The organism is Myxococcales bacterium (assembly GCA_016712525.1).
Classification (GTDB): Bacteria; Myxococcota_A; Polyangia; order Polyangiales; family Polyangiaceae; genus JAAFHV01.
The window spans coordinates 853,860-967,619 of record JADJQX010000008.1; the positions used below are offsets into that span (position 1 = coordinate 853,860).

Sequence of the window (113,760 nt, forward strand, 5' to 3'; positions counted from 1 at the left end):
ACGACGTGGTCGAGCTTCTGGCCCCGCTTGGCGAGGAGGGTGTCGAGCGCGTCCGCCTGAGGGACGGTGCGAGGGAACCCGTCGAGGAGGAACCCGTTCGCGGCGTCGTCGGCCTTGGTGCGTTCGTCGATGAGGCCGATGACGACCTCGTCGGGGACGAGACCACCGGCGGCCATCTTGGCGACGAGCTCGGGCTCGAGCTTGCCCGCAGCCTTGGCGGCGCGAAGCATGTCGCCCGTGGAGATTTGCGGGATGCCCCACTTCTCGCAGATGACCTTGGCCTGGGTGCCTTTGCCCGCGCCGGGCGGCCCGACGAAGACGAGGCGAAGAGAGTCGCTCATCCGAAGTCCCTCCGACCACGAATGCGCGTCGCGCGACCGCCGCCGCCCGAGAGGCCTTCGTAGTTGCGCGTGATGAGATGCGCTTCGATCTGGGCCACGGTGTCGAGGGCCACGCCCACGACGATCATCATCGACGTGCCGCCGAAGCGGAACGGGACCTTGAAGGCCTCGGTGATGAGGGTCGGGACGACACACACGACCGCCATGTACAGCGCGCCACCGAGCGTGATGCGCGTAAGCACATGGTCGATGTAGTCGGCCGTCTGCTTACCTTGGCGGATGCTCGGGATGAACGCCTGCTGCTTCTTGAGGTTGTCCGCCACGTCGACCGCCTGGAAGGTGACCGCCGTGTAGAAGAACGAGAAGAAGATGATGAGCGCGATGTAGAAGAAGTTGAACTCCCACCCGCCGCGGTCGAGCGAGCCCTGCAGCGCCGCCATGCCCGGAACCTTGAAGTTCGCGAGGGTGGCCGGGAGCATGAGGAGCGACGACGCGAAGATCGGCGGGATGGTGCCCGCGGTGTTCACGCGGAGCGGGAGGTGGGCGGTCTGACCGCCGTAGACGCGGCGGCCGACGCTTCGGCGCGCGTAGTAGATCGGGATGCGACGCTGCCCGCGCTCGAAGAAGACGATCGTCGCCACCGTCGCGAGGATGATCGTGCCCACGGCCGCGAGGTTCAGGGGCTGGATGGAGCCCTTGTGCGTCTCGAAGTAGGAGAGCACACCCCCGGGGATGTCGGTGACGATGCCCGCGAAGATGATGAGCGACGTGCCGTTGCCGATGCCCCGCTCGGTGATCTGCTCGCCCACCCACATGATGAAGAGCGTGCCCGTCGTCAGGGTGAGCATGGTCATCAGGCGGAAGCCCCAGCCCGCGTGCGCGACGACGCCGCCCGAGGTGTCGAGGTCGTTGTTCGCGGCGCCCTCGAGGGTCATCGCGATGCCGAACGACTGCACGAACGAGAGGAGGAGCGTCGCGTAGCGCGTGTACTGGTTGATCTTCCGCGTGCCCTGCTCGCCCTCTTTGCGGAGCTCGTCGAGCGGCTTGTAGACCATGGTGAGGAGCTGGAAGACGATGCTCGCGCTCACGTACGGCATGATGCCGAGCGCGAACACGCTCAAGTTTCCGAGCGCCCCACCGCTGAACATGTTCACGAAGCCAAGGAGGCCGCCTTGCTTGCTCACGAGAGCCCGCATGGCGTTTCGGTCCACGCCGGGGATCGTCACGAAGACGCCGACGCGGTACACCGCGAGCATCAGAAGCGTGTAGATCACACGCTTCCGGAGCTCCGGTACCTTGCCGATGTTCGCGAGACCCGGGAGGAACGACATTACTCGCCGGCCTTGGCCGCGCTGACGAGGAGGGTCTTCCCGCCGGCCTTCTGGATCTTTTCCTGCGCCGACTTCGAGAAGGCGTGCGCCGTGACGACGATCGCCTTGGTGATGTCGCCGTCGCCGAGGATCTTGATGCCGTCGAACTGGCCCTTCACGAGGCCGCGGTCACGAAGAGCCTTCTCGTCGACGTTGGCGCCGGCGGCGAAGACGTCGAGGTCGCCCACGTTGATCGCGCAGACCTTCGTCGGGAAGGGGTTCGTGAAGCCGCGCTTCGGGAGGCGGCGCTGGAGGGGCGTCTGGCCGCCCTCGAAGTAGGGCTTGAAGCCGCCCGTGCGGGCGTACTGGCCCTTTTGACCGCGGCCGGCCGTCTTGCCGAGACCGGAGCCGGGACCACGCCCCTTGCGGAGCTTGACTTGCGTCGCGCCCGCGGGCTTGACGAGCTTGGAGAGAGTATCAGCCACGTTCCACCTCCTCGACCGTCACGAGGTGCAGGACCTTCTTGATGGCGCCGCGGAACGAGGGCGTGTTGGCGACCTCGACCGTGGTACCCGGGCCACGGAGACCGAGGCCCTTCACGACTTCATGGTGGGCGTGCTGACGCCCGATGAGGCTCTTTTTCTGGGTGACGAGGAGCTTCTTCACGGCGTCGCCTCCGCGGCCTTCTTGCCGCCCTTCTTCGCATCGCTCGAGACGATGTCTTCGACCTGCTTGCCACGCTTCTGCGCGATCTGGTCGACGCTGCGGAGCTGGCGGAGCGCGTTCACGGTGGCGCGGACCACGTTGTGGGGGTTCGCGCTGCCGAGGCACTTGGTGAGGATGTCGTGGATACCCGCGCTCTCGACGACGGCGCGAACCGCACCGCCGGCGATGACGCCCGTTCCGGCCGAGGCCGGGCGGAGGAACACGCGGCCGGCGCCGAAGTGACCGAGCACCTCGTGCGGCACGGTCGTGCCGGCGAGCGGAACCTTGAAGAGGTTCTTGCGCGCCTGATCGTTCCCCTTGCGAATCGCCTCGGGGACCTCGTTCGCCTTGCCGAGGCCGACACCCACGTGTCCCGATTCGTCGCCCACGACGATGAGCGCCGCAAACGAGAACCGCCTGCCGCCCTTCACCACCTTGGCGACGCGGTTGATGTGGATGATGCGCTCCTTGAGCTTCTCCTCGTCGACCTGATCGAATGCCATGTCCGAATCTCGCTTCTCGAGTAGTGGGCCCTGTAAAGGCCCGAAATCCATCAGAATTTGAGGCCAGCCTCGCGCGCGCCCTCGGCGAGAGCCGAGACGCGACCGTGGTAGAGGTAGCCGTTGCGGTCGAACACGACCTGGGAGACACCCTGCGCGAGGAGCGCCTTCGCGAGCGCGGCCCCCACCTTCTTCGCGGCGTCGGTCTTGTCGGACTCGGCGATCGCGGACTTCACGTCGCCCGCGAGGGTCGAGGTGTGCGCGAGCGTCTTGCCCGTGACGTCGTCGATCGCCTGGGCGTAGATGTGCTTCAGGCTGCGGAAGACGGTGACACGCGGGCGCTCCGCGGTTCCGCTGATCTTGCGACGAATACGGAGCTTGCGGCGCTCCCGACCGACAACTTGCATGGCCATGACGATGATTCCTTTTGCGCTTCCCGGGGACGCACGGCGTTCCCCGAGGTTCTCGCTACGTTGGATGAGCCTCGGAGGGTGAGGCTCGGAGAGGGAGAGCCGGGGCCCTCGAGCGGCGCGGAGTCACTACCCCTACGCCGCCCGGAGCGCAACCGGCTCGTGAGCCTTACTTGCCCTTGCCGCCGGCCTTGCCCGCCTTTTCGCGGACCTTCTCGCCGCGGTAGCGGACGCCCTTGCCGGCCGTAGGGGCTGGGGGGGCGGAAGCCACGGATGGTGGCGGCCGTCTGGCCCATGACCTCTTTGTCGGCGCCTTCGAGCTGGATGACCGTTCCCTTGCTGTCGCCGGGGATGGTCACCTTGATGCCCTGGGGCACGGGGAAGTTGACGGGGTGCGAGAGGCCGAGCGAGAGGTTCAGGATCGCGCCCTTGAGCTCGGCGCGGTAGCCGGTGCCCTGGAGCTCGAGGACCTTCGTGTAGCCTTCGGCGCAGCCCGTGACCATGCTCTGGAGGAGCGCGCGGGCGAGGCCTTGGAAGCGGGCGCCGTCGCGACCGGAGACGGTCGGCTTGACGGTGACGCTCGGGCCGTCGACGGTGATGTCGACGTTCGGGGTGATGGCGCGCGAGAGCTCGCCCTTCGGCCCCTTGACCGACATTTTGCCGTTCGCGATCGAGAGGGTGACGCCCTTGGGGATCGTCACCGGGCGCTTGCCCACGCGGGACTGACGGATCTTCTCTTCCGTCTGCGTTGCGGGAGTCGTCATGGGATCACCAAACCTCGCAAAGGAGCTCACCGCCGACGCGCTGAGTCCGTGCATCCTTGTCGGTCATGACTCCGCGGCTCGTCGAGAGGATGGAGATGCCCATCCCCGAGCGGACCCGCGGAATGCGGTCGAAGCGCACGTAGACGCGGCGGCCGGGCGTCGAGACGCGACGGATACCGTCGATCGCGCTCTCGCGGCCCTTGCCGTAGCGGAGGACGAGCACGAGCTTCTTCGGGCCTTCGCCCTCCGAGGTGCGCACGTCGTCGAGGAAACCCTCGCGCTTGAGCACGTGCGCCACGTGCTCTTTGAGGTTCGAGTGGGGCATCTCCGCGCGGTCGTGGCGGGCAAGGCCCGCGTTGCGGATACGCGTCAGCATGTCGGAAATGGGATCGGTCATCATGGCTTCACCAGCTCGCCTTGATCACGCCGGGGATTTCACCGCGGAGGGAGAACATGCGAAGGCAGACCCTGCAGAGCTCGAATTTGCGGTAGTAACCGCGAGCGCGGCCGCAGACCTTGCAACGGTTACGGTGCCGCACCTCGAACTTCGGGGGGCGATTGAGCTTCGCAAACTGAGATGCACGCGCCATCTGTTCCTCTGTGTCTCGCTACTTCGGTGAGAATCTTAAAGCTTGTTTAAAGTGCCTTCGCCCAGCTCACGCCTGGCGGAACGGCATTCCGAGGTGCTGGAGGAGAGCGCGCCCCTCTTCGTCCGTCTTGGCCGTCGTCACGAAGCTGATGTTCAGCCCCTTGATGACGTCGATACGGTCGTAGTTGATCTCGGGGAAGATGATTTGCTCCTTGAGGCCGAGGGTGTAGTTCCCCTTGCCGTCGAAGGCGCGACGGGAGACGCCGCGGAAGTCACGGGTGCGCGGGAGCGCGAGCGTGACGAGGCGGTCCAAGAACTCCCACATGTGGTTCTTGCGGAGGGTCACCATCGCGCCGATGGGGAGGTTCGCGCGGAGCTTGAAGCTCGCGATCGCCTTCTTCGAGCGCGTGACGACCGGCTTCTGGCCGGCGATGGCGCGAAGCTCCTCGACGGCGGCGTCGATGATCTTCGGGTTGGTCACGGCGGCGCCGAGGCCCATGTTCAGAACGATCTTCTGAAGCTTGGGCACCTGCATCGGGTTCTTGTACCCGAACTGCTTCTTGAGCGCGGGAACGACCTCGTCCGAGTACTTCTTGATGAAGCGCGGAGCGACGGCCTCGGCCGTGGAGACGACCTTGGCGGCGGGGGCTTTCTTCTCGCCCTCGGGCTTGCCCTTCTTCTGCTTCTTCTCGTCGGCCATGACTTATTACTCCGCCTTCGCTTCCGCCTTCGCGGGCGTCGGGATGGTCTTGCCGCTCTTCACGGCGACGCGGGTCTTTGCACCCTTTTCGTCCTTGCCCGCGCGAACGCGGGTGCCCTTGCCCGTCTCCGGGTCGACGGGCATCACCTTCGAGGCGAACATGGGAGCCTCGCGCTCGACGATGCCGCCCTGCTGGTTCTTGGGGTTCGGGCGCGTGTGGCGCTTGATCATGTTGATCCCCTCGACGACGACCTTGCCGTCCTCCTCGAGGATGCGAGCGACCTTGCCCTGCTTGCCCTTGTCCTTGCCACTGATGACGACGACGGTGTCGCCCTTACGAAGACGCGCGGCCATCACAGAACCTCGGGCGCGAGAGAGATGATTTTCATGAACTTCTTGCCGCGGAGCTCGCGCGCCACCGGCCCGAAGATACGGGTGCCGATCGGCTCGAGCTGGGCGTTGATGAGGACGGCCGAGTTCTCGTCGAACTTGATGTAGCTGCCGTCGGGGCGCGACTGCTCGCGGCGGGTGCGGACGACGACGGCCTTGGCCGTGTCACCCTTCTTCACCTTCGCGCCGGCGACCGCCTCCTGGATGGAGACGACGATCACGTCACCGATGCTGGCGTAACGACGACGCGAGCCGCCGAGCACCTTGATGCATTGTACACGCTTCGCGCCGGAGTTGTCCGCGACGTCGAGATTGGAGCGCATCTGAATCATGGCTGTTTCCTATTGCCTTCTTCGGAGGAGCTTCCGCTCATTCCTCGACGAACTTCTTGACGAGGCGGACCACGGTGAAGCGCTTGTCCTTCGAGATGGGGCGGTGCTCCTGGATCTCGACCTCGTCGCCGACCTTGTACTCGTTCTTCTCGTCGTGCGCCTTGTAGCGGGCGCGCGTACGGACGTACTTTCCGTAGAGCGCATCGCGGCGAGCCGAGACGGTCTCGACCACGACGGTCTTGTTCATCTTGTCCTTGATGACCTTGCCGACCATCTTGCGGCGGAAGCCGTGGGCTTCGTTCGTCTGGGCGGGGGTGTTGGTTTGGTCGGACATGACTACTTCGCCTCGCTCTTCTTCTCGGTCATCACGGTCTTCACGCGCGCGATGTCACGGCGGGCCTGCTTGAGGGCCGCGGTGTTGTCGAGGCGGTTCGTGAAGTTCTTGAAGCGGTTCTGAAAACGCTCACGGGTGAGGGTCTTCTCGAGCTCGGCGAGCTCTTCCGCGGTGCGCTCACGCAGATCCTTGGCCTTCATTGAATCACTCCACGAACGAGGAACTTGTAGCCGAGGGGGAGCTTGTGGCCGGCGAGGCGGAAGGCCTCACGCGCGACGCTCTCGTCGATGCCCGAGATCTCGTACATGACGCGACCGGGCTGGATGTCGGCAGCCCACTCTTCCACGCCGCCTTTGCCTCCACCCATGCGGACTTCCAAGGGCTTCTTGGTGACCGGGCGGTGGGGGAAGATGCGGATCCAGAGCTTGCCGGCGCGCTTCACGTGGCGGGTGATCGCCATACGAGCGGCTTCGATCTGACGAGCCGTGAGGCGGCCGGGCTCGGTCGCCTGCATGCCGAAGTCCCCGAACGAGACGTCACTGCCGCGCGCGGCAATGCCCTTGTTCGAGCCCTTCATCATCTTGCGGAACTTGGTGCGCTTGGGGGAAAGCATCGTTTTCTCCTAAGATTCCGGGAGGTTCGCTCAGACGCCCGTGATGGGGCGGCGAACACGGCGGGGGAGGACCTCGCCCTTGAAGATCCAGCACTTGACGCCGATGATGCCGTACTTGGTCTTGGCTTCGGCCGTGCCGAACTCGATGTCCGCGCGGAGGGTGTGGAGCGGGACGCGGCCTTCGCGGTACGTCTCCACGCGGCTCATCTCACTGCCGCCGAGGCGACCCGAGCAGCGGATACGGATGCCCTTGGCGCCGAACTTCATGGCGGTCGAGAGGGCCTTCTTCATGGCGCGGCGGAACGCGACGCGGCGCTCGAGCTGGGTGGCGACGTTCTCGGCCACGAGCTGGGCCGACGTCTCCATCTTCCGGATCTCTTGGACGTCGATGAAGACTTCGTTGTCCGTGAAGGACTGGACGCCGGGGAACACGGTCTCGCCCTTGGCGGCGGTGCCCACGTTGCCGGTCTTGAGGGTCTCGATGCCCTTGCCGCCCTTACCGATGACCATGCCGGGGCGCGCGGTGAAGACGATGACCTTCGCCTTGTTCGCGGCGCGCTCGACCTCGATGCCCGCGATGTTCGCGTTCATGAGGTACTCTTTGACGGCCCGCTTGATGCGGATGTCCTCGTGGAGCCACTTCGCGTACGCCTTGTCCTCGAACCACTTGGAGTTCCAGGTCTTGATGACGCCGAGGCGGAAGCCGTACGGATGAACTTTCTGACCCATGTTCTTGCTCGCTCTTGGTCTTCTTAGAAAAGCCTCAGGGCCGCTCAGTCGCGGACGCCGAGCTCCACGGTGATGTGGCTCATGCCCTTTTGAACGCGGGTCGCACGACCCTGGGCGCGGGGGCGCCAGCGGCGCATGTGCTTGTTGGGAGCCTTGTCGACGAACGCCGTCTCGACGAACAACGCGTCGAGATCGACCCCGGGGCTCTGGGTGCGGGCGTTCGCCACGGCACTCTCGATGATCTTCTTGAGGACCGGAGCGCCTGATTTCGCCGTGAACTCGAGGAGCTGGAGAGCTTCTCCGGCCTGACGGCCGCGAACGAGATCCACCACGACCCGGGCCTTTCGCGGGCTCAACCGCGCGAAGCGGGCAATCGCCTTGCTGACCATTTGAGAACCTTCTGGCCCCGTCGTACCCACGCTCGAGAACGATTTCTTCGATCGCGTGGGCCGTTACGGCTGCCCAATCAGAGAGAGAGGACTTCCCGTACCCTTCCGGGAGACGGGAGCGCGCACTCTACGCAGAACGTCCATCTTCGCAAGCAGAAACGATCCTTTGGCGCCGCTTTTCTGCCGGGATGGCCTTTCCATGGCGTCCATGGCCCCGCCGCGGGCGGCGCGAGGGTCGCCCGCGGTACGCGAAGGCGCCACGACTCCCGTCGCCTCCTCGAGGAAGGCGAAGCGGGCTCGGCGGGTGCCTTAGGGCGCCTCGGCTTTCCCGTTCGAGCCCACGCGAGCTTTCGCTCGGGGTCGCCCATCCGGGAAAATAGAATCGGCGCCACGTCAACCGGCTGGGGGGGGGGACGGCCAGGTCAACGTAGCGCCGGTTACGCCTATTGCGACCGGCGTGCCAGGCGCTGGGTACGTACTTTCAGACAGTTACCCGTCGTTTTGGGGCACCCATTTTTCATTTTTGCAGCGCGCATTGCGAAAGTGGTGAAAAAGCCTGCGGATGCAGGCGTGACGCGGGCGAGGTTTTGACGCGGTTCGTCGGAGACGCAACGGCGATGGAAGGGCGCGTGGAACGGCGTTAGAAGGCCGCGCATGGCCGACATCCACGACACCCTCGATCGCGTGACCCGAGGCGGGGCGCCCAAGTACCACCAGAAGAACGCGGAGACCGGGAAGCTCTTCGCGCGCGAGCGCATCACGAAGCTCGTCGATGCCGGCTCGTTCCAGGAGGACGGGGCCCTCGCCAACGTCGTCGACGCCGAGCTCCCTGCGGACGGCGTCATCTGCGGCACCGCGACGATCGACGGCCGTCCCGTCGCCCTGATGGCGAACGACTCGACCGTGAAGGCGGGCTCGTGGGGGAAGCGCACCGTCGAGAAGATCCTCCGCATCCAAGAGACGGCCGCGAAGCTGCGTGTCCCGATGCTCTACCTCGTCGACTCGGCCGGCGCGCGCATCACCGATCAGATCGAGATGTTCCCTGGCAAACGCGGCGCGGGGCGCATCTTCTTCAACCAGGTGAACATGAGCGGCGCCGTGCCGCAGGTGTGCCTTCTCTTCGGGCCGAGCGCGGCCGGCGGGGCCTATATTCCTGCGTTCTGCGACCTCGTCGTGATGGTCGAGGGGAACGCGAGCATGTACCTCGGGAGCCCCCGCATGGCCGAGATGGTCATCGGCGAGAAGGTCTCACTCGAGGACCTCGGCGGCGCGAAGATGCACTGCTCGGTGTCGGGCTGCGGCGATGTGCTCGTGAAGACGGAGGAAGAGGCGATCGACTTCTGCAAGCGGTACCTGTCGTACCTCCCGCAGAGCTGCGACGACGAGCCCGAGATGGTCGCCTCGAAGGCGGCGAAGGCGGGCAAGCCGATCGAGGAGATCGTGCCGAAGGAAGAAGGAAAGTCCTTCGACATCGTGCACGTGATCGAGTCCATCGTGGACGAAGGCAGCTTCCTCGAGATCAAGAAGCTCTTCGCTCGCGAGCTCGTCACGGGCTTCGCTCGCATCGAGGGGCGCGTGGTCGGCATCGTCGCGAACCAGCCGAAATGGCTCGGGGGGATGTTGCTCGTCGACTCGGCCGACAAGGCCGCCCGCTTCATCTGGCTCTGCGACGCCTTCAACGTGCCGCTGCTCTACCTGGCCGACGTGCCCGGGTTCATGATCGGCACGAAGGTCGAGCGGCAAGGCATCATCCGCGCGGGCGCGAAGATGATCGCGGCCGTCAGCGAGGCCACCGTACCGAAGCTCTGCGTGGTCGTGCGCAAGGCGTACGGCGCCGGACTCTACGCCATGTGCGGCCCGGCCTTCGAGCCCGAGGCGACGATCGCCCTCCCCGGCGCGTCGATCGCCGTGATGGGCCCGGCCCCGGCCGTGAACGCCGTTTATTACAACAAGATCCAGGAGATCCCCGCGGGTCCCGAGCGCGACAAATTCGTGGCCGAGAAGCAGGCCGAGTACCGCGCCGACATCGACCTCATGAAGCTCGCGAGCGACCTCGTCATCGACGCCGTCGTGCCGGGAGACCGGCTCCGCGCCGAGATCTCGCGCAGGTTCGAGCGCGCCGAGGGCAAGGAGGAGCTCCGGCTCGCGAAGAAGCACATGGTCCCGCCGGTCTGACGACCGACACCACGCGCCCCGGTACGAACCGACGCGGCGAGGCAGCCCAAGAAGGCGCCCGCCGCGTCCTTTTTTGCGCGGATGTTCCGCGTCGACGGCGCGTGGCTCGCCCTACCCTGCCCCCCGCGCTACGCTCTCCGCCATGATTCCTGTCGCGCTCGTCGTCGTGCTGGTGCTCCTCTTCGTGTGGCTCAGGTTCAAGGGCGCGCCCGTCCCCCGCACCAAGCCGAGCGCGCCGACGTCGACGCCGGTCGACACGTTCGTGGCCGAGGCGCTCGCCCTCGAGCTTCGCAAGGTGAAGGGGCTCGACACGGAGGCGATTCGTCGCAAGCTCGTGGGCACCCTCGCCGGGGAGCCCGACCCGGACGTGGTCTCCGCGATCTCGCACGACGTGAAGGACGTGGAGCTCGAGTTCACCAAGCTCTCCCACGAGACCGACGCCGAGCTCGCCGTAGTCGTGCGCTACGAGGACGGCCGCGAGGGCCGCGTGGCGAAGCGTATCGGCCTCGGGGATCTGCCGAAGGACGTGGTCGACGAGCTCACGAAGCGCGCCGTGACCCGCGTGTACCGCCCGTGGTCGTTCTCCTGGGAGCGCTGAGGACCGCATCGTCGGGCCTGTCGGCAGAGCCGTCCGGCATCCGCGGGAACAAAAGGGCGCGACCTCCCGTCCATGCGGCCCGTGAGCTCGCTCTCGCCGCTCGTCGTGCACGGAAAGCTCCTGTGGGAATCGGTCGTGGCGCTCGCCTGCGTCGCGGGGATCGTGGCCGCGTGGCTGCTTCCGCGGCGCGCCCGGCGCCGGAGGGCCGCGGCGATCCGTGCGGGCCTCGGCGGGGGGACGTCGAGCCTGGCGCCTCCGTCGCCCGAGAAGCTCGTCGTGGTGTCGGGAAAGGTAGTCAAAGCATCGGGCTCACCCGAGAAGAAGCTCGCCGCCGCGACCCTCGTCCCGGCGGCGATGGCGTTCGCCGAAGAGGGCTCGAAGAGCGCCCATACCGCCACGGCGGCCGGTGAGCCGCTCGTCTTGGAGGTGGGCGGCGCGCACGTCGCGCTCCACGGGGACGTGCAAATCCTCGTGGGCTCACGCGAGTCCGGCCGAGGCCTCGCGCGACGACGAGCGCACCGCGCCCTCGAGGACCTCGCGAGCCAGCTCGAAGGCAAGACCCGGGACGGGCTCGCGCTGCGCACGCTCCACACGGGCGACCTCGTCAGAGCTCAAGGAATCCTCCGGCACACCCCGAGCGAGACGGGCGCCGAGTCCTACCGGGTCGCCGCGTCCGCGTACACGTTGAGCCCGAGCGAGGAGGGCAACCACCCCGGCATCGTCCCCGTCGCGTTCGAAGGCGCCCCGTCGCCGCTCGAACAATCGCGGCCCGAGGTCGTAGGGCGCGTGCTCGCCTTCCCGGCCCTCGCGTTCGTCGCCCTCGCCGCCGTCGGGGAGCTCGCGATGCACTCGGCGCCGTCGAGCCCGGGGGTCGCGACGATCGCCGCCGCGACCCCGCTCCGAAGGTTCGAAGCCCTCGCCGCGCTGCGCGCCCAGACGAGCCTCTCCGCTTCCCCGAGCGATGCGACCTTGAGGGACCAAGCCTCTCTCGACACCCTCCGAGGCTTCTACGGCATGGCCTCGGACGACTACGCGCGCGCGAACCGACCCGACGAGGCCGCAAAGATCGCAGCGCACTACGGAGATCCCTTTCGTGTGGCGCGCGCGCGCTTCGTGAACGGAGAGATCTCCGAGTCGGCCCGTGCCTTCGCGAGCGCCCGCGCGCGTGATCCCAAGCTCCCCATCACGATCTCCGAGGTGACAGCGTACGTTCTCACCGACGATTTCGAGCGCGCAGCGACGGGTGCGCACGCGCTGCTCGCCAACTGGGACGGCCCCAAGGGCTCGCAAGACGAGCTCCAGTGCATCGTCGACGCGATCGACCACCGCGCCGGAGGCAGCCACGACACGGGCGCGCTCGAACGCCACGCGCGCGAGGGAGCGACGCGGGTCCCCTGCACGCTGCTCATGCTCGATCTCCGCGATGGGACCGAGGGCGCATCCGGCGACGACACGCTGTCGGAGCTCCGCTCGGACCCCCGCGTTCGGAGGTACCTCGAGCCACTCACCCCTGGCAGGTTCGGCAGTTGCACCTTCCCTGCGAGCGACATCTTGGGCTGCTGGGACGCGAGCGACGCCTTCGGGCCGGGCATGATCACCGATCCGAAAGCGATCGCCTTCTACCTTCCGCAGGCGCTCGCGCTCCAGGCCTTCCAGCACACACTCTCGGAGGTATCGAGTCACGGTTGGCTGGGCGCGGACATGGCGTTGGCCGCCTCCTTGTACGCCGCCACGCGCACCTTCCTCGGTGACGTCGAGGGCGCACTGACCATCCTCGACGTGGCGGGCCGCGCCTTCGCGCCCCTTGCAAGACGTGCAGAGCTGGAAGAGCGCCGCCGCGCTTCGCTCGACCCGCCCCAGGATCCACACTTCCCTCACGATCCGCGCGACGGCCTCGACCTGATTCGGAGCACACGGGCCGCGGTTCTGCTTCGAAGCGGTCGAGCTCGGGACGCGCTCCGTTTGCAGCCTTCCGGAATGGCCGCAAGGTTCTCGACCCTCGCGCACGTCATGGGGGCCTACGACCCGAGCGAGCAACGTGAGCTGGCCGAACGCGACGACCGCGAGCTCAACGCCAAGCTCTGGAACGCCGCCTACACGGGAGACGGGACCGTTCTCGTAGACGCCCTTCGGGCAGGCGAGGGCGACGGACGGGGCGTGGTGGACGTGGTGGCGTGGCACATCCCGAGCGGGCGCGCGGCCCTCGCGTCGTGGGTTCGGTATGAGTACCCCGCGCCCTGCTCGACGTGTGGTCTCTATCCCCTCATGAACAGCCTCGGCTCACGCCTCGACGCCGCGCACGCGACCGGCGACGAGGCCACCGTGCGCGAGCTCGACGCCGTCCGGGTGCGCCTCGACCCGTACCTCGCGCGCCGCCAGGACGCGCTGCTCGTCCACTTCTTGAGCCTCCTTTCGCCACCCTAAGGCTCTCCCAACCATTAGATATCAACACACATTCTGCACCTTCATCGAGCGCGGCACGTGGGTCGTCCCTGCCGGCACGGTCTCCTCGAGGCGCGCGCTAGAGTCGAGACAGAGGCCCTCTCGGGCATCTCGAACCACGTGTCGGCCATCGAGCTCGAGCTCTCGAAGCTCGCCCACGAGACCCACGCGGCGTCGCGGTGGTGGCGCTCCGGGAACAAAAGGTCTGCGCCGGGCGTCGATGGGCCCCATGGGCTCACTCTCGCCGCTCGTGGTTCACGGAAAGCTCGTGTGGGAATCGGTCGTGGCGCTCGCGTGCGTCGCGGGGATCCTGGCGGCCTGGCTCCTTCCGCGTCGCGCCTTTCGCCGGCGGGCCGAGGCGATCCGCGCGAGCCTCGGAGAGCCCACGTCGAGCCTCGCACCATCGTCGGCTGAGAAGCTCGTCGTGGTGTCGGGTAAGGTAGTCAAGGTCTCCGGATCACCCGACGAAAAGCTCGCCGCCGCGACCCTCGTCCCGGCGGCGATGGCGTTCGCGGAGGAGGGCTCGAAGCGCGCGCGCACGGCCACGGCGGCCGGCGAGCCGCTCGTCCTCGATGTCGGGGGTGCGCACGTCGCGCTCCACGGGAACGTGCAAGTTCTCGTGGGCTCGCGCGAGTCCGGGAAGGGGGTCGAGAAACGCCGCGCGCACGTCGCGCTGTGGGAGCTCGCGAGCCAGCTCGAAGGCAAGACCGAGGACGGCCTCGCGCTACGGACGCTCCACGCCGGCGATCTCGTCAGGGCGCAGGGCGTGCTCCGGCACACCCCGAGCGAGACGGGCGCCGAGTCCTACCGGGTCGCCGCGTCCGCGTACACGTTGAGCCCGAGCGAGGAGGGCAACCACCCCGGCATCGTCCCCGTCGCGTTCGAAGGCGCCCCGTCGCCGCTCGAACAATCGCGGCCCGAGGTCGTAGGGCGCGTGCTCGCCTTCCCGGCCCTCGCGTTCGTCGCCCTCGCCGCCGTCGGCGAGCTCGCGATGCACTCTGCGCCATCGAGCCCGGGGGCCGCGACGATCGCCGCCGCGACCCCGCTCCGAAGGTTCGAAGCCCTCGCCGCGCTGCGCGCCCAGACGAGCCTCTCCGCTTCCCCGAGCGATGCGACCTTGAGGGACCAAGCCTCTCTCGACACCCTCCGAGGCTTCTACGGCATGGCTTCGGACGACTACGCGCTCGCGAACCGGCCCGACGAGGCCGCAAAGATCGCCGCGCGCTACGGGGACTCGTTCCGCGTGGCGCGCGCGCGCTTCGTGAACGGCGAGATCGCCGAGTCGGCCCGTGCCTTCGCGAGCGCCCGCGCGCGTGATCCCAAGCTCCCCATCACGATCTCCGAGGTGACAGCCTACGTTCTCACCGACGATTTCGAGCGCGCAGCGACGGGTGCGCACGCGCTGCTCGCCAACTGGGACGGCCCCAAGGGCTCGCAAGACGAGCTCCAGTGCATCGTCGACGCGATCGACCACCGCGCCGGAGGCAGCCACGACACGGGCGCGCTCGAACGCCACGCGCGCGAGGGAGCGACGCGGGTCCCCTGTACGTTGCTCGAGCTCGACCTCCGCGACGGGACGCGAAAGGCCGGAGAGGGCACCACCTTGGACCTGCACGTGCTCGGGCTGGGCCCGGACGAGAGGGTGCGGCGGTACCTCCCCGCGCTCGACAGAAAGCAGGCCTCCAAGGGGTGCGCCTACGGGCACTGCTTCCTCGAGTCGAACGCGAGCGCGTTCTTCACCGATCCGAGGCGAGCGGCGTTCGAGCTCCCACAACCGTTGAGCCTCGAGCTCTACCGCGAGGCCCGGAAGGACGCCGCCTCGGGGGAAGCGAAGCAGCTCGCCGAGCTCTCCGCCGCTGCGACGACCTACGCCGCCGCGCGTGCGTTCGTCGGGGACGTCGACGGCGCGCTCGGCATCCTCGACGAGACCGAGCGGATCCTCGCGCCGCGCGCGAAGCGGTCGTACACCGACGACCAGCGCGCCGAGTGGGAGTCCCGCATGTGGCGCGTGGGCACGAGCGACGACTGGGACGTCCGTCAGCGCCAGATCGAGGCCGAAGAGGCGCGCCTCCGCAAGACCTACGACCCCGACCGCGACGCCGCCGAGCGCGCCGCCGAGGTGCACCTTCGGCAGGCTCGTGCGGCACGCGCCGGCGTCTTGCTCCGACGAGGCCGCGCGGTCGAGGCCCTCGCCGCGCACCCGAAGTACGAGACCAGCCTTCGAGCCTCCGAACCGACCGACGCCCTCTTCGGCACGTTCGCGAGGGCCGTCGGCGCCTTCGACCCTTCGTCGCAACGTCAGCTCGCCGCGGACGACGGCCGCGAGCTCAACACGAAGCTCTGGAACGCCGCCTACACGGGAGACGGGGCCGTCCTCGTGGACGCGCTCCGGGCGAGCGAGGGGGACGGACGAGGCATCGTCGACGTCGTCGGGTGGAACATGCCACGCGGGCGCGAGGCCCTCGCCACGTGGGTTCGGTACGAGTACCCGGCCCCCTGCTCGACGTGCGGCCTCTACCCCCTCATGAACAGCCTCGGCTCACGCCTCGACGCCGCGCACGCGACCGGCGACGAGGCCACCGCGCGCGATCTCGACGCCGTCCGTGCCCGCCTCGACCCGTACCTCGCTCGGCGCGACGACGCGCTGCTCGTGCACTTCTTGAGCCTCCTCTCGCCCCCTTAAGGATGCTCGCAAATACATGATTTAATTCGTACTTATCCCATTGCGAGAACACTCGACGCGACGCGTTGGGTTGCCCTCCGAGCCGAGATTCGATAACCCGCGGCGATGCTCCACGTACCCGAGACCTCGAGCTGGTCCAACGTCGCCGTCCGCGCCCGCGCCCTCTGCCCCGAGGCGTTCCAAGGCGAGCGGCTGCTCAACCTCATCGACGGCGCGTGGGGGCACCCGGGCAGCCCGAGCCGCTTCTTCTCCCCGAACGACGGCACCGAGCTCTACGCCCTCCCGATGATCGACCTCGCGACGGCCTCGGCGGCCGTGAAGTCGGCGCACAAGGAGCAATCGGCCTGGGGCGAGCTCCCGTACCACGAGCGGCGGCGCAGGGTCGAGGCGGTGCTCGCGGATCTCCAGCAGAACCGAGAGCTGCTCGCCCTCACGCTCGCGTGGGAGATCGGCAAGCCGATGCGCCTCGCCGAGAGCGACGTCGACCGCTGCATCGACGGCGTGCGGTGGTACCTCGACGAGGCCGAGGTCATGAGCGCCGGCCGAGCACCCCTCGGGCTCATCTCGAACATCGCGTCGTGGAACTACCCGATGAGCGTGCTCATGCACGCGGTGCTGGTTCAGGTGCTCGTGGGCAACGCCGCCATCGCCAAGACCCCCACGGACGGCGGCGCGTTCACGCTCACGATCGCGTTCGCGCTCGCGCGGCGCCACGGGCTCCCGGTCTCGCTCGTGAGCGGGAGCGGGGGTCGGCTCTCGGAGGCCCTCGTGCGCCACGAGTCGATCGAGTGCCTCGCGTTCGTCGGCGGCAAGGCCAGCGGGCGCGACATCGCGACGAGCCTCGTCGATCGCGGCAAGCGCCACATGCTCGAGATGGAGGGCCTCAACGCCTGGGGCATCTGGGACTACACCGACTGGCCCGCGCTCATGAAGATCCTGAAGAAGGGCTTCGAGTACGGGAAGCAGCGCTGCACCGCGTACCCGCGGATCGTGATCGAGCGCCGCCTCTTCCCGCGGTTCCTCGAGCACTACCTCCCGATGCTCGCGAGCCTCAAGTTCGGGCACCCGCTCGCCGTCGAGAAGGCCGGCGACCCGTACCCCGATCTCGACTTCGGCCCGCTCATCAACGCGAAGAAGGTCGAGGAGCTGCTCGCCCTCACGTCGTCGGCGATCTCGGGCGGCGCCGTCGCCCTCTTCGAGGGGCGCATCGACTCGGCGCGCCTCCTCTCGGGCCAAGATACGTCGTCGTACTTCGCGCCGGTCTCGCTGCTCGGCGTGCCCCGCGGCAACGCCCTCTACCACGCCGAGGCGTTCGGCCCGATCGACAGCCTCGTGCCGGTGACCACGAAGGACGAGCTCGTCGCCGAGATGAACGTGTCGAACGGCTCGCTCGTCGCCAGCATCGCCTCGGACGACGACGCCGTCGCCAAGCGCCTCGCCTCGCAGGTGCGCGGGTTCAAGGTCGGCGTGAACAAAATCCGCAGCCGAGGAGACCGCGACGAGGCCTTCGGTGGCATCGGCGAGTCGTGGCGCGGCTCGTTCGTCGGCGGCAAGTACCTCGTGCTCGCCGTCACCGTCGGAGAGAAGGACGAGCGCCTCTTCGGAAACTTCGACGACTACACCCAGCTCCCTTCGGTTCGCTGAGCGCGGGCGGCTCGGGCGCGAACGAGGCTGGCAACGATCCGGCGTCACGCCCCCCGCGCCCTCGGCTCACCTCGCCGAGGGACGGCGCGCGTCGTGGCGCCCCCACCTGGAGAGAAGACTACTCCTTTCGGCCACTTGCGCGTGCGTCGTGACGTCCGATCGACCTCAGCCGTTGAACCGGATCGGGGAGTACCCAGGTCGGCCGATAATTCGCACGCCCCGACCCGAGCCCGCTACCATCGTTCGAGAAGGCCCTCGCTCGTTCTCCCGTGGACCGACAATCCCTCGACCAAACGCTCGACCTCGTCCAGGACGCGCTCGGCGACCGTTACCTGGTGACGGGCCCCCTCGCGCAGGGCGGCATGTCGTTGCTTTTGCGCGGACGGCAAACGCTGCTCGACCAACCCGTCGCGATCAAGGTCATGAACGCGAACATGGTCGGCAACCGCGAGCTGCGTGAGCGGTTCGTGCGCGAGGCCCGCATCTTGGCGAGCCTCCAAGTGCCGCAGATCACCCGTGTCTACGACGCCGGCTCCCTGAAGGACGGGCGGCTCTACCTGGTGCTCGAGCTCCTCCAAGGCGAAAACCTCGAGACGATCTCGGAGCGCTCGAAGCTCGCGCTGCCCCTCGCGGCCAACTTGCTGATGCAGGTCTGCGACGGGCTCATCGCGGCCCACGACAAGGGCATCATCCACCGCGATCTCAAGCCCGAGAACGTGTTCATCGTCACGAGCGACTCGGGAGAGCCCGTGGCCAAGCTCCTCGACTTCGGCATCGCCAAAGACACCGCCGACAACAAAGAGGTCACGGGCACCTACACCATCGTCGGCTCGCCCCTCTACGTGCCGCCGGAGCAGATCGTGTCCTCCCGCACGGTCGATCGTCGCGCGGACATCTGGGCGATGGGCATCATGCTCTACCAGCTCGTCCTCCAACGGCACCCATTCGAGGATCCGTCCCTCGCGCTCCTCCTCCACAAAATCCAGAACGCCCCGCTCCCGCCCTTCCCGCCGGACTCCGACCCGATGTTCGAGGTGATCATCGAGCGCTGCCTCGCGAAGAGGCCCGAGGACCGGTACCAGACCGCGAACGAGCTCAAAGAGGCCCTCGCCTCTCTCGCCGAGAGCCTCCCTCCCCCCGACTTCGACGACGATCTCCCCACGATCGGGCCGCGGCCCGCGCCCATCACGTCGGCGCAACGGGCGTCGGCCGAGCTCCCCACGGCCCCTCCACCGGAGCTCCGAGCGAGCGACGCACCCGGGCTCGCGCCGTCGTTGAGCCCTACCCCGGAAGAGATCCAGGCTCCCCAAGCCGCCGTGGCAGCCGCGCCGACAGAGGCCGCGCAACCCCGTAGAATTCCACAGAAAACGGTACCTCTGGGCCGCCTCCCTTCGCCCTCCGTGCCGGCGCCACAGCCCAGCCCCGAGCCTGCCGCGAGGCCCGCGGCGCGCGGCAAGACGGCCCCGCTCATGGCGCCGTACCACCCTCCGGGCTCCTCGCACGGGCCCAGGTTCGCAGAGCCGGTGCCTGCGGCGGCCCGACGGCAAGCGCCCACCGTGCTCGTGCCCGAGAAGCAGAGCGGTCCGATGTGGCCGTTCGTCGCGCTCGGGGTGGCCATCGTGCTCGCGATCGTGGCCGTGGCGTTGCTCGTGATTCGCGCGTGAGGGCGGCATCGGTCCTCGCACGCACGACCGACCGCTGGACGAACGATCCTGTTGCGGATCCGTGCGCGGCCATCTACGGAGGGCATACCCTTGGAGACCGAGACACGCGCCCCGAAAGACGTCTTGCTCGCTTTGGCCCGGCAAAAACCGGCACTCGAGCTCGGGTCGACCGACGTCGTCTTCCTCGCGGCGCTGCACCTCCGCGGGTCTCGTTCGGCGCTCGCGTCGTTCGACGAGCCCACCCTCGTCGACGTGTTCGAAGAGGTGATGACCTTCGTCGACGAGGGCAAGAGCAGGCGCCGCGCGACGCACGCGATCCGCAGGCTGCGCGACCAACGCACGCTCTCGCGCGTCGATCACGCGGGGGTCGTCCGGCGCGGCGAGTTCGCCCTCACGCGCCTCGGCACCGCCATCGCCGAGTTCTTCCTCGACGAGGACGCCCTCACCCGAGAGGCGCTCACGTTGCTCATGCGTACCTTGCTGACGAGCCTCGGCGGGATCGTGGCCCAAGGGGCCGCGCTCGTGCACACCCCGGAGGCCTTCCGCGACGCGGTAGAAGCGCCGCTCCGGGTGACGGTGCGTGACCTCGTGTCGGGCATACAGCGCCGGCAGAGGGGGTTCGACCTCCAACAAGAAGAGCTGCGGCACGAGGTCGGTGAGCTCTTGCGCGCCGATTGGTTCGGGGCGGTCGAGCGGTGCCAAGAGCTCCTCGACGCGACCGGACGCACCCTGCGCGAGCTGGGCGAGGTCATCTTGCGCGACACGCACGCGGCGCAGGGCCTCTTGCAGGACGTGCAAGACCTCGCGGCCTCGGCGGGCTCCGAGCCGTCGGTCGACGCCGCGCGCGCGGTCATGGAGCAGGTCGACCGTGTAGCGGCCTGGGGCACCGCGAGGCAGCGCGCCTTCTCCGAGTACTACCAGTACGTACATAGGTTCCTCCGCGACGTGGTGCGGCTCGACCCGTCCCGAGCGCTCACGCAGCGGCTCCGCGACCAGCTCGGCGGCGCGGTGGGGCGGAAGTTCTCGCTGGTGGTCGCGGGCGAGGCGCCGCCGTGGCTCCTCCGAGACGGCCCTCCCCCACGCGACGACGGGCCCCCGGTGAAGCGCCCCAAGAAGCCTCGTGAGCCCGAGCTCGAGACGACCGACGAAGGCCCCGACCCACGCGAAGTGCTCGAGGCGGCCGTGACGGCGGCGCTCACCGAGGGCGTCCCCACGTTGAGCGCGCTCACCGAGAGGACGACCCGAGACACCCCGGCAGAGGCGCGGTTCGTCGCGGCGGGCCGGGTGGCCGAGATCGCGGGCAAGCTCGTGCGCCCACTCGCCCGCGCCGAGCGCGCCTGGATCCCGACGGGAGACGGCTACGAGCTCGAGGAGTGGACGCTGCCACGAAAGGGCGTAGCGCTGTGAGCTCTCCCCGCTTCGTACGGCTCGAGGACGTGGTGGCCGATCCGCTCTTCCCGGACGCCGACCTCGCGCTCCGTCGCGGCCGTCACGTCGACGCCGACGACCTCGCCCTGTACACGTTCCTCACCGAGGCGAGGCCCTACCTCGAGGCCTTCTACGAGCGGTTCGGGGCCGAGCTCGTCCACAAGCCCGACGGCTATTTTTACCTTCTCCCCACGTCGGACAAGCTGGGAAAACGGTACCTCCGCCCCATCGAGATGCTGGTCGGTCAGGCGATGGCGCTGCTCTACCTCGACCCTCGGACGGTGGAGCACGGGGGCACGGTCACGCGTGACGACGTGCTCGGGCAGCTCGCCTCGGTGCTCGGCACGGACGACCTCGTTCGAGCGTTTTTCCCTGGGAAGAAGAAGATCGACGAGCGCGTCGCGCAGGAGGGCGTGCGCGCGCGCGTGAACGACGCCATGAAGAAGCTCGCATCGCTCGGGTTCGCGGCGACGGACCGCGAAGGTCGCACCAAGCTCGGCCCCGCGCTCCTACGGTTCGCCGAACCGGCGCGCCTCTCCGAGCCGAGCGAGGCCGTGCTCGCCCGCCTCGCGGCCGAGGGTGAGCTGCTCGTCACGGGCGACGAGCACACGTTCGACGACGACGACGACCACGACCACGACGCCCTCGACGACGATGGCGCGGCCGACGCGACGAGCCCCACGAGCGACCCTCCCGAGGCGACCCGCGCGGAGCACGAGGCCGAGCCCCGAGCCGACGAGGACGCTCCCACCGAAGACCCGCCCGTCGATCACGATCTCCCCGGGGCCCCGTCGGACGAGCCATGAACCGAGCGAAGGCGACCGCGCTCGCGCTCGTGAACTGGAAGGGCGTGTTCTACGAGCGCTACCTCCTCGATCGCAGCGTGACCGCGCTCGAGGGCGCGAACGGCGCCGGCAAGACCACCGTGATGGTGGCCGCGTACGTCGTGCTCATGCCCGACATGACGCGCCTCCGCTTCTCCAACGTCGGAGAAGGGAGCGGCGCGACCTCGGCCGACAAGGGCGTCTACGGGCGCCTCGGTGAGCCGGGGAGGCCCTCGTACGCCGCCATCGAGGTCGACGTGGGGACCGAGCGGCTCGTCATGGGCGTGTGCCTCGTGCGAAAGACCGAGCCTCAGGTGGAGCTGTCGCCGTTCCTCGTGCGTCGGCTCGACCTCGACGGGAGCTTGAAGGGGATCTTGCTCTCGAGCGACGGCGGCGAGGACGTCGTGCCCAAGCTCGACGACGTCGTCGCGGCGGTCCGCGCGAGAGGTGGCACGATCGACCTATTTTCCTCGGCTCGCGACTACTTCACGGCCCTCTTCGACCTCGGCATCACGCCGCTCCGGCTCGCGTCGGACGAAGATCGCACCAAGCTGAACGAGATGCTCCGCACGAGCATGACCGGCGGGATCTCGAAGGCCATCACGGGGGAGCTGCGCTCGTTCTTGCTGCGGGAGGAGCCCGGCCTCTCCGAGACCCTCACCCACATGCGCGCGAACCTCGACGCGTGCCACAGGACGCGCACCGAGGTGGCCGAGGCGCGTGTGCTCGAGCGCGAGCTCTCCGCGGTGCACGACGCCGCGCGGGCCACGGTCGCGTCCGCGCTGGGGGCGGCCTTCGCGATCGACCGGGAGCTCGCCACGCGACGACGCGAGGCCGAAGCAGCCCGAGACGCGGCGCGGGCCGTGGTCGCCGAGCTCGCGTCGGAGCTCGCGGTCGCCCGCGACGAGAAACGTGCGCTCGCGAACGAGCAGGACCGCGCCCGGACCCGCCTCGAAGAACGACGCGCCGACGTCGAAGCCACGCTCGCGGCGCGGGCGCTCGAGAAGCGGCTCGACGAAGAGCGACGTCACGCACAAGACCTCACGCGCACCTACACGGAGCGTGCGGCGGAGCGCGACCTCGCCGTCGCCCACCGCGACGAACGACGCGTGGCGAGGGACCGCGCGCGCGATGCCTACGATCGTGCGGCCCGCGGCCTCGCCGACGTGCAGTCCGGGCTCGACGACTTGCACACGAGCGCCGCGGCCTCCCGGAGGCTACGGGCGGCCCTGGGAGATGCCGGGACCCACCTCGGACGCCTCGTGCCTCTCGACCCGAGCTCCGTCGCGATCGAGCTCCGCGACGCGCGCGCGGCGCTCGGGCTCGCCGATCAGAGGCTCACCAAGCTCGAGAGGGACCTCGCGACGAGCGACGTGCGACGGGCCGAACGGTCAGAGGCGCTCGGTGCGCTCGCGCGCCTCACGGGCGCCGAGGCCCCCCACGCCGAGGTGAGCCCCAAGCCCGTGCTCGCCGAGGGCGCGCGCCTCGAGGCGGAGGCGAACAAAGTGGAGGGGCTCCGGCGCGAGCTCGCGGAAGCCCGTGCCCTCGCGCGGCGCCAACGTGACCTCGCGGAGAGCGCGCGGGGCTTGGGCTTCGACGCCCCCGGGGCGGGCTGTCACGCGACGGTGGCCCAAGCCGTCGCGACCGCCGATCGCCGCCTCGGGGATCTCTCGCTGCTCACCGAGCGGCTCGCGGCGAAGGCCGCCTCGAGCACCGCCGCCCGCGACGCAGCAAAAGAGCGTGTCCTCGCGCTGACCGCCGTGGTCACGAGGTACTCGGCTGCCGCATCCATGGCCGAGCGGCTCGCCGGCGTGCTCGGCCTCCCCGCGGGCTCGAGGCTCGACCCCCACGCCGCGCGCGCTCGCCTCGACGATCTGCGGCAATCGTCCCGGGACAGGCTCCGCGACCTCGAAGCCCGGGCCACCTCCATCGCCGACGAGGTCGAGCGGCTCGAACGCCCCGGCCCCTCGTTCGACCGGGAGATCCTGCGCCTCCGGGACGAGCTCGACGGGGAGCTCTTCTCCCTTCGGTTCGAGGACCTCGACGTCGACGACGCCGCGCGGAAAGAGGCCGCCTTGGGCGAGCTCGTCGCGGGCATCGTCGTCGAGTCGCCGGAGGCGGCGCTACGCGACGTCGTCGGCAAAGCGCGCGACGTCGACACCGTGCTGCTCGTTCGGCCGGACGCCGAAGCCACGACCGGCACCATCGTCGGCGAGGCGGGAGGCGACGTCGTCGTCGCCGAGCCCTTCGGCCTAAGGGTCACGCGCCTGCCGAAGGAGCCGTCGCTCGGCGCGAGCGCTCGACGAAGCCGCGCAGTCAGGCTCCGTGAGGACGCGGCGATGCTCCGGAAGGGTATCGACGAAGAGCGAACGAACGCGGCCCGCCTCGACGAGGCCCACCGCTCCCTCGACACGCTCTTCGTCGACTTCGTGATCCTCGAGGCCGGAGATCCTTCGCCTGCGCTCGCGGCGGCGCGGGCCGACATAGCCCGCCTCGACGAGGAGGCCGAGGTCGCCGCTCGAGACCTCGGAGCGGCGCGCGGGGAGGCGGCCGGCCTTCGACAAAAATCCGAACCGTTACGAGCACTTCTAAGCGAAGGCCACCTGCTCGAGCTCCCGGACCACACCGAGCGCGAGCGAGGGCTCGAGGCCGCCCTCGCGAAGGCCGAAGAATGCGCTCGGGAGCTCGCCGAGAAGGCCGCCGACTACGCGACCCTCTCGCGCCTCGCGCACGCGCTCGCAGGAGAGCCGCCGAACGACGAGACGACACGCGCGACGAGAGACACGTGCGCCCGCGAACGCGACGCCCTCTACCGGGCCGTGGTCGCCCTCGAGGACGCCGAGACGGCCGCGGGCGCCATCGTCCACCGCGACGCCGAGCGCCTCCTCGCCGAGCGCGCGACCGTCGTGCCCGCCCTCGAGGAGGCGCACGTGCAGGCACGCGCGGAGGCCGAGGCCCTCGAGAAGACCGTGGCCGAAGCGGACGCCACCTGGGAGCGAGCGTCGCGTGCGGCGTACGAGGCCGAGCTGGCGCTCGCGGCGTGCCGGTCCGAGATCGAGCGACTCGAGGGCGAGCTCCGCGAGGGTGGCCGTGAGGCGACCACCGAGGACGACGTGAAGGCCGCGGAGCTTTGCGCCGCCGAGGCAGCGCTCGCGGTCACGGCGGCCGCGCGCGCGCTCGACGGCATGTCCGTCACGCTGGCCGTCCTCGAGGAGCGCCACGCGAACGCCGAGCGAGCCTTGGAGGAGGCCCTCCGCGCGGTCGCCGAGCGCGCGGCCGAGCACGAGCCGTGGATCGGGCTCGTCGAAGGGCTCCGCGAAGGGGTACGCGTGGCCGAGGTCCCGGTCCCTCTGCCGGACGAGGGCGAGCCTGCCTCGTTCGAGAAGGCCCGCGCGATGGGCGAGGTCCTGGGAGAGAGGCTCGCGAGAGCGCGGGGTGGCGCCGAGCTCGCCGAGGTCGTGAGGCCGCGCGCGACCCTCGTCGGAGACCGGGCCCTCGCGGAGGCCGCGCTGACGGTCTGGACCGACGTGACCGAGTGGCTGAGGCGACGCTTGCCGGTCGCCATCGCGTCGCTCCCCGATCCCTCGACGGCGCTCCTGCGCCTGCGGGACGATCTCGCGTCGCTCGAGACGCGGCTCGCGCATCAAGAGACCGGCCTGCGGGGCACGTCGGAGGACGTCGCCCGAGGCATCGACGTCCAGCTCCGGCGCGCGAAGGCGCAAGTGCGTCGCTTGAACCAGAGCCTTTCGGGGATCCGCTTCGGCAGCATCGGCGGCATCCGCATCCAGATGGCGCGCGAGCCCCGCATGGACCAGGTGTTGAACGCGCTCCGCGACGGCACGTCCCAGGAGCTCCTCTTCGATCCGCGCCTGGCCGTGGAAGACGCCCTCGCCGAAATCCTGAAGAGATACGCGGGTGGGAGAGCCGGTGGACAGCGCGTCCTCGACTACCGCGAGTACCTGCTCCTCTCGGTCGACATCCAGCGCGCCGGCAAGAGCGACTGGGAGCAAGCGTCCCCCGCGAAGCTCTCCACGGGCGAGGGCATCGGGGTCGGCGCGGCGATCTTGATGGTCATCCTGACCGAGTGGGAGCGCGACGGGAACCTGCTCCGCACGCGCCGCCCGATCGGCTCGATGCGGTTTCTCTTCCTCGACGAGGCGAACCGCCTCTCGCAAGACAACTTGGCGACGCTCTTCGACCTCTGCCAGTCGCTCGATCTCCAGCTCCTCGTGGCGGCCCCGGAGGTCGCGCGGGCCGAAGGGGCCACGACCTACAGGCTCGTCCGGCGCACCGACGACGCCGGGCGCGAAGAGGTGGTCGTGAGCGGGCGCCGCGCGCTGCGCGAGGCTTCGGAAGGTCTCACGGACGACGCGATCTCGGGCGCTCCGGGCTCACCGGACGAAAATGGGGCCCGCCCCGACGAAGGAGCGAGCCCCACGTTGTTCGACTGAGGGTCGGTCAGTCCCGGGTGGCGTCGAAGCCGCCGTCGAGGAGGCCCGTGGGCACGCACTCGGCCGCACACTTGTCCTGGATGCAGCCCGCGATCGCAAGGCCGTTCGTCTGGACGCTCTGGGGCGCCGTGGCGAGACCCGAGGCGCAGAGGAGCAACGTCTGCTGCGACACGCCGCCCGAGCCGGGCTTGAGCACGCACTCGAGGACCGCGATGATCGGCTCCTGGCAGGTGCAGTCCTTCATGCAGGTGTCGACCTCGGCCTTGCACTTCGACTTCACGCAGCCCGCGCAGAGGCCGGTCGTGAGCCCCGAGTCGCCGACCGATGCATCTTGCACGTTCTTGAACGGGTCGATGTTCGGATCGCACGCCGGCGCCGTATCCTTCCCGGCGTCCTTCGGGACCGACGTGTCCGGCACCGACGTGTCCGGCACCGACGTGTCGGCCGCCGCGTCGGCGACCTCTTCCGTGCCACCACACCCTTGCGCCGTCATCATGCCGACCGCGAGGGCCGACGCCACCACCACGAGACCGATACGTACCCGCTTCATCACGCTCCTCCGATCCGAGGCGAACGCCCCGTGGGCCCGAGCGGACGATGCCACCTTTCCCGCCGTGTGGCCAGAAGACACATGGACACACATCCTCCCACGTCGCTCGGGCACGGGCGAACGGCGATTCGGGCGAACGGCCGGCGAACGTCCAGCGAAGGCCCCGTAGCCGCGCTGCGGCAAAGCACTTCGTGTGCGGAAGCCTGCGGCCAAGCCGAGAGCCGGGTGCTACGCCATAGTGAGGCGCGATCTTTTCGGTTCGTGTCTTTCGGCTCTCCTCTCGATCGAAGACCTCAACGTCGGAGTGGCATGCAGACGGTCCCGTCCAGCCTGCGGTTCGAGCTCTCGGCTCCCCACACGAGCGGCCGTAAGGATCGGTCGAAGGCGCTGGCGTCCGTGTCCGCGCTCGCGGCCTTTGGCGTGGGGCTCGCGTTCACCCGCGTCGTGTGGCTGGAGCTCGCCAGCGCGGCGCTCTTCGTGGTCGCGTTCGTGCTCGTCGGGCGTGCGCTGCGCCGGCCACCGGCGCGAGGCCACCTTGAGCTGCGCGGCGAGCGGCTCGTGCGGGTCCTCGACGGTCGAGAGGTCACTCTCCTCGCCACGACCGAGCCCTTCGGCGTCACGGTGCTCGCCAACCGCAGGCGTACGCGGGTGCTGCTCGCGTTCACCACCCGCGAAGCCACGCGCTTCGTCCCCGTGTTCCTCGATGGCGCAGACGAAGCGTGCCGCGCCGAGCTCGTCGCCCTGGCGTCCACGGTCCCGGAGGGGGACGCGCTCGACGTCGACGGGAGCTCGGGTGGGCTCGACGCCGAGGACGCGCTCTCGCTCGTGAGGGCCCTCGAACGCACGTCCCCGGCGGCCCTCTCGTCCCTGTATTTGTCGACGTCCCGGGGCGATCCGCTCGTGCTCGAGGGCAGCGAAATCCAGCTCGGGGAGCGCTCTTTCGACCTCCGCTCCCCGCTCGATTGGCGCCCGTTCGTGTTCCACGAGTCGGCGGGGGCCGTGAGCACGCTCTACCAGGCCACGTGGATCAAGCAGCGGGGCCACGAGCTCGTGCTCGTCGCGCCCATGCCGCTCGACGTGATCCCGCGCAGCGCCAAGTCCCTCGGCGGGCGCTCTTCGGAGATTCGCATCCTCGCGCAGACGAGCGAGACCCCACCCCCGAGGGAGCTTCGCGTCGCGATCGATCGCATGTTCATGCTGCCGTTGCGCCGCGCGCTCGACATGGCGCCGGCGCCGAAGCGGGCCCCCACCGCCCCTCCGCACGGCCAAGGCAAGGCGGCCCGCAGCTCGACGTCCGATTCGTGATAGAGGCGGCCTCATGAGCCGCTTCGCCGTCACGACCCCCATCTACTACGTGAACGACGTGCCGCACCTCGGCACGGCCTACACCACGGTATGCGCCGACGCCCTCCGGCGCGTGCACGCGCTCATGGGCGACGAGACGTTCTTCCTCACCGGCACCGACGAGCACGGCCTCAAGATCGAGCGTCAGGCGGTGGCCATGGGCATGAGCCCTCAAGCCTTCGTCGACGGCACCAGCGCCGCGTTCCGCGCCGCCTGGCCGAAGCTCCTCGTCGAGCCGGATCATTTCGTTCGCACGACCGACGCGTCCCACAAGGCCTTCGTCGCGGAGCTCTGGAAGAAGATCGAGGCGCGCGGCGACCTCTACGAAGGTCAGTACGAGGACTGGTACTGCGTCGGGTGCGAGTCCTTCAAGACCGAGAAGGAGCTCGAGCAACCCGGGAACCTCTGCCCGCTCCACAAGAAGCCCGTCGAGCGCGTGAAGGAGAGCACGTTCTTCTTCCGGCTCTCGAAGTTCCAAGATCGCCTGCTCGCCCTCTACGAGTCGCACCCCGACTTCATCCGCCCTCGGGAGCGCAAGAACGAGGTCGTCGCCTTCGTCAAAGAGGGGCTCCGCGATCTCTCGGTCTCGCGCACGAGCTTCACGTGGGGCATCCCGGTGCCCGGACACGACGGCCACGTGATGTACGTCTGGTTCGACGCCCTCACGAACTACATGAGCGCGCTCGCGTCGAAGGGCGTGCTCGACACGTTCTGGCCGAAGGCAGGCCGCGACGCGCGGGTCGTGCACCTCGTCGGGAAGGACATCCTACGTTTCCACACCGTGTATTGGCCCGCGTTCCTGATGGCGGCGGGCTACGGCGAGGACGAGCTGCCGAGCACCGTGTTCGCGCACGGGTTCTTGACGGTCGACGGCCAGAAGATGTCGAAGAGCCTCCGCAACGCGGTCGATCCGCTGCGCCTCGCCGAGAGGCTCGGGCCCGACGTGATCCGGTACCAGCTCCTCCGCGGCGTCGCGTTCGGGCAGGACGGCGACTTCGACCACGCGGCGATGATCGAGCGCTACAACGCCGACCTCGGGAAGAACCTCGGCAACCTGCTCCAGCGAACGCTCGGCCTCGTCGCGAAGCTGCCCACGGGGAAGCGCCCCACCTACGGGACACCCACGGAGCTCGAGCTCGAGCTCGTGCGTGACGTCGAGGCGAAGCTCGCCGAGGCCCGCACCGCATGGGAAAACCTCGAGATCAACCGCGCCATCGAGCTCACGTGGGAGGTGTCGTCGCGCGCGAACCAGTACGTCGATCGCGCGGCTCCCTGGGTGCTCGTCAAGCAGCCCGACACGGCGCGCGCCGAGACCGTGCTCGCGGCGTTGCTCGAGGTGCTCCGGCTCATGGGCCAAGCGATTTGGCCCGTGATGCCCGAGAAGAGCGCGGCCCTGCTCGCCCAGCTCGGCCTCCCGAAGCTCGCCCCAGGGCCCGGGCTCGATCTCTTCCCGAAGACCTTCGCCCCGGTCCCCGGCGGCACCGATCTCCCACCTGCGACACCGCTCTTCCCCACCTACGACAAAGACCAGACCAAGGCGCTCCTCGACGAGCTCGTCCCCAAGATGGAATCCCAAGAAAAAGCCCCCGAAGCCCCCGCCCCCGGAAAGCCCGCCGACGCCCCGAGCGAAGAGGCCAAGGCCGCACCGATCACCTACGCCGACTTCGAGAAGGTCGACCTGCGCGTCGGCCTCGTGACGGCGTGCGAGAAGGTGCCCAAGAAGGACAAGCTGCTCAAGCTCACGGTCGACCTCGGCGAAGAGGCCCCTAGGACGATCATCGCCGGCCTCGCGCTCACGTTCGCCCCCGAGGCGCTCACGGGCCGCCGCGTCGTCGTCGTCGCGAACCTCGCCCCGCGTGACTTCGGCAAGGGCCTCGTGTCGCACGGCATGGTGCTCGCGACGGGCCCCTCCGAGAAGCTCTCGCTCGCCACCGCGCCCGACGACGTGGCCCCCGGCGCGCGCCTCAAGTGAGCCGGACGTGCCCGTGGCGATCGGCGTCGCGGGCACGCCATAGGCGCCTCTTCAGTAGGTGAACCCTACACCGATGCGGAAGAAGAAGCCGCTCACGGAGAGCGAGCCCGTCGACGCGCCCAGCTCTTTCCCGAGGACGTCGTCGCGCGAGTCGGGCGTGAGCGAGGGTGTCGCGCGTGTGGTGAGGCCGTAACCGACCTCGGGCGTCGCCCAGAACCTCACGCCTTTGCGGTCCGCCGGGCCATGCCCACCGAGAAGAAACGACGCCCCGGCGCTCCCGTCGACCGAGAACATCGCGTTCACGTCGGACAGGTGGGAAGGCGCGCTCGGGTCCTCCACGTGCACGTCGAGGATGGCCGCGCCCGGGGCCACACGCGCGAAGCCGTAGAGCCACGACGTGAGGTGATACCGGCCCTCGACGGGCACCGAGAGCCTGTGGAGGGCAAGGCCCGACGCGGGGCCTCGGGCGGTCGTGCGCTTCATGCCGACGTCCCACCCGAGCCCGAGCGCGAGCGCGAGCTTCCCCGAGGTGGCGAGCGTTCGAGAGACCTCGAGGCTCGCTTGGCCGATAGCGTCGCCCTCGGAGAAGGGGTCGAGGCCCGCGCTCGGCGCGTACATGACACGAATGCCGAGGCCGAACCGTATGTAACTATTCGGTTTTCCTCGCGGGTACGAGGGGGCGGTCTCGGCGGCCACGGGCGCCGGGGGTGCCGGCGTCGATCGAGGTGCGACCATCGGAGCGGCAGGTGGTGCTGCCGCGACGTCGATCGTCTCGCGCGGGCCGGCGAGCGTCGGCGCGGGGGTGGCGCTCGGCGCGGGAGCCGGAGGGCCCGGGATCGGCTCGGGCTTCGGCAGCTCGGGAGGGGGGAGCTCGTCGGCGTACGCGAGCGCAGGTCCGGCGACGGCGACGAACATGGCCGCCGTGGCGGCGGTGAGACGACGAAGGAAGCTCACGGCAGACCCTCCAGCAAGAGGCCGAAGTACGTGCGCGACGCGATCGAGTCGACCGCGGTCGCGTCCATGACGGTGGCCGAGACGGTGCCGCGAACGTCGATGGCGACGACCGACGCGCCCCCCGCCGAGCTCGTGACGTCGAAGACGTCGTTCACCGAGCGATCGACGGGCAGAGAGACCGGGTGCAACGTCGGGAGCTCGACGCGCGAGATCACGCTGCCGCCTTGTGGGAACGCCCAGAGCCGCTGGCCGTCGGGCGCGATCGAGAGCTTGGGTCGCGTGATCGTCGTGAGCGGCGAGGCCGTCCGCGACGCGAGATCGAGCACGAAGAACCCCGTCCCGGAGGCGCTCTCGAGGACCTTCAGCTCCCCCCGCGGGGCCGGCACGTCGAGCACGGTGCTCACGCCGGTGCCGAGAGGCACGCTCTCGAGGCTTCGGTACGGCTGCCCGGCCGTCTTGCCGAGCGACCAGAACGCGACCCCTTGGGTGCTGGTGCTCGCAGCGCCGTAGAGGAGCGCCACGTCCGAGCTCCCGGTCGGCGCGCCGATGTCGCGTGTGACGAGCGCGATGCGCGAGTAGGCCTCGGGGAGATCGACCTTCTGCGTGAGGCCCGTCGCCGGCTCCACCAACACGGCCGACCGAATACCCGGCACGAGGGCCGCGAGCCTCGGACCGCCGTCGGTGCGGACGAACGCGATGTCTTGTGCGACGCCGCCCACGTCGGTGAGGTTCACGGTAGGGAAGAAGTCGTTCGGGGATCCTGGCGGAGCCGCGCCGAGCGTCAAGAGGACGAGGCTCGAGTCGTTCGCGGCTCGAATGGCGATGCGCGTGTCCTCGGCCGACGTGGGCTCGCCATCGTCGATAGCGATGCCCGCGGGGGAGAGCGGCTTCGCGTTCGCTCCCGAGCCGAGGCGAACGGTGATCTCGGGTCGCTCGGGCACGTCGTGGATGCGATCGAGATCGAGCAGGGTGACGTCCTGTTCGGTCTCGACGACGAGGAGGCGCCGAGGGCCACCGGGCAGGTTCACGACGGGCGAGAAGCTCACACGTCGAGGCTTGCCCCCGAAGCTTCGGATCGAACGCGGCACCACGGCCTCTTTCCCGGGGGGAGCTTCGAGATCTACGATGATGATCTCATTCGGATTTTCGACGAAGCTCGCGGGCGCCTTCCGGGCCCCCTGCGCCGCCGCGAAGATCGCGAGGTAGCGGCCCTCCGGATCTGCCACGAGCCCACCGTGCGCCGACGAGAGCTCGAGCCGTCGGGTGCCGTCACGCGCGATCACCGTGAGGCTCGGGCGTTCGTCCTCGGCGTCGCGGCGAGGCACGTCGCCGTACGAGAGCACGAAGAGCTTGTCACGAGCGCGCGAGGGGACGACGCTGGCGACGTTGGCGCCGACCGCGATGCGCGTGCGCTCGAGCTCCTGATCGCGACCGGGGCGGAGCGAGATCACGCTCTTCGCCGAGTCGTCGACCACGACGACCCGGTCCGTGAGACCGACGGCCTCGATGCCGGTGGGTACCGTGTCCCAGACCTCTTCGCGGTCGACGCACGCGCCGAGGACGGGCACGAGCGCGAGGGCGATGACCGAGCGAATCTTCATGGCTTGCTCCCATCGACCACGCGCGAGGCGAGCTCGAAGCCCGTGAGCGTGCGCGCGAGGCCCGTGTCGAGATCGAGGAACGTGATGCGCCCCTCGGGGTGTTGTTGGGCGACGAACCCTCGTTTCGCCGCAGGCACGATGCCGACGGCGATCGGGGGGCTCGCGAGGGCGAAGCGCTCGACCTGGAAGCTCGGGAGCTTCGCGAGGTACGCGCCGTAAATCTTCTGGGCGTCGCCCCGCTCGGACACGAGCGCCGTGTCGGCGGTCATGGCGACGTGGGCGGGTTTGGCCGTCATGGCCACGATCTTGGCGGGGAGATCGGTCGCGAGCGGGACGAGCGAGAAGGCCCCGTCTTGCGTCTTGATGTCGTGGAGGATCGTGGCGTGTTTCGCGTCCGGCGACGCGAACGCCGCGAGGACCGGCGAGTACAGGCGCACGACGCGGTAGGTCGGGTCCGGCGTGGCCGAGAGGCTCATGACGGTCACCCGCTCGGTCTGGCTCGCGTTCGTGTAGAGCATGGCCGTGTTGCCGTCGGCCGAGAGCACCACGGAGCCGATGGTCTCGCCCGTGACCGTGACCGACTTCACCTGCGTGGGCTGCGTGAGCACCTGAGGGATCGGGAGGATCGAGACGGTCGACGTCGAGCGCACCACGGCGACCGCGCGATCGCCGGCCTCGGTGAGATCGAGGTCGGTCACGGGCCCGTTCAACGTGACCTCGACACGTTGCCCCGTCTCGAGGCTCACGGCGGTGACGGCGTTCGAGCCGTCTCGGCGCACGAGCGCGAGCTTGCCGTCGGGGGTCACGGCGACGTCACGCGTGCCGGGATCTTCGGTGGGCGTCGCGCTGATGGCGACGTTCTTGACGAGCCGCGGAGGGCTCGTGGAGAGGTCGACGATCGCCACGCCGTCTTGGGTCACCGCGTGCGCGAGCGGCGCCGACTTCGAGAACCCGACGAGCACCGGCCGGTACCCGACCGCGAGCACCGTGGGCGGCGTCGCCCCCGTGAGATCGATGACCGTGAGATCTTGGAAGCCCTGGGTCTTCGGCGCGGCCGGGCTCTTCTTCGCGTCGGCCCAGGCGATCGCGTAGCGGCCGTCGGCCGAAAAAGCCCATGAATTCGCGCCATTGGCGACCTTCACGGTCTTCACGTCGATGCCCGTGGGCGAGGCGCGGAGCACCGTGGCGTCGCGCGAGAGGACGTTCAACACCACGGTCGTGTCGACCTGCGCGCCCGGCACCGCGGCGAGGTACGTGGGGCCGTTGCCGGCCTCGACCGTCTTCACCGCGAGCGAACGAACGTCGATGTACGCGACGCGGCCGCTCTTCGGGTTCGTGACCCAGACGTAGCTGCCGGTCGCGACGGGCGCCTCGAACGAGCTCTCGACCTCTCGCTCGGGTGGTGGAGGGGACGCGGCGTCCCCGAAGAACCCGCCGGCGTCGGAGGCGGCGCCGGGGCTCTTGGGGGACGCCGGGGCGCCGTCCGAGGACTCGGAGCTCGTGGCTTCGGCGCCGCACGCCACGGCCGATAGGACGATGATGATGGCGGGGAATTTCCCGCGTCGAGCCATGCGAAGCACGCGACCTCCATCCACCCGCGAGGGGCTCTCGCTCGGGCGGAAGCGCTTCAGCAACGCACGTGCCACGCTCACGAGCGCTCGCTGCGCACGCGTTTTCGCGGAGCATCGGGCTTCGCGCGCGGCCCCGCCCATGACAGCGAGGTCGCGCGGTCGGAGGCCCGAAAGGCGATCCGCGCCCGACGAGCGTGGCCTACACGAGGCGCGCGCGGGGCCTTACTCGACGCGCCCGACGACGAGCGGGCGCGCCGTGGGAGCCGCGTCTCCGACGGAAAACGCGCCGCGAACACGCTCGACGAGCGCGCCTTCGGCCTGCCCTTCGCGGAGGTGGAGCGTCGCCAAGGGCTCCCCTTCGGCGACCTGCTCGCCCGGCTTCTTCGCGAGTGTGATCCCCACGCCCGGGTCGACGGCCTGATCGGCGCGGGTACGCCCCGCCCCCATGGCGACCCCTGCGAGCCCCACCGCGAGCGCGTCGATGTCCGTGACGAAGCCCGCTCGAGGCGAGAGGACCTGCACCTTCTGCGGCGCGAGCGCAAGGAGCGACGGGGTCGCGACCACCCGCGCGTCTCCCCCTTGGGCCTCCACCATACGCTCCATCGTGCGCACGGCGTCGCCGCTCGCGATGGCACGATCGAGCTTGTCGTCGGCCTCCGAAGCGCTCTTCGCGACCCCACCGAGGAGGAGCATCTCGCGGGCGAGCACGCGTGTACACTGCACGAGATCGTCGGGCCCCTTGCCATGGAGAACCATGAGCGCCTCGGCCGTCTCGTTGGCGTTGCCGACCTCGAGCCCGAGCGGCGCGTCCATGCGCGTGAGCACGGCCACGACCTTCTTCTTCGCGCCCGTGCCGACCCTCACGAGGGCCTCGGCGAGGGCGCGGGCTCGTGCCTCGTCTTTCATGAAGGCGCCCTTCCCCACCTTCACGTCGAGCACGAGCCCGTCGATGCCCTCGGCGAGCTTCTTCGAGAGGATCGACGCCACGATGAGCGGGATGCACTCGACCGTCGCGGTGACGTCGCGGAGGGCGTAGATGCGCTTGTCGGCCGGCGCGATGTCCTTCGTCTGGCCGATCATGCACGTGCCCACCGAGGCCACGATTCGCTGGAAATCCTCGGTCGGAATGTCGGTCCGGAACCCGGGGATGGCCTCGAGCTTGTCGAGCGTCCCGCCGGTGTGACCGAGCCCGCGGCCGCTCACCATGGGCACGGGGACACCACACGCCGCGACGAGCGGCGCGAGGCAGATCGAGACCTTGTCGCCGACGCCGCCCGTCGAGTGTTTGTCGACCTTCACGCCGGGGACGTGGCCGAGGTCGAGCACCTTGCCGGAGTGGAGCATCGCGAACGTGAGGGCCACGCACTCCTCGTCGGAGAGGCCGCGCAGGTACGACGCCATGAGGAACGCCGAGAGCTGGTAGTCGGCGACCCCGCCGTCGACGAAGTCGCGGATGAGCCTTCGAATCTCGTCTCCCGAGAGGGCGAGACCGTCACGTTTTGCGGCAATAAGCTCGACGATGGTTCGTTCCATGGAGGCCCGAAGATACGGCGGAGCCCCAGCCGAGAACACTCTTTTTGCGCGAACGGGCACGCGTTCGGCCTTCATCCGCTCGCGTTTTCCCCCTACCCTCGCAGGCCATGACTCGCTCCTCGCGCGCCGCGCTCGCTCCCCTCTTCGCCGTAGCCCTCGCCCTCGTCGCCTGCGACAAAAAGGAGGACGCGACCCCGCCGGTCCCGCAGCCCTCGGCGACCCCGTCCGCGTCGGCGGCGGCCACGGCGAGCGCGGCTCCGTCGGTCACCGCCTCGGCGAGCGCGGCCCCGAGCGCCGAGCCGTCCGCGAGCGCGGCTGCGAGCGCCGCCCCATCGGCTTCCGCTTCCGCCTCGGCGAAGGCCGCTCCGTCGGGCAGCGCGGCCCCGGCCAAGCTCGCGTGCGGAACGAAGCCCCTCCCCGACTGCCCACTCCAAGGGTGGATGAAGGCGAACGCGAACCCGGCGGTCTCCTCGGGCGACGCCACCAAGCTCGCGGAATCTCTCGAGAAAATGGCCAAGATGGGCCCGCCGGGGTACTCGAACTGGGCCTCCATCTCGAACGACGGCGCCAAGGCCGCGCGCGCCGGCAACTTCGACGCGGGCAAGGCCTCGTGCCGCACGTGCCACGACCAGTACAAGGCCAAGTACCGGGCCGAGCACCGCGACCGCAAGATCTGAGACTTGGCCCTCACGTTGCGGCTCCCGAAGGGCCGGGCCACGAAGCCCGGCCGCACGCGGGGCAAATTCACCCAGTTTCGCCGGCTCGACGCGCTCCGAACGCTCCTCGAGGAGCACCCGGTCGGGCTCACGTTGGCCGAGCTCGCCACGACCCTCCGCGTCTCGCAGCGGTCGGCGCGGCGCTACATCCACGAGATGCAGGAGGCCCTGCAGCTCGAGTGGGTCGAGCCCGTCCCCGGCGGCGCGAAGGTGTGGCGGGTCAAGCCGGGGGAGCGTGGGCGCGCCGTGGTGCTCCGCCGCGGTCAGGCCCAGGCCCTCCTCGCGACGAGGCGCGTGTTCGAGGCCGTGCGAGGGTCGGCGTTCTTCGACGAGGTGGACGTCGCGTTCACGGAGCTCCAGAAGCTCGTGCAGCGCCCGAGCGGCCGCACGGGCAAGGGGCAAGAGCTCATGCCCGACACGACCCTCGGCGATCGCGCGACGTTCCTCGCTTCGCCGAACCGTGTCCCGTCCGCCCGCACGGAAGAGGTCGACGTGGTGCTCCAGGCGTTCTCCCAGGGCCGCGCGATCACCTTCTCGTCGAAGGGGCAAGGCGGGGCGAAGGGCTCCAGGGCCCTATTTTTCCCCTATGGCGTGGTCTTCCACCAGGGCTCCTTGGTGCTCGTGGGCTGGCTCGATCACGAGCGGAGGCTCACCGTGGTGCGGCTCGAAGAGACCCACGGCATCGAGGCCACCGACACGGGGTTCCGCGTCCCCGAGGGCTTCGAGCTCGCCGACTACCTCCACGGAGAGCTCGGAGTCGCCCTCCCCGACAAGACCCGCATCCTCGTCGAGTTCGACGCGAGGGTCGCCGATCAGGTCCGCGCCAGAAAAGTGCATCCTGCACAGAGGATCGCGCAGGCCCCGGATGGTCGTGTCCGCGTCTCCGCGCCCATCGGCGACCGTGCCCTCGCGCGGGCCTGGGTGCTCGGCTTCGGAGACGCCGCCAAGGTCATCGAGCCGAAGGACCTCGCCGACGAGATCCGCGACGTGCTCGTGCGCGCCGCCGCCCGGTACTGAGCCGGAGACCGGAGCGCCCCTTCGAAACGGCGCGAGGCCACCCTTCACGGGCAGCCTCGTCGTCGAGCCTCGGTGTCGGCCTTCGGGTCAGTTGCCGCAGGTGCCGGCGCGGCAGCGCTGCGAGCCGGGGCAGTGGTAGTCGGCGCGGCAGCCGGGCACGCACTGGTTGGCCGAGCAGATCTTGCCGGAGCCGTTCGCGCCGGGGTTGCACTGGCCGTGCGAGGTGCACTGCTTGGTCGGCTGCGTCACCTGCTGCGAGCCGCACGCGGGGACCTGGCCTTCGAGCTGGGCTTTGTCGTCGTCGCCCGAGGGGTTCACTCGCGTGCAGGTCTTCCCGGTGGCGCACTGGTGGCCGAGGGTGATGTTGCCGCCCTTGCACTGGTAACCGCTGAAGTCCTTGAGGTCCGAGCAGTACCAGCCGTCGGTCTTGCCCACGCACGAGTCGCGCTGGTCGACCATGCCGTCGTCGTTGCACTGGTCACCCTTCTTGGCGCCGGGAGCGCGGAGGGCATAGGCGGCGCGGGTCTTCTTGCCAGCCGCCGAGATGTTGCGCTCGTGCACCAGCGTGCCCTGGTTGTCGATGACGTAGCCCATGCCGGGCGAGCCGTCCTTCGAGCCGGCGTACATGTAGACGTGGTCCGGGTGGCCGGGCACACCCTTGCGGTCGCGCGAGATGATGACGTCGCCGGCCTGGAACTGCGCCGGGTCCTTGATGACCGTCCAGCCGCGCTTGAGGAGCGCGTCGCGGAAGCCCTCGGTGCCGGGCTCGATGGGCATGTCGGGGACCGCGCCCGACTGCTTGAGAGCGTACGAGAGGTACGTCGCGCAGCCGTTGCGGTCGGGGCTCGTCCTCGCCGAGGTCGCGCCGATCGCGCGGAGCTTGGCGCGGGCCGAGCGGCGCACGTTCATGAAGCCGTTCTGCGACTTGTAGTAGTTGAAGAGCTTCGCGTTCTTGCCACACGCCTCGTCGAGCTTCGCGGGGACGGCCTGGAACTCGGTGCTTCCCTCGGTCTGCTCGATGTCGGCGGGGAGGGCCGGGGCGAAGCGCTTCTCCCAGCGGAGCTCCTCGCACTGCGCGCCGCCACCCGCCAGGCGGCACTCCTTGATGATCGAGAGGTCGAACGGACCGTAGACGTAGCGGTCGTCGGCGCAGAGGCCGGTCGCGAGGTCGATGTCGGTGCCCGCCGGGCAGAACTCTTCGCCGCGAGCGCGACGCGCGAGGTCGATTTCCCACTTGCTCGTGCCGCACTGAGCGCCGCCGCCGAGCTTCTGGCACTCGGCCACGAGGCCCGCGGGGAAGGGCCCCATCGCCTGGCCGCCCGTCATGCAGAAGCCCGAGATCTCGTCGAACGAGGCGCCGGCCGGGCACACCGCGAGGTCGGGCGTGACGAGGTGGAGGTACTCCTCGGTCTCGGGCTCGGTGCCCTCGTTCGCCGTCAGGGCCGGGTCGAGGTCGAGCACGGTGGGCGAGCCGTTGCCCGCAGCGCTACCGTTGCCGTTGCCCGTGGAGAGCAGACCCGGGTCGTCGGGAGCCGACGAGCAGGCCACGAGCGAGAGAGCCACCGCGACGAACAGGACGGGAGAGACGTTGAGGCGCATGTCCACCCCTACTGCAGTCGTCGTGCCACGCCGAGCGCGGCAAATTCATCAATGATTTCAACACACCTACAAGGTGCGCTTCGGCAAAAATCTTCGTCCTCGGCTCACGCCGAGAACCCCATGATCCACAGGATCACGAAGATCCTCGCGCCGCACCCGGGGAACGACGTCGTGCGTCACGCGGAGAAGCGCGGCGGCCGCGCCGACACGTCCGTCCGTCCGCTTGCGTGAGCCGGTTTCGCCGTGGCAGAAGGCTTCATGGACACCGAAGCCCGCGCTCCCCAGAAGCTTCCCGTCATCGGCACCGCCAAGGCACCGTCGATGCCTCCGCCCGCCAAGAAGCCTCCGGCCGACCCGAGCACCATGGCTCACCGGAACCTCCTGCAAGGCGAGTTCTGGCGAAGGATCCCGGCGTACGCCGACGTGACCGAGGAGCAGTTCCTCGACCACAACTGGCAGGCGAAGAGCTCCGTCACGCGCGTCGACAAGCTGCTCGCCGCGGTGAAAGGCCTCGTCGACGACACGTTCGTCCGCGACGCCGAGGAGGGCTTCCGCAAGGCGCCGATGAGCGTCCGCATCAGCCCGTACATGCTCTCGCTGATCGACTGGTCCGACCCGTACGCCGACCCGATCCGCACGCAGTTCCTCCCGCTCGGGACGCGCCTCTTCCACGACCACCCGAAGCTCGATCTCGACTCGCTCCACGAGCAAGCCGACGCGCCCGTCCCGGGCCTCACCCACAGGTACCCCGACAAGGCGCTCTTCCTCCCGCTCGACACCTGCCCCGTGTACTGCCGCTTCTGCACGCGGAGCTACGCCGTGGGCGTCGACACCGAAGAGGTCGAGAAGGTGAGTCTCAAAGCGAACGAGGAGCGCTGGAAACAAGCCTACGCGTACATCGAGTCCCGCCCCGAGCTCGAGGACATCGTCATCTCCGGAGGCGACGCCTACCAGCTCCGCGCCCAGCAGCTCGAGGACATCGGGATGACGCTGCTCGCGATGCCCAACGTTCGCCGCATGCGCTTCGCCACCAAGGGCCCGGCGGTCATGCCGCAGAAGATCCTGACCGACACGGCGTGGACCGACGCTCTCACCCGCGTCGTCGAGAAGGGGCGAAAGCTCCACAAAGAGGTCGTGCTCCACACGCACTTCAACCACCCGAACGAGATCACCGGCATCACCGAGGCTGCCATGAACACGCTCTTCGAGCGCGGCATCTTCGTGCGAAACCAGACGGTGCTCCAGCGCGGCGTGAACGACTCGCCCGAGACGATGACGCTCCTCGTGAAGCGCCTCGGCCACGTGAACGTCCACCCCTACTACGTGTACGTGCACGACCTCGTGAAGGGCGTCGAAGACCTCCGCACCTCGGTCGACACGGCCATCCACATCGAGAAGCACGTCCGCGGCTCGACCGCGGGCTTCAACACGCCCGTGTTCGTCGTCGACGCTCCCGGCGGCGGCGGCAAGCGCGACGCCCACTCGTACGAGCACTACGACCGCGAGACGGGCATCAGCGTGTACCAGGCGCCCAACGTGAAGCCCGGCCAGTTCTTCATGTACTTCGACCCGCTCCACCAGCTCTCGACGAGCGCGCAGCGCAGGTGGGCCGACCCGGCCGAACAAGAGGTGATGGTGCAGTCGGCCCTGCAGAAGGCCAAAGAGCGCCAGCGCTGAGGCGGGAGCTCCATCGCTATGTAGGCCCGTGTGCGCGAGACGCCCGCGGGCCTTTTTCTTCGTGCTAGACGCCCCTCCATGACGTCGGGGCTCACCGAGACCGCGGCACGAGCCGCCGGAAACGCCACGGGTACGGCGACCGAGGGGCTCGTGGTCACGCTGCTCGGGCAGCTCGTCGTGCTCCTCGTGGTGACACGCGTCGTCGTGTGGATCTCCCGCCGCTTCTTCGGACAGACGGACGCGGTCGGCGAGATGATCGCGGGCGTCGTGCTCGGCCCCAGCGTGCTCGGAGCCGTGGCGCCCGGCCTGATGGCTCGCCTCTTCGCGCCCTCCACGGGGCCGATCTTCGTCGGGGTGTCCCAGGTCGGGCTCGTGTTCCTGATGTTCCAGATCGGGCTCGAGTTCGAGCTCGCCCGCGAGCTCCGCAAGGACAAGGCGCGGGTCCTCGTGCTGAGCCTCGTCGGCATCGTGGCCCCGTTCGCGCTCGGCTACGTGTCGGCGGGGCTCTTCCACCCCCGAGCGACGTTCCCCGACGGATCGCTCCCGCCGAAGGTGCCGTTCGCGCTCTTCATGGGCACGGCGATGTCGATCACCGCGATCCCCGTGCTGGGTCGCATCTTCATGGAGCTCGGGCTCTCGAAGACTCGAACCGCCGCGCTCACGATCGGCGCGGCCGCCGTGAACGACGTGGTCGGCTGGATCGTCCTCGGAGTGGTGTCGACCCTCATCGGCTCGCGCTTCGAGCCCACCGCGTTCGCCGGGAGGCTCGCGCTCGTGATCGCCTACGGGGTCGTCGTGTTGGTCGTGCTGCGGCCCCTGCTCGTTCGGCGCGTGCGGGCGTCGATGGCCCGCGCGAAGGGCCTCGACGCGAGCCTCCTCTCGTGGATGTGCGTCCTCCTCTTCGGCTCGGCCATCGTCACGAGCAAGCTCGGTGTGTTCGCGATCATCGGCGGCTTCGTGCTCGGCATCGCGCTCCAGACCGAGCACGACTTCGCCACGGCGTGGAAGGCCCGGGTGATGCCCCTCGTGCAGGCCTTCTTCCTGCCGCTCTTCTTCGCGTACACGGGTCTCCGCACCGAGATCGGCGCGCTGTCCGGCGCCTCGGCGTGGCTCGAGTGCGGGCTCGTCTGCGTCGTCGGCTTCGCGGGCAAGTTCGGGGGCACCTACGTCGCCGCGCGCGCGCTCGGGGAGGACCACAAGACGTCGACGACGCTCGGGGTGTGCATGAATACACGGGGGCTGCTCGAGCTCGTCGTGCTGAACGTGGGGTACGACATGGGCGTCTTGCCGAAGCGGACCTTCACCATGCTCGTGATCATGGCGATCGTGAGCACCTTCGTGGCGACGCCCGCCATCCGGCGGCTCATGGCGACCTCTCGACCGCTGCCCGAAGGCGAGCCGAGGACCGGACGGTGAGATCGATTCGGGACGAGGCGCGTACGATGCCCCCATGCCCCTCCGTCGTGCTCGCCTCGCCGTCTCCGCGCTCGCGCTCGTCGTGCTCGCCCCCTCGCTCGCGTGCCGCTCGAAACAAGAGACCGCCCCTCCTGGAGATGCGGCGCCCGAACCGAGCCCGTCGGCGGCCGTGACGGACGGCGCGCGGAGGCCCCTCGGAGCGTTCTCGTCGGACGACGAAATCGTCAAATATTACAAGGACTACCAAGACGCTCAGGCGAAGAAGCGCGAGGCCCAGGCGCAAAAACGGCGCGACCGGCTCGCCAAGGCCGGCCCGGGGCAGAACGCGCCGAACGCCTCCCCTCCGTCGCCCGTCGCGGCGGCCGCGCCCGCCGCCGCCGAGGCCACCAAGACCGCCGACTCGAAGGCCGACAAGGCCGCCGACGGGATCACGAACAACCAGGTCGCCGGGGTCGACGAGGGCGGCATCGTGAAGGTTCACGGCGAGCACCTCGTCATCTTGCGACGAGGCCGGCTCTTCACCGTGCGGATCGACGACAAGCAGCTCCGCCCCGTCGCCGCGGTCGACGCGTTCGGGCCCGGCATCGACCCTCAGGGCACCTGGTACGACGAGATGCTCGTGTCGGGGAACACCCTCGTCGTCATCGGCTACAGCTACGCCCGCGGCGGCACGGAGGTCGGGGTGTTCGACCTCGACTCGGTAGGTGGCATCGCGTACCGCGCGACGTACCACCTCCGCGGAAACGACTACTACTCGGCCCGGAACTACGCGAGCCGGGTCGTCGGCGGAAAGCTTGTATTCTACACGCCGAGCTACCTCTCGCCCGCCACGGGGCCCGAGTTCTTCGCGCGCTTCCCGGCGGTGAGGAAGTGGCACGCGGGCGCGACGGCCGCCGAGTTCAAGCGCGTCGTGCCCGCAGCGAGCGTGTTCAAGCCGGCCTTCGATCTCGCGCCGCAGGCCCTCCACACCGTGACCACGTGCGATCTCACGAGCCCCGAGCTCACGTGCAAAGCCACGAGCATCCTCGGGCCCGCGGGGCGCGTCTTCTACGTGTCCGAAGCAGCCGTGTACGTGTGGATGACCGAGCACAGGTGGGACGACGAGGGCAGCCGCCAGACCTCGGCCGTCGTTCGCCTCCCCCTCGACGGGAGCGCTCCGGGAGCGGTCAAGGTGTCGGGCGGGCCCATCGATCAGTTCTCGTTCACCGAACAAGACGGCCACCTGTCGGTCTTCGTGCGCGCCGAGACCCAAGGCGACGGGATGTGGGGTGCGGGCGCGTCGGCCGGCGACGTCGGCGTCGTGCGGTTGCCGCTCGGGTTCTTCCGTGAAGGGTCGGTCGAGTCGACGGCGCGAAACTACACGCGCCTCGAGGGGCCAAAGGGCTACTCGCTCCAAAACCGCTTCGTCGGCAACGTGCTCCTCTACGGCAGCCAAAACTTCGGCTACCGCGGGTCTCCCCTGCCCGGCGAGCGCTCGGTGTTCGTGCACACGCTCGGTCAGAAATCAGCCACGGCCGTCGACGTCGGGCACTCGATCGACCGCCTCGAGGCGCTGGGCTCGAACGCGATCGTCGTCGGTCAGAAGGGCCAAGATCTGCTCTTCACGTCGCTCTCGCTCGGCGCGGCTCCGAAGGTCGCGAGCACCTACACGAGGACCGGAGCGTCCCAGGCCGAGCAGCGATCCCATGGCTTCTTCTACAAACCCGACTCGACCGACGCCGGGCTCCTCGGCCTGCCGATCCTCGGCACCCCGTCCCCTGGAGACGACCGGGGCGATCAAGGCTCGGCGAAGGTGCTCTTCCTGAAGAACCAGTCGCTCGATCTTTCCCCTGTGGGAGAGCTCGTGTCGTCCCGCGTGGGCCAAGCCAACGACGGGTGCCGCGCCTCGTGCGTCGACTGGTACGGCAACGCGAGGCCCATCTTCTTCCGGGGCCGCATCTTCGCCCTCATGGGCTACGAGATCGTCGAGGGTGCGCTCGACTCCGGGAAAATCAGGGAGATCGGCCGCACCACGTACGCGCCGAAGGCCATCCCCCCTCGCGCCGACTGAGCGCGCGCGCCTCGCGGAGTAACCGTCAGCCTCTCCGCGCGAGGCCCCTCAGGGGGCGGCGCCGGACTGCTCGATGAAGTCGACCAAGAGTCGGTTGAACTCGTCGGCGGCTTCCATGTTCACGAGGTGCCCGACGTCGTCGATCTCTTCGCGGCGGGCGCGAGGGAGGGCCTTGGCGTACGCCTCGGCCATGGCCTGGAAGCTCGGGATCTCGAGCTTTCCGGTGACCACGAGGGACGGCATCTCGAGCTCGGCGAGACGAGGGAACGGGTCGGGATCGGACCACCGGTTGGTCACGCGGCCGAGCCAGTGCGCGGCGCCGTAGTCGAGCACGATGTTGCGCACCTCTTCGAAGAGCTCGTCGTCGCGGCGCGCCGGCGCATAGAGAGGATCGTCGAGCCAGACGTCGAGCGCGGTGTGGAGGTCGCCCTCGTTGGCGAGGCTCACGCAGCGCCCCCAGGCCTCGATGCCCGTTCGACGGCCGAGCATGAGCGGGCCGGCGAGCGTGAGCGACGCGACTCTGCGGGGATTCACGAACGCGAAGTCGACGGCAACCGCCGCCCCGATCGAGTGCCCGACGACGTGAACCTTCAGGGCGCCGCACTTGTCGAGCGCGCGCTCGAGCTGCTCGGCCGGCGAAACCATGCCGCAGTCGCGTGCCTGAGGCCCGAACCCGGGCAAATCCGCAGTGATTACGCGGTAATGCGGGTGTAGCGCCTCGACCTGACGCCGCCACATGCGGTGGTCGAGCGAGAAGCCGTGAAGCAGCAACACCGCGGGCCGGCTGGCTTCGGGGGCGATGGAGCTCTGGTTCTCGGAGCTCATGGTGTGTCGCGGGGTTTCAGTGCCATTCTCGAACCGCTCGGGCAGAGAGAAAGCATAAACCAAGCCCACCCGAGAACGCACCTCGAAAAGGTGGGGGGGCCGCCGTTCGATGGAAATCGGGCATCCGCTCGTGCCCGATCGGGCACCGGACAGCGCATGTCCGGCCCTGAAGGTCCCCTCCCCGACGACGGATCACGACGAAGCGCGGTGACCGGTCGGCGAAAACCCAAACCGAATCAAGCAGTTCGCCGCTCTCCCTCCCGCGGCCACGGCCATCCAGAGAGCCTCTACTGGGCCGCCTCTTTCGAGGCGAGCACGAATACGAAACGCGCGGGCGCGGCGTCGAGGTGGAAGTGGTTCCAATGGTCGCCGTAGCCGGGGCCGAGCACCGTCCGAAAGAGCGTCTTGTCGGCGACGAGACGGAGCGCGAGGCGGTTCAGAAACCGCGCGTGAACCCGACCGACCTCGGTCTTCGAGAAGAAGTGCCACGACAGCGCCACGGTGAATCCCTTCTCGAGGGCGGCGGGGAGCCCCTTCGGGAGAGCCTCTCCAGGACCGAGCGGGGCGAACTCGAACTTGTCCACGTCAATCGCGTTTCCGAACGCGTGCTCACCGAACCGCCGCTGGCCGTTGAGCGTCTCGCAGAGCGTCCCCCCGAGGTGGTGGAGGCCGCGAGGGGGGCGACCGTAGACCTCGATCGCGACCTGACGAACGAGCGCGTCGAACGCGACGAGCTTATCGACGAACGCCGCGTGCACGAAGATGGGAGACGAGTAGAAGATCTGGGTCCCGAGGTAGCGCTTGGTCTCGAATTTCGGGCACTTCATGCGGCCCTCGGGGATCTCGCGTGGCACGGCGTCGAGGGCGTACGCCGCGCCCGTGGCCTGCGCGGGGACGACCGGGCCCGGGAGCTCGTCCGCGCGGGCCTCTCCACCGCAGCGGCTGACCGAAAGAACGACCCCGAGGGCCATCGAGCCGAGGACGCGACGCACGAGCCGCATGACTCGATAGTGTGCCGGCCTTCTCGCGCCCGCGCCACTCCTCGGTTGGGCCCCGAGCGCCTCGCCCTTGCCCACCTGAACGCCCGTCCGGCAAGGGCGCGTGGAAATGAGGCGGCGCGGCCGGGGCTTTGCTAAGCTCGCAGGGTTCGAGAGGTTCATCCCGATGGCCGTCATCAACGCCGGAGACGTGATCGCCGGCAAGTACCGCGTCGAGCGAGTGCTTGGTGAAGGAGGCATGGGCTTCGTCGTAGCGGCCACGCACCTCACCCTCGAGACGAAGGTCGCCATCAAGTTCATTCGGGAGGGCGTGCTCGGCACACGCGAGGCGAGCGTTCGATTCTTGCGGGAGGCGAAGGCCGCCGTTCAGCTCAAGAACCCGCACGTGGCCGCCGTGTACGACGTGGGCACGCTCGAGTCGGGCGAGCCGTTCATGGTGATGGAGTACCTCGAGGGGTGCGACCTGTCCGACCTCTTCAAGCAGCGGGGAGCGTTGCCGCCCTCCGAAGCCTGCGAGTACGTGGTGCAGGCCTGCGACGCGCTCGGCGAGGCGCACGCGCTCGGCATCGTGCACCGCGACGTGAAGCTCGGGAACCTGTTCCTCACGCGCGGGGCCGCCGGCGTCCCGCTCATCAAGGTGCTCGACTTCGGCCTCTCCAAGGCGAGCCCTTTCGGCGGCGGCGAGACGGGCGTCACCATGTCGGCCGCGGTGCTCGGGTCACCGCGCTTCATGTCCCCCGAGCAGCTCCAAGACCCGCGCACGGTCGACGGTCGCAGCGACATCTGGTCTCTGGGGATCATTCTCTACACGCTCATCGCGGGCCGCCCGGCCTTCGACGCCGACACCGTGGGCAAGCTCTTCGCGAAGGTCATGGGCGAGGAGCCCGCGCCGCTCCAGTCGCTCGTCCCCGGGATCGATCCGGGCCTCGTCGCGATCATCCAGCGTTGCCTCGTGAAGAAACCCGAGCAGCGCATCTCGAACGTCGCCGAGCTCGCGAACGCGCTCGCCCCTTTCTGCGTGAACCCGGGTCACGCGCACGCCACCGCCGCCAAGCTCGCCGCGGTGCTCGCCTCGTCGAAGGTGGCCGACGTGGCGGCCCTCGCGCCGGGCTCGGCACGCGCGTACACCAGCAACCCGCCGCAGTCGAACCGCAGCACGTCGATGGACCTCGGCGGTCCGTGGGCGGGCTCGACACCGGCCGCCGCCCCCGCCAAAGAGGGTCTCTCACGCGTCGGCCTGGGTGTCGCGGCGGCGATCGCCGTGGTGGGCGTCGCGATCGGTGCATTCTACATCAGTCGCTCGGGGGTGCCGACGGGCCGCGCCGAGGTCGTCGCCGCGTCGGGAGAGCCCACGCCCGTGCCTCCTCCCCAGGCCCCTCCGGCGAGCCCCACCATCATCGTCGTCGCCGGCAGCGCGCAGCCCGCAGCTCCCAAAGCCTCTCCGCCCGTTGCGCCGGCGCCCAAGCCCGAAGCCGCAGGCAAACCTCAGCCCGCGGCCGCGGCGCCCCCCCCCTCCGCAAAGCCCGCTGCGGCGGCGCCCAAGCCGAAGGGCCAGACCCCGTCCGACATCCCCGCCGTCCGCGACTGACTCCCTTCCTTCCCTGCCTTCTCCGCGCCCCATGCCCCTGCCCCCTCCTCGTTCGGTAAGGCCGCTGCGAGCCAAAGCCGCCTTCGCGGCGCTCGCGCTCGTCTCGATCTCGTCCGTCTCCTCGCTCTCCCTCGCGGCTCCGACCGCCGCCGACAAAAAAGCGGCCGACGCGCTCTTCAAGGAGGGACGCGAGCACGTCGACACGGGCGACTACGCCGTGGCGTGCGCGAAATTCCTTGCAAGCTACAAGCTCGATCCTCTGTCGAGCACGCTGCTGAACCTCGCCGATTGCCACCAGCGCGCAGGCCAGACGGCCACGGCCTACGACCGCTTCCAAGAGGCCGTAGCGCTCGCCAAGAAGCTCGGGCGCGCCGACCGTGAGAAGACCGCGCGTGACCGCCTCGAGGCCCTCGAGCCGAAGCTCACGAAGGTCGAGGTGCGCCTCGCCGAGCAAGACAAGTCGCAAGCCACGGTCACCCGAGACGGCGCCCCCCTCTCCCGCGAGGAGCTCGCGGGCCCCGTGCGCGTCGACCCAGGGCCGCACACGTTCTTCGTCACGGCGCCCGGAAAGAAGTCGTTCTCCACGACCGTGACCGCTACGGACGAGGGCAAGACCTACACCGTCGACGTGCCCGCCCTCGCGGCCGAAGGCGACGAGCCCGAGGCACCCCCGAAGGTCGGAGGAAAGGCCCCGTCGAAGGACACGACCTCGAACGAGAGCCCCGGCTCGGGGCGAAAGACCGTCGCGCTCATCGTGGGGGGTGCGGGGCTCGTCATCGCCGGTGTGGGCGGCTACTTCGGCATCCGCACGTTCTCGAAGTGGAGCGACTCGGAGTCGCGCTGCGACGCCTCCGGCTGCGACCGTGAGGGCATCGATCTCGCCAGCGACGCGAAGACGTCGGGCTTCATCTCCACCATCGGCCTCGCGGCCGGAGGTGCGATCTTCGCGACGGGTGTCATCCTGTACCTCACGGCCCCCGGCAAGACCGACAAACCCGCGAGGTCGACCTACCTCCTCCCGTCCGGTGGTCCCGGGAGCCTCGGGCTCGTCACTGGAGGCACGTTCTGATGATGCGCCCCGTCTTCGCCACGCTTCTCTTCGCCGCGGCCACCCTCGCCGCATGCAACCTCATCGTCGGCGTGCACGACGTGAAGCTCCGCAAGGACTCGGGCGCCCGCGACGGAGACATCGAACCCATTCCCCCCGAGGACGAAGAGGGCGGACCCGAGCCCGATCGCGTGACCCAGCTCGCGCTCGGCAAGTACCACTCGTGCATCAAGCGTCTGAACAACCAGGTCCGGTGCTGGGGCGACGACAGCTCCGGCCAGACCGGCACCGGAGGCCGCGCGAGCACCGCGAACGACGCCGGCCTCAAGGTCGTCACCACGGCGACCATGCTCGACAACGCGAACGCCGTGAGCCTCGCGTCGGGCGCTCAGCACTCCTGCTTCGTCCAGCCGGACGGCTCGGTGAGCTGCTTCGGAGCCAACGTGAGCGGGCAGCTCGGCACGGGCAGCTCCACCCCGCAGTCGAGCCCGAGCCCGGCGCGGAACGTGGCCGATGCGCTCGCGATCGCGGCGGGATCCTCGCACACCTGCGTACTTCGCCGTACCCGTCAGATGGCGTGCTGGGGCCTCAACGGCACGGGGCAGCTCGGCACGGGCAACTTCTCGAGCACCAACGTCCCGGTCGACGTGCTCGACATGACCGACGTGAAGTCCGTCGCGGCCGGGCAATCGCACACGTGCGCGGTCAAGCTCACGGGCGACGTGTTCTGCTGGGGCGAGAACTTCAACGGGCAGCTCGGGCTCGCTCCGGGCGGCCGAGAGGCGATCCCTCGTAAGTCCGCCGCGACGAACGCCATCGCGATCGCGGCCTCGAACGACTCGACGTGCGCCGTGCTCGGCACGGGCGGAGTGGTGTGCTGGGGCAAAGACGATCTCGGGCAGACGGGCCGAGGTGTCGCCGGGAGCGGCAAAGGTGGGACGCCGGTGCAGGTCGCGGGCGTCGAGGGCGCCGTCGCGATCTCCGGCGGGGCCGAGCACTTCTGCGCGCTCACGAGCCGAGGCAGCGTCCTCTGCTGGGGCGACAACCGCTTCGGTCAGCTCGGCCAGGGCTCACGCAGCGACGCGGGCGACGCGGGCATGCCGACCATCGGTCGACCGACCGCGATCACGGGGATCATCGGCACGGTCACGGCCGTCGGCGCCGGAGGCGACCACTCGTGCGCCGCGACGAGCGACGAGGCCGTGTACTGCTGGGGCGACAACGGTCGCTCGGAGCTCGGCGACGGAACGGACAAACGGATGTCGCCCGTCCCCGTGGCCGTCTCCGGAGTCCCCTAGCACTCGCTCACGAAGCGACGGGGCGTGCGAGGGCGCCCACTCCCGCGACCCCCGACCTCCGGCACGCGTCGGAGATACCTTCCGAGATCGAGCGGACGAGCCTCGGGCCCTCGTAGACGAGCGCCGTGTAGAGCTGCACGAGACACGCGCCGGCCTCGAGGCGCTCCACGGCGTCCTCGGGGCTCGAGATTCCACCGACCGAGACGACCGGGACGTGACCCTCGAGCCGCGCGACGAGATCCTTCAGGAAGGCGAGCGAACGCGGCGCGAGAGGCCGCCCCGAGAGGCCCCCGACGAGCGCCTTCGCATACTCGGGTGCGCCGTCTCGAGAGAGCGTCGTGTTGGTCGCGACGATCCCCGCGACGTCGGCTTTCCGTACCTCGGCGACGAGCGCGTCGAGGTCGTCCGGGGTGAGGTCCGGCGACACCTTGAGGAGGACCGGGGGGCTCGAGGACGACCGGGCGCGCGCCTCGGACACTGCGGCGAGGAGCCTTCGGACGTTCTCTGCACTCTGCAAGCTTCGGAGGCCCTCGGTGTTGGGGCTCGAGACGTTGATGGTGACGTAGTCGGCGACGTGAGCCACCTCGCCGTAGAGGGGGGGGTAGTCGCGAGGTGCGTGGTCGAGCGCGACGTCCTTGTTTTTCCCGATGTTGACGCCGAGGACGCCCGGGAGTGGGCCGCGCGCGCGGAGCCGCTCGAGCCGACGTACGACGACCGCTGACCCTTGGTTCGGGAACCCGAGCCGGTTCACGAGCCCGCGCGCCTCCCGGACACGGAAGAGCCGCTCGCCGTCGTTGCCGGGCTGCGGGCGGCGGGTCACGGTGCCCACCTCGACGTGGCCGAAGCCGAACGCGAACGACGCGGGGACGGCGACCGCGTCTTTGTCGTATCCCGCGGCGAGCCCCACGGGCGTCGGAAAGACGAGACCGAACGCGCGCACCTCGAGGCGCGTGTCACGGACGACGTGCGCCCGCGCGACCAGCGACAGCACGGGACCGGGGAGGCGAGATGCGGTCGCGAGGGCCACCTTGTGAGCGAGCTCCGGAGGGAGCCGGGTCAGCGCAGCGACCGAGAGACTCACGCGGCCTCCCCGTCGAGGAAACGGAGGACACGATCACGCTCGGACACGTCGATCTTGCCGAGCCCCTCGAGCGCGCGAACGAGCTCCCGGAGCGTGACGGCCGCGTGGAGGCGGACACCTCGCTCGGCGAGCAGCGCACGGGCCCCCTGCTCCCGGTCGACGAGGACCACCACGTCCTCGACCCGGAGGCCCGAGCTCGCGAGCGGCCCCATGGCCTCGAGCTTCGCGTCCCCGCGCGTGGCGATGTCGTCGAGCACGACCACCCGCTCGCCCTCGTGGAAGAGCCCCTCGATCGACGCCTTCGCGCCGTACGTCTTGGCCTGCGAGCGCGGGTACACGAGCGGACGATCCATGCGCATCGCCACGGCCGTCCCGATCGGGAGCGCCGCGTAGGGGAGCGCGGCGATGCGGTCGAACGAGAGCCCCTCGAGCATCGACGCGAGCACGTCGGCGACCTCGGCGAGCGCACGAGGGAACGTCACGAGGCGCCGGAGATCGACGTAGATGGGCGATTCTATTCCACTTTTCAGCGTAAACGAGCCGAAGCGCACGACCTCCGCGTCGAAGAGCGTGCGGGCGAGGCGGTCCACGAAGGCGGCGCGGGCGACGTCCGGCGTGGCATCGGCGGGCCTCGCGGCGGCGAGCTCGATGCGGTCGGCGAGGCTCGCGACGTACGCCCCCGGATCGGCCGCGTCGGCGACGGACCTCGAGACGTTCACGAGGAACCCGGAGCCGTCGGCTCGTCGCGCTGCCGCGACCGCAGCCTCCAGATCGCCTCCTTGCGCGCCCACGCCCGGCAAGAGCAGCCACGCGGACGGCGCGAGAGCACGCACACGGGCGATCGCGTCGGGCTCGGTGGCGCCCACGACGAGCCCCATCCGCGACGCATGCGGGGACGCGACGACGTCACGCACGACGCGCTCGTAGAGGGGCCCCCCGACGGCCAATCGTGCATCTTGCACACGTTCGGCCTCGGGGTTCGACGTGCGCGCGAGGACGAACAGGTCGAGCCCCGTCCCGGAGAGGAAGGGCTCGAGGGCGCCGACGCCGAGGTAGGGGCTCACGGTGAGCGCGCCGGCCCCGAGCGCGAGGGTCGCCGTGGCGTAGGCCGCGTTCGTCGGGCCGATGTCGCCCCGCTTCGCGTCGAGGAGACAAGGGATCTCCCGAGGGATGCGGCGCACGACCTCCTCGAGGGCCGAGACCCCCGCGGCCCCGAAGGCCTCGAAGAACGCCGCGTTCGGCTTGAACGCCGCGGCCCGGGCATGGGTCGCCTCGACCACGCGCATCGCCTCGGGGACGAGCGAAGAAGCGCGCGACACGCGTGGGTCGAGCCCGACGCACACGTGGGATCGGATGTCGCGCGCGCGCCGCGAGGCGGCCTCGAAGAAGCTCATGCCGGCCTCCCGAGCACCGCCGCCAAGAGCGCCATGCGCACGTACATGCCGTTCTCGACCTGGCGGAAGTAGGCCGCGCGCGGATCGTCGTCGACGGCCTCGTCGATTTCTCCCACACGGGGCAAAGGGTGCAATATCGCACAGGATTTCTTGAGCTTCGCGAGCACCTCGCGATCGACCCGATATCCTCCCCGCGCCGCTTCGTAGTCGGCCTCGGCGGAGAACCGCTCCTTCTGGACACGGGTCACGTAGAGCACGTCGGTCTCGGCGATGACCTCGTCGAGCGTCGCGTGGGTGGTCTGCTCGAGCCCTCGCTCGGCGAGCTCCGCGACCAGCGCCTCGGGCATGCGCACGACCGAGGGAGACACGTACCGCACCTTGACCCCGTAGAGCGAGAGGAGCTTCGCGAGCGAATGGACGGTGCGCCCGTACTTCAAGTCGCCGAGCAACGTCACGGTGAGCCCCTCGATCCGCCCGAGCTCTTCGTGGATCGTGAAGAGGTCGAGCAGCGCCTGGGTGGGGTGCTCGCCCGGGCCGTCTCCCGCGTTGATGATGGGCTTCTTCGCGGCGTCGGCGGCGATCTTGGCGGCCCCCTCCTCCGGGTGCCGGAGCACGATCACGTCGGCGTAGGCCTCGAGGGTCCTCACCGTGTCGCGCAGCGACTCGCCTTTCGAGACCGACGAGTACCTGACCTCGCTGATCGGGATGACCGACCCGCCGAGCCGGGTCATGGCCGCGAGGAAACACGACGAGGTGCGCGTCGAGGGCTCGTAGAAGAGGTTCGCGAGCACCTTCCCGCGTAGGAGGTCCGTGCCGCCGCGCTCGCGCACGAACGACCGCATGCGCCGGGCCGAGCCGAAGAGCTCGTCGATGTGGCCTCGCGAGAGGCCTGCCACGGTGAGGACGTCACGTCCACGGAGCCACTCGAGACTATCCACGGGGAACCTCCCTCACGTCGCGCCCCGTTCCGGCGCTGCCCTTGATTTCACCCGACGCGTAGACCTCGGCACCTCGGAGGACCACCCGCTCGACCCGGCCACGCACGGGCACGTCGTGGAACGGGCTCCACCCCGCGCGCGACTCGAACCGCGACTCGTCGAAGGCGAATTTCGCGTCCACGTCGACCTCCACGTAGGTGTCGGGTTGCTCGGGGAGCGCGAAGATCCGCCGCACGTTGGCGCTCATCTTGGCCTCCACGTCGGCGAGGGTGAGCTTCCCCTCGTGCACCGCCGTGAGGAAGAGCGAGAGCGCCGTCTCGAGCCCCGGAAAGCCTGGCGGAGGTGTGGCGCTCGCCTTCTCGGCTTTCGTGTGGGGCGCGTGATCGGTCGCGAAACAGTCGATCGTGCCGAGGTGCGCCCAGAGCGCGTCGACGTCGCTCTTCTCTCCGATGACCGGCCGCACCTCGCAGAACCCCGCCGCGAGCCGGTGCGACGACTCGTCCAAGAAGAGGTGGTGAGGGCACACCTCGCACGACACGCGCATTCCCTTGTCCTTCGCGCGGGCCACGAGCTCGATCTCGACCTTGCGCGAGACGTGACAGACGTGGAGCGGGCGCTCGGCGAGGTGCGCGACGAGGAGGGCCGACGCGAGCGAGTGCTCCTCGGCGTGCGCGAGCAGCGGAACGTCACGAGGGAACGTCGCCGCGTGCTCGACCAGCGCGCGAAGGCTCGCGAGCTTCAGGTCTCCGAACGTAGGGTCGAGGTAGAGCTTGAGCCCGGTCGAGCGCGGCGCGAGCCTCGCCACTTCCAGCATGTTGTGCTCGGTCGCGCCGAGATGAAAACCGTAGTCGCAGTAGGCCTCGGCGCGGGCCTCGGCCTGGTACTCGAGGAGCGCCGGCTCGGCCACGATCGCGGGGCGCGTGTTCGGCATCGCGAGGATGGTCGTGAAGCCCCCCGCGAGCGCGGCGCGCGTGCAGGTGGCGAAGTCCTCTTTGTGCCGCTGGCCTAGGCCACGAACGTGCACATGAGGGTCGGCGAGCCCGGGCAAACGTACGGTCGTCATGGTCCCGGGGAGATGCCGATACTCCCCCGCGCCCGGACCTCGTGTGTCTTTCGCGTGACAACCCGGAGTCCGACCTGCGCCGAGCGCTCCCCCTCCGGGCCGAAGGGCCGCGCCTCAGGGCAGGCGCTCGCCGTTTTTGTACCCGCCGAAGAGCCTGCGGATCTCGTGCTCGCGCGCGATGTGCTCCCACGAGGCTTGGTCGACGTGACCGTCGCACAAGAGCCCCAAGTGGAGGTGCGGCACGCCGTTGGCGCGGCCCGAGACACCGAGCCTCTCCCCAGCGACCACGCGGACGACCGCCGCGCTCCCTTCGGCCTTCGCGTGCACCAGCGAGGCCATGTGTGTATAGTACACATGCGTGACGCGGCGAGCACCGAGCGCGATCGGCGCGTCGAGCGCGAGCCTCACGGAGAACGGAGTGTCGAAGCGCCCGACCCACCGCGTGTGCCCGCGCTCCGAGTAGTCGAGGGTGCCCGCGGCGATGGCGTGGACCGCGAGGCTCGAGCCGCCGATGTCGAGCCCCGTATCGCCGTCGTAGCCGGCGAGGATCCCCCCGGGGAGTGGGCTCCGGAGCGCCACATTCCTCAAGAGTGACGAGAGGTTAGCTTCCTCCGCGCGGGCCACGCGAGGGCCCATGGCCGAGGCGGCGAGCACGAGCCCGAGGTGACGTCGACCGATGCGCATACCCTTCGTCGCGCGACGAAGGCGGATCGTGACACGACCCGCGACGCGATCGTCAGCGCGGCCCGAAGAGCGTCGCGGGGAGGATCGACTCGATCTGCTGGCGCGTGACGGTGCCCTGCTCGTCGACCGAGTAGTCGTCCTTCTCGATCTTGAAGGTGCGTGTCCCGGTGACGTTGGCGCGACCGACGAACCGGTACGGGATGACCGGGCTCGAGAAGGCCTCGCGCAACACGGCCACGGCGAGCTCGACGGGCATGGTGATCGGCACGCGCACGGGCGTGGTCGTGTCCGAGGGGAGCCAGAGGCCGTCCCCCGGGGCCTGGTAGTTGACGATGACCGGGTACTTGTTCGCCATGTACACGGTGCCGCTCACGGCCCGAATGGCCACGTCGTACGAGTTCGGGTTGTGGACGTCGAGCACGACGGTCATCACCACCCCGAGGCTCGGCGGGAACGTCGCGAGCTGCACGCCCGCGACCTCGGCGTGGTTGAGCCGCATGGTGGGCTTGCTCACGCAGCCGGTGGCGCCGAGCGACACGAGCCCGAGCATGGCGACGAGAGCGAGGTTTCGGGGAGCGAAAGAAGGAAGCTTCACCCGCACGAGCATACCGCCCCACCGGCACCGACGGAAAGCGCGGCGTCGATGCCCGGAGGGCACACGCGTCACACACACGGGGACGCGGATCCCGCGCCCCTCTCACTTCGAGATCGACGGGAGGCGGCCCTTCGGAGCATACTTCGCGCCCGATCATGAGCGAGAAAGAGTCCGAGAAGGGCGAAGAGCACGGCACGGCGCACATCGTCCAGTCGCTCGCGGTCAACCTGCTCATCGCGGCCATCAAGGCCGTAGCGGCGTTCTTCACCAAGTCGGGCGCCATGCTCGCCGAGGCGCTCCACTCGTTCTCCGACTGCGGCAACCAAATCTTGCTCCTCGTCGGCGTGCGGCAGGCGCGGCGTCCGCCCGACGCGAGCCACCCGCTCGGCTATGGGCGCGCGCTCTACTTCTGGTCGTTCATGGTCGCGATGATGCTCTTCACGGGCGGCGGGCTCTTCTCGATCTACGAGGGCTACGAGAAGCTCCACGCCCCCGAGCCGGTCGAGCGGGTGTGGCTCGGCCTCCTCATCCTCACGGTCTCGCTCGTGCTCGAAGGCGGGGCGACCCTGTCGAACATCAAAGAGCTGAAGAAGCGCGCCGGAAAGAAGCCCTTCTTCCAGTACCTGAAGTAGACGAAGGACTCGGACCTGGTCGTCGTGTTCGGCGAGAACTCGGCGGCCGTGCTCGGTCTCTCCTTGGCGATCGTGGCGCTCGGCTTGGCGTCGCTCACGAAAGACGGTCGTTGGGACGGCGCGGGCAGCATGGCCATCGGCGCCGTGCTCGTGGCGGTCGCCGTCTTCCTCGCCACCAAGGTCAAGTCGCTCCTCCTCGGCGAGGCCGCCGACCCGGAGATCGACGAGGCGGCTCGCCAGACGGCCCTCGAGTTCCCCGAGCTCCACCGCGTCCTGAACTGCATCACGCTCCAGCAGGGCCCGGGCGAAGTATTCGTATCCATTAAGATTTCTTTCCGGAGTGGGCTCGACATCGACGAGGTGTGCCGCATCATCAACCGCTTCGAGGAGAAGCTCCGCGGCCGCGTCCCCGAGGCGCGTTGGATCTTCGTCGAGCCCGACATCGACCGCGAGAAACGCGACCCGTCCGACCCGCCGCCCGCTCCGTAGATTCGGCGAGACGACGGCCCCGGAGCCCGGGTACGCTTTTCGTCCTATGCGACGCGTCCGCCCGCAGGGCCCCATCGACTTCACGCGCCTCGCGCTCACCCCGGAAGAGGGGTTCGTTCTCTCACGGGTCGACGGCCCGACGACCACCCGCGATCTCGTGGCGCTCACCGGGCTCGACGAGGCCCGTATCGACGCCATCGTCGACAAGCTCTCGGAGCTCGGCGTGGTGGACTCCGAGCCGAACGCGAGCGTCGCACCGCCGCGCCGCACCTCCGAGCTGCCCGAGGCCGAAGAGGCGACCGACGAGCCCGTCCCCGACGCGCCGACCGAGGACGAGCTGCTCGAGGCCTCGAGCGACGAGGACGAGGCCGACCCGGCCGGAGCCGAGGCCGCCGAGCGCAACTACCGGCAAATCTACGAGTGGACCTTTCGGGAGATGTCGACCGACGAGCGTGTGGTCCACGCGGAGCGCGCCCAGGGTCCCGACCTCTTCGCGCTCTGCCTCGACCCGGATCCGCGCGTTGTCTTCGCGCTGCTCAAGAACGCGACGTTCGGTCTCGACCACGCGAGGTACGTCGCGCTCTGGCACCGCACGCCGCAAGGCCTCGACCACATCGCGCGCGACGTCGCCTTCCTGCGAGACCGTCAGGTGGAGCGGCGCCTCCTACGAAACCCGCAGATCTCCGAGCCGCTCCTCTTGAAGCTGCTCTCTCCGAAGCGCCTCGTCGAGGTGTACAAGACCTGCATCGACCGCGAGATCCAGGAGCGCACGCGGCAAAAGGCGCGCTCCGTGCTCCACCGGCGCTGGGCGAGCGCGCCCCCCGAAGAGCGGGTGGAGCTGCTCCTCTCGACCGAGGCGCGCTGCCTCACGCTGCTCACCGGCTGCACGATCGACGCCCGCTCCGTCCAGATTCTGTGCGGCCGCTCGTCCTTCACGACGATGTTCATCACGAGCATGGCGCGCTTCTCGGCGGCTCCCCCGGCGCTGCTCGCGCACCTCTCGAAGCTGCCCCTCGTGAGGAAGAACCCGCAGCTCCGGCGGATGCTCCAGGCCCACAAAAACATGCCTGGCGACGCCAAACGAAGCCTCTGACCGCGGCCACCGATCGGTGCAAAACCTCGTGCCTTCGCGTAAGGTCGAAGGAGCACGGAAGGTAGACTCATGTCCGACATCGACGCCAAAAAGCAGCGGTTCGCCACGTTCCTCGTCGAGCGCCTCACCTCGCCCGAGGCCAAGCGCGAGCTCCGCGCGAACCTCGAGGCCATGTACGCCGAGCTCGAGGGCCGAACGCTCGCCGACGTACTCCCTCGCGAGGCGCTGCGAGCCGGGCTCGAGCTCGCCAAGCGGCCCGACGTGTACACGAAGCTCGTGTCGCGGATCGGCACGGCCGTGCACACGGAGGCGTACCCGCGTGTGCTCTCCCACGAGGCCACGCTCGGGAGCTACGTGCCGGCGGCGGCGCGCGCCAAGATCGACGAGCTTCTCGCCCGCCCGAACCTCGTCAACCCGAAGCTGGTTCGCGAGGTGCTCGCGCAGGAGGCCATGGAAGACCTCATGAAGGACGTGCTCTTCGACGCGCTGAAGGAGTTCAACGAGAAGGTGAACCCGTTCTTCGCCGAGTGGGGCATCCCGGGCATCGTCAAGAAGGTGATGCCCATCGGCTCGGGCGCGGTGCTGAAATCCCTCGAGACGGTGCGCGGCGAGTTCGACAAACGCCTCGACCCCGAGATCAAGAAGTTCCTCGGGGTGTTCTCGAAGAAGGCGCTCGACCGCACCGCGGGCCTCATGATCGAGAAGGGCGACTCTCCCAAGTTCGTCGAGCTCCGCAAGGCGGTCGCGCGATGGCTCTACGACCAGCCCGTGGGGGATCTCACACGCGCGGTCGACGCCGAGGCGGTCGGGCTCGGGCGGGAGGCCTCGATGCTCGTCGCGGCCGAGGTGGCGGGCTCGTCGCGGGTCGCGCGGGACGTCGACGCCTCGATCGACGCGTTCTACGCCAAACACTCGGGAGACACGATGCGGGCCATCCGTGCCGCCTATCACATCGATTTCGCTCCGGATTTTGACGCGCTGACCGAAGCGCTCTGGCCCTTGGTGGAGCGCACGGTGCGGAGCGACGTGTGCGTCTCTTGGGCCACCACGATCGTGGGCGAGTTCCTCGCGCGCGAGGGCTGAGGTGGACCGCGCGACGGCCGAGAGGCACGCCGAGACCGTGACCCTGGTGCTCGGCGAGCACAAGGGAGGCGCCCTCCTCGACGAGATCGCGTGGCCGAGATCCGTCGAGGAGGAGTTCTTCGCGAAGGGCGAAGGAGCCCTCCCGGCGCCCGAGGTCGCGTCACGCGCGGGCGACTACGACGACGAGATCGAGCACCTCGAACGCGCGCGCGACGAGCTCGCCGGCGACCACCCGATCCTCGCGTTCTTCCGCGAAGCGATAGGCTCGCAGATCGGCAAAGCGCGTCTCCTCTCGGCCGTCGGCACACCGAGCCTCGGGCTCGTCTCCAGGGAGATCTACGGCGGCGCGAGCACGACGTTCCTCGGCAAGACGAAGCTCGAGCTCGCGCGCCACCTGCTCGCGCGCATCGCGACGCACGGGTGGGATCGCGAGCGAAAGTTCGCCGACCCCGACATCACCGCCGAGGAGCTCAAGGAGCGCTTCGAGGCGAGGGTCGCCGCGCGCAGGGGCCTCGAGCTTCGCATGGTGGTCGACCCGAAGCTCACGTCGAAGGCCATCGCGGGATCGAGCCGCGTGCGCATCCGCGAGGGCGCCGTGTTCCACGGGTGGGAGGCCGAGGGCCTCTACCGGCACGAGATCGAGACCCACGCCTTCTCGGCGCAGAACGGCCAAAACCAGGAGTTTTTGCCCTTCTTGAAGGGAGGTGGGCCGCGCACCACCGAGACCCAAGAGGGGCTCGCCGTGTTCGCCGAGCTGACCCACCGCACCCTCGCCGTGCCGCGCCTCCGGCGGCTCGCGCTCCGGGTCATGACCGTAGCGATGGGGGAAGACGGCGCGAGCTTCCTCGACGTCTACCGGTACCTCACGCGCGACGAGGGCGTCGCCCCGCGCGACGCGTTCCTCGACGCGCAGCGCGTGTTCCGAGGCGGCGACGTGCGCGGAGGCAGCGTCTTCACGAAGGACACGGTGTACATCTCGGGGCTCCTCAAGACGTACGCGTTCCTGTCCGTGTTCGTGCGCGGGGGGCTACGCGACGAGACGGAGCTCGTGTTCGCCGGGCGCATCGACCTCGACGACATCGGGGCGCTCGTGTCGCTCGACCGGCTCGGCCTCGTCACGAGGCCACGGCTCCTCCCTCGGTGGCTGCGCGAGTGGGAGACGCTGCTCCCCTACTTCGCGTTCACGTCGTTCCTCGACGGCGTCGACCTCGGCCCGCTCGAGGCGCGCTACGCCGGCGTGATCGCCGAAGCGTCGCTCGTCGCGCGGCCCCCTCGCCGAGGCGAGGTAACCTAAGCTAACTTCGCGATATAATTCGCGATTTCATGAAGCGGCAGCACATGGTCGGCGAGGCCTGCGGCCACGATGGCGCCTGGCATTCCCGCGACGACGGCCGACTCGGGAGACTCGGCGATCACGATGCCCCCTTGTGCCTTGACCGCGCGCGCGCCCTCGACGCCGTCGTCGCCCATGCCGGTGAGCACGACGGCGACGGCCTTGTCTTTGGCCACGTTCGCGAGGCTCGTGAAGAGGCGGTTCGCGGAAGGGACGTAGGCGTCGGACGGGGCGGGCGCGACGACCCGCAGCATGAGCTCGCCGTCGATCCCCGCGTGCAGCTCGAGGCACTGGCGGCCCGGGCAGACGAAGGCCGTCTTCCGCGACGCGAGCTCGCCGCCTGCCGCTTCGCTCACGCGGAAGGTGCCGCGTTTGTCGAGGCGCTCGGCGAACGTGCGGGTGAACTTGTCGGGCATGTGCTGGGCCACGAGGATCGTCGCGTTGGTGCCCGCCTCGAGGCGCGAGAACACCTCGAGGAGCGCCGCTGGACCGCCCGTGCTCGCCGCGACGCCCACCACGTACTTCGGCGGAGCATAGGGCGGGCGGCTCTCGACCGCGACACGACGCACGGAGGCCACGCCGTCGACCGGGGGCACGCTTCGCTTCTTTTCGCCCCGCATCGAGCGGACCAGCAGCACCTTCTGGAGGACCTGCTCGCGGAGGGCCGTCGCGTCCTCGCCGATGTTCTGCGTGGGCTTGGCGACGAAGTCGAGCGCGCCGAGCTCGAGCGCCTTGAAGACGTTCTCGCGCTGCGAATAACTCGAGACGACGATGACCTGCGCGGGGAACTTCGACATGACGATGCGCAAGAACGTGAAGCCGTCCATCTTGGGCATCTCGAGATCGAGCGTGAGCACGTCGGGTCGGAGCTGCCCCACGAGCCGGAGCGCCTCTTCGCCGTCGGCCGCCTTCCCGACGACCTCGACCTCGGGCCGGCCCTCGAAGATCTCGGCGATGACGCGGCGGTTGTAGGCCGAGTCGTCGACGACGAGCAGTCTCAGGGGGCGGTCTTCTTTCATCGGTGCGCTCGTGCGGACGCCATCCGCCGGATACCCTTCATGAGAGAGGATGCCGGCGCCTTTGTAAACCCTCGAGGCCACCCGGCATCAGGGGAGCTCGGTCTTCCTCGGGGAACGAGGCTCGTCTCCGCCCTTGGCCGCGCGCGCGAGCTCCCCCAGGGGGGCGATGTCGATGACGAACGCCATGCCCGTCGGGGCATCGACGACGCCTACCACCCCGAGCGCGGCCTCGGTCGACACGAGCTCTCCCGTCGGTCGAGGGCCTCCCTCCACCGTCCCGAAGACGTCCGTGACGTGGTCGACGACGAGCCCCACGAGGCGCCCGTCGATCTCGACGACGAGCCATTTGGTCTTTCGGGTCGAGGCCTGGTGCTCCAAGCCGAAGCGCAGGCGCAGATCGACGACCGGCACGATTTTCCCGCGAAAATCGGCCACCCCGATCACGGCACGAGGCGCGCCCGGGAGGACCACCACCGAGAGCGGGTTCGTGACCTCGCGCACGTGCTCGACGCCCACGGCGTAGGTCACGTCGCCCACCACGAAGCCGACGAGGCTCTTGCGAGGATCGAGCCGCGGACGAGGCCCGCGCTTGCGTGGCCCGAAGGTCACGAGCGATCCTCCAGCACGGGCCGCAGATCGAGCAGCATGCACCAGGTCTCGTCGTTCCTCCCCACGCCCGCGACATGAGGCGGGGGATCGCCTCCGAGCACGTGCGGAGGCTCGATCTGCGTCGCCTCGAACCTCTGCACCCCCCGCACCTCGTCCACGAGCAAACCGAGGGTCTCCTCGCCCCCGTCGACGAGCAGGATACGCGTCCGGCGATCGCGCTCGAGCTCCGAGAGGCCGAAGCGACGCCGAAGGTCGAGCACCGTCACGAGCCGACCGCGCACGCTCGCGATGCCGGCGATACCACGCGGCGCGCGAGGGACCTCGGTGATGGGGAGGAGCTTCAAGATCTCTTGGATCGCCACGATGGGCAGGGCGTAAGGGTCCCCCCCGAGGTGAAAAATCAAGTATTCACCGGCAGTTACGGCCCACGGGCGGACGGCGGGCTCGCGCTCGTTCGGAGCGGGAGAGAGCGCGTGTGTGCTCGGCCGAGCGAGGGCGCGTTCGGGGCGACGGGTCATGCGCGCGCCTCGGGGAGGTAACGGACGTCGGCCGTGGTGACCACCTCGTCGAGCAGGGCGCCCGCGTCGAGCACGAGGCCGACGCGCTGATCGCCGAGCTCCGTCGCCCCCGCGAAACCTCGGACCGCGTGGAGGGAGCGCCCGAGCGCCTTGATGACGATGTCCTGCTGACCGAGGAGCCTGTCGACGACGAACCCCGCCCGCTTCGCGCCGACCGACACGATGACCACGTATTTTCGCATCGGCTCGCCGCGCTTGAAGTCGTCGTTCTCTTCGTACCCGAAGAGGTGAGCGAGGCGCACGAGGGGGAGCGTCTGGCCGCGTTGGCTCATGACCTCCCGCCCCTCGACGACACGGACCTCGCGCGGCTCGAGGAAAAAGGCTTCTTCCATGCTGCTGAGGGGCATGCAGAACGTGTGGCCCCCGGCCTCGAGCACGAGCACCGAGATGATCGCGAGCGTGATCGGGAGCGTAATCGTCATCTTGGTCCCGATGCCGAGATCGCTCGCCACCGCGACCACGCCACCGAGCCTCGAGATGTTCGTCTTCACGACGTCGAGGCCGACGCCACGGCCCGAGAGCTGCGTCGCCTCGTCACGCGTGGTGAAGCCCGGGGCGAAGACGAACGCGAGGACCTCCCCCTCGCCGAGCTGGCTCGCGTCCTCCGCCGTGGTGAAGCCGAGCCGGAGCGCGGCCTCGCGCACGGCCTTCGGATCGATGCCGCGCCCGTCGTCCTCCACCTCGATGACGACCTGATTTCCCTGCTGGAACGCGTTGAGCGCAATCGTACCGACGGCCGGCTTGCCCACGGCCATGCGCCCCTCACGCGACTCGATGCCGTGATCGATCGCGTTCCGGATCATGTGCATGAGCGGGTCCGAGAGCTCCTCGACGATGAGCTTGTCGATCTCGGTCTCGGCCCCGGTCACGACCAAATTCACGGGTTTGTCGACCTCGCGAGAGATCTGACGCACGGCCCTCGCGAGCTTCTCGAACACCTGCCCGAGCGGCACCATGCGCACCTCGAGGATGCCGTTCTGCATCTGCGTGAGGTGGCGATCGAAGGCGCGGTGGAGCCGTTGGACCTCGGCGTTGATCTCGCGGAGCGCGGGCGTCGCGCGGGTGCGGTCGGCGAGCCGCTCCACCTGGTTTCGCACGATCGCGAGCTCACCGACGATGTTCATGAGGTGGTCGAGGCGGCGAATGTCGACCCGCACCGTCTGGCTCACCGACCTTAGCGAGCCGACCCCTCCGGCGAGGCCCGTGCCGCCGTCGACGAGGTCGGCCCGGAGCGCCTCGGCCTCGGCCCGGAGCGACACCCCCGGAGCCGGCAGCCCCCCGAGCTCGGGGTCCTTCGGAGCCGGCCTCCCGGACGACGAGAGCCTGTCCGACCCCTGCGGGGAGGCGCGCTTCTTCACCTCTTCGATCGAGACGTTCGGCGCGGCGAGCTCCGCTACGAGATCTTGGCGCCCTTGTTTCGACGCGAGCAGGATCTCGAGCTCGACGGCGTCGGGATCGCCGCCGTCACCTGTGGGCAAATACGTAATGATTTCGCCGAGTGGGCGCGCTTTTGCCTTGAGCTCGTCGAGCGCCGTGTCGATCGTGGCGAGCGGGAAGCTCACCCGCATCCGGTAGAGCAGGTTCTGCGCCTGGAGGTTCACGCGGAGCCTGTGCTCCTCGTACTCGGTGAGCACGCCGAGCACTCCCGGATCGAGCTCGTACTGGGCGACGACTCCCGTGCCTCCGCCCGCGCTCGGGTCGGCCACACGCGAGAGCGACGCGAAGAGCTCCTTGACCTCGTCGGCCGGCTCCGGTCCGTCACCACGCGCCGCCGCGAGGATCCGTCCGTAGAGCTCCACCGCGCGGAAGAGCACGTCCATCACGGAGGCCGTGAGGTCGATGCGGCCGAGGCGAAGATCGTCCAGCAGCTCCTCGAGCTCGTGGGAGAGCCCCGACATCATGGCCACGCCGAAGAGGCCGGAGAGCCCCTTCATCGTGTGGACGGCACGAAAGACGTCGTTGACGAGCTCGGCGTCGCTCTCGCCCCGGCGCACGGCCTCGTCGAGCTTGAGCAGGTCGGAGCTCAGGCCATCGATGATTTCTTGGGCCTCCGAGAAGAAGTCCTCGCGGGCCTTGTCGCCGAGATCGGGCACGGCCAAATCGTATTTCACGAGGGCCTCCTGGGCCAAGGCGGTGACGAACGAACGTGCGGCGGGGCTTCGGAGCGTACGAAGGGGCGGACATGGGCTACGCTCTCGGCGTGACCGAACCGAAGCCGAAGACCGCGGCCCTCTTGCTCGTCGGCGACGAGCTTTTGTCGGGCAAAATCGAAGAGGCGAACATGGTGGTGCTCGCGCGGACGTTCCGCGGCATCGGCGTGGGCCTCCGGCGGGTCGTCACGATCCCGGACGACGTCGAGACCATCGCCCGAGAGGTGTCGGCGCTCGCGTCGTCGCACGACGTGCTCGTGACCTCCGGCGGCGTCGGGCCCACCCACGACGACGTGACGGTCGACGGGGTCGCGAAGGCGTTCGGGGTGCCGGTCGATCTCGATCCGCACCTCGTCGCGCTGCTGCGGGAGCACTACGGCGAGCGGTGCACCGAGAACCACCTGCTCATGGCGCGTGTCCCGCGGGGGGCTGCGCTCGAGACCACGGTCGACGTCCGATGGCCCACCATCCGGTACGCGAACACCTGGCTTTTCCCAGGCGTCCCCGAGATTTTTCGCCTCAAGCTGCCCGTGCTCGTCGAGAAGCTCGGCCGCGGTCAGGCCTGGCTATCGCGTGCAGTTTACACTCAAATGGACGAGGGCGCGTTGATGCCCTTGCTCGCGCCGGTCGTCGCCTCGTTCCCCGACGTGGCCGTGGGCTCGTACCCCAAGTGGGCCGACCCGACCTACAAGACCAAGCTCACGTTCGACGGCCAGGACCACGCGCGCGTCGAGGCCGCCAAAGCCGCCTTCGTGGCGCTGCTCCCCGCCGGCGAGCCTCAACGCGTCGACTGAGCGCCCCTCAGAACTTGATGCCGTTCTCGGCGCGGTGCTTCCACCACTTGTACCCGAAGTAGAGCGCGGGCACGGCCGCGATGGCCCCCGCCACCGGTGCGATCACGACCCCCGCTGCGACCGCACCGGCCGTGGCCACGCCGGCCACGATGCCCTTGCGTTGCCCCTCGGCGATGACATCCGAACGCGTCTTGCTCATGAGACGAAGCGTATCGCGCGGCGCCCGCCCGTCAACGGCTCGCGCCATGGTTTCGCGTGCGAAATGGCGCGGTTCGCGTACGCTCCGAGCGATGCCGGTGCGCCCCGCGCGCACGAGAGCGCCCCAAGGAGACCTGCCCGATGTCGAAGCCCGGCGCGCGTAAACCTGCCCTCCTCGTGGTGCTGCTCGGGTACGTGGTCACGATCGCCGCCGCGTGCGGCGTATCGCGCGACGGTTCGTCCCCGGACGACTTCGGCGACGCCGCGGCATCCCCCGAGGCGAGCCCCACGACCCCCCCGCTCTTCCCCGACGGCGCCACCGGCGACGCGTCCGTCCGCCCGTGCACGGGGCTCTGCCTCCAGCAGGTCGCCTGCGACGACGGCAAATCCACCACGGTGCGAGGCAAGGTCCACGATCCGGCCGGCAAGGTGCCGCTCTACAACGTGCTCGTGTACGTGCCGAACGCGGCGCTGGCCCCCGTCGTGACGGGCGCGACGTGCGAGCGCTGCGGGGCCGTCTCCGGCGATCCGCTCGTCTCGACCCTCACCGACGCGACCGGCGCCTTCACGCTCTCGAACGTGCCGGTCGGCACGGACATCCCCGTGGTGGTTCAGGTAGGCAAGTGGCGCAAGCTTGTGAAGCTCCCCGAGGTGAAGCGCTGCGAGGCGCTCGACGTCACCGACAAGGAGGTCTTCCGCCTGCCGAAGAGCACCCGCGAAGGGGACATGCCCCAGATGGCGATCGCCACCGGGAGCGCCGATCCGTTCGAGTGTTTGCTCACCAAGATGGGCATCGACCCGCAGGAGATGACCCTGCCGATCGCCAAGGGGCGCGTGCACGTCTACCGCGAGAACGGCGTCGACACGAACCCGCCCACCGCGCTCGCGAACACGCTCTGGGGGAGCCTCGAGACGCTCAAGAAGTACGACATCGTCATGCTCCCGTGCGAAGGCGCGGCCAAGGCGCGCCCGGGCACCGACACGACCCTCTCGTTCTACGCGAACGCGGGAGGCCGCATCTTCACCACGCACTACGGCTTCTCGTGGCTCGACCAGGGGAACCGCCCCTTCGCGAGCACGGGCACGTTCTCCCCGGACAAGGCCACGGGGGGCACGGGCTCCCGCGACTTCCAGATCGACACCTCGTTCCCCAAGGGCCAAGCCTTCGCCGACTGGCTCGTGGCCGTGGGCGCGAGCAGCACGCGCGGGACGATCTCGGTGAGCGAGTGGCGCCACGACCTCGACGCCGAGAAGAACCCGCCGGCGCAGCGCTGGGTGTACGGCACGACGACCGCGGGCCCGTCGGTGCAGCACATGACGTTCAACACGCCGCTCGCGGCGACCGAGGACCGCAAGTGCGGACGGGTCGTCTACAGCGACTTCCACGTCTCGGCCAACGCGCAGAACCCGAACGTCCCCTTCCCGGCCTCGTGCAAACCGGGAGATCTTTCGGCGCAAGAGAAGGCGCTCGAGTTCATGCTCTTCGACCTGTCCTCGTGCATCCAGAGCGACAAGGATCCACCGAAGCCGCCGCCCGTCATCCGCTGAGGTTCGGAACGCGAAAAACCCCGTAAGCTCGAGGGCTTACGGGGCTCGGGATGTGCGCGGAGCCGACGCGATGGCCGGCCCGGGGTCACTTCTTGTTCTTGAACGCGAGCGGAGCCGTCGCGGGCTCGAGGTACTCGATCTTCGCGTACGTCATGACACCGTTCGCCGGATCGCTCACGATGCCGGTGCTCGACTTGGAGAACGTGTACCCGTACTTGCCGGTGATCTTCACCTTGGCGCCGACGGCCGGGAGCGGGTACGGGAGATCGACGCTCCACACTTCGTCCTTGTAGAGCTCCTTCGGGGGCTCTTTGAGGTTCTTGTACTTCTCCATGGCCTCGAACACGGACGCGTAGTTCTTCGCCCAGCCGAGCACGCGGATTTTGACCTTGGCCTCGCCCTTGGCGTCCGCAATCCAGAAGGACGGGATCTCGGCCTTGCACGTCTCCGGGTCGGCCTTGCCGGCCTTGTGAACCGCGCACTCGGGGGCGTCGGTCACGTTCTCTTGGACGATGTAGCCCACGATGGAGATGTCTTTCGACGTGACCTCCTTGTCGTGGATGCGGCTCTGGAGGTGGTGACGTGCCCCGAACACGGTGTACGCGTCGCCCGACTTGATCGGGTTCGTGGGGAGCTGGGGCACGGGGGGCATGCTCGCCTTCTTGCCCGACCACGCCGGGGTGGCCTTGTAGGGCTCGTCGGCGTTTCCGCACCCGATGGTGAGCGCCCCGAAGGAGCCGAACGTGAGCAGCGAGATGGCCAGGAGGAGCGGGCGCTTGCGCATGGGTGCGGCGGGTTTACCACGGCCCTTCCAGCCGGGACAAGCACGTACGGCGACCTCCCACCGGTTCGTTTTTGGTCAACGAATTCGGGCATTTCCGAGCAAGCTTCGGGCCCGAGCCCGTTTTCGCGCCGCTTTCGGCCCTTTCCATTCGTGCCGGCGCTCGGTAGGGTCGAACCATGAAAGGAAGCGCGAGGAGCGAGCTCGAGGCCCGTGCCCGGCTTGCGGCCCACGCCCGACCGCGCTACTCCTTGCCCGGCATGAAATGCCTCTCCAGAGGCTGCCGTGCCGGCCGACACCCCGCTCTCTTCGTGAGCGGAGAGATGGCCCTCCTCGGGGGATTTTCCCCACTCCGCGTGCGCGTACGCGTCTCCTCCACGCGCCGAGGCCACGGGCCTCGTCCCCTTCCTCCTGTTCCCGGCGCCCGCGTCGACTTCTCGACGTCGCGCCTCGTTCCCCGCCCCACGTCCGCCCCGACGATCCCCGCGTCGTCCGCTCTTGCCGCCCTCGACGGGGCCGAGCGAGCGGCACGCGGGGCCGAGCCCGGGCGCACGTTCGGCAGAAAGTCCCCATGATTCCCCAAGATTCGCTCCTCCTCCTCGCCGAGGTCACCCCTTCGCACACGCTCTCGTCCACCTTCTTCGACGGGCCGCTTCCCGGCGCGCCCGACGGAACGAGCCCCGGCGACGTGCTCGAGCTCGAGCTCCGCCACGGTGATGTCGTTCGGCACGTCCGCCTCGCCGAGGGCGGCACGGCCCGCGCCGACATGCTGCGCATCGCCCTCGAGGTGCGCGCGAACCCGTATTTCCCCGCGGCGGTGCGCGCCGAGGTGGCCGCGATCGACCTCGCCGCCGCCGTGGCCGACCCGTCTCTCCTCGATCTGCTCGACGTGCCCTTCGTCACGATCGACGCGGCCACCTCGAAGGACCTCGACCAGGCGCTCTTCGTCACGCGCTCGCCCGAGGGTTTCCACGTCGACTACGCCTTGGCCGACGCCGCCTACTTCGTCCCCAAGGGGAGCGCGCTCTTCCGCGAGGCCCTCGCACGAGGTGCGAGCGTGTACCTGCCTGGCTTCTCCGTGCCGATGCTCCCCCGGGAGCTCTCCGAGGGCATGGTGTCGCTGAACCCCGACGGGCCGCGGCGGGCGCTCGTCTTCCGTGTGCGCATCGGGCACGACGGAAAGGTGCAGGATACACAGGTCGTGCGGGCGAGGGTAAAGAGCCGCGCGAAGCTCTCGTTCTCGGGTGTTCAAGAGTACTACGACACGGCGCGCGGGCCGCTCGCGGGGCAGGAGTTCACGGCGAGCCTCGACGCCCTCCGCGAGGTGGGTCGGGCCCTCGTCGCCGAGGCGCGCGGGCGGGACGTGGCGAGGTACCGCCGGCGAGAGACCGACATGGTGGTCACGGGCGATCGAGGCGAGGCGCTCTCGCTCGTCGCTTCACCGCGTCTCGAGGTCGAGCTCTGCAACGAGCAGCTCTCCCTCCTCGTGAACCGCGAGGGCGCGAAGCTCCTGCTCGAGAGCACCGCGCCCCACCTCGAGCCCATCTACCGCGTTCACCCCTCCCCCGCCGAGGAGAGGCTCGAGAAGCTCCGCGAGACCCTCGACGGCCTCGTGCACGTGCACGAGCTCGGCGACGCGTTCTGCTTCGATCCCGAAGGGCACACCCTGCCGGAGTTCTTGGAGGGGCTCCCCGAAGGCGGGCGCGAAGGGCGCATCGCGAGCGCGATCCATCGGCAGGCGATCGTCGTGAACGCGCGCTCGTCGTTCTCCGCGGCCGTGGGCCTCCACCATGGCGTGGGCGCCGAGGCCTACGCGCGCTTCTCGGCGCCGATGCGCGAGATCGTCGGTGTGTTCGTGCACCACGAGATGCAAGAGCTCCTCTCGGGCGAAGGCACGGCGGATCCCGCGCTGCGCGAGGCCGTCGTCGTCGCCGCGAACCACTCGAAGGACACGCAGCGCAAGGCGAACGACCTCGTGGGGCACCGGTACCTCGACGCCCTCCTCGATCGTGATCTCGCGCTCCCCGTGGCCGAGCGACCGCGCCGCAAGGGCACCGTCATGGGGTTCACGTCCTCCAAGCTGCACGTCACGCTCGACGATCCTCCGGTCGATCTGAAGCTCTACCTCCGGGACGTCGGCCGTACCCGCGGCGGGGCATGGCTCGTCGCGGCCGACGGTGGCGCCTCGCTGCGCGACAAGGCCACGGGGCGGATCGTCGTCCGCCTCGGCGACGAGGTGCGCGTCTTCACCGAAGGGCACGACGATCGGCAGGACCGCTGGGTGCTCCAGCTCGAAGAGCTCGCCGCCGTAGAGGGCACGCCATGAGCGAGGGCATCCTCCTCCCCGAGGTCGCGCGCGGCACGCTCCTTCCGGAGTCCGAGCGCGTCGCGCGGCTCGACGAGGCCACACCACAGATCCTCGCCGCGCTCGACGGAGAGACCGACGACATCGCCCGCATGGCCACCCTCGCCTGCCTCTTGTGGGAGACCCTCCCACACGCGAACTGGTGCGGATTCTATCGGAAAACCGGCGAAGCGATGCTCACCGTGGGTCCCTATCAGGGCACCATGGGGTGCCTGCGGATCACGTTCGATCGCGGAGTGTGCGGGGCCGCCGCGCGCACACGAGAGACCCAGCTCGTGCCCGACGTGCACCTCTTCCCCGGGCACATCGCGTGCGATGCGCGGTCGCGCTCCGAGGTGGTCGTGCCGGTGCTCCGCGAGGGCGCGCTGCTCGGCGTGCTCGACGTCGACTCTCCTCACGTCGGCGGCTTCTCGGAGGCCGAGGCCGCACGCCTCGAGCGCCTCGTGCGCGACGTCTTCTCCCGGGCCTGACGCCGCGGCGGCGAGCCGCGCGCGACCTGGCTCCGACCTCCCAGGTTCGAGGCGCGGCGCGTTTCGTGGTAGCGACCGGGGTCATGCCCACCGTGTCCGATCTCGAGCTCGCCATGGATCGCATCGCCCCGACCCGCTACGCCGCGTCGTGGGACAACGTCGGCCTCCTCGTGGGCGATCGTGCGGCGGAGGTCACGCGGATGCTCGTGTGCATCGACCTCACGCCCGCCGTGTGGGCGGAGGCCCTGCGGGTCGGCGCGTCGGCCATCGTGGCGTACCACCCGCCGATCTTCGACGCGAAGAAGCGCTTCTTGTCGGGAGACTTCGCGTTCGAGGCCGCTCGCGCGGGCATCGCGCTCTACGCGCCGCACACGGCCTGGGACGCGGCGCGGGGGGGCGCGAACGAGGTGCTCGCCGACGCGCTGGGGCTCGGCGAGAGGCGCCCCTTGCGCGCCGTGCCCGAGCCCGGCGACACCCACCACAAGCTCGTCACCTTCGTCCCCGAGGCCGCGGTCGACGCGGTCGCGCACGCGCTCGCCGAGGCCGGCGCGGGTCGCATCGGCGACTACTCGCACTGCACCTTCCGCACACACGGGGAAGGCACGTTCCTCGGCGGGGAGAGCACGAGCCCCGTCGTCGGCGCGCGTGGAGTGCTCGAGCGCGCGGACGAAGTGCGGCTCGAGGTCGTGTGCCCCGTGGAGCGCACCCGCGCGGTCGTCGACGCGCTCTTCGCGAGCCACCCCTACGAGACCCCGGCGTACGACCTCGTGCGCCTCGCGCCCGCGCGCGAGAAGGGCCAGCATCACCCCGGCCTCGGGCTCGTGGGAGAGCTCGCACCGACCGCGATCGACGCGTTGATCACGCGCGTGAAGGAGGCCCTCGGGCTCTCGCACGTGCTCGTCGCGGGCCCGACCGAGGGCACGGTCACGCGCGCCGCCGTGGGAGCCGGCGCCACGGGCAGCCTGCTCGCCGACGTGCGACGCGCGAAGGCCACGTTCTTCTTGCTCGGCGAGATGCGCCACCACGACGCGCTCGAGGCGGCCCGCCACGGGATCACCGTGGTCGCCACGCTCCACTCGAACAGCGAGCGCGCCTCGCTCGTTCCCATGGCGAAGGCGCTCCGCGAGGCCCTCCCGGCCTGCGAGATCTCCATCGCCGAGACCTGCCGAGATCCTTTCTCGTTCGCCTGACCTCGAGCCCCGCGCGTGGGTCAGGTCTCGTCGGCCGCGAACCGCATCGCGCGCCGCACGTCGTTCGGGCCGACCACGTCCCCTTCGACGCCGAGCACGAGCCGCCGCGCGAGGGTCACGAGCTCCGCGTCCTCTCCCTGGAAATCGTGCTCGACGAGCACCGCGAACGCCCGATCGTCGATGCCGAGCGGCTTGCCCCGGAGGCGGAGCCCTTCACGCGCGAGGGCGTCGCTCACGAGCGCGCGGAGATCTTCGGCGCGCTCCGAGAGGCGCGGGAACCGGATGGGCTCGATCGCCGCGTCACCGAGCCGCGCGACGAGCTGCGGCTCGAGCTCCCCTTCGTCGGCGAGCTCCTCGGGGGAGCGGCTCGTGGTGACGGCGAGCGCGACGTCGAGCGGCTCGGGTCGCTCCCAAGGGCACTTCTTCTCGGCGAGCGCGCGAGAGAGGAGCTTCTGAACCTCACGCGGGAGCACGGCCACGTCGACCACGAGGAGGAGCCCCCCATCGGCCAGCCCGAGCGGCGAGGTCGACGGATCCCGCCACGACGCGAGCTCGTGCTCTTGGGACGCGGCCCCGTCGACCACGACGAGGGGCCGTGTCCTCCGCGGGCTCCCGAGGTGCGCCCGCGCGACATACGGAACGACGCTCTGCCCCGACGCAGCGACCACGCACACAGGCGCACCTCTGTGCACACGTCGCTCGAGCGTCTCGTACACCATGCGGATCGACGTGGAGTAGACGCCCACGTGCGCCGGCCGCGCGAGACGAGCGGTCGCCGCGACGTTGCGGCTCTCGTCGAGCGAGCGGAGGTGCGCGACCCGCTCGGCCACGTCGACCGCGCGCTCGGCGGTCTCTCTCGCGTCCTTCTCGCGGCCCAGGCTGCGGAAGAGCGCGCTCTCGCCTTGGCACGCGGCGGCGAGCGAGTCGGCGAGCTTCTTCAACGCGAGGGCCTCCTCGAGCGCGAGGGGCTCGTCGCGGTTCGCACCCGGGACGAGCAAGATCCCCTCGGCCGCGCCGCCCGCGGCGACGAGCACGGCGGCCATCGCGCTCCTGTCGGACAGCCACGCGAGGAGCCCACGGAGATCGGGGCGGCGGACCTCGAGCGCCCTCAGGCACTCGGTGCGCAAGATGCCGAACGGCTCGGCGCCGCACACGTCGACGAGCGACGGAGGCACGTCGGCGCTGCGGGTGTGCGGGTACCCGGCCGCGTCGATCGCGAGGACACGCGGCGGTACGAGCATCCAGAGCTCGGGAGAGCCCCCGCCCGGCCCCGAGGCCTCGCGCACCCGGGTCAACGCCAAACGAATCGCCTCGCTTGCCTCGCTCTCGAGGAGCGCCTCGTGGGCGCGCGCGAGGGCCATCAGGAGCTTGCCGGAGGCCGGAGAGAACGACGTCTCGAGCGTCGGGACGAAGAGCGACGCGGCCAGCACGACGACGGCGGTCACGAACGTGGTGGCGGGCGCTCCGTGCGGGTCCCACGCGGTCGCGAGCGCGCCGAGGAGACAAAGAGGGCCCGTGTACGCCGCCAGGGTGAGGGCGCGACGCGAAATGCATGCAATATGCACCGGGTCGCCGTGCCCTGATACCCACGCCACCGCGAGGGCCCCGAAGGCGCCCAGGATCTCGGCGTGCGCGCGGTACGAGCTCCCGGTGACCCCCGCGAGCCCCACGGCCACGAGCGGCACCGTGACGGCGAGCCCCGCGGCGACACGCGTCCGCTCACGCACCGCGAGCTCGAGCCGCGCCGCACGCGCCCTCGCGACGGCCCCCACGGCGAGCACGACGGACGCGAGGGCCCCTTCGACGAACGGGGAGCTCGGGAGGTCCGATGCGAACGCCGCCTTTCCGAGCCCCCGCGCGACGAGCCGAACGAGCGCGAGCGCGGCCGGGGCGACCGCGAGCACGACGAGCGGCATGGGCACCGACGCCCTCCGCGTGACGATGCTCTTCGGCCCCGAGGCGCGCGCGAGCGCACGGAGCCCGGCGATGGCCCCGACCGCAGCCGCTGCCGACGACAGCGCCGACGGGAGCGGCAGCGGGTTCGGCACGATGCCCGCGGCCAGCGCGAGGGCGAGCGCGAACGTCGCGAGCTGCCGAGGCTCGTCGTCCCGAGGGTCGTCGAGCGGGCGAGGCTTCCCGCCGAGGATCACGAGCACGACGGCCACGACGGCCGCGACCCAGGTGGGTGCATGATGCAAGGACGTCGCCCGCAGGGCAGCGACCGCCGCGTAGACGACGATCGCGACGGGCACGACTCGCCGCGCGAGCCCCTCGGGGCGCTTTCCACCGTTCGGGCGAAGGTAGGTCGGCGTCGACGTCATGGCGACGGGCCGCGGTTTACCGCCGAACGCGGCCGGAGGCGGCCTTTTCGGCGAGGCGGCCCTCGGATCGTCGCGCGATCCGGGGGCCCGATGGAGATTCCATGAGGTCGCCGGCATCGGGCGTGCTAGGAGGGCCGTCCGCGCGGAAGAAGGGCGAAGCGAGAGCTCCCCGGAGGCCGCGTCACGGCGACGCTTGACACGGCCCTTTCCGTGTGTAGAGTGCCGCCCTCCCGAGGGTACCCCACGCTCGCCGTGCCTCTCCCGGGAAATCCCGAAAGCCCCCAAGTTTTAGCCCCGATCGCTTTACGGAACGAGACCCGACCATGCCGACGATCAATCAGCTCATCAACCACGGCCGCGAGGCTGCCCGCTGGAAGACGGCCTCCCCGGCCCTCAAGAGCTGCCCGCAGAAGCGCGGCGTGTGCGTGCGCGTGTACACGACGACCCCGAAGAAGCCGAACTCGGCGCTCCGCAAGGTCTGCCGCGTCCGCCTCACCAACGGCATGGAAGTCACCTCCTACATCCCCGGCGAAGGGCACAACCTCCAGGAGCACTCGGTCGTCCTCATCCGCGGTGGCCGCGTGAAGGACCTCCCGGGCGTTCGTTACCACGTCGTCCGTGGCACGCTCGACGCGTCCGGCGCCATCGGCCCCTCGTCGACGAACAAGGCCAACCGCAACCGCAAGCGCTCGAAGTACGGCGTCAAGCGCCCGAAGGCCTGAGCCCGGAATCCCCAAAGCTTCCAAAGATTTGTTGAGTCTCTAGGAGTACCCCGATGCCCCGTCGCCGCGAAGTCCCCAAGCGCAAGATCACCCCCGATCCGAAGTTCAAGGACAAGCTCGTCTCGAAGTTCACCAACACCCTCATGTTCGGGGGCAAGAAGGCCACGGCGGAGGGCATCCTCTACGGCGCGTTCGACGTCATCGGCGAGCGCTTCAAGGAGGACCCCATCGAGGTGTTCCGCAAGGCCCTCGACAACGTGAAGCCGAAGCTCGAGGTCAAGAGCCGCCGCGTCGGCGGCGCGACCTACCAGGTCCCGGTCGAGGTTCGCCCCGAGCGCCGCGTCGCCCTCGCGATGCGCTGGATCGTGACCTACTCGCGCGATCGCGGCGAGAAGACGATGCGCGAGCGCCTCGCGGCCGAGTTCCTCGACGCGGCGAACGGCCGCGGCAACGCCGTCAAGAAGCGCGACGACACGCACAAGATGGCCGAGGCCAACAAGGCCTTCGCTCACTACCGCTGGTGAGCACCTAGGCCTCGCGGCCTAGCCAGGAAGAGCCTGTCCACCTTCGGGTGGCGGGCTCTTTTGCTTTTCGAAGGGAGGCGCTGGGCCGCGCGCCGCGTACGATGGGCGCATGAGCGAGCACAACCCCTATGCTCCCCCCGAGGCCCACGATCCCGCGGGAGACCGGGACGGCGAGCGCGGCCCTCGCCCGTACGTCGACGGCGACGCGCTGGTCGTGCCCGAGGCCGCGAAGCTCCCGAAGCGCTGCATCAAGTGCGCGACCAAGGTCGATCTCCAGACCGTCCCGAGCCCCTTCGAGTACGTGCCGATGTGGGCACGCCTCGGGTTCGGTGCGCTCGGCGCCCTCGCCTTTCGGCGCACGGTGACCTTGAGCCTCCCGTTCTGCCAAAGCTGCAAGCTCGTGCTCGAGGAGCGGCGCAAGGCGTACGGTCGCACGGCGCTCTTCGCCATCCTCGCCATGTTCGCGCCGGGCTGCCTCACGCTCGCCGCGGACCGCGACGCCAAAGGGCCGCTCGGCCTGCTGACCGTGGTGGGCTTCGTGGTCGGGCTCGTCGTGCTGACCGCGCGCCGGAAGACGCACCTCGACCCGTACGTCATTCGCTCGACCTTGGTCAAAGACAAGGCGGCGTGGCTGCTCGGCGCCGCTCCCGCGTTCGTCGAGCGGGCGACCCGGCCGCGCAAACCGAAGGCCGCAGCCAGCGATGACGCGTCGTAACCACATGAAATGAAAGAGCTAAATTCGTATTACAAAATCGGAAGATTTGGGCTTCGCGCGCGTTGACACGAAACCCGGGGCTGCGCTCTCCTTGCCGAGGGCCCGTGAGCACGTCCGAGCCCCAGAGGAGCCCCATGCGATCCTTGCTCGCGACCTCGTCTCTCGCCCATTTCCTCCCTCTCCCGGTCGTCGCGCTCGTGCTGGCGGCCGCGGGTTGTTCGCCGAGGGCTTCTGAGCCGAAGCTGGCTCTCCCCGTCGGCACGACACCCATTCCTCCGGTCGCCGCTCCCGCGGTCGAGTTCGACGACGCCGATCCGAGCGCGCTGGCCCTCTTTCGGCCGGAGCTCTCGCCGTACGGCGCGTGGGTCGACGATCCGGTCGCGGGCACGGTGTTCGTCCCTCGCGCCGACGAGGTCGGTGAGGGCTTCGTGCCGTACGCGTCGCACGGGCACTTCGCCTACCGCGAGGTGGGGGGCACTCCGGACTACGTGTGGGTGAGCGACGTCGCGTGGGGTTGGGTCACGTTCCACTACGGTCGGTGGACGTACCTCGCGCGGCGCGGCGCGTGGGCATGGGTCCCGGGCCGGCGCTACTCGGGCGCGTGGGTCACGTTCCGCGTCGGCGAGGGCTGCGAGCGCGGCCCCGGGAGCGAATGCGTGCTTGGCTGGGGCCCGAGCGCTCCGCACGTGGCGTGGCACGGCGAAGAGCCCGTGCGAAGGCCCGCGTCGACGTCGCTGTTCGTGTACGCGCGCGCGGCGGATCTCTTCGACGAAGACCTGTCGGCGAAGCTCCTCCGCGGAGACGCGCTCGAACGCGCCGCCGGGCGCAGCCGAATCGCCGGCTCGGCACCTCGCGCGGAGGAGCTCGGCCTCACGCGTGTCTCCCCCCCGCCCGTCTACGACGCCGACCTTCGAAAAGCATGGCTCTACGCCACACCCGAGTCGGCCCACACGATGAGCCTCGGCCCCTTCGTGGGCGCCCGCCCGCTCCGCACGTTCGTGGCCGGAGGGCCTCGCTACGTGCGGCCCGTCGACCGATAATGCGGCCATGCCGCGCCCCTCGCTCGCCGCCTCCTCGCTGTTCGCCATGCTGCTCGCGCTCGGCGCCTGCGACGACAAACCCAAACCGTCCCCGAACGCGGCGTCGAGCACGACCGCCCAAGCCGTAGAGAAGCCCACGCAGGTCGCCGAGCCCACGCCGACGGCCCCCGCCGAGCCCAAGGCCCCACCGACCCACATCGCCGCTCAGCACGTCCTCGTCGCGTACAAGGGCGCCGAACGCTGCCCCAAAGGGATCTCGCGCTCGAAGGCCGAGGCGAAGGCCCGGGCCGAAGAGGTGGCCGAGAAGGCCAAGGTGAAGGGCGCCGACTTCAGCGCCCTCGTCGCCACCTACTCCGACGATCCCGCCGCCCACGAGCGGCAGGGGAGCCTCGGCAAGTTCACCCGCGACAAGATGGCGAAGCCCTTCTCCGACGCGGCGTTCGCGCTCCCCGTCGACGGCGTGAGCGCGCCGGTCGAGACGCCCTTCGGATACCACGTCATCAAACGAAACCAGTAGCTCGAGAGCGGCTGTCGCACTTGCATGCAGAATGCACGCATACCTTCTCGAGGCGCGGGCTTCAGCGAGCGGCGACGTCGGCCAAGGGGAGCCGCAGCTCGAAGCGTTCGCCTCGACCCCCTTCACGGACACGCACCACGTCTCCTCCGGCGCGGCGCGCGAGGGCGCGTGCCGTCGCGAGCCCGAGGCCGAGCCCCGAGCCCCGAGCCGAGACGCGTGGCACGAAGAGCGTGTCGGCGAGGGCCGGATCGACCCCCGGCCCCTCGTCTTCCACGACCACGTGGGCGGCCCCCGGCGACGTTCGGACGGTGACACGAACGAGGCCTTCGTCGTCGGCTTCGAGCGCGTTACGAACGAGCGCTTTCACGATCACGGCGAGGTCGCGGTCGTCGGCGACGACCACCACCTCGGGCTCGATCGCCACACCCACGCGCCCTTCGACCTTCGTGAGGAAGGACGTGGGCGCATCGGACGGCTCGACCTCGAAGAACGCGATGCCGGCGCCGAAGAGCGACGAACGCAGGACCCCACCGAGATCGACCGGCCGAGGCCGAGGTGGGCGGGCGAGTGGGTTGTCGCCGAGCTCGCCGACGACACGGCTCGCCGACGTGGCCTCGTCCCGCAGGATGCGGAGGGCCTCCACGAAGGCGGGGTGGCTCGGGTCGTGGGAGTACCGAGCGACCAGATCGGCGGCGTTGCGGATCGCGGCGAGCGGACCGCGCACGCGATGCGCGACGGCCTGGCCGAAGGCGACAAGCTCCGCGATGCGCGCGACCTCGCCCTCGGCCATGTCGGGGCCTTCGCTCGAGAGAGTGCGTACGCCCGCGAGCGTCGGTGCGTCGGTTCGGTGGCTTCGTGGTGCCGATGAGTCGGGCGCGGAGCCCCTCCCGGCGAGCGGTTTCATTTCCCCCATGCCCCAAGCTTGCCGCGGCTTCTGCACGAGCACAACGCCGGTTTGCGTCTCGGCATGCCGAAAATGAACGTGAACACTTGAACAGTATTGGAATGGGGGCTACCTTTTCCATCGCATGAAAGCTCCCACCCCCGTCTCCGAGTTCGTCCGCGCGGCCGTTCAAGAAAAGGCCGAGCGAGACCTCGCCCGCCTCGACCAACAGATCTGCGCGCTCGAGGCCGTCCGCGACGCCCGAGCCTCCCTCGAGGCCCTCCTCGAGACGCTCTCGCGCGGCACGGCCCCCGTCGTCGCCGTGGCGACCGCGAGCGCGGCCATCGGCCGGTTCAAGAAGCTCCGGCGCTCCGTCGAAGAGGCGCACACGCTCGCCGGTGAGCTCGCCATCGAGCTCGACGTGCAAGAGGGGCTCGGCAAGCTCGCCGAGGCCCGCACGGGCATCCTCGCCGAGCTCGACGCGGTCGCCTCCGCGGCCGCCGAATAATACCCGGGTAAAATGCGACACGGGGAGGCACGTCGCCGCACCTCCCCGCGCCGGGTCTCGCCGTGGTCGGCCGTTACTTCGGGGGCTCCGGCGGCTTGGTCTCGTCCTGCACGCAGGAGTTGAGGTCGAAGAACATGAACTCGAGCGGGAGCTGGGCCTTGTTGAGCGCCGAGCACGACGACGGGAAGTTGGTCGCAGCCGTGCTGGTGCTGTGGATGTCGCTGAACACGAAGCGCCCGCACTGATCCGCGACCGGCAGCCCCACGGGCGTGTTGAACGAGACGTACCTCGCGGTCGTTCCTTTTCCGATCCATTCCTGCGCAGGAGACCCAGGAACGGCTCCGCGGTGGCTCTCGCGGGTGAGGCCGGTGTCGAGGGTCAGCTGGCCAGGAACCGACGACGCGCCGACTTCGACGAGCCAATCGGCGAGGGCCTGCCCTTTGGGGAACGACGTGTTGATCGGCAGTGTGCTGGCCGACGTGCCGCTCCCGCCGAAGTCCAAAATGCCCGACGACCAGGCGGTGTTATATTTCATCCACGAGTAGTGGTAGTGCGTGCCGAACACCTTGCCGCCGGAGTTGGCGTAATTTCGCATGGTGGGAAGGCCGACCGGCTTGTTCGGGGTGCCGGTGCCGCCGGGAGCGTACTCGTCGCACTCGCACGCGAGCATGGTGACGTCGAACGCGCTCATCCGCGCCACGTTGTCCCAGAGGTCTTGGGCGGGAGGCAGGTTGCTACCGTTCACCGTCTTCGGGGTCGAACCTCCCGAACCGTAGAACATGTGAACGTGTTTACCCGTGTTCGAGTTGCCTGCCTCGAACTCGGTCGGGTCGATGCCGATCCCGTAGAGCAGACACTCGAGCGCGTCGCACCCGGTCGTGAGCGCGATGTGGGGCATGTCGCCCTCGCGGCCGTTCTTCGGGAGGCGCGTGTCCTTCGCGTCGAGCTTGTTCTCTTGGCAGCCCTTCACCTCGGGGATCACGATCTTGCGCCGCCACTTGCCGATCTGCATGACCAGCGGCACGTCTTTGCCGGGGAAGAGGCGCGGGCCCTTCAGCACGAACTCACCCTTCGTGTTCGTCAGCGCGGCCGCGAGTGGGTTCAAGACCTGCGAGTCGCACGTCTGCCCCGCGCAGAATCCGTCGGGCTTCGGAGCGGGCAGGCCCGTCTTGATCTCGGGCAAATCGCCGCTCGGGACGAACACCTGGATGTTGTAGAGCGGGTTCTTGCCCGCAGGGTCGTACACCTTGCCGGTGATCCGCGTCTCGCTGCCCTCGGGGCAGTTCCCCGTGGTCGACGAGTCCGGGTCGATGAGGACCGGGCCCCCCTCCCCATTGTTGTCGACCGCGCTCCCGTCCGTACCCGCGTCGTCCTCGAAGACGTTGTTGCGGACCGTGCTCGAGCACGCCGTCGCCGCGCCGACCGCGCCGAGCACCAGCACGGCCACCACACCCAGCTTCATCTGCGTCATCGTTTCCGCCCTACCTTGCCCCTGGCTATGGCGCAGCATGTGCGGGCTTTCAACACGAAACGACGCTGACCTCGAGAAAGGTGAGGATTTCCTCATATTTTCGGCGTCCGTGGGGTACCTCCCGACGCAAGGCGCGCGTGCCCTCCCCTACGCACGAGGCGTTGCGTCGAGGCGCCTCTCGCTCGATCCAAGCGGCTACCGAGCGCGGCAGACGCCCCGCCGGGTAGGCTCGGAAATGCAACACGGGGAGGCACGTCGCCGCACCTCCCCGCGCCCGGGTCTCGCCGTGGCTTGCCGTTACTTCGGCGGCTCCGGCGGCTTGGTCTCGTCCTGCACGCAGGAGCTCAGGTCGAAGAACATGTACTCGAGCGCGGTCTGCTGCTTGTTGAGCGCAGCACACGCCCCCGGGAAGTTGCTTCCGCCCGAGCTAATCCCGGCGCTGTGCACGTCCGAGAAGACGAAGCGGCCGCACTGATCGGCGACAGGAAGCCCGACCGGAGTGTTGAACGAGTAGTACTTGCCGGTCGCCCCCGCTCCGATCCACACCTGGGCAGGCGAGCCACTGACGAGCCCGCGTTGGCTGCTCGTGACATCGCTGAGGTCGATTCGACCTGGCGACGACGACGCACCAACCTCGACGAGCCAGTCGGCGAGCGCCTGACCCTTCGGGAAGCTCGTGTTCACCGCGTAGGGGTTCGACCCGCCGCCTCCTGTCGAGAAGTCGAGGATCGAGCTGCCCCAGGCCGAGTTGTTCTTCATCCACGTGTAGTGGAAGTGCGTCGCGAACACGCGCCCACCCGCGTTCGCGAAATTGCGCATCGTCTGGAGATCGCCCTTGGTCTGGTTGTTCTCGCTGCACTCGCACGAGAGCATCGCGATGTCGTACTGCCCCATGCGCGAGATGTTCGACCAGAGGTCGGTCGCGGCCGGCGTGGCTCGCCCATTCACCTGAGCGCCGCCGCCCGAGCCCTGGAACAGGTGGACGTGCTTCGACGGCCCGCTGTAGCCCGCCTCGAACTCGTCGTTGTCGATGCCGATGCCCGCGAGCAGGCACTCGAGCGCGTCGCAGCCGCCGGTGGTGAGCGCGATCTGGGGCATGTCACCCTCGCGGCCGTTCCGCGGGAGGCGCGTGTCCTTCGCGTCGAGCTTGTTCTCTTGGCAGCCCTTCACCTCGGGGATCACGATCTTGCGCCGCCACTTGCCGATCTGCATGACCAGTGGCACGTCTTTCCCCGGGAAGAGGCGCGGGCCCTTCAGCACGAACTCGCCCTTCGTGTTCGTCAGCGCGGCCGCGAGCGGGTTCAAGACCTGCGAGTCGCACGTCTGCCCGGGGCAGAACCCGTCGGGCTTGGGCGCGGGCAGGCCCGTCTTGATCTCGGGCAAGTCGCCGCTCGGGACGAAGACCTGGATGTTGTAGAGCGGGTTCTTCCCCGCGGGGTCGTAGACTTTGCCGGTGATCCGCGTCTCGCTTCCCTCGGGGCAGTTGCCCGTGGTCGACGAGTCCGGGTCGATGAGGACCGGGCCGCCCTCCCCACCATTGTCGACCGTACTGCCGTCGGTGCCCGCGTCGTCCTCGAAGACGTTGTTGCGGACCGTGCTCGAGCACGCCGTCGCCGCGCCCACTGCGCCGAGCACCAGCGCGGCCACCACACCCAGCTTCATCTGCGTCATCGTTTCCGCCCTACCTCGCCCTTGGCTATGGCGCAGGAAGTGCGGGCTTTCAACACGAAACGACCCTGACCTCGCGAAAGGTGAGGGCCGTCTCACGTTTTGTGCGCGCCGTTTACTTCGGGGGCTCCGGCGGCTTGCTCTCGTCTTGGACGCAGGAGCTCAGGTCGAAGAACATGAACTCGAGCGCCGCGAGCTGCGCGTTGAGGCCCGGGCACGAGCGCGGGAGGTCCTCTCCGCCCGACCCGCCGCCCGCGGCGTGCACGTCGCTGATGACGAAGCGCCCACACTGCTGCGCCGGGGGCACGTCGATCGGCGTGTTGAACGAGATGTACTTCGCCGACGCGCCCGTACCGATCCACTCGAGCCCGCGCGCGGGCTGCCCGGCGGGCACGGGGGCAAGACCGCCCTGGTAGGTCGAAGGGTCGGAGAGCTGGATTTTCCCGGGTGTCGTCGACGCTCCGACGTTCACGAGCCAGTCGGCGAAGGCTTGGCCCTTCGGGAACGAGGTGTTCACCGGGTACGGGTTCGAGCCGGTGGAGCCGCCGCTCGAGCGCACCACGGCCTCGCCCCAGCCCGACTTGTAGGCCCACTGGGCGTGGTAGTGCGTCGCGAACACGCGGCCACCGAAGACCGTGGTGTAGTCGCGCATCGAGTTGAAGCTCGCGGGCTTGTTCGTCGCCTCGGGGGTGCCCTCGCACGAGAGCATCGCGATGTCGAACTTCTGCATTTTGTAGCCCTGATCCCACGTGTCGCGCACGTCGGGCACGGGCTGACCGTTCACGCGCGCCCCGCCACCGATGCCGCGGAACACGTGGATGTGCTTCGTCGGCGTCGAGTAGCCGGCCTCGAACTCGTCGTTGTCGATGCCGATGCCGGAGAGCAGGCACTCGAGGGCGTCGTAGTCGCCGAGCACCATCATGATCTGGGGCATGTCGCCTTCGCGGCCGTTCTTCGGGAGGCGCGAGTCGGCGACGGCGATTTTGTTCTCTTGGCAGGCCTTCACCTCGGGGATGACGATCTTGCGGCGCCACTTCCCGATTTGCATCACGAGCGGCACGTCTTTGCCCGCGAAGACCCTCGGGCCCTTGAGATCGAACTCGCCCTTCGTGTTCGTCAGGGTGGCCGCGAGCGGGTTTTGCACCTCCGAGTCGCACGTCTGCCCGGCGCAGATCGCGCCGCCGCCCGGAGGATCGGGCAGGCCGACCTTGATGGGAGGGAGCTCGCCGCCCGGGATGTAGACCTGGATGTTGTAGAGCGGGTTCTTGCCCGCGGGGTCGAACACCTTACCGGTGATGCGCGTCTCGGACCCCGCGGGGCACCCGGTCGTGGGCTCCGAGTCGGGATCGAGCAGGCTGGGCCCGTCGGTCGTGTTGCCGCCGGGCGTCGCGTCGGCGCCGCCATCCTCTTCGAACACGTTGTTGCGGACGGTGCTCGAGCACGCCCCCACCACGCCCACCGCGCTCGCGACCAAGACCGCGACGAGACCAAGCTTTGCATGCGTCATCGGAAGGTTCACCTCCCGATGGACATGACCCAGGCCGCGCTCCGGTTCAAGGTGAAACGCGCGGCGCCGGGCCGGCGGCCTCACCGCGAGGAGCCGCCGCCGAGCTCGAGCACGGTGACCTCGGGTCGGCACCCGAGCCTCGCGGGGACCTTCGCGAGCCCAAGACCGCGGGTCACGTAGAGCCGCCCACCGAACGGCCAGACGTGCTCGCCTCGCACGAACGGACGATCGCGCTGCGGCCCCGCGCAGAGCGACGTGAACGGGACGCACACCTGCCCCCCGTGCGTGTGCCCCACGAGACCGAGCGCCATCGGGGCCTCGGGGAGCGCGTGCCAGTCGTGAGCGAGCACGACGACGCGAGCGCCCGCGGGGACGGACGCGAACGCGGCGCGTGTGTCGGTGAGGCCGGCCTGGACGTCCTCGAGGCCCACGACCCAGAGCGCCCCGAGATCCACGGCCTCGTTCGCGAGCACGCGGTACCCGAAACCGCGCAGCACGTCGGAGACCGCGCCGCGCCGGGGCACGTCGTCCCCGTAGGGCTCCGAGTCGTGGTTGCCCATGACGGCGAGCACGCCACGCCGCGCGCGAAGCCCTCGGAGCCCCTCGAGCGCCTCGCGACGCTCCGGGGTGAGCTCGTATCCGGAAATGTAGTCTCCCGCGAGGAGGACCACTTCGGGCGACGCGTCGTTCGTGAGCGCTACGGCTCTCTCGATGTCGCTCCGGGACGCACGCCCGGCGTGGAAATCCGAGAGGAGGACCGCACGAAACGGCGCGTCGGTGACCTTCACCTCCACGTGCGTCACTTCGGGCCACGAAGGCTCGACGCGCTTCGACCACTCGACGAGCCCGAACACCGCGAAGGCCCCGAGCCCGAGCGCACGGCGCCGCGAGCGCGCTCCCGGGAGCCTACGCGGGACGTACGACGAGGCCGTCGCGGCGAGCCCGACGAGCCCCAGCGACCCCTCGAGCAGCGAGAGCGCCGAGTCGAGCTCCAACGCTCAGTTCGTGGCGAAGCACGCGATGCGGCCCGCGCCGTTCGCGTTCATGATCGCTTGCTGCGTGCATGCCACGGTGTGCGCCGCGTTCCAGCGATCGGTCGCGTTGGCCGACGTCGACGAGTCGGTGTGGCCGACCTGCGCGTTCTGGTTCCCCTGGTTCGACGTCCACCCGTTGCAGCTCGCGTTGGCTTGCGCCATGCCCTGCGCGTTCGAGCCGGTGAGGAGATCGTGCTGGGCCGCGGGAATGAGCGCGCCGGTCTCGTCGAGGATGTCCGCCGTCGGCAAGTCGGCCGCGTGCAGCGCCGTTACGTTCGCGGCGATCATCTTGCCCTTCTGATTGAACCAAGGGCCTGCGCCGATACGATCGCGCGCGTTCGTCCCGGTGATGCTCAAGTACGCGCGCCACGTCTTCGAGCCTGCGCCCACGGCCTGCGCGAGCTGCTGGCATTTTGCGTCGGCACCGGCGAGCCCGCCCAAGTTCCCGCCCATGGCGCCCGAGCCCGTGCTCGTCACGAAGAAGCTCAACGTGGAGCCCGCGTCGGGCCGAGACGCATCGGTCGGAGACGCGTCGACCCCCGCATCGGACGGAACGGCGGCGTCGGGAGGGGGCGTCGTGCCGGTCGACGTGGACGTGGGCGTCGTGGTGGTCGGCTGTGTGGTGGTCGTGGGCGACGTGCCCGAATCTGCCGACAGCTCGGTCTCGTCCGCGCCTCCGCAGGCGATGCCGAGCGAGATCCCACACCCGAGAACGACGACCCCAAGAACAGTTCTGGCGCGCATTTACCGGAGGGTAGCGCCATCTCGCGGGGGTTCACGAAATACCGCAGCCTTCGAACTTTTCCACCGCGACGCCCCTGGTCGGAGTACGGACCGGGGCATGCGTGATCCCCTCACCTGCGACGCCATCACCGCGACGTTCTCGCTCTTCCAGCGGGCGCGCGGGCACAGGTTCTCGTTCGACGATCGGGTCACGGCGTACGTGGCGGCGCGTGTCGGCCTCGCCTCGGGAGCACGCCGTGTGCTCGACCTCGGCACGGGGATAGGCTCCGTGCTCCACATGGTCGCAAGCTCGCTCGTTTCGGCGAGCTTCGTCGGCATCGAGGCACAAGAGACGAGCTTCACGCTGCTCGAAAAGAACCTCGCCCACAACGCCCTCGGCGCACGCGCACGAGCCATCTTCGGAGACCTGCGGACCGAGACGCCGAAGCTCGAGGCCGGCACCTTCGACCTCGTCACCGGGACGCCGCCCTACTTGCCCATCGGCACGGCGACGCCCTCCCCGGACGGCCAGAGGGCCGCGGCGCGCATCGAGCTCCGAGGTGGCATCGAGGCCTACCTCTCCGCAGCCGCACACGCCGTCAGCCCGACCGGGACCGTCGTGGTCTGCGCCGACGGCCGCACGCCCGAGCGCACGAGGGACGCCGCACGCGCCGCGGGGCTCGTCGTCCGAGAGGTGCTCCACGTGCTCGCGCGAGAGGCCAACACCACGCCGCTCTTCAGCGTATGGACGCTCGTGCCGGGGCAGCTCGGCGCCGAAACCGAGACCGAAGAGGCGCGCGCGTTGCGAGACACAGAGGGGAACCCCACTCCGTTCACCCATGAAATCGTTGCCTTTTTTGGGCTAGACGGCGGAGAGCGACACGCGGCTCCGATTCGCACGTGTCCCCCGTTTGGGTTTTGCCCCGCGCGCCTCGGCCTCGTAAGCTCAGCGCATGTCGCCGAAGACGTGGTTGCTTTTGGGGGGAGCGCTCGCGGGCGCCGTGTGGGCCGGGAACAGCATCGTGGGCTGCGTCGGGGACGATCCCGTGCCCGCGACCGACTCGGGCACCGGGAAACCGGACACCTCGACGCCGGTGAACCCGACCGGAAAGGCCGATGGCGAGACGTGCGCCACGACGACCGACTGCCGCTCGGGCCTCTGCGTCGACGGGGTGTGCTGCGAGAGCGCGTGCAACGGCAAATGCGAGGCGTGCAACCTGCCCGGCAAGCTCGGAAAGTGCGAGCCCGTGGCGGAGGGCGAAGATCCCGCGAACGACTGCGTGACCGTACCCCTCCCCGCCGCGGACGGCGGCGTGATCGACGACGACGCGGGCCCCGACGCGGGCGGTGGCCTGAACCTGCCCGAGGCGGGCGTCACGTCCGACGACAAGCTCTGCGCCGGCAAGTGCAACGGCAAGCGTGCGTGCGCCTTCCCCGACAAAACCAAGGCATGCGGCTCGACCTTCTGCAACTCGACGAGCGCGCAAGGGCGCACCTCGTGCGACGGCCAGGGGCACTGCCTCCTCGGCGTCGAAGCCTGTGATCCGTACGCGTGCCCGAACGGCGCTTCGAGCTGCAAGACCACCTGCACGTCGCCGAGCGACTGCGCGTCGACGCACTTCTGCGACGCCACCAACACGTGCAAAGCGAAGCTCGGCAACGGGGCGGTGTGCCAGAGCCCCGCCCAGTGCCAGAGCGGGAACTGCGTCGACGGAGTGTGCTGCAACGACGCGTGCCAGGGCGTCGGCGGCTCGTGCACGCAGGCCGGAAAGGTCGGCCAGTGCACCTGCGCGGCGTGCGCGACCGGCGCGTGCATGCTCTGGTACCGCGACGCCGACAACGACACCTTCGGCGACATGAACGGCACGGTCGGCAACGGGAACGCTCGCGCCGGCTGCGTCACGGGGCCCGCGCCCGCGCCTGGCTTCGTCAAAGACAACACCGACTGCGACGACGGAAACGCGAACGCGAAGCCCGGTCAGTCGGCCTACTTCACGACGCCGCGCGCGAACGGCTCGTTCGACTACGACTGCTCGGGCACGGTGACCAAGGAGACCCCGGAGGTCGTCGGTGGCTCGTGCGGCTACTGCGAGACCGGCACGCGCCTCACGTGCGAGCGAAACTCGAAGTGCACGAGCACGGCGACGACCTCCACTCACTCCTGCGCCATCGTCCTCGGAGGGATCGGCGGCGCCCTATCGTGCAAGGGCGTGTCCCAGTCCGCGTTCCGCTCGGGTGTCGCGTGCGGCGACAGCGACACGCTCTACACCTGCGGACGGTGCACCATCGTCGGCACGGTCCCCGGCGTGAGCACGTCGCAGCGTCAGCAGCGCTGCCATTGACATGAGCACCCCGGCACGACTCGCCGTGGTGGCGCTCGCCGCGACCGCGGCGCTGTCCTGCCGTGACGAGGTGCCGATCGAAGCACGCCCTCCCCTCCCACGGGACGCGGGGGTCGCCGACGCGGCTCAAGAGCCCGCTCCTATCCCCTCGAATTTCCCCGGGATTCCGGTCGCGACCTTCAACGTCCATCGGTTCTTCGACACCCAGTGCGACTCGGAGTCGTGCCGCCCGGGCGACTACGAAGAGCTCCCCTCGCGCGAGGCCTTCGACGCCAAGACCCAGGCCCTGGCCGATGGCATCACCAAGCTCCGAGCCGACGTGGTGGTGCTCCAAGAGGTCGAGAACGAGGCCTGCCTCGACGCGCTCGGCGCGAAGCTCCCCAAGCTCCCCCACAGGCACATCGGGGAGACGGGCGCCCCCGCGTCGGTCGACGTGGCGTTGCTCTCGGCCTACCCGATCACGTCGGTGAAAGGGCACGCCGCCTCGCCGATCGCGCGGGCGAACGGGGAGCTCACCACCTTCGCCCGCGAGCTGCTCGAGGCGCACGTGGCGACGCCCGAGGGGGAGCTCGTCGTGTTCGCGGCCCACTTTCGCTCCAAGGTGAACGACGATCCCGAGCGCCGCTTGGCCGAGGCGCGCGCGGCGCGGTACATCGTGCTCGACGAGGCCGCGCGGAGCCCGGGGGCCATCGTCGTGCTCGCCGGTGATCTGAACGACGTTCCCGGCTCGCCGCCCCTCGAGGCCCTGCTCGAAGGGGGTGCGATCGTGTCGGCGGCGGCGGGGCGTGCGCCGTGGGAGCTCGGCACCTATCCGTACGGAGGAGGGCTCTTGGCCATCGACCACGTGCTCGTGGCCGCGCGTGCGCCGGGGAGGGCCGTGCCCGAGTCGTTCCAGGTGTTCCGAGAGGCGAAATCGGGCTGGGCGGGCTCGGACCACGGCGCTGTCCGCGTGCACCTGACGCGCTGACCAAGCGGCGCCCTTCGCACCCGAGCCTCGGCGTTCACCCCTCCGCCAGCGGCTCCCCCCGTGCCGCCCTGGCGCCGTCCAAGGCCGCAGCGACGATGCTCCGCGCGTAGGGGACGAACCGAGCCCCCGCGGCCGAGAGCCGGACGCCCCGAGGCCCTCGCTCGAAGAGAGTCACGCCGAGCTCCGCTTCCAGCTCGCGGATCTTGCGGGTGAGGGGCGGCTGCGAGATGTGGAGCCGCCGCGACGCCGACGTCACGCTCCCCGCCTCGGCCACGGCGAGGAAACCTTCGATTTGAGAGAAGCTCACGCGTAGATCGTAGCCGAGCACGTTCGAGCTCCCCATACCGAATCGGTATGAGCGCCGAGACCACGAGGCGCGTAGGCAAGAGCGCATGGCCACCGCCGAGATCCTCTCGCCACGTGAGATTCGGAAGATGCACGACGCGGGGCGCGCTGCCGCCACGACCCTCGCGCGGGTCCTCGCCGAGCTCGGACCGGGTACGAGCACCCAGGCCATCGACAGGCTCGTACGCGAGGACACCGCGGCCCGCGGCGGGCGGCCGTCGCAGCTCGGATACCATGGGTTTCCGGCCGCGGTATGTACGAGCCGCAACCAGGTCGTGTGTCACGGAATCCCGAGGAAGAACGAGGTCTTGCAAGACGGAGACATCGTGAACGTCGACGTCACTACCGAGCTCTTCGGCTTTCACGGCGACACCTCGGCGACGGCATTCGTGGGGACGCCGAGCCCCGAAGCCCGACACGTCGTCGACGCGGCCCGGGCTTGCCTTCGTGCGGGGCTCTCGGTGGTGCGCGAGGGAGCTCGGCTCGGCGACGTCGGCGCCGCGATCGAGGAGGTCGCACGACGCCTCGGGTGCTCGGTGGTGCGCGACTTCGGCGGGCACGGGATCGGGCGCAAGATGCACATGGAGCCTCACGTGAGCCACGTCGGCACGCGGGGCACGGGGCTCCGTCTGCGCGCGGGGATGGCGTTCACGATCGAGCCCATGGTCAACCTCGGGACCGAGCGCGTGCGCGTGCTCGACGACGGGTGGACCGTGGTGACGCTCGATGGCAGCCTCTCCGCCCAGTTCGAGCACACGCTGATCGTCACACGCGAGGGCTACGAGCTGACCACTCTCCTGCCCGAGGCTCACCGAGCAGGAGACGGTTCTTCGGCGTGATCTCGGCCGGGATGAGCTGCGACCGAACGTCGTAGCCCTCCTGGCGCAAGCGCGCGGCGCGGGTCACGTCGATCGCGAGAGCTGCGTCGAGCCAACCCCCGAGCCCTCCGCCGTCGGAGAGTGAAACGTCGTGGCAACATGGGAGCACGGCGACCCGCGCACGCGCCGCGATGGCCTGGCTCAGCACCACGTCGGTCAGGGCGCCGCACGCGTGCGCAGAGACGAGCACGTCTCCCGCGTGCACGTCCACGCCCGCGACGTCACCGCGCACGAGCTCGATACGACCTTCGAGCCGCGGCCACTCGCGCACGAGGGCGTCCCGCACCTTCTCGGCGCTCTTCGGGAGCGCGCGATCCACGCAGACGGCGCGCTCGGACGTGGCGTCGAGGAGCAGCATGAGCCCCCCGAGGAGGCCGTGCCCACAGGCGAGGTCGAGGACGCGCCCCCCTCGAAAGTGCCGACGTGTGCGCCGCGCGACCTCCCACGCCTCGTAGAGCTCCTTGCGCGGGAGCACCGACAGGTCGCACATCACGCGAGCGACCTTGTGAAAGAGGCTCGCCCCGTCGAACCGCGCGAGCGAACCGGGGGTGAGTCGCGCGCGGCTCGACGGATCGAAGGACATCCCACGCGAGGATAGGCGAACAAAAAGACGACGGGTACCGCCCCTCGAAGAGGCGATACCCGGTCCCTCGCTCGCCTACGGGCGGCGTGGTTGCCTTCAGGCCTTGGCGGCCTTCTTCTTGGCGGGCGCCGGCACCGACTTGGGCGCGGCTTTCGTGCGCACCGTCGACTCTTCGCCTTCGATCGGGCCGTGGCTCCGCTCGATGGGACGCGTGGTGATGACCGCCACGACGGACGCGACGATGTCGTCGACGACCGCTTCCGCGTGGAGACCGCCCTGGGTCTTCCCGAGGCGGATGTAGTCGGTCACGCCCGTGTAGATGATCGCGTTCACGCGGTTCATGCGGAGCTCGACCAGCGCAGCGGGCACGTCCGACGGGATGTGCTGGCGCATCCGCTCGCGAATGGCGACGGCGCCCTCGCCCCTCGACGAGGCCATCGTGGAGAGCGGGTACGCGGGGCTCGAGACGAGCTCGGCGCAGACCGCGAGATAGGCGCGCCCACCGTCGACGTCTTCGACCTTGTCCACGATGGGACGGACGAGGAGCGACACGAGCTTCGAGAGGTCGAGCGGACCCCACGCCTCGACGTGCTTCAAGGTGGCGAGCCACCCCGTCTGTATCGGAATCGAGTGACGCTCGAGGATGGCATCGAGCATGCCTCGCTTGTCACCGAAGTGATAGAGGACTGCCGAGTGGTTGCGCTGGCCCGCCTCGAGAGCGATCTCTCGGAGCGAAACGGCCGCGACACCGTCGCGCAGGATGAGCTTCTCAGCGGCGCGGAGGAGCGCCAGGCGGGTATCATCGCTCTTTTTCACGAGTCTGATGATAGCGCGGAGCAAGACGCCGTGGTGCCGTTTTGTCTCTTCCGACGACGAATTCGGACACCTCTCCGGTTCGGCCCCCGTTCCGCCCTTCGGCACGACAGGGTGCTAAGCCTAGTGACCACCCCCCGAGGAGCGCCCACCCATGAGCCGATTCCCCGGCAGTGCACTGCCGCCAAAGCTAGAGAATCCATCAAGAATTCCCGAGGTCGACGGCTACGCGGTGCGGGCCCGAATCGGGTTCGCGGAGGCCGCCGACCTCGCCAAACGCGCTATCGTCGAGAGGGCCCTCCGCCCCGCCGACCTCGGGGACCCCGAACGCGACGCACCGCGTCTCGGGTGGGTCCCCTTCTGGCGAGTCGACGCGAGCGTCGATGGGTTTCATCTGGGCTTGTCCGGCGTGCGCGTCGGAAACGTCCCGCTTCCCACGGGTGGCACCAAGCACAAGGACGCCGTCTTGCTCGTGTGCGCGAGGAGGGCGTTTCCCTACGAGCTCGGGCTCCCGAGCTGGCTCTCGGGCGTCGTCGGAGACACCGAGCCCATCGAGCTCGACATCGCCGAGCTCGAGTCGCTCGCGAGCTACACGCCCGAGGGTGGTGAGCTCGTCGACGCCGACGTCTCTCGCGAGGCCGCGGAGCGAGACGCGACCACCTTGCTCACGCGCGCCATCGCCCCCCAGAGCGCGCTCTACGTCGACACGAAGCACCGCGTTCGTTCGGCGCTCTTCGTGAGGGTGCCCCTCTACGTGATCCGCTATCGGTACGAGGGCGAGGCGAGGGCGCGCGTGGGCGAAGAGTTCTTCGTCGTGATCTCGGGGCGAACGGGCAAGGTCGTGTCCGCGCACCATCCGTCGGCCGCACGCGCCGCCGCCGCTCGTGTGCGCAGGTTCCTCACGTTCAAGTGACGGGGGCTTCGGGGGCGAGCACCCGGGCGTCGGTCACCACGAGCTTCACGGCGACGTCGTGGGAGAGCGTGGGGACCTCGACGAGGAGCTGGTAGTCGAACGCGACCACGACCGAAAACGACGACGGCGCGGCGGCGAGGGCGCGATCGTAGTACCCGGCGCCGTACCCGAGCCTGTGCCCGGTGGGCGCGACGGCGAGCGCAGGTACGACGATCACGTCGGGGCGAGCGACCTCTTCGGCCTCGGGGCTCGGCTCTCGAAAGCCCTTGCCACGCTCTTCCAGCGCATCGAGATCGTCGACCACGCGAAAGGTCATGACGTTCGTGTCCGGGTCGATGCTCGGGTAGACGAGGGTCTTGCCCGAAGCGCGCAGCGCGGCGTCGAGCGGGCGCAGGTCGACCTCGTTGCGGCCTTCGATTGGGAAAAACAAGGCGATCGTGCGGGCCGCGCCGAGCTCGGGGAGCGCCGAGAGGCGATCGCGGATCTTGTTCGAACGCGCTTCGCACGCCGAGGGTTGGGCCGCTCTCCGCACGCCTCGCATGCGCTTTCGGAGCTCCGCCTTCACCTTCATGGCGATGACGTCGTCAGGGTAGAGAGAGCCCTTCGCGTGCGGCTCGTGGGCGTCCTCGGGCGACCCTCGCTCGTTCATGGCTTCTTCCCCGGCACGTAGTTCGTCACGACGAGCTCGCCCGCCGCGCCGCGCTTCGTCTTGTCGGAGTTGATCGAGCGGCGCGCGGACACCTCTTTGATGACGAGGCCCTCGTAGAGCGCCCGGCTCTCGGCCGTATCGGCGTTCGATAACATGGCGTGAACCTTACGTTTTTTGAGGGCGAACATCAGCGCGACGAGGCGCTCCTGGTCGGCCCTCGGGAAGCCACGGGCCGAGTAGGCGGTGAAGCTCGCCGTCTTCGATGCGGGTACGTACGGAGGGTCGAAGTAGGCGAAGTCTCCGGGCCCGAGGCCCTCGCACGCGGCCTCGAAGTCCCCCACGGTGAGCCGCACCCAGGCGAGGGCACGGCTCGCGCGGCGCAGGCCCTCTTCGTCGAGGATCTTGGGGTTTTCGTACGTCCCGAAGGGGACGTTGTTCTTGCCCTTCGAGTTCTCGCGCCAGAGGCCGTTGAAGCACGTTTTGTTCAGGTAGATGAGCCGCGCCCCGCGGGCGACATCGGTGAGCTCGGCGGTCTCGGAGTCCCGGACCTTGTAGTACTGCTCGCGATCGTACCTGTACTCACCGAGGCGCTCGACGAGACCGTCGACGTCGTCGCGGACGGCCCGGTACGAAGCCACGAGCTCGGCGTTGCGATCGTTCAGGTGCGCGCGGACGAACCTCGGGCGAGGCTCGGATGCGAGCGCGAAGAAGAGCGCGGCGCCCCCGGCGAACGGCTCGACGTACGTGCCGATCGCGCGGGGCATGGCCGAGACGAGCTCCGAGACGAGCTCGCCCTTGCCCCCCGCCCATTTGACGATGGGTCGAGCGACATGCGGAAGCTCGGCGGAGAGGGGGCGCTTTCTCATGGGGGCGTCTCGACGAACGCACGAAGCTCGGCGACCGGACCTTCGCGGACGGCGAACACGTAGCCCGATCCGTCACGCTCCGCATACACCACTTTGCCCTCCGGCGCGGCGATCACCTTGCCGAACCGGTACCGGACGGTCCGCGAGGGCCCGGCGTCGCTCGCGACCGTGACGGCGATCTCGGTCCGCGCGGGATCACGCTCGCCATCTCCGAGGGGACCACGACGCACGGCGAAGAGCGGGCGAAGGCCCCCGAGCGCGCGTCGAGCGGCCGAGCCCACTCCGCCGTCTCCACCGACCGAGAGCCGTCGAGCGCCGAGCCCCGTCGTGACCTCGAGCGTCTCGACGCGGTCCTCGTCGACCGCGAACCCTTCGCGCGAGACGAGGGGACGCACGACGAGGCGCGCGAGCTCCCGAGGGACGACGAGCACCGCGCCCTCGCCACGAAACGCCCCGTAGACCGTCTCGGCCTCCGGAGACGACAGCTCGAGCGTGAGCTCACGGGGCCCGGCATCTCCCTCGAACCTCGCGGTGATGGTGCACGCGGACGCGGGCGGCACGAGGCCGTCACGGCGATCCGAGACCCAAACGTCGGCGCGCGCCCCTTGGACCGTGGTCATCGCTTGCGAGGCGAGCGCGACGTCGAGAGGGAACGGAGCCGGGGCCGAGAGCGTGAGACCCCCACGGCGGACGATGTCCTGGACGAGCCCGCCACACGCGAGGCGCAGCCCCTCGAGCGCGCGATCCCGGGGGAAGAGGGCGAGCGGCCGATCGAGCGCATCCGGAGGCGAGACGAACCTCTCCGCGCCGGCCGGGAGGACGAGCCCCTTCCCGTCGGTCCGCACGGCGACCACCGAGCCCGAGGTGTCGCGCACGAACCGAACCTCCTCGGTCACCTTTCCGTACACGATGCGAACCTTCGAGATCTCCTCGCCTTTCACGCCATCGACGGCGACACCGCCGAGCTCGAGGAGGCGCCCGAGGAAGGCCCGCAACCCGTCCGAAGCGTCTCCCTCGAGATCACGCTCACGCGGCGCACGCACGCGAAAGCCCGAGCCCTTCCGGGCCACGTCGAACGGAGCGCTTCCGGGCCTCTCGATGCGCACCTCCTCGAGCTCGTCGATCCGCACGAAGAACACGCGGCCGTCGGCGTAGGTCCCGCGGGGCCGTCGAAGCGTCGCGACGACGCCCGCCGGAACACACCCCGCCATCGGAGGCTCGCCTCGACGCGCGACGACCACGTCCTCGGGTGCGCCCGGGCACGGACCTGCGACCACGAACGTCGCTTCGGCCGTGTCGGCGCGTAGCGTGAGGAACGGCGCACCGGAAGAGGCGCGGGCCGAGGCCTCGGTCGCCGACAGAGACTTCGTCACGGAGAGGTCCGCGAGCGCGGTCTGGAAGGCCGTGACCTCGGCGCGCGACGCGTACGGCCCGGAGTCGCCGAGGGTGTGGCGGACGCGCCCGCTGCGGACGAGGTCGAACGCGTCTCCGGACGCGGGGACCACGTGGGCCCGCTCCGGCGAGGCGAGCGCCTTTGGCACGAGACGCTTGTCGCGGTACTCGGACACGTCCGCGAGGAGCGCCGTGGCGAGCCGCTTCTCGACGACGAACGTCCCGACCCCCACGACCTCGAGGTACGCCGCGCCCTCGGGCTTCGGCGCAGGTCCGCCGAGGGCGAACACGTAGACCGCGTCGCCCATCACGATCTCGCCCGTGACGCGCGGCGAAGCGAGCCCCATGGTGGCGTCCTTGTCGACCGAGCGCAGCGCCACGGCCGCCTCGAGCTCGGCGAAGAGGACGTCCGCCTTGGCCGCGTCCGGGGCCTCCGTCGATCCGTGGATCGTCCATGTGTGGGTCGCCGGAGCGCGATCGAGACGCACCTCGCCGCCCGGACCACGCAGCGTCACGGCCGTGACCCGATCGCGCCGCCACGCGGGAAAGAGCGAGTCTTTCCGGAGCGCGCGCTCCGCGTCCGAGGGGGCCACGCGATCCCGGTACACGAGCACACCCAGGACGAGCGCGACGAGCACGAGCACGACGGGCGCAAGGTTCTGCCTCATCGCCCGGAGCGGCCTCCCTTCGCCCGGCCGGCGCGTTTTTCGTCGGACCGTCGGCCTTCGCGCTTCGCAGGTGTGCCCTCGACCGGCGCTCGGGCGACGTGCGCGCGCCCCTCGGTGCTCTTTCGGCGAAAGGCCACCGCCACCCCGAGGAGCGCTACGGCGAGCGGCATGAGAAAGACGACGTAGCGCCGCACCTCGGCGCGAGACTCTTCCGTAATCCGTACGCCGGCCGCGACGTCGGCCTTCGGAGGGATGTCGACGATCTCGGGCTTCGTCGCCAGCCACGAGAGCGAGCTCTCGACGAGGAGCGCCGCGCCGCGCACCCCGAAGGGCTCGCGGAAGTTCGCCTCGAAGAGCGCGGTCGACGCGCCGAGGACCACGACCCTCGGCCCGTGCGGCGCGTCTCTGTGGGTCTTCTCGCGCTCCGCGGCCATGGCGAGCACGAACGGCCCGCTCGTGTCCTCGGGGCGCTTCTCCGGGGTCTTGGTCCACGTGGCGGCACCGTCCGCCGTCGCGATGCCGAAGGACTCCGGGCTCGAGACGAGGAGATCCGTGGCGACGGCCGCGCCCGCTTCGGTCGCGTGGTAAAGGGGCCGCGAGAGCTGTACGAGCACCCGTGGCGGCTCGCGCTCGTCCCGCACGACGAGGCCCATGGTGGTCGCGTGAGGCTTGGGGTCGGCGAAAAACCGAACGCCGTAACTATCGGGAAGTGCTCGATCTTTCGCCGCTTCGACGACGATGGTTCCGCCGAGACGCACCCCGAACGGCGCGAGCACCGAGGAGAGCCCCGTCGGGTCCACCCCCGCGGCGTCGGGCGTGGGGCCGAGCGCGAAGAGGCCGCTGCCGCCCGTCATCAGGTAGGTGCGGAGCCGTTCGGCCTCGCCCGCCGCGAACGCAGAACGAGGCCCCGGCACGATCACCACCGCGCAGCCCGCGAGAGGCTCTCCGGAGCCCGGCACGGTAAGGTCGACCGAGGCTACGTCGTAGTTGTCCTTCTCGAGCACGTTCTTGAGGAAGAAGAGGCCGCGCTCGGAGCCGTCCCGCGTCGACGCCTCGCCGTGGCCCTCCGTGAAGCAGAGCCGCGCCCTCGCGCCTTCGCGAACGACGTTGCGAATGGCGAGCGTGAGCGCCTCCTCCTCGCGCGGCCGGACCTTGGTGTCGTCCTTCTCCGAGGCCGTGTAGAGGTCGGTCGGCTCGATGAACCAGTGTTTCTCCCGTCGCGCGACGACGATCGCCGCGTCGGTCACCACGCGCCCGTCCTCGGCGCGGCCCGCCTCGATGCGGAAACGCTTTCGGACGTCCTCGAAGGCGAGCGGGTCCTTGTCGGGGTCGACGTTCTTGACGACGATCTGGCTCGACTCGGCCGCGTACGCCGTGAGGATCTGCGAGACGCTCTGCTTGAGCGGCTCCTGCGCGCCGAGGAGCACCCACACCTCGACGGGCTCGCGGAGCTCTCGCAGCGTCGTCTTCGTGGCAGCCGAGAGCGTGTAGCGCCTGTCCTCGGTCACGTCCCACCTTGCGTAGTGGCGCGACGCGTACATGTTCACGAAGAAGCCGATCGCCGTCGCGGCGAGCAGGCCCACGAGCTTTCCGAGCTCGTCCCGCCGGAGCGCCTTCACCTGGCCCACGAGGACGCGGAGCGGGCTCATCCCCACCTCCAGGCGTCGACGACGCGCACGGTGAAGTAGAGGGGCACCACGGTGAGCGTGCCGTAAAAGACGAGGCGCCTCGTGTCGACGATCCCACTCGAGAAATCGCTCATCGCCGCCCAGACGGACACATGATTGCAGACCGCATGCATCGTCGTCCCCTCGCGGGCGACGAGCTCGCCTATGCCGAGGAGGAAGAGCACGAGGATGACGAGCGCGGAGAGCACCAACGCGATGAGCTGAGACTTGGTCATGGCGCTCGTGAGGAGCCCCGTCGAGAGGTACGCCGCGCCGACGAGCAGCACGCCGAGGTACGACGACGCCGCCACGTGGGCGTCGAGCGCGCCCGTCCGCCTGAGGATGACCAAATAGAGGGTCGTCGGCGCCCACATGACCACGTAAACGACGAGCACGGCCACGTACTTCGAGAGCACCACCGCCGTCGTCGAGACGGGTGCCGTGAGCAACGCCTCGGCCGTCCCGCTCCTTCGCTCCTCCGCGAAGAGGCGCATGGTCATGGCCGGGACGAGCAAGAAGAGCACGAGGTAGAGCAGGATCGTGTTGCCGAAGAACGCCGACACCGGGGACACGTCCCCCGAAGCTCCCACCTGCGTCGAGAGCTGCTCGACGAGCACGTAGAAGTGGAGGCCCTGGACGATCAAGAACACGCTGACCAGCACCCACGCGAGCGGCGTGACGAAATACGCGAAGAGCTCGCGCTTCAAGAGAGGCCAAAATCCCCTCATGGCGCGCCCTTCGGGGACGACGCGGGCTCGGGATCTTTTGCCGTCGTGAGCTCGGCGAAGACGTCCTCGAGGCGGCCTCGGGCGGCCCCGAGCTCGACGAGACCGAGGCCCTCGTCGACCATGGCCTTCGCCAGGGCTGCGTGCACCCGAGCCGTGTCGACGTCGACGTGCGGCCCCCAGGCGACCTCGACGCGGAGGAGCTCCCCCTCACGCGAGACGGTCGGCTCCGAGGCCTCCTCGGGGAGCGTGTCCTCGACCTTCACGAGGGCGCGACGCGCCGCTTCGAGCTCGCCCGAGCAAACGAGCCGCACGCCGGTCGACGCACGCGCGCGACCCAGCTCGTCGAGCGTGCCCTCGGCGACGAGCTTGCCCTTCGCGATCACGATGGCGCGATCGCAGCTCGCCTCGACCTCGCTCAGGATGTGCGTCGAGAGGAGCACCGTGTGCGTGCCACGAAGACCGGCCACCACCTCGCGCACGTCCCGAATCTGGTTCGGGTCGAGGCCCGCCGTAGGCTCGTCGAGCACGAGGAGCGGCGGATCGGCGACGAGGGCGTCGGCGAGACCGACACGCTGGCGGTACCCTTTGGAGAGGTTGCCGATGAGCACGTGGGCCACGTCCGTGACACGAGCCTTCTCCATCACGTCGTCGACTCGGCCCGCGCGTGCTCGCCGCGCCACCCCTTTGAGCTCGGCCCGGAACCCGAGGTACTCGATCACCCTCATCTCCGGATAAAGCGGAACCATTTCGGGCATATAGCCGACACAGGAGCGCGCCGCGAGGCCCGCCGTGACGACGTCGTGGCCGCACACCTCGACCGTCCCGCTCGTGGGCCCGAGGTACCCCGCGACGATGCGGAGCGTGCTGCTTTTCCCCGCGCCGTTCGGGCCCAGGAAGCCCACGATCTCCCCGCGCCCCACGGTGAACGAGAGCCCCGAGATGGCCTCTCGGGCGCCGTACCGTTTGACGAGATCTCGAACGACGATCATGGGCGGAGCGAAGAGCGGCGGGACGCCGAGGCGCGAATATCCCACGTTTTTTCGCGGAAGACGAACCCTTCAGAGCGCTTCGACGTACGCCGCGAGCGAGGCACGGTCGGCCGGAGACAGGTCCGTTCCGTAAGGGTGCCCAGGCACGGGCCCGTCGCCGTTCACGCCGCCGTGGTAGGCCGGGGAGAGGCGCTCGGGCGAGAGCAGCTCGCCTATCGACCGCACCGCGCCGTGGTGGAGGAACGGCGCCGAGCGCTTCACACGGAGGAGCGCCGGTGTTCGTAAGTATCCGGTTCCTCTAGCCTTTCCCATCGAGAGCGCCGAGTCCGTGCCCACCGTCACGGACGAGACGAGCTCGCCTCCACGCACGGGGCTCGCGTGGCATCGCGCGCACTGCCGTTCGAAGAGCGGCCTCCCCGGATGCTCGCGCGGCGCCTCGGAGGGGACCTCGAGCGACTCGACGAACATGGCGAGCGCCACGGCGAGCACACGCGGCGGGCGAATGCGCTGGTGGTTCGAGGTGAGAAGCTGCGTCTCTTGGCGGAGCGCGAGCGCGGCGAGGCCCGTGTGGCGAATGGTGCCGGCCTGGGTCAGGTAGGCTTGGTGCCGAAGGCCGAACAGATCGGGGATGGCGACCGGGTCCTCGTCGTCGTCCTCGGTGACGTCCGCGCGACCGGGCCCCCACATGCGCATGCGGCGCGAGAGCTCGGCCTCGACCGGCCCACGCCCCATCGCGGCGTACGCGAGGCGCGCGGCGCCGTAGTCGAGGGTGCGACGCGCTTCGCCCACGACGAGGGTCGCGCCGTCGAGCGCCGTGTGGCAGAGCGCGCACGTGATCCCGAGCGCGGGAGAGCCGTCGACGTCGAGGAAGTGCACGAGGCCGGGCACGGCGCCGTCGGACGAGCGCACCACGCCGTACCGGGCCGCCTCGTCGGGCCGCTCGACGGCGAAACGCGCGACGGCGTCGGTGCGGAGCGGGTAGCGAAAGAACACCTCGCGCCCGAGGGCCAGCCACGCCTCGTACGACGTGGGCCTCACCCCGTCCCAGAGAGGGCGAGACTCGCGGAGGGCGCGCTCGTCCGGTACGCCGCGGACGGCAAGCGACCGCGGGTTCCACTCGGGCAGGAGATCCCAGCCCTTCGTGGCGAGCCCGTAGTACCGAAGGCGCTCCTTCGAGTACGTGTTCTCGGGGTTCGTGAGGCAGCGCTCGAGCTCGGCCCTCCGAAATGCGGGGTCGTCGAGGTAGCGCGTGGCCTCTGCCATCATGCCCTCGCGCGTGAGCCGCTCGGCGGGACCGACACTCGCGGTGCTGGGCCTACGGTGCACCACGAGCGCTAGGAGGCCGAGCGTGATCGCTGCCAGCACGACCATCGTCGCGAGCCGTTTTTTCGTCGTCGTCGTCGTCACGTCGCGACAGGAGCTTCGCGGCTCACGAGCTCGGAGTCCACCGTCGTCGTGCCCGAGCCTGCCTTCAGCGTGATCCGGACCTTGTACTGCTTCGTGTAGCTCGCGCCGTGCTTCGACCAAGTGGGCGCCTCGAGCGACCACATCGTCTTCAGGTTCGCCCCTGCCCCGACCGAGCCCGAGAACGCCGCGTACCCCGACTCGGTCCATTGGCGCGGGCTCGACGCGGCGAGGTCTTGGAGCTCCTTGTCGTCCGACTCGAGCAGCGTGACACGCACGACCTCGATCTTCGTCGCGGCGCCGGTGCCTTCGGCGGTGATGGCGATCTGGACGCTCGACGGACGGCACACCCACCCGCCACACCCGGAGCCGGGCGCCATGCCGGGAGCGGGCTCGGCGCAGTCCGCGGCAGGCGCTCGTGAGGCAGGCGCCCCGGCGGTCGCCGCGCAGCCTTCGTCGCCGAGCGTGAGGCCCGAGACGGCAGCCGAGACGACGAGGTTCGAGCCGGTGTCGATCTTGCCGGGACCTGCGCTCTCGAGCGCACCGCTGCAAGCGACGAGGAGAGCAACCGAAGAGACGAAGGCGACGATGGGGGTGCGCATGCTCCGAGATACTGCAAACCGAAGGCCAGCATAATCCGCAATAGAACCAACAAGATACACGCCGCTTCACGTGTGCCAAGCCGGGCCACCTTCGCGCCGTCACCAAGTTTGCCGACGGAGCGGCCTTCGGACCATGATGCGTGGACATGGTCTCGAAGGTTCGATCTTGGGCGCTCGTGTGCGCCCTCGGCGCCGTGTGCGCCCTCGGCCCCGCGTGCGCCCACCCCGAGCACGACGCGGGCAAAGGCACGGCCGCGGCGCCCGCGAAGGAGCACGACGCCACCATCCCACCGCCGGTCACGGTGCTCGACCCGCGGGACGCTCGCCCGAAGGACGCCGCCGATGCCGGAGAGGACGTCCGCGACGCGGCGGGCGACGCGACGGACCCGAGCCCCGAGGCTCCGAAAGGAATGAAGCTCGTGCCCGGGGGGACGTTCACGATGGGGATCGACGTGGGCGGTCAACCCGACGAGCGGCCGGCGCACAAGGTGACCCTCGCGCCTTTCTTTCTCGACGTGACCGAGATCACCCACGCCGAGTACGGCGAGTGCGTGAAGGCCGGCGCGTGCCGTGCACCCGACGCGAAGGTCATCTCACGGTTCGGCGGAGTGTTCGTCGGCCCGAACAAACCCGTCACGGGCATCACGTGGGGCGACACTCGCGCCTACTGCGCGTTCCGCGGAAAGAGGCTGCCGCGGGAGGCCGAGCTCGAGCGCGCGGTGCGAGGCGACGACGGACGCCGCTACCCGTGGGGCAACGAGCCGCCCACGCACGAGCGTACGGTCTTCCAGTCGAGCAAGACCGAGGACGTGGGCACCCACCCGCTCGGCCGTGGCCCCTACGGCCACGACGACCTCGCCGGGAACGTGTGGGAGTGGATGGAGGACATGTACGACCCCTTCGCCTACACCCGACCTGGCGCCGACCGCGGCGAGCCCGGCTCGTGCGACGAGATCCTCGCCGCCCAGAACAAGCTGCGCGCCGAGGGAAAACAAGGCTACACGGGCTCGAACCCGATCCCGACCGAGTGCGAGCGCTCCATCCGCGGAGGCGCCTACAACTACGACGCCGACGGCCTCAGGAGCTCGAACCGCGTGCACCACCCGGGCACGTTCAAGCTCCTCATGACCGGCGGGCGGTGCGCCAAAGACGCTCGCTGAGGCGCGAACGACGGCCGCCCCACGCCCCGTCGTCGGCCTCGAGCTCGCGTGAGGCTCAGCCTCGGATGCGCCAGTTGCCCACGATGGCGCGGCCCACGTCGTCGCACGTCGGGTCGGTGACGAGCAGCTCGGGCCGCGCGCCACGGCAGACGAGGATCGTGTTCTGACGGAACACACGCCCGAACGCGACGGCCTCGTCGCGGTCCATGCCGTGCACGAGCCACGCGGGCTCGCGCCACGTGCTGTCGGGGTCCTCTTCGTAGCCCACGCAGGCCTCGACGCGGTAGCAACCGAGCACGAGGAGATCGCGCAGCACGGTGTGGCGGCCCTCGTTCACCTTCCGCGGCAGGAGCATGCTGCGCGGATTGAACGCCGTCAGCACGGTGAACGGCTTCGTGAGGAGCTCGGGCAGGGTCGAGGGGTCCGTGACCGTGTCGCCGTCGAGCGAGACGCGGAGCGGTCCGTTGGCCGTCGGGAGCTCGTAGACCGTCGCCAGGTAGTGACGGAGGAGGTTATTGTCCATCGGGGCGTACTTAGCCGGAAATCGCGCCGAGCGGAGCTGAACGTCGGCTCACCCGCCCCGCGTCAGGGCATGACCTGCGCGCCGCGCGATCGACGGTCACGCTCCTCGAACGGGGCGGGCGATCGTCGTCGAACGTCGTGACCGCCGACTTAGCCATCGAACCGGTAGCCGATGCCGCGCACGGTGAGAAAGTGCCGCGGATTCGTGGGATCGTCCTCGAGCTTCTGCCGGAGCTGCTGCATGAAGTTGTCGATCGTACGCGGCGTCCCGTGGTGGTTCGGCCCCCACACACGGCGGAAGATGTCGTCCCGCGAGAGGGCCTTCCCTCGGTTCTCGACGAGGCACATGAGCACGTCGAACTCGGTCGCGGTGAGCTCGACCAGGGCATCTCGATGTCGCACGGAGCGCGCCGACACGTCGACCTCGACCGACGAGAAGCGCACGAGCTCCGCCTTCGGTGCGGCGCGACCGAGCCTCCGGAGGGCGACGCGCACGCGCGCCAAGAGCTCCGCGAGGCTGAACGGCTTCGCGACGTAGTCTTCGGCGCCGAGCTCGAGCCCGGTGACCTTGTCCATCTCGCCGGTCCGCGCGGAGAGCACGATGATGGGCACCGAGATGCCCTCGGCGCGGAGCTCGTGCATGACCTCGAAGCCGTTCTTGCGGGGCAACATGACGTCGAGCACGACGAGGTCCGGGCGCTCGGCGCGGATCACCTGGAGCCCGCGCTCGCCATCGTCGGCGAGGGTGACGCGGTAGCCTTCGGCTTCGAGGTTGATGCGAAGCCCGAGCGCGATCGCCGGGTCGTCCTCGACGACGAGCACGTGCCGCCCTTCCAGTCCGGAGCCGTCGGTGCGGCGATCCGAGAGCGGCTCGGGCGAGTCGACCTTTCCGTTAGCCACGCTCCGACGTTACATCATCGCGCGCCGCCGAACGAGCGGATCACGCGGTCGGGATCGCCGAAAAACCCCGTAGCTGCGGAACGTTGCAAAATTCGTCACTCGGTCGCGACGAGCTCCCGGGGGAGCACGAACGAGAACGTGGACCCCCGCTCCTTGGCGCTCTCGACGGTGACCTTGGCGCCGTGGGCCCGCGCGACGTGCTTGACGATCGCGAGGCCGAGGCCGCTGCCCTCGCGCATCCGAGAGAGGCGGTCGTCGATGCGGTAGAACTTCTGGAAGATGCGCTCGCGCTCGTGGCCGGGGATGCCCTCGCCGTTGTCGCTGACCTCGAAGGCGACGCGCCCCTCCTTCGTGACCTTGACGACGAGCCGCACCACGGGCGGGCTTCCCCCGTATTTGAGCGCGTTGGACATGAGGTTCACGAGGAGGTCGGCGACGGCCGCGCGATCGACCCGGACCACGAGCGCGGCGGCCTCGGGGGACACGTCGCTCGCGTAGTCGAGGTCCGGGCTCTTCGTTCGATACGGAGCGAACGCGTCCTCGGCATCAGCAACCAAGTCCGACACGAGCTCTTCGCGGAGCTCGTACACCTTGCGCCCGGCCTGCATTCGCCCGAAATCGAGCAGGCGCTCGATGAGCCGCGTGAGGCGCTCGGTCTCCGTTCGGAGCTGCGCGACGCACTTGGCCTGGGTCTCCGGATCTCCGTTCGCGCGCTCGAGCGTCTCGGCGAAGAGGCGGATGGCGGTGAGCGGCGTACGAAACTCGTGGCTCACCTTCGAGACGAAGTCGGCCTGGAGCTCGGAGAGGTTGGCCTCTCGCCGCACGAACACGAGCACGAGCACCATCCCCGTGATCATGACGGACACGAAGGCCACCATCAGGATGCCGAAGATGAAGTTGATGCGCCCCTCGAGAAAGAGCGAAAAGATCCCGATCGCCAGCAGCAAGACCGTGGGGATGACGAGCAGGTAGACGATCATCTGCACGATGCGGCGGTAGCCGAGGCGCTGCAGGTTCTTCGTGTTGCGCTCGGCCCAAGCTTGCGCCTTCTCTTTGTTCGTCTGTGCGGGTGCGACCACGCCCCGAATGTGCCATGAATCTGCGGAATGCGAGAGCCGCGCGTCGCCACCTGCACCCGAGCCGAGGGCCTCGTCGAGCGCGCGATGGGTCGCCGCGCGGTGCTCTCGTCCGTCGTGCTCGCGGTCGTGGCCCTCGCGCGCCCGTCGGCCGCCGATCCGGAGCCTCGCGAGGTGCGCGTGGCGCGTGCCATCGAGCGGGCGCGCAGCGAGGTGCGTTCGGGCGTCGTCTACGATCGCAGGTACGTCGAGAGAGCCATGGGGGCGCCCTCCAAGGACCGCGGGGCGTGCACGGACCTCGTGGCGCGTGCGCTCGGGGCGTCCGGCTACGACGTCCAAACGAGGCTCCAGCTCGACGTGCGCCTCGCGCCCTCCGCGTACCCGGGCATTCTCTCCCCCGACGGGCGCGTCGATCACCGGCGCACCCCGAACCTCTTCGTGCTCTTCCGGAGGACGGCGCGGAGCCTCCCCGTCGACATCGGCCCCGACACCCGGTCGACGTTCGCGCCGGGCGACGTGATCGTGTGGACGTACGGGCGCTGTCCCGAGTGCAAGGCCGACCACATCGGCCTCGTGAGCGATCGGCTCGGGACCCGAGGCCTCCCGCTCGTGCTCCACAACGCGGGCCCCCGCGCGACCGAAGAAGATGCCCTCGACGCGTGGCCCATCGTCGGCCACTTTCGCCTTTTTAATTGAACACTTACGGCCTTCGCACCGCGCGGCCGAGCCCCCGGGTCAGGTGATGGCCGCGAGCATCGAGTTGAACGGCGCAGGCACGCGTAGCCACAGCTCGAACGCGAGCGCCCCTTGGCGAACAAGCATGCCGAGCCCGTTCGCCGACCGGAGCCCAATCGCCTCGGCCGCGCGCAGGAAGGGGGTGAGCGGAGGCGCATAGACGACGTCGAGCGCCACGGCGCGTGGCCCGAGCGCCTGGAAGTCGACGGCCGAGAGCAGAGACTCTCCCGGGTCGGCGCCCGACATGCCCGCGCTCGTGCACTGAACGACGGCCGAGAGCTCCGGCTCGACCTCGGGCGACCCCTCGAGCGGACCCGCGACGATAGTGGTGCTTCGCCCTGCGCGGCGGACGAGCGCCTCGAGCTCGTCGCGCTTCGAGCGCGCCGCGACAGGATCGGACAACGAACGACCGCGTACGTGGACCGTGCTGCATTGCAGGTCGACCGCGAGGGCCACGACCGCGGAGCGCGCCGCGCCGCCGGTGCCGAGGACGAGCGCGCTGCGACCGGTCCACGACACGGGCGCCTCCGGCACGAGCTCGCGGAGCTCGTCGGCCAGCGCGGGGGTGTCGGTGTTGAACGCGTGCACGCGCCCCGCGTCGTCGCGGACGAGCGTGTTGGCGGCGTCGACGAGGGCGGCGGTGGAGTCGATCACGTCGACGAGGCCGAGGACCCTTTTTTTGTGCGGAACCGTGACGTTGATGCCCGACAGCTCGCCGCGGCGGAGCCTGTCCACGATCGCCGGGAGCTCGTCGCCGTTGGCGAGGATGGCCTCGTAGGTGTGCGGCAGGCCGAGCGCTCGGTATGCCGCCCGATGCATCGCCGGGCTCTTGCTGTGCCCGATCGGCGAGCCGACCACCGCGAACGCGAGGGAGGTCGTGTGGAGGGCGTTCACGACGCTCCTCGCTCGTTCGCCTCGACGACGTCGGCGGAGAAGCTCCCCTCGGCGACCCGCACGGTCACCCGATCGCCCGGAGCGACCTCGCGGCTCGACCGGACGGCCCTCCCCGACGCGAGCGCGACGATGGAGTACCCGCGGCCAAGCACCTTGAGGGGGCTCATGGCGTCGAGGCGCGAGGCGAGGCGCGCCACGTCCGTCTCGCGAGACCCGAGGAGCGCCGAGGCGGCGTGCACGATGCGGCCACGGGCACGAGCGAGCGCCTCGCGCTCCCTCGCCAAGACGGCGCGTGGATCCTGCGCCGAGATCCGCGTCGCGAGCGCCCGCTGCCCGTCGCGCTCGGCCGTGAGTCGGCTCCGAACCGCGCGGGCGAGGCGGGCGCGTCGATCGTCGAGGCCCTGTTGGGCGCGAGCGACGAGGAGCCGCGGGTCGTCGAGGCGCTTCTCGATCGACGCGAGCGCGAGGCCGCTCGACGCGAGCTTGCCGCGCATGGCACGCACGAGGCCGCGCCGGCGCTCGGCGAGCAGGCTCTGGCGTGCCCTCGCGTCGGGGACGACGAGCTCGGCAGCCTGAGAGGGCGTGGAGGCGCGCGCGTCGGAGGCGAAGTCGACCAGGGTCACGTCGACCTCGTGGCCGACCGCCGAGACCACGGGGACCCGGAGGTCCGCGACCGCGCGCACGACCGCCTCGTCGTTGAACGCAGCGAGATCGTCCGTCGAGCCTCCCCCACGGGCCAAGATGACGACGTCGACCTCGGGGACACGCTCGAGATCGCGGAGGGCGCGCACGATCTGAGCCGCGGCCGTCGCGCCTTGAACTTGTGCGGGAGCCAAGAGCACGTGGGCTCCCCCCCTCCGAAACGCCACCCGACAGATGTCGTGAATCACGGCCCCCGTGCGCGAGGTGACCACCCCGATGGTGCGGGGGTCGGCCGGGAGCGGGCGCTTGCGCTCCTCACGGAACAGACCTTCGGCGGCGAGCTTCGCCTTGAGCTTCTCGAGCGCCTCGAGGAGGGCTCCCCTCCCCGTGAGGCCCACCTTGTCGGCGACGAACTGGAGGCGGCCCCGCGGCGTGTAGTACGAAGGGCGACCACGTAGGAGGAGCTGCGCACCGTCTCGAACCACGGCGCGGGCCCGAGGCGTGACGTTCGTGCGGTACACGACCACGTCGATGGCGGCGTCGTCGTCCTCGTCCTTCAACGTGAAATACAGGTGCCCGCTCTGCGCGAAGCGCACGGACCCGGCCTCCCCCGTGACGACGACGGGAGCCTCGAAGGTGGCCGCGAGCGACCGCTCGACGAGCCGCCCCAAGCCTGCGACCGTGAGCGGAGGAGGAGGCGTGGCTTCGGCGCGGGGCCCTTCCAGAGGCGCCCGACCCGCGGCTTCGGGGGCCTTCTCCGGCCGCGGCGTGGTCCGTTCGGAGGCGGAGGTCGCTCCGGGGTACGGCGGCACGATCGACTCGGGCTTCGGCCCGCCGAAATCGAAGGTCCCTTGGACGCCGGGTTCTCGTCTCGCCATCGCTGCTCGCCGGACAAGGCTAGCTCGGCAGGGACGACGGTAGAACACGAAAACCACGGGAGCCGTCGAACCCGCACGAAACCCATGGCTTCTTTCGTTCCGCGGCGAACCCTGGTAGGTCCGAGCGAAGCCCATGGCCAAGACGAAATCGTTCAAGAAGGTCCTCGTCGCCAACCGCGGAGAGATCGCCGTCCGAGTGACCCGCACGCTCCACGAGATGGGGCTCGGGGCCGTCGCCATCTACTCCGAGCCCGACCGTCAGAGCCTGCACGTGCGTGTGGCCGACGAGGCCTACTGTGTCGGCCCCGCGCCCGCGAGGGAGAGCTACCTCGACATCGAGAAGGTGCTCGCGGTGGCCAAGCGCGCGGGCTGCGATGCGGTCCACCCGGGCTACGGATTCTTGAGCGAAAACCCGGACTTCGCCGACGCCTGCGAGCGCGCGGGGGTGACGTTCGTCGGGCCCCCCGCGAGCGCCATGCGCCAGCTCGGCTCGAAGACGGCCGCGCGCGACAAGATGGCCTCGGCGGGTGTACCCATCGTGCCTGGCGCGCGCTGCGAGACGACCGACGAGGCCGTGGCCGCCGCGAAGAAGATCGGCTTCCCCGTGATGCTCAAGGCCTCGGCCGGCGGCGGCGGCAAGGGCATGCGGCTCGTGCACTCGGCCGAAGAGATGCCGAACGCGTGGGAGCGCGCGCGCTCCGAGGCGAAGAAGTTCTTCGGGGACGACACGGTCTACATCGAGAAGGCGATCATCCGCCCGCGCCACGTCGAGATCCAGGTGCTCGGCGATCGCGACGGCAACATGGTCCACTGCTTCGAGCGAGATTGCTCGATCCAGCGCCGCAACCAGAAGGTCGTCGAAGAGACGCCCTCGCCCGCCGCGTCGCGCGAGCTCGTGGCCGAGATGGGTCGCATCGCCGTGCAGGGCGCGAAGGCCGTGGGGTACTTCTCGGCGGGCACGTTCGAGTTTCTCGTCAGCGAGGACGGGCAGTTCTACTTCCTCGAGATGAACACGAGGCTCCAGGTCGAGCACCCGGTCACCGAGCTCGTCACGGGCCTCGATCTCGTCCGCGAGATGATCCTCGTCGCCGAAGGTCACCCGCTCACGTTCGCCCAGACCGACCTCCACGCGCGCGGCGCCGCGATCGAGTGCCGCGTCTACGCCGAAGACCCGTCGAGTGGATTTTTGCCCTCTCCCGGCCGCATCGACGATCTCGTCGTCCCCGCCGGGCCCTTCGTCCGCGACGACGGCGGCGCCTACCCGGGCTGCACGATCTCGAGCTTTTACGACCCGCTCATCTCCAAGCTCAGCGTGTGGGCCCCCACCCGCGAGCGCGCCGTCGCCCGCATGCGGAGGGCGCTCTCCGAGTACGTCGTCACCGGCATCAAGACGAACCTCGCCTTCCACGAGAAGCTCTTCGCGCACCCGGAGTTCGCCGCGGGCCGCTACGACACCGGGTTCCTCGATCGCCACGCGGCGGAGCTGCTCGGCTACCCCGAGGTGCCAGGCGACATGCGCGATGCCCTCACGGTGGCGTTGGCGGTCGCGGCCTCGCGCATGGAGCGAGCCACGGGCGCCGCATCGGCCGACGCGGGCGTCGATGGCGCTCGGCTGAGCCCCTGGGTCGCGTCGCACCGCGCCGGCCTCGGCCGCTCTCGCTGAACGGAGCGCGCGGTAGAAGCACGGGCCCGAGGGTCACGAAGGGCCCCCGGGCCTCTTCGTGCGCGAAGGGCTCAGCGCACGGGCGTGCACGCGAACGTCACGTTGTCGATCGTCCACCCCGCGTGGGCTTTGCACGCGCCGGCCGACCCGAACACCGTCTCCTTGGCGCCCGCGCCCAACATCGCGCCCGCGCGCCCTTGGGTCTGCGCGGTGACCTTCCCCGATCCGTTCTCGCACTGCACCGTCCATTGCATCGTACACGCGATGCTCCGGTCGCAGCCGTTCGAGAGCTCGAAGTCGATGCCGCTCTCTTTCTCGGTCTTCTGGATGCCGAAGCAGTCGTTCACCGAGTCGGCGCCCTCGGCCGAGCGGGGCACGAAGACCGAGACGGCAGCGACTCCCAAGACGAATCCCACGACGTGACGAATGGCGCCCACGAGCTCCTCCTTGCCGCGGGCACCACGGTCTCGCGCGACCCACGAGGCTCCGTGGTCGGCGAGTCCGAGGCGCGTTCATCTCACGCGGCAGGCGAGAGACAAGGGACCCGCGCGAAGGTTCCGAAAAAAGATCGGCGCCCCGAAGGGCCCTCCCCGCTCGCTCGGTTCTTCAATCGTTTCCGCTACTTGTCGACGAAGCGCGCGGTGCCGACGAACTTCGGCGACGTGAGCCCCGTGATCTGAGCGCTCGCGCCCATCGGGCTCATCGCGAACGTCGCGGGGTCGATGGTGTAGCCGTACACCGTCCCGGAACCCTGGTTCGCCACGTAGGCGAAGCGCCCCTTCCCCGCGAGGCCGAAGCTCCTCGGAATGCGGCCCGAGGTCGGGACGCTCCCTTCGCGCGTGAGCCTCCCCTGCGCGTCGTACGTGAAGCGCGCGATGCTGTCCTCGCCGCGGTTCGATGCGTACACGACCTTGCCCGACGGGTGGGCGAAGATGGCGGCGCCGGTGTTGGCTCCGGCGAAGCCCGCGGGCAGGGACGACTTCGTCTCGACGAGCCCGAGGCCCCCCGTCGCCGCGTCGTACGAGAACGACGTCACGCTGCTCGCGAGCTCGTTCACGACGAACACGAACGGCGAGCCCGAAGCGAAGGACAGGTGGCGTGGCCCGGCGCCGGCTGGCAGCGCGACCGGCGCGAGCGCCGTGAGCTTTCCCGTGGTCTCGTCGAGCGTGTACCGGGCGACCACGTTGGCGCCGAGGCAAGGCACGAACACGGTGCGCTTCGCCGCGTCCATCTCCGCGAAGTGCGCCTTGTCTCCGGCGAGCACCACGTCGCTCGGGGCCGACAGCGTGCCGTCCGCAGCCACGGGGACCACGGCGAGGTGACCGCTCGTGTAGTGGGCGACGAGCAGGTACTTTCCGCTCGGCACGAGCGAGACGTGGGTCGCGCCCGTACCCCCGGTCCCGACGGCCTGCCCCTTCGCGGTCAGCGTCCCCGTCTTCGGGCTCACGGCGAACGTGCGCACCTGGTTTTGCCCCGAGTCGATGGCGAACGCGAGCTGCCTCGCCTCGTCGAAGGCGAGGTACGACGGATCGTTGCCCGCCGCGACCGAGGCGAGCGGCGACAGGGCACCCGTCGTGGGATCGAGGGCGTACGTGCGCACCATGCCGTCTCCCCCGCCCACGAACGCGACCTCCGTCCGGGGTCCCTCGGGCACCGCGGCGTCCGGGACCGCACCGTCGGGGAGCGGCGCTGCGGAGTCCACCGCGCCCCCCTCGGGGCTCGGGCCCGGAGAGGTCCTGGTCGGGCTCGGAGCGGCGCCGGCGTCGGGCTCGACCTCCGGCTCCGAAGAGCATCCGAGGGCGAGAACGAGGACGGAGAGGAGAGCGCGCCGAGCCATGCCCCGAGCGTAACCCACCTCGCGCCCTCCCGTCCGAAGGACAAAATGACGAGTACCCACGAACACTTAGGCTCGTGGGTACCGCTACATCGAGGGCGAGGTCCGCGTCAGGCGGAGCGCTTCTCGACCTGCGTGAAGTCGAGCTCGACCGGCGTCGCGCGCCCGAAGATGCTGACCTTCACCTTGAGCTTCTGCTTGTCCGGCTTGACCTCTTCGACCGTGCCCATGAAGTTCGCGAAGGCCCCGTCGATGACGCGGATCTCGTCTCCGGCCTCGAAGGAGATGCGCGGCTTCGGCTTGACCGCACCTTCGACGATCGCCTTGCGGAGCTCGTCGATCTGCGGCGGCTTCACCTCTTGCGGGCGCTGGTTGCCGATGAACCCGGTGACCTTGCTCGTGTCTTTGACGAGGTGCCAGGCCTCTTCGCCCATCTCCATCTCGACGAAGATGTACCCGGGGAAGCTGTTCTTCTGGCGGACGCGGGTCTTGCCGCTCGCGCGAGCCTCTTGCACCGTCTCGGTCGGGATCAGGATCTCGCCGAAGAGGGCCTCTTTCCCGAACTCCTTGATGCGCTGCTGGAGCGACTCACGGACGCGGTTCTCGAAGCCCGAGTAGGTTTGAATGACGTACCACTTCTTGGCCATGGCAAAACCCCGGGCTCCTAAAAGCCGTAAACCTTGTCGGTGATGAAGCGCCAGAATTGGTCCATCAGCGCGAAGAAGACCGTGGCGAAGAGCGTGGTGAGGACCACCACGAGCGTCGAGTTCTGGACTTCTTTTTTGGTGGGCCAGGTGACCTTGGAGAGCTCGTCGGCGACCTCGGTCGCGTACTCACGAGCTTCTTTCTTTCGCCAGTAGTGCACCGCGAGGGCGACGCCGAGGAGGCCTGCGACGCCGTACACGATCTCGTCGCGCGGCTCGCCGACTTGCTCGGGCTTCCAGGCCGCGAGCTTGACCCACGCCGCGTGCCCGAGCTTCGCGAAGACGAACGCCGCGCCGACCGCCGCAGCGAAATACCCGGCGTACACGAAGCGCTCGGCGCCGAGGGCGTTGCTGGACTGGTGCGCGAGCACCTGGTCGATCTCGGCGTCTTCGTCCGGGTCGTCCGCGCTGCTGGCCTTCTCGGCCTTCGCCTCGGACTTCTTGGACGTGCTCGCCTCGGCTTCGTCGGACGAGGAAGTGCCCTCGGAGGCCTCTTCGTCCTCCGATTCTTCGGCTTTCTTCTCGAGCTCTTCGTCAGCCATGGGACTCTCTCTGGGAAGGCGATTCTGCAGGGGCTGAGGGACTCGAACCCACGACCTGCGGATTTGGAATCCGCTGCTCTACCGACTGAGCTAAACCCCTAGAAGCTCCGCGTTGGCCGCCACAAGGTCGCGGCGCTTTCTCGCGGACCGCCCGGATGGCGAAGCCCACGCGGCGGTTCGCGTGGGCCTCTCGTCACTTGGTCTCTTTGTGGACCGTGTGACGCTTGCAGGAAGGGCAGAACTTCTTCTTCTCGATCTGCCCCTTCTGCTCCGGTTTGCGCGAGGTCCGGTAGTTCCGGCTCTCGCACTCGGTGCACACCAGGGATACCTCGATCCGATCGCCCATGGTGTGCTCCGAGCCGGTCGTATCCGTCGAGAATTACTCGAGGATCTTGGTGACGATGCCCGCGCCGACCGTGCGGCCGCCCTCGCGGATCGCGAAGCGCATCTGCTCCTCGAGGCCGACGGGGGTGATGAGAGAGATCGTCATGGTGACGTTGTCGCCCGGCATGACCATCTTCGTGCCCTCGGGGAGCTCGCAGGTGCCGGTCACGTCGGTCGTGCGCATGTAGAACTGCGGGCGGTAGTTCGTGAAGAACGGCGTGTGACGGCCGCCCTCTTCCTTCTTGAGGACGTAGACCTCGCCCATGAACTTCTTGTGCGGCGTGACCGAGCCCGGCTTGCAGAGGATCTGCCCGCGCTCGACGTCCGTGCGCTCGATGCCGCGGAGGAGGACGCCGACGTTCTCGCCCGCGCGGCCCTCGTCGAGGATCTTGCGGAACATCTCGACGCCCGTGACCGTGGTCTTGCGGGTGTCGCGGAAGCCGATGATCTCGACGTCCTCGCCCGTCTTCACCACGCCGCGCTCGATGCGGCCGGTACCGACGGTGCCGCGGCCCTTGATCGAGAACA

General features: G+C 69.6%; 107 protein-coding genes, 1 tRNA gene and 1 pseudogene (2 of these 109 running past the window's edge). 42 read left to right on the plus strand and 67 right to left on the minus strand.

The features are described from left to right. The 17 genes and pseudogenes from IPK71_33170 to rplV all read right to left on the minus strand — a co-directional run. On the minus strand, positions 1-341 hold the 5' portion of the coding sequence (locus tag IPK71_33170) for an adenylate kinase (GenBank protein ID MBK8218609.1). 292 nt of this gene lie to the left of the window's left edge; 341 of the gene's 633 nt are visible here — the first part of the coding sequence; it begins with the start codon at positions 339-341; its stop codon lies beyond the left edge, outside the window. Further along, the gene (gene secY, locus IPK71_33175; protein ID MBK8218610.1) at positions 338-1,672 is read right to left on the minus strand and encodes a preprotein translocase subunit SecY; all 1,335 of its coding nucleotides are present in this window, start codon (positions 1,670-1,672) and stop codon (positions 338-340) included. Before secY ends, IPK71_33170 begins: the two co-directional genes overlap by 4 nt. Next, a complete protein-coding gene (gene rplO, locus IPK71_33180) occupies positions 1,672-2,136 on the minus strand; it encodes a 50S ribosomal protein L15 (GenBank protein MBK8218611.1) in 465 nt (154 codons plus the stop codon). Before rplO ends, secY begins: the two co-directional genes overlap by 1 nt. Beyond that, positions 2,129-2,317: a 50S ribosomal protein L30 gene (gene rpmD, locus IPK71_33185; GenBank protein MBK8218612.1), complete on the minus strand. Its 189-nt coding sequence runs from the start codon at positions 2,315-2,317 to the stop codon at positions 2,129-2,131. The genes rplO and rpmD overlap by 8 nt, the downstream gene beginning before the upstream one ends. Next, positions 2,314-2,859 carry a 30S ribosomal protein S5 gene (gene rpsE / locus IPK71_33190; protein ID MBK8218613.1) on the minus strand — a complete coding sequence of 182 codons (546 nt, stop codon included), beginning with the start codon at positions 2,857-2,859 and terminating at the stop codon, positions 2,314-2,316. Before rpsE ends, rpmD begins: the two co-directional genes overlap by 4 nt. Positions 2,860-2,909: 50 nt before the next feature. Beyond that, a complete protein-coding gene (locus tag IPK71_33195; protein MBK8218614.1) occupies positions 2,910-3,269 on the minus strand; it encodes a 50S ribosomal protein L18 in 360 nt (119 codons plus the stop codon). Positions 3,270-3,435: 166 nt separating this feature from the next. Then, positions 3,436-4,030, minus strand: a pseudogene (rplF, locus tag IPK71_33200) (50S ribosomal protein L6). A gap of 4 nt (positions 4,031-4,034) precedes the next feature. Then, positions 4,035-4,430 (minus strand): 30S ribosomal protein S8, encoded by a 396-nt coding sequence (gene rpsH, locus IPK71_33205; GenBank protein ID MBK8218615.1) that lies wholly within the window; start codon positions 4,428-4,430, stop codon positions 4,035-4,037. A gap of 4 nt (positions 4,431-4,434) precedes the next feature. Next, entirely contained in the window at positions 4,435-4,620 is a 186-nt protein-coding gene (locus tag IPK71_33210) for a type Z 30S ribosomal protein S14 (GenBank protein MBK8218616.1), read from the minus strand. A 66-nt stretch (positions 4,621-4,686) separates the two neighbouring features. Beyond that, on the minus strand, positions 4,687-5,319 hold the full coding sequence (gene rplE, locus IPK71_33215) for a 50S ribosomal protein L5 (GenBank protein MBK8218617.1): 633 nt from the start codon (positions 5,317-5,319) through the stop codon (positions 4,687-4,689). 6 nt (positions 5,320-5,325) lie between these two features. Next, the gene (gene rplX, locus IPK71_33220; protein MBK8218618.1) at positions 5,326-5,673 is read right to left on the minus strand and encodes a 50S ribosomal protein L24; all 348 of its coding nucleotides are present in this window, start codon (positions 5,671-5,673) and stop codon (positions 5,326-5,328) included. After that, a complete protein-coding gene (gene rplN / locus IPK71_33225; GenBank protein ID MBK8218619.1) occupies positions 5,673-6,041 on the minus strand; it encodes a 50S ribosomal protein L14 in 369 nt (122 codons plus the stop codon). Before rplN ends, rplX begins: the two co-directional genes overlap by 1 nt. Positions 6,042-6,078: 37 nt before the next feature. Continuing rightward, complete coding sequence (gene rpsQ, locus IPK71_33230) at positions 6,079-6,375, minus strand: 30S ribosomal protein S17 (protein ID MBK8218620.1); 297 nt, start codon at positions 6,373-6,375, stop codon at positions 6,079-6,081. 2 nt (positions 6,376-6,377) lie between these two features. Then, a complete protein-coding gene (rpmC, locus tag IPK71_33235) occupies positions 6,378-6,575 on the minus strand; it encodes a 50S ribosomal protein L29 (protein MBK8218621.1) in 198 nt (65 codons plus the stop codon). Then, complete coding sequence (rplP, locus tag IPK71_33240) at positions 6,572-6,988, minus strand: 50S ribosomal protein L16 (protein MBK8218622.1); 417 nt, start codon at positions 6,986-6,988, stop codon at positions 6,572-6,574. Before rplP ends, rpmC begins: the two co-directional genes overlap by 4 nt. A 30-nt stretch (positions 6,989-7,018) precedes the next feature. Next, complete coding sequence (gene rpsC, locus IPK71_33245) at positions 7,019-7,717, minus strand: 30S ribosomal protein S3 (protein MBK8218623.1); 699 nt, start codon at positions 7,715-7,717, stop codon at positions 7,019-7,021. Between the two features lie 44 nt (positions 7,718-7,761). Beyond that, positions 7,762-8,106 (minus strand): 50S ribosomal protein L22, encoded by a 345-nt coding sequence (gene rplV / locus IPK71_33250; protein ID MBK8218624.1) that lies wholly within the window; start codon positions 8,104-8,106, stop codon positions 7,762-7,764. A 654-nt stretch (positions 8,107-8,760) separates the two neighbouring features. Here rplV and IPK71_33255 point away from each other — a divergent pair. The 9 genes from IPK71_33255 to mukB all read left to right on the plus strand — a co-directional run bounded on the left by IPK71_33255 (position 8,761) and on the right by mukB (position 26,015). Further along, positions 8,761-10,281: an acyl-CoA carboxylase subunit beta gene (locus IPK71_33255; protein ID MBK8218625.1), complete on the plus strand. Its 1,521-nt coding sequence runs from the start codon at positions 8,761-8,763 to the stop codon at positions 10,279-10,281. Between the two features lie 142 nt (positions 10,282-10,423). Beyond that, positions 10,424-10,879 carry a hypothetical protein gene (locus tag IPK71_33260; protein ID MBK8218626.1) on the plus strand — a complete coding sequence of 152 codons (456 nt, stop codon included), beginning with the start codon at positions 10,424-10,426 and terminating at the stop codon, positions 10,877-10,879. A gap of 81 nt (positions 10,880-10,960) precedes the next feature. After that, complete coding sequence (locus IPK71_33265) at positions 10,961-13,303, plus strand: hypothetical protein (GenBank protein MBK8218627.1); 2,343 nt, start codon at positions 10,961-10,963, stop codon at positions 13,301-13,303. Between the two features lie 247 nt (positions 13,304-13,550). Beyond that, entirely contained in the window at positions 13,551-16,004 is a 2,454-nt protein-coding gene (locus IPK71_33270; protein ID MBK8218628.1) for a hypothetical protein, read from the plus strand. A 105-nt stretch (positions 16,005-16,109) separates the two neighbouring features. After that, positions 16,110-17,648, plus strand: a complete 1,539-nt coding sequence (locus tag IPK71_33275; GenBank protein MBK8218629.1) for an aldehyde dehydrogenase family protein — start codon at positions 16,110-16,112, stop codon at positions 17,646-17,648. A gap of 269 nt (positions 17,649-17,917) precedes the next feature. Next, positions 17,918-19,312 carry a protein kinase gene (locus IPK71_33280; protein ID MBK8218630.1) on the plus strand — a complete coding sequence of 465 codons (1,395 nt, stop codon included), beginning with the start codon at positions 17,918-17,920 and terminating at the stop codon, positions 19,310-19,312. Between the two features lie 90 nt (positions 19,313-19,402). Beyond that, positions 19,403-20,719 carry a condensin subunit MukF gene (locus IPK71_33285; GenBank protein ID MBK8218631.1) on the plus strand — a complete coding sequence of 439 codons (1,317 nt, stop codon included), beginning with the start codon at positions 19,403-19,405 and terminating at the stop codon, positions 20,717-20,719. Next, positions 20,716-21,546, plus strand: a complete 831-nt coding sequence (locus tag IPK71_33290; protein ID MBK8218632.1) for a chromosome partition protein MukE — start codon at positions 20,716-20,718, stop codon at positions 21,544-21,546. The genes IPK71_33285 and IPK71_33290 overlap by 4 nt, the downstream gene beginning before the upstream one ends. Then, a complete protein-coding gene (gene mukB, locus IPK71_33295; protein MBK8218633.1) occupies positions 21,543-26,015 on the plus strand; it encodes a chromosome partition protein MukB in 4,473 nt (1,490 codons plus the stop codon). Before IPK71_33290 ends, mukB begins: the two co-directional genes overlap by 4 nt. Before the next feature lie 7 nt (positions 26,016-26,022). On the opposite strand, the gene IPK71_33300 is transcribed toward mukB, so the two are convergent. Next, positions 26,023-26,565 (minus strand): hypothetical protein, encoded by a 543-nt coding sequence (locus tag IPK71_33300; GenBank protein ID MBK8218634.1) that lies wholly within the window; start codon positions 26,563-26,565, stop codon positions 26,023-26,025. Positions 26,566-26,874: 309 nt separating this feature from the next. On the opposite strand from IPK71_33300, the gene IPK71_33305 reads away from it, so the two are divergent. Beyond that, positions 26,875-27,870, plus strand: a complete 996-nt coding sequence (locus IPK71_33305) for a hypothetical protein (protein ID MBK8218635.1) — start codon at positions 26,875-26,877, stop codon at positions 27,868-27,870. 13 nt (positions 27,871-27,883) lie between these two features. Further along, complete coding sequence (gene metG, locus IPK71_33310; protein MBK8218636.1) at positions 27,884-29,881, plus strand: methionine--tRNA ligase; 1,998 nt, start codon at positions 27,884-27,886, stop codon at positions 29,879-29,881. Positions 29,882-29,932: 51 nt separating this feature from the next. Here the strand turns inward: metG and IPK71_33315 are convergent, their stop codons facing one another. The 4 genes from IPK71_33315 to IPK71_33330 form a co-directional block, all read right to left on the minus strand. Beyond that, positions 29,933-30,835 carry a hypothetical protein gene (locus IPK71_33315; protein MBK8218637.1) on the minus strand — a complete coding sequence of 301 codons (903 nt, stop codon included), beginning with the start codon at positions 30,833-30,835 and terminating at the stop codon, positions 29,933-29,935. Next, a complete protein-coding gene (locus IPK71_33320) occupies positions 30,832-32,436 on the minus strand; it encodes a hypothetical protein (GenBank protein ID MBK8218638.1) in 1,605 nt (534 codons plus the stop codon). Before IPK71_33320 ends, IPK71_33315 begins: the two co-directional genes overlap by 4 nt. Continuing rightward, entirely contained in the window at positions 32,433-34,007 is a 1,575-nt protein-coding gene (locus tag IPK71_33325; GenBank protein ID MBK8218639.1) for a hypothetical protein, read from the minus strand. Before IPK71_33325 ends, IPK71_33320 begins: the two co-directional genes overlap by 4 nt. A 222-nt stretch (positions 34,008-34,229) precedes the next feature. Then, positions 34,230-35,540, minus strand: a complete 1,311-nt coding sequence (locus IPK71_33330; GenBank protein ID MBK8218640.1) for a thymidine phosphorylase — start codon at positions 35,538-35,540, stop codon at positions 34,230-34,232. Between the two features lie 107 nt (positions 35,541-35,647). On the opposite strand from IPK71_33330, the gene IPK71_33335 reads away from it, so the two are divergent. Together IPK71_33335 and IPK71_33340 are read left to right on the plus strand one after the other, a co-directional pair. Beyond that, the gene (locus IPK71_33335) at positions 35,648-36,217 is read left to right on the plus strand and encodes a hypothetical protein (GenBank protein MBK8218641.1); all 570 of its coding nucleotides are present in this window, start codon (positions 35,648-35,650) and stop codon (positions 36,215-36,217) included. A gap of 3 nt (positions 36,218-36,220) precedes the next feature. Then, a complete protein-coding gene (locus tag IPK71_33340) occupies positions 36,221-37,273 on the plus strand; it encodes a WYL domain-containing protein (protein MBK8218642.1) in 1,053 nt (350 codons plus the stop codon). An 87-nt stretch (positions 37,274-37,360) separates the two neighbouring features. Here the strand turns inward: IPK71_33340 and IPK71_33345 are convergent, their stop codons facing one another. Then, a complete protein-coding gene (locus tag IPK71_33345; GenBank protein ID MBK8218643.1) occupies positions 37,361-38,872 on the minus strand; it encodes a hypothetical protein in 1,512 nt (503 codons plus the stop codon). A gap of 258 nt (positions 38,873-39,130) precedes the next feature. On the opposite strand from IPK71_33345, the gene IPK71_33350 reads away from it, so the two are divergent. The 3 genes from IPK71_33350 (at position 39,131) to IPK71_33360 (ending at position 44,015) form a co-directional block, all read left to right on the plus strand. Then, the gene (locus tag IPK71_33350) at positions 39,131-40,549 is read left to right on the plus strand and encodes a KamA family radical SAM protein (protein ID MBK8218644.1); all 1,419 of its coding nucleotides are present in this window, start codon (positions 39,131-39,133) and stop codon (positions 40,547-40,549) included. 78 nt (positions 40,550-40,627) lie between these two features. Continuing rightward, on the plus strand, positions 40,628-41,965 hold the full coding sequence (locus tag IPK71_33355) for a cation:proton antiporter (protein ID MBK8218645.1): 1,338 nt from the start codon (positions 40,628-40,630) through the stop codon (positions 41,963-41,965). Positions 41,966-41,999: 34 nt separating this feature from the next. After that, positions 42,000-44,015: a beta-propeller domain-containing protein gene (locus IPK71_33360; GenBank protein ID MBK8218646.1), complete on the plus strand. Its 2,016-nt coding sequence runs from the start codon at positions 42,000-42,002 to the stop codon at positions 44,013-44,015. Between the two features lie 48 nt (positions 44,016-44,063). Here IPK71_33360 and IPK71_33365 read toward each other — a convergent pair whose 3' ends face one another. Together IPK71_33365 and IPK71_33370 are read right to left on the minus strand one after the other, a co-directional pair. Then, a complete protein-coding gene (locus IPK71_33365) occupies positions 44,064-44,840 on the minus strand; it encodes an alpha/beta fold hydrolase (protein ID MBK8218647.1) in 777 nt (258 codons plus the stop codon). Positions 44,841-45,127: 287 nt separating this feature from the next. Further along, on the minus strand, positions 45,128-45,841 hold the full coding sequence (locus tag IPK71_33370; protein ID MBK8218648.1) for a hypothetical protein: 714 nt from the start codon (positions 45,839-45,841) through the stop codon (positions 45,128-45,130). A 163-nt stretch (positions 45,842-46,004) separates the two neighbouring features. On the opposite strand from IPK71_33370, the gene IPK71_33375 reads away from it, so the two are divergent. The 3 genes from IPK71_33375 to IPK71_33385 are packed head-to-tail and all read left to right on the plus strand — an operon-like array spanning position 46,005 to position 49,772. Further along, a complete protein-coding gene (locus tag IPK71_33375; GenBank protein MBK8218649.1) occupies positions 46,005-47,426 on the plus strand; it encodes a serine/threonine protein kinase in 1,422 nt (473 codons plus the stop codon). A gap of 31 nt (positions 47,427-47,457) precedes the next feature. Further along, positions 47,458-48,495, plus strand: coding sequence for a tetratricopeptide repeat protein (locus IPK71_33380; GenBank protein MBK8218650.1), 1,038 nt, complete (start codon positions 47,458-47,460; stop codon positions 48,493-48,495). Next, positions 48,495-49,772, plus strand: a complete 1,278-nt coding sequence (locus IPK71_33385; protein MBK8218651.1) for a hypothetical protein — start codon at positions 48,495-48,497, stop codon at positions 49,770-49,772. Before IPK71_33380 ends, IPK71_33385 begins: the two co-directional genes overlap by 1 nt. A gap of 7 nt (positions 49,773-49,779) precedes the next feature. Here the strand turns inward: IPK71_33385 and IPK71_33390 are convergent, their stop codons facing one another. The 6 genes from IPK71_33390 to IPK71_33415 form a co-directional block, all read right to left on the minus strand. Continuing rightward, a complete protein-coding gene (locus IPK71_33390; GenBank protein ID MBK8218652.1) occupies positions 49,780-50,853 on the minus strand; it encodes a quinone-dependent dihydroorotate dehydrogenase in 1,074 nt (357 codons plus the stop codon). Then, positions 50,850-52,247, minus strand: coding sequence for an orotidine-5'-phosphate decarboxylase (gene pyrF / locus IPK71_33395; GenBank protein MBK8218653.1), 1,398 nt, complete (start codon positions 52,245-52,247; stop codon positions 50,850-50,852). Before pyrF ends, IPK71_33390 begins: the two co-directional genes overlap by 4 nt. Beyond that, positions 52,244-53,185, minus strand: a complete 942-nt coding sequence (gene pyrB / locus IPK71_33400; GenBank protein ID MBK8218654.1) for an aspartate carbamoyltransferase — start codon at positions 53,183-53,185, stop codon at positions 52,244-52,246. The genes pyrF and pyrB overlap by 4 nt, the downstream gene beginning before the upstream one ends. Beyond that, positions 53,178-54,248 (minus strand): amidohydrolase family protein, encoded by a 1,071-nt coding sequence (locus IPK71_33405; GenBank protein ID MBK8218655.1) that lies wholly within the window; start codon positions 54,246-54,248, stop codon positions 53,178-53,180. Before IPK71_33405 ends, pyrB begins: the two co-directional genes overlap by 8 nt. Positions 54,249-54,362: 114 nt before the next feature. After that, entirely contained in the window at positions 54,363-54,932 is a 570-nt protein-coding gene (locus tag IPK71_33410) for a hypothetical protein (protein MBK8218656.1), read from the minus strand. 52 nt (positions 54,933-54,984) lie between these two features. Next, positions 54,985-55,527, minus strand: coding sequence for a hypothetical protein (locus IPK71_33415; GenBank protein ID MBK8218657.1), 543 nt, complete (start codon positions 55,525-55,527; stop codon positions 54,985-54,987). A 155-nt stretch (positions 55,528-55,682) separates the two neighbouring features. On the opposite strand from IPK71_33415, the gene IPK71_33420 reads away from it, so the two are divergent. The 5 genes from IPK71_33420 to IPK71_33440 all read left to right on the plus strand — a co-directional run bounded on the left by IPK71_33420 (position 55,683) and on the right by IPK71_33440 (position 60,118). Continuing rightward, entirely contained in the window at positions 55,683-56,159 is a 477-nt protein-coding gene (locus IPK71_33420) for a cation diffusion facilitator family transporter (protein MBK8218658.1), read from the plus strand. 24 nt (positions 56,160-56,183) lie between these two features. Beyond that, entirely contained in the window at positions 56,184-56,648 is a 465-nt protein-coding gene (locus IPK71_33425) for a hypothetical protein (protein ID MBK8218659.1), read from the plus strand. Positions 56,649-56,694: 46 nt separating this feature from the next. Beyond that, a complete protein-coding gene (locus IPK71_33430; GenBank protein ID MBK8218660.1) occupies positions 56,695-57,741 on the plus strand; it encodes a hypothetical protein in 1,047 nt (348 codons plus the stop codon). Between the two features lie 69 nt (positions 57,742-57,810). Next, positions 57,811-58,824 (plus strand): hypothetical protein, encoded by a 1,014-nt coding sequence (locus tag IPK71_33435; protein MBK8218661.1) that lies wholly within the window; start codon positions 57,811-57,813, stop codon positions 58,822-58,824. Between the two features lies 1 nt (position 58,825). Next, a complete protein-coding gene (locus tag IPK71_33440) occupies positions 58,826-60,118 on the plus strand; it encodes a DUF1704 domain-containing protein (protein MBK8218662.1) in 1,293 nt (430 codons plus the stop codon). On the opposite strand, the gene cheB is transcribed toward IPK71_33440, so the two are convergent. From cheB to IPK71_33460, 4 genes are all read right to left on the minus strand, one after another. Next, positions 60,115-61,176 (minus strand): chemotaxis-specific protein-glutamate methyltransferase CheB, encoded by a 1,062-nt coding sequence (gene cheB, locus IPK71_33445; GenBank protein MBK8218663.1) that lies wholly within the window; start codon positions 61,174-61,176, stop codon positions 60,115-60,117. The two genes, IPK71_33440 and cheB, sit on opposite strands and share 4 nt — an antisense overlap. Positions 61,177-61,263: 87 nt before the next feature. Beyond that, positions 61,264-61,785, minus strand: a complete 522-nt coding sequence (locus IPK71_33450; protein ID MBK8218664.1) for a purine-binding chemotaxis protein CheW — start codon at positions 61,783-61,785, stop codon at positions 61,264-61,266. Next, on the minus strand, positions 61,782-62,303 hold the full coding sequence (locus tag IPK71_33455) for a purine-binding chemotaxis protein CheW (protein ID MBK8218665.1): 522 nt from the start codon (positions 62,301-62,303) through the stop codon (positions 61,782-61,784). Before IPK71_33455 ends, IPK71_33450 begins: the two co-directional genes overlap by 4 nt. After that, the gene (locus tag IPK71_33460; GenBank protein ID MBK8218666.1) at positions 62,300-64,456 is read right to left on the minus strand and encodes a chemotaxis protein CheA; all 2,157 of its coding nucleotides are present in this window, start codon (positions 64,454-64,456) and stop codon (positions 62,300-62,302) included. The genes IPK71_33455 and IPK71_33460 overlap by 4 nt, the downstream gene beginning before the upstream one ends. Positions 64,457-64,545: 89 nt before the next feature. Between IPK71_33460 and IPK71_33465 the strand changes: the two genes are divergently transcribed. Continuing rightward, positions 64,546-65,307: a competence/damage-inducible protein A gene (locus IPK71_33465; GenBank protein MBK8218667.1), complete on the plus strand. Its 762-nt coding sequence runs from the start codon at positions 64,546-64,548 to the stop codon at positions 65,305-65,307. A gap of 7 nt (positions 65,308-65,314) precedes the next feature. On the opposite strand, the gene IPK71_33470 is transcribed toward IPK71_33465, so the two are convergent. Further along, on the minus strand, positions 65,315-65,506 hold the full coding sequence (locus tag IPK71_33470; protein ID MBK8218668.1) for a hypothetical protein: 192 nt from the start codon (positions 65,504-65,506) through the stop codon (positions 65,315-65,317). A 140-nt stretch (positions 65,507-65,646) separates the two neighbouring features. On the opposite strand from IPK71_33470, the gene IPK71_33475 reads away from it, so the two are divergent. Next, on the plus strand, positions 65,647-67,053 hold the full coding sequence (locus tag IPK71_33475) for a carboxypeptidase regulatory-like domain-containing protein (protein MBK8218669.1): 1,407 nt from the start codon (positions 65,647-65,649) through the stop codon (positions 67,051-67,053). An 85-nt stretch (positions 67,054-67,138) separates the two neighbouring features. Here IPK71_33475 and IPK71_33480 read toward each other — a convergent pair whose 3' ends face one another. After that, positions 67,139-67,816 carry a hypothetical protein gene (locus IPK71_33480; GenBank protein MBK8218670.1) on the minus strand — a complete coding sequence of 226 codons (678 nt, stop codon included), beginning with the start codon at positions 67,814-67,816 and terminating at the stop codon, positions 67,139-67,141. 589 nt (positions 67,817-68,405) lie between these two features. Between IPK71_33480 and IPK71_33485 the strand changes: the two genes are divergently transcribed. The 3 genes from IPK71_33485 to IPK71_33495 all read left to right on the plus strand — a co-directional run bounded on the left by IPK71_33485 (position 68,406) and on the right by IPK71_33495 (position 71,859). Then, positions 68,406-70,160, plus strand: coding sequence for an RNB domain-containing ribonuclease (locus tag IPK71_33485; protein MBK8218671.1), 1,755 nt, complete (start codon positions 68,406-68,408; stop codon positions 70,158-70,160). Then, positions 70,157-70,669, plus strand: a complete 513-nt coding sequence (locus IPK71_33490) for a GAF domain-containing protein (GenBank protein MBK8218672.1) — start codon at positions 70,157-70,159, stop codon at positions 70,667-70,669. The genes IPK71_33485 and IPK71_33490 overlap by 4 nt, the downstream gene beginning before the upstream one ends. 83 nt (positions 70,670-70,752) lie before the next feature. Beyond that, positions 70,753-71,859: a Nif3-like dinuclear metal center hexameric protein gene (locus IPK71_33495; GenBank protein ID MBK8218673.1), complete on the plus strand. Its 1,107-nt coding sequence runs from the start codon at positions 70,753-70,755 to the stop codon at positions 71,857-71,859. A gap of 20 nt (positions 71,860-71,879) precedes the next feature. On the opposite strand, the gene IPK71_33500 is transcribed toward IPK71_33495, so the two are convergent. Beyond that, a complete protein-coding gene (locus IPK71_33500) occupies positions 71,880-74,180 on the minus strand; it encodes a hypothetical protein (GenBank protein MBK8218674.1) in 2,301 nt (766 codons plus the stop codon). Positions 74,181-74,503: 323 nt separating this feature from the next. On the opposite strand from IPK71_33500, the gene IPK71_33505 reads away from it, so the two are divergent. The 5 genes from IPK71_33505 (at position 74,504) to IPK71_33525 (ending at position 77,698) form a co-directional block, all read left to right on the plus strand. Beyond that, positions 74,504-74,902: a 30S ribosomal protein S12 gene (locus IPK71_33505; protein MBK8218675.1), complete on the plus strand. Its 399-nt coding sequence runs from the start codon at positions 74,504-74,506 to the stop codon at positions 74,900-74,902. 53 nt (positions 74,903-74,955) lie between these two features. Next, positions 74,956-75,426 carry a 30S ribosomal protein S7 gene (rpsG, locus tag IPK71_33510; protein ID MBK8218676.1) on the plus strand — a complete coding sequence of 157 codons (471 nt, stop codon included), beginning with the start codon at positions 74,956-74,958 and terminating at the stop codon, positions 75,424-75,426. A 109-nt stretch (positions 75,427-75,535) separates the two neighbouring features. After that, positions 75,536-76,141 (plus strand): hypothetical protein, encoded by a 606-nt coding sequence (locus IPK71_33515; GenBank protein MBK8218677.1) that lies wholly within the window; start codon positions 75,536-75,538, stop codon positions 76,139-76,141. Positions 76,142-76,275: 134 nt separating this feature from the next. After that, positions 76,276-77,181 (plus strand): hypothetical protein, encoded by a 906-nt coding sequence (locus IPK71_33520; GenBank protein MBK8218678.1) that lies wholly within the window; start codon positions 76,276-76,278, stop codon positions 77,179-77,181. Between the two features lie 7 nt (positions 77,182-77,188). Next, entirely contained in the window at positions 77,189-77,698 is a 510-nt protein-coding gene (locus IPK71_33525; GenBank protein ID MBK8218679.1) for a peptidyl-prolyl cis-trans isomerase, read from the plus strand. A 61-nt stretch (positions 77,699-77,759) separates the two neighbouring features. Here the strand turns inward: IPK71_33525 and IPK71_33530 are convergent, their stop codons facing one another. Continuing rightward, on the minus strand, positions 77,760-78,488 hold the full coding sequence (locus tag IPK71_33530; GenBank protein ID MBK8218680.1) for a HAMP domain-containing histidine kinase: 729 nt from the start codon (positions 78,486-78,488) through the stop codon (positions 77,760-77,762). 238 nt (positions 78,489-78,726) lie between these two features. Between IPK71_33530 and IPK71_33535 the strand changes: the two genes are divergently transcribed. Next, a complete protein-coding gene (locus IPK71_33535) occupies positions 78,727-79,089 on the plus strand; it encodes a hypothetical protein (protein ID MBK8218681.1) in 363 nt (120 codons plus the stop codon). A 73-nt stretch (positions 79,090-79,162) separates the two neighbouring features. Here the strand turns inward: IPK71_33535 and IPK71_33540 are convergent, their stop codons facing one another. From IPK71_33540 to IPK71_33560, 5 genes are all read right to left on the minus strand, one after another. Then, positions 79,163-80,560, minus strand: a complete 1,398-nt coding sequence (locus tag IPK71_33540; GenBank protein ID MBK8218682.1) for a hypothetical protein — start codon at positions 80,558-80,560, stop codon at positions 79,163-79,165. Between the two features lie 297 nt (positions 80,561-80,857). Then, positions 80,858-82,231, minus strand: coding sequence for a hypothetical protein (locus tag IPK71_33545; protein ID MBK8218683.1), 1,374 nt, complete (start codon positions 82,229-82,231; stop codon positions 80,858-80,860). Positions 82,232-82,343: 112 nt separating this feature from the next. Continuing rightward, the gene (locus IPK71_33550; protein ID MBK8218684.1) at positions 82,344-83,735 is read right to left on the minus strand and encodes a hypothetical protein; all 1,392 of its coding nucleotides are present in this window, start codon (positions 83,733-83,735) and stop codon (positions 82,344-82,346) included. 80 nt (positions 83,736-83,815) lie between these two features. Beyond that, positions 83,816-84,730: a metallophosphoesterase family protein gene (locus IPK71_33555; protein ID MBK8218685.1), complete on the minus strand. Its 915-nt coding sequence runs from the start codon at positions 84,728-84,730 to the stop codon at positions 83,816-83,818. A gap of 3 nt (positions 84,731-84,733) precedes the next feature. Then, positions 84,734-85,513 (minus strand): lectin, encoded by a 780-nt coding sequence (locus tag IPK71_33560; GenBank protein ID MBK8218686.1) that lies wholly within the window; start codon positions 85,511-85,513, stop codon positions 84,734-84,736. Positions 85,514-86,445: 932 nt separating this feature from the next. Here IPK71_33560 and IPK71_33565 point away from each other — a divergent pair. After that, positions 86,446-87,834, plus strand: a complete 1,389-nt coding sequence (locus IPK71_33565; protein MBK8218687.1) for a hypothetical protein — start codon at positions 86,446-86,448, stop codon at positions 87,832-87,834. A gap of 1 nt (position 87,835) precedes the next feature. Further along, positions 87,836-88,801 (plus strand): endonuclease/exonuclease/phosphatase family protein, encoded by a 966-nt coding sequence (locus IPK71_33570; protein MBK8218688.1) that lies wholly within the window; start codon positions 87,836-87,838, stop codon positions 88,799-88,801. 34 nt (positions 88,802-88,835) lie between these two features. Here the strand turns inward: IPK71_33570 and IPK71_33575 are convergent, their stop codons facing one another. Further along, positions 88,836-89,108 carry a LysR family transcriptional regulator gene (locus IPK71_33575; protein ID MBK8218689.1) on the minus strand — a complete coding sequence of 91 codons (273 nt, stop codon included), beginning with the start codon at positions 89,106-89,108 and terminating at the stop codon, positions 88,836-88,838. Positions 89,109-89,193: 85 nt separating this feature from the next. Here IPK71_33575 and map point away from each other — a divergent pair, with 85 nt between their 5' ends. Further along, positions 89,194-89,985, plus strand: a complete 792-nt coding sequence (gene map / locus IPK71_33580; GenBank protein ID MBK8218690.1) for a type I methionyl aminopeptidase — start codon at positions 89,194-89,196, stop codon at positions 89,983-89,985. Here map and IPK71_33585 read toward each other — a convergent pair. Together IPK71_33585 and IPK71_33590 are read right to left on the minus strand one after the other, a co-directional pair. Further along, complete coding sequence (locus IPK71_33585) at positions 89,912-90,607, minus strand: methyltransferase (GenBank protein MBK8218691.1); 696 nt, start codon at positions 90,605-90,607, stop codon at positions 89,912-89,914. The genes map and IPK71_33585 overlap by 74 nt on opposite strands. Before the next feature lie 96 nt (positions 90,608-90,703). Then, positions 90,704-91,423, minus strand: coding sequence for a TetR/AcrR family transcriptional regulator (locus IPK71_33590; protein MBK8218692.1), 720 nt, complete (start codon positions 91,421-91,423; stop codon positions 90,704-90,706). Between the two features lie 151 nt (positions 91,424-91,574). On the opposite strand from IPK71_33590, the gene IPK71_33595 reads away from it, so the two are divergent. Then, positions 91,575-92,333, plus strand: coding sequence for a hypothetical protein (locus IPK71_33595; protein ID MBK8218693.1), 759 nt, complete (start codon positions 91,575-91,577; stop codon positions 92,331-92,333). On the opposite strand, the gene IPK71_33600 is transcribed toward IPK71_33595, so the two are convergent. From IPK71_33600 to IPK71_33635, 8 genes are all read right to left on the minus strand, one after another. Next, complete coding sequence (locus tag IPK71_33600; protein MBK8218694.1) at positions 92,326-92,982, minus strand: 5-formyltetrahydrofolate cyclo-ligase; 657 nt, start codon at positions 92,980-92,982, stop codon at positions 92,326-92,328. The two genes, IPK71_33595 and IPK71_33600, sit on opposite strands and share 8 nt — an antisense overlap. Further along, on the minus strand, positions 92,979-93,848 hold the full coding sequence (locus IPK71_33605; protein MBK8218695.1) for a DNA adenine methylase: 870 nt from the start codon (positions 93,846-93,848) through the stop codon (positions 92,979-92,981). Before IPK71_33605 ends, IPK71_33600 begins: the two co-directional genes overlap by 4 nt. Next, entirely contained in the window at positions 93,845-95,908 is a 2,064-nt protein-coding gene (locus tag IPK71_33610; GenBank protein MBK8218696.1) for a DUF4340 domain-containing protein, read from the minus strand. The genes IPK71_33605 and IPK71_33610 overlap by 4 nt, the downstream gene beginning before the upstream one ends. Then, positions 95,905-97,557, minus strand: a complete 1,653-nt coding sequence (locus IPK71_33615) for a GldG family protein (GenBank protein MBK8218697.1) — start codon at positions 97,555-97,557, stop codon at positions 95,905-95,907. The genes IPK71_33610 and IPK71_33615 overlap by 4 nt, the downstream gene beginning before the upstream one ends. Then, the gene (locus IPK71_33620) at positions 97,554-98,303 is read right to left on the minus strand and encodes an ABC transporter permease (protein ID MBK8218698.1); all 750 of its coding nucleotides are present in this window, start codon (positions 98,301-98,303) and stop codon (positions 97,554-97,556) included. Before IPK71_33620 ends, IPK71_33615 begins: the two co-directional genes overlap by 4 nt. Continuing rightward, positions 98,300-99,292, minus strand: coding sequence for an ATP-binding cassette domain-containing protein (locus IPK71_33625; protein MBK8218699.1), 993 nt, complete (start codon positions 99,290-99,292; stop codon positions 98,300-98,302). Before IPK71_33625 ends, IPK71_33620 begins: the two co-directional genes overlap by 4 nt. Positions 99,293-99,361: 69 nt before the next feature. Beyond that, positions 99,362-100,699, minus strand: coding sequence for a hypothetical protein (locus IPK71_33630; protein MBK8218700.1), 1,338 nt, complete (start codon positions 100,697-100,699; stop codon positions 99,362-99,364). Beyond that, positions 100,696-101,298 (minus strand): hypothetical protein, encoded by a 603-nt coding sequence (locus IPK71_33635; GenBank protein MBK8218701.1) that lies wholly within the window; start codon positions 101,296-101,298, stop codon positions 100,696-100,698. The genes IPK71_33630 and IPK71_33635 overlap by 4 nt, the downstream gene beginning before the upstream one ends. 146 nt (positions 101,299-101,444) lie before the next feature. Here IPK71_33635 and IPK71_33640 point away from each other — a divergent pair, with 146 nt between their 5' ends. After that, the gene (locus IPK71_33640) at positions 101,445-102,458 is read left to right on the plus strand and encodes an SUMF1/EgtB/PvdO family nonheme iron enzyme (GenBank protein ID MBK8218702.1); all 1,014 of its coding nucleotides are present in this window, start codon (positions 101,445-101,447) and stop codon (positions 102,456-102,458) included. A 55-nt stretch (positions 102,459-102,513) separates the two neighbouring features. Here the strand turns inward: IPK71_33640 and IPK71_33645 are convergent, their stop codons facing one another. From IPK71_33645 to IPK71_33655, 3 genes are all read right to left on the minus strand, one after another. Continuing rightward, a complete protein-coding gene (locus IPK71_33645) occupies positions 102,514-102,981 on the minus strand; it encodes a DUF3293 domain-containing protein (protein MBK8218703.1) in 468 nt (155 codons plus the stop codon). Between the two features lie 149 nt (positions 102,982-103,130). After that, on the minus strand, positions 103,131-103,817 hold the full coding sequence (locus tag IPK71_33650; GenBank protein MBK8218704.1) for a response regulator transcription factor: 687 nt from the start codon (positions 103,815-103,817) through the stop codon (positions 103,131-103,133). Positions 103,818-103,975: 158 nt separating this feature from the next. Further along, positions 103,976-104,959 (minus strand): HAMP domain-containing histidine kinase, encoded by a 984-nt coding sequence (locus IPK71_33655; GenBank protein MBK8218705.1) that lies wholly within the window; start codon positions 104,957-104,959, stop codon positions 103,976-103,978. 27 nt (positions 104,960-104,986) lie between these two features. Here IPK71_33655 and IPK71_33660 point away from each other — a divergent pair, with 27 nt between their 5' ends. Beyond that, on the plus strand, positions 104,987-105,652 hold the full coding sequence (locus IPK71_33660) for a DUF1287 domain-containing protein (GenBank protein ID MBK8218706.1): 666 nt from the start codon (positions 104,987-104,989) through the stop codon (positions 105,650-105,652). A gap of 39 nt (positions 105,653-105,691) precedes the next feature. On the opposite strand, the gene IPK71_33665 is transcribed toward IPK71_33660, so the two are convergent. Next, positions 105,692-106,585 carry a shikimate dehydrogenase gene (locus IPK71_33665; protein MBK8218707.1) on the minus strand — a complete coding sequence of 298 codons (894 nt, stop codon included), beginning with the start codon at positions 106,583-106,585 and terminating at the stop codon, positions 105,692-105,694. Beyond that, the gene (xseA, locus tag IPK71_33670) at positions 106,582-108,105 is read right to left on the minus strand and encodes an exodeoxyribonuclease VII large subunit (protein ID MBK8218708.1); all 1,524 of its coding nucleotides are present in this window, start codon (positions 108,103-108,105) and stop codon (positions 106,582-106,584) included. Before xseA ends, IPK71_33665 begins: the two co-directional genes overlap by 4 nt. 133 nt (positions 108,106-108,238) lie before the next feature. Between xseA and IPK71_33675 the strand changes: the two genes are divergently transcribed. Next, positions 108,239-109,768, plus strand: coding sequence for an acetyl-CoA carboxylase biotin carboxylase subunit (locus tag IPK71_33675; GenBank protein ID MBK8218709.1), 1,530 nt, complete (start codon positions 108,239-108,241; stop codon positions 109,766-109,768). A 71-nt stretch (positions 109,769-109,839) separates the two neighbouring features. Here IPK71_33675 and IPK71_33680 read toward each other — a convergent pair whose 3' ends face one another. The 7 genes from IPK71_33680 to tuf form a co-directional block, all read right to left on the minus strand. Then, the gene (locus IPK71_33680) at positions 109,840-110,205 is read right to left on the minus strand and encodes a hypothetical protein (GenBank protein MBK8218710.1); all 366 of its coding nucleotides are present in this window, start codon (positions 110,203-110,205) and stop codon (positions 109,840-109,842) included. 182 nt (positions 110,206-110,387) lie between these two features. Then, the gene (locus IPK71_33685; GenBank protein MBK8218711.1) at positions 110,388-111,605 is read right to left on the minus strand and encodes a lactonase family protein; all 1,218 of its coding nucleotides are present in this window, start codon (positions 111,603-111,605) and stop codon (positions 110,388-110,390) included. A 107-nt stretch (positions 111,606-111,712) separates the two neighbouring features. Then, positions 111,713-112,249, minus strand: coding sequence for a transcription termination/antitermination protein NusG (gene nusG / locus IPK71_33690; protein ID MBK8218712.1), 537 nt, complete (start codon positions 112,247-112,249; stop codon positions 111,713-111,715). Between the two features lie 17 nt (positions 112,250-112,266). After that, positions 112,267-112,848 (minus strand): preprotein translocase subunit SecE, encoded by a 582-nt coding sequence (gene secE, locus IPK71_33695; GenBank protein MBK8218713.1) that lies wholly within the window; start codon positions 112,846-112,848, stop codon positions 112,267-112,269. Positions 112,849-112,875: 27 nt separating this feature from the next. Beyond that, positions 112,876-112,948: transfer RNA gene (locus IPK71_33700), tRNA-Trp, on the minus strand. Between the two features lie 93 nt (positions 112,949-113,041). Then, on the minus strand, positions 113,042-113,194 hold the full coding sequence (gene rpmG / locus IPK71_33705; protein MBK8218714.1) for a 50S ribosomal protein L33: 153 nt from the start codon (positions 113,192-113,194) through the stop codon (positions 113,042-113,044). 33 nt (positions 113,195-113,227) lie between these two features. Next, positions 113,228-113,760, minus strand: partial view of an elongation factor Tu gene (gene tuf / locus IPK71_33710; GenBank protein ID MBK8218715.1) — the 3' end only. The gene runs 658 nt beyond the window's last position; 533 of the gene's 1,191 nt are visible here — the last part of the coding sequence; the start codon falls outside the window, past its right edge — the gene reads right to left on this strand; the stop codon is at positions 113,228-113,230.

Coding starts and splice junctions, on each gene's coding strand:
- secY (MBK8218610.1), bottom strand. CDS start 1,672: ATGTCGTTCCTCCCGGGTCTCGCGAACATCGGCAAGGTACCGGAGCTC.
- rpsE (MBK8218613.1), bottom strand. CDS start 2,859: ATGGCATTCGATCAGGTCGACGAGGAGAAGCTCAAGGAGCGCATCATC.
- IPK71_33195 (MBK8218614.1), bottom strand. CDS start 3,269: ATGGCCATGCAAGTTGTCGGTCGGGAGCGCCGCAAGCTCCGTATTCGT.
- rpsH (MBK8218615.1), bottom strand. CDS start 4,430: ATGATGACCGATCCCATTTCCGACATGCTGACGCGTATCCGCAACGCG.
- IPK71_33210 (MBK8218616.1), bottom strand. CDS start 4,620: ATGGCGCGTGCATCTCAGTTTGCGAAGCTCAATCGCCCCCCGAAGTTC.
- rplE (MBK8218617.1), bottom strand. CDS start 5,319: ATGGCCGACGAGAAGAAGCAGAAGAAGGGCAAGCCCGAGGGCGAGAAG.
- rplX (MBK8218618.1), bottom strand. CDS start 5,673: ATGGCCGCGCGTCTTCGTAAGGGCGACACCGTCGTCGTCATCAGTGGC.
- rplN (MBK8218619.1), bottom strand. CDS start 6,041: ATGATTCAGATGCGCTCCAATCTCGACGTCGCGGACAACTCCGGCGCG.
- rpsQ (MBK8218620.1), bottom strand. CDS start 6,375: ATGTCCGACCAAACCAACACCCCCGCCCAGACGAACGAAGCCCACGGC.
- rpmC (MBK8218621.1), bottom strand. CDS start 6,575: ATGAAGGCCAAGGATCTGCGTGAGCGCACCGCGGAAGAGCTCGCCGAG.
- rplP (MBK8218622.1), bottom strand. CDS start 6,988: ATGCTTTCCCCCAAGCGCACCAAGTTCCGCAAGATGATGAAGGGCTCG.
- rpsC (MBK8218623.1), bottom strand. CDS start 7,717: ATGGGTCAGAAAGTTCATCCGTACGGCTTCCGCCTCGGCGTCATCAAG.
- rplV (MBK8218624.1), bottom strand. CDS start 8,106: ATGGTCAGCAAGGCGATTGCCCGCTTCGCGCGGTTGAGCCCGCGAAAG.
- IPK71_33255 (MBK8218625.1), top strand. CDS start 8,761: ATGGCCGACATCCACGACACCCTCGATCGCGTGACCCGAGGCGGGGCG.
- IPK71_33260 (MBK8218626.1), top strand. CDS start 10,424: ATGATTCCTGTCGCGCTCGTCGTCGTGCTGGTGCTCCTCTTCGTGTGG.
- IPK71_33270 (MBK8218628.1), top strand. CDS start 13,551: ATGGGCTCACTCTCGCCGCTCGTGGTTCACGGAAAGCTCGTGTGGGAA.
- IPK71_33275 (MBK8218629.1), top strand. CDS start 16,110: ATGCTCCACGTACCCGAGACCTCGAGCTGGTCCAACGTCGCCGTCCGC.
- mukB (MBK8218633.1), top strand. CDS start 21,543: ATGAACCGAGCGAAGGCGACCGCGCTCGCGCTCGTGAACTGGAAGGGC.
- IPK71_33300 (MBK8218634.1), bottom strand. CDS start 26,565: ATGAAGCGGGTACGTATCGGTCTCGTGGTGGTGGCGTCGGCCCTCGCG.
- IPK71_33305 (MBK8218635.1), top strand. CDS start 26,875: ATGCAGACGGTCCCGTCCAGCCTGCGGTTCGAGCTCTCGGCTCCCCAC.
- metG (MBK8218636.1), top strand. CDS start 27,884: ATGAGCCGCTTCGCCGTCACGACCCCCATCTACTACGTGAACGACGTG.
- IPK71_33320 (MBK8218638.1), bottom strand. CDS start 32,436: ATGAAGATTCGCTCGGTCATCGCCCTCGCGCTCGTGCCCGTCCTCGGC.
- IPK71_33325 (MBK8218639.1), bottom strand. CDS start 34,007: ATGGCTCGACGCGGGAAATTCCCCGCCATCATCATCGTCCTATCGGCC.
- IPK71_33330 (MBK8218640.1), bottom strand. CDS start 35,540: ATGGAACGAACCATCGTCGAGCTTATTGCCGCAAAACGTGACGGTCTC.
- IPK71_33335 (MBK8218641.1), top strand. CDS start 35,648: ATGACTCGCTCCTCGCGCGCCGCGCTCGCTCCCCTCTTCGCCGTAGCC.
- IPK71_33345 (MBK8218643.1), bottom strand. CDS start 38,872: ATGCGCCTCAACGTCTCTCCCGTCCTGTTCGTCGCGGTGGCTCTCTCG.
- IPK71_33350 (MBK8218644.1), top strand. CDS start 39,131: ATGGACACCGAAGCCCGCGCTCCCCAGAAGCTTCCCGTCATCGGCACC.
- IPK71_33355 (MBK8218645.1), top strand. CDS start 40,628: ATGACGTCGGGGCTCACCGAGACCGCGGCACGAGCCGCCGGAAACGCC.
- IPK71_33360 (MBK8218646.1), top strand. CDS start 42,000: ATGCCCCTCCGTCGTGCTCGCCTCGCCGTCTCCGCGCTCGCGCTCGTC.
- IPK71_33365 (MBK8218647.1), bottom strand. CDS start 44,840: ATGAGCTCCGAGAACCAGAGCTCCATCGCCCCCGAAGCCAGCCGGCCC.
- IPK71_33370 (MBK8218648.1), bottom strand. CDS start 45,841: ATGCGGCTCGTGCGTCGCGTCCTCGGCTCGATGGCCCTCGGGGTCGTT.
- IPK71_33375 (MBK8218649.1), top strand. CDS start 46,005: ATGGCCGTCATCAACGCCGGAGACGTGATCGCCGGCAAGTACCGCGTC.
- IPK71_33380 (MBK8218650.1), top strand. CDS start 47,458: ATGCCCCTGCCCCCTCCTCGTTCGGTAAGGCCGCTGCGAGCCAAAGCC.
- IPK71_33385 (MBK8218651.1), top strand. CDS start 48,495: ATGATGCGCCCCGTCTTCGCCACGCTTCTCTTCGCCGCGGCCACCCTC.
- pyrF (MBK8218653.1), bottom strand. CDS start 52,247: ATGAGCTTCTTCGAGGCCGCCTCGCGGCGCGCGCGCGACATCCGATCC.
- IPK71_33405 (MBK8218655.1), bottom strand. CDS start 54,248: ATGACGACCGTACGTTTGCCCGGGCTCGCCGACCCTCATGTGCACGTT.
- IPK71_33410 (MBK8218656.1), bottom strand. CDS start 54,932: ATGCGCATCGGTCGACGTCACCTCGGGCTCGTGCTCGCCGCCTCGGCC.
- IPK71_33420 (MBK8218658.1), top strand. CDS start 55,683: ATGAGCGAGAAAGAGTCCGAGAAGGGCGAAGAGCACGGCACGGCGCAC.
- IPK71_33430 (MBK8218660.1), top strand. CDS start 56,695: ATGCGACGCGTCCGCCCGCAGGGCCCCATCGACTTCACGCGCCTCGCG.
- IPK71_33435 (MBK8218661.1), top strand. CDS start 57,811: ATGTCCGACATCGACGCCAAAAAGCAGCGGTTCGCCACGTTCCTCGTC.
- cheB (MBK8218663.1), bottom strand. CDS start 61,176: ATGAAAGAAGACCGCCCCCTGAGACTGCTCGTCGTCGACGACTCGGCC.
- IPK71_33455 (MBK8218665.1), bottom strand. CDS start 62,303: ATGACCCGTCGCCCCGAACGCGCCCTCGCTCGGCCGAGCACACACGCG.
- IPK71_33465 (MBK8218667.1), top strand. CDS start 64,546: ATGGGCTACGCTCTCGGCGTGACCGAACCGAAGCCGAAGACCGCGGCC.
- IPK71_33470 (MBK8218668.1), bottom strand. CDS start 65,506: ATGAGCAAGACGCGTTCGGATGTCATCGCCGAGGGGCAACGCAAGGGC.
- IPK71_33475 (MBK8218669.1), top strand. CDS start 65,647: ATGTCGAAGCCCGGCGCGCGTAAACCTGCCCTCCTCGTGGTGCTGCTC.
- IPK71_33485 (MBK8218671.1), top strand. CDS start 68,406: ATGATTCCCCAAGATTCGCTCCTCCTCCTCGCCGAGGTCACCCCTTCG.
- IPK71_33490 (MBK8218672.1), top strand. CDS start 70,157: ATGAGCGAGGGCATCCTCCTCCCCGAGGTCGCGCGCGGCACGCTCCTT.
- IPK71_33495 (MBK8218673.1), top strand. CDS start 70,753: ATGCCCACCGTGTCCGATCTCGAGCTCGCCATGGATCGCATCGCCCCG.
- IPK71_33500 (MBK8218674.1), bottom strand. CDS start 74,180: ATGACGTCGACGCCGACCTACCTTCGCCCGAACGGTGGAAAGCGCCCC.
- IPK71_33505 (MBK8218675.1), top strand. CDS start 74,504: ATGCCGACGATCAATCAGCTCATCAACCACGGCCGCGAGGCTGCCCGC.
- rpsG (MBK8218676.1), top strand. CDS start 74,956: ATGCCCCGTCGCCGCGAAGTCCCCAAGCGCAAGATCACCCCCGATCCG.
- IPK71_33515 (MBK8218677.1), top strand. CDS start 75,536: ATGAGCGAGCACAACCCCTATGCTCCCCCCGAGGCCCACGATCCCGCG.
- IPK71_33520 (MBK8218678.1), top strand. CDS start 76,276: ATGCGATCCTTGCTCGCGACCTCGTCTCTCGCCCATTTCCTCCCTCTC.
- IPK71_33525 (MBK8218679.1), top strand. CDS start 77,189: ATGCCGCGCCCCTCGCTCGCCGCCTCCTCGCTGTTCGCCATGCTGCTC.
- IPK71_33530 (MBK8218680.1), bottom strand. CDS start 78,488: ATGGCCGAGGGCGAGGTCGCGCGCATCGCGGAGCTTGTCGCCTTCGGC.
- IPK71_33535 (MBK8218681.1), top strand. CDS start 78,727: ATGAAAGCTCCCACCCCCGTCTCCGAGTTCGTCCGCGCGGCCGTTCAA.
- IPK71_33540 (MBK8218682.1), bottom strand. CDS start 80,560: ATGACGCAGATGAAGCTGGGTGTGGTGGCCGTGCTGGTGCTCGGCGCG.
- IPK71_33545 (MBK8218683.1), bottom strand. CDS start 82,231: ATGACGCAGATGAAGCTGGGTGTGGTGGCCGCGCTGGTGCTCGGCGCA.
- IPK71_33550 (MBK8218684.1), bottom strand. CDS start 83,735: ATGACGCATGCAAAGCTTGGTCTCGTCGCGGTCTTGGTCGCGAGCGCG.
- IPK71_33560 (MBK8218686.1), bottom strand. CDS start 85,513: ATGCGCGCCAGAACTGTTCTTGGGGTCGTCGTTCTCGGGTGTGGGATC.
- IPK71_33565 (MBK8218687.1), top strand. CDS start 86,446: ATGTCGCCGAAGACGTGGTTGCTTTTGGGGGGAGCGCTCGCGGGCGCC.
- IPK71_33570 (MBK8218688.1), top strand. CDS start 87,836: ATGAGCACCCCGGCACGACTCGCCGTGGTGGCGCTCGCCGCGACCGCG.
- map (MBK8218690.1), top strand. CDS start 89,194: ATGGCCACCGCCGAGATCCTCTCGCCACGTGAGATTCGGAAGATGCAC.
- IPK71_33585 (MBK8218691.1), bottom strand. CDS start 90,607: ATGTCCTTCGATCCGTCGAGCCGCGCGCGACTCACCCCCGGTTCGCTC.
- IPK71_33595 (MBK8218693.1), top strand. CDS start 91,575: ATGAGCCGATTCCCCGGCAGTGCACTGCCGCCAAAGCTAGAGAATCCA.
- IPK71_33600 (MBK8218694.1), bottom strand. CDS start 92,982: ATGAACGAGCGAGGGTCGCCCGAGGACGCCCACGAGCCGCACGCGAAG.
- IPK71_33605 (MBK8218695.1), bottom strand. CDS start 93,848: ATGAGAAAGCGCCCCCTCTCCGCCGAGCTTCCGCATGTCGCTCGACCC.
- IPK71_33610 (MBK8218696.1), bottom strand. CDS start 95,908: ATGAGGCAGAACCTTGCGCCCGTCGTGCTCGTGCTCGTCGCGCTCGTC.
- IPK71_33615 (MBK8218697.1), bottom strand. CDS start 97,557: ATGAGCCCGCTCCGCGTCCTCGTGGGCCAGGTGAAGGCGCTCCGGCGG.
- IPK71_33620 (MBK8218698.1), bottom strand. CDS start 98,303: ATGAGGGGATTTTGGCCTCTCTTGAAGCGCGAGCTCTTCGCGTATTTC.
- IPK71_33625 (MBK8218699.1), bottom strand. CDS start 99,292: ATGATCGTCGTTCGAGATCTCGTCAAACGGTACGGCGCCCGAGAGGCC.
- IPK71_33635 (MBK8218701.1), bottom strand. CDS start 101,298: ATGCGCACCCCCATCGTCGCCTTCGTCTCTTCGGTTGCTCTCCTCGTC.
- IPK71_33640 (MBK8218702.1), top strand. CDS start 101,445: ATGGTCTCGAAGGTTCGATCTTGGGCGCTCGTGTGCGCCCTCGGCGCC.
- IPK71_33645 (MBK8218703.1), bottom strand. CDS start 102,981: ATGGACAATAACCTCCTCCGTCACTACCTGGCGACGGTCTACGAGCTC.
- IPK71_33660 (MBK8218706.1), top strand. CDS start 104,987: ATGCGAGAGCCGCGCGTCGCCACCTGCACCCGAGCCGAGGGCCTCGTC.
- xseA (MBK8218708.1), bottom strand. CDS start 108,105: ATGGCGAGACGAGAACCCGGCGTCCAAGGGACCTTCGATTTCGGCGGG.
- IPK71_33675 (MBK8218709.1), top strand. CDS start 108,239: ATGGCCAAGACGAAATCGTTCAAGAAGGTCCTCGTCGCCAACCGCGGA.
- IPK71_33685 (MBK8218711.1), bottom strand. CDS start 111,605: ATGGCTCGGCGCGCTCTCCTCTCCGTCCTCGTTCTCGCCCTCGGATGC.
- nusG (MBK8218712.1), bottom strand. CDS start 112,249: ATGGCCAAGAAGTGGTACGTCATTCAAACCTACTCGGGCTTCGAGAAC.
- secE (MBK8218713.1), bottom strand. CDS start 112,848: ATGGCTGACGAAGAGCTCGAGAAGAAAGCCGAAGAATCGGAGGACGAA.
- rpmG (MBK8218714.1), bottom strand. CDS start 113,194: ATGGGCGATCGGATCGAGGTATCCCTGGTGTGCACCGAGTGCGAGAGC.